The organism is Solidesulfovibrio fructosivorans JJ], from assembly GCF_000179555.1.
Taxonomy (GTDB): domain Bacteria; phylum Desulfobacterota; class Desulfovibrionia; order Desulfovibrionales; family Desulfovibrionaceae; genus Solidesulfovibrio; species Solidesulfovibrio fructosivorans.
On record NZ_AECZ01000004.1, the window covers coordinates 1 to 112271 of the forward strand.

The 112271-nt window shown below is 47.6% G+C and carries 113 protein-coding genes, 9 pseudogenes and 1 riboswitch (1 of these 123 running past the window's edge); of the genes and pseudogenes, 65 read left to right on the forward strand and 57 right to left on the reverse strand.

Annotation, left to right across the window (positions count from 1 at the left end; translation table 11 throughout):
- On the reverse strand, positions 1-495 hold a 495-nt coding region (locus tag DESFRDRAFT_RS21800; RefSeq protein WP_005991300.1), incomplete at its 3' end, for an ATP-binding protein.
- Positions 496-652: 157 nt separating this feature from the next.
- Entirely contained in the window at positions 653-976 is a 324-nt protein-coding gene (locus DESFRDRAFT_RS03900) for a helix-turn-helix domain-containing protein (protein WP_005991302.1), read from the reverse strand.
- Positions 977-1537: 561 nt separating this feature from the next.
- On the opposite strand from DESFRDRAFT_RS03900, the gene DESFRDRAFT_RS03905 reads away from it, so the two are divergent.
- The 6 genes from DESFRDRAFT_RS03905 (at position 1538) to DESFRDRAFT_RS03925 (ending at position 7283) form a co-directional block, all read left to right on the forward strand.
- Positions 1538-1765: a hypothetical protein gene (locus DESFRDRAFT_RS03905; RefSeq protein ID WP_005991304.1), complete on the forward strand. Its 228-nt coding sequence runs from the start codon at positions 1538-1540 to the stop codon at positions 1763-1765.
- Complete coding sequence (locus DESFRDRAFT_RS03910) at positions 1752-2138, forward strand: DUF6573 family protein (protein ID WP_005991306.1); 387 nt, start codon at positions 1752-1754, stop codon at positions 2136-2138. The genes DESFRDRAFT_RS03905 and DESFRDRAFT_RS03910 overlap by 14 nt, the downstream gene beginning before the upstream one ends.
- A 653-nt stretch (positions 2139-2791) precedes the next feature.
- A complete protein-coding gene (locus DESFRDRAFT_RS21805) occupies positions 2792-3790 on the forward strand; it encodes a hypothetical protein (protein ID WP_144004908.1) in 999 nt (332 codons plus the stop codon).
- Between the two features lie 463 nt (positions 3791-4253).
- Complete coding sequence (locus tag DESFRDRAFT_RS03915) at positions 4254-4967, forward strand: hypothetical protein (RefSeq protein ID WP_005991312.1); 714 nt, start codon at positions 4254-4256, stop codon at positions 4965-4967.
- Positions 4968-5116: 149 nt separating this feature from the next.
- Positions 5117-6334, forward strand: a complete 1218-nt coding sequence (locus tag DESFRDRAFT_RS03920; RefSeq protein WP_005991314.1) for a hypothetical protein — start codon at positions 5117-5119, stop codon at positions 6332-6334.
- 55 nt (positions 6335-6389) lie between these two features.
- Positions 6390-7283, forward strand: coding sequence for a hypothetical protein (locus tag DESFRDRAFT_RS03925; RefSeq protein WP_005991316.1), 894 nt, complete (start codon positions 6390-6392; stop codon positions 7281-7283).
- Positions 7284-7540: 257 nt separating this feature from the next.
- On the opposite strand, the gene DESFRDRAFT_RS03930 is transcribed toward DESFRDRAFT_RS03925, so the two are convergent.
- Positions 7541-7864, reverse strand: coding sequence for a helix-turn-helix domain-containing protein (locus tag DESFRDRAFT_RS03930; RefSeq protein ID WP_005991318.1), 324 nt, complete (start codon positions 7862-7864; stop codon positions 7541-7543).
- A gap of 183 nt (positions 7865-8047) precedes the next feature.
- Between DESFRDRAFT_RS03930 and DESFRDRAFT_RS22830 the strand changes: the two are divergent.
- Positions 8048-8620, forward strand: a pseudogene (locus tag DESFRDRAFT_RS22830) (flagellin N-terminal helical domain-containing protein); the annotation flags it as partial.
- A 472-nt stretch (positions 8621-9092) separates the two neighbouring features.
- Here the strand turns inward: DESFRDRAFT_RS22830 and DESFRDRAFT_RS03935 are convergent.
- Positions 9093-9509 (reverse strand): SRPBCC family protein, encoded by a 417-nt coding sequence (locus DESFRDRAFT_RS03935; RefSeq protein WP_005991322.1) that lies wholly within the window; start codon positions 9507-9509, stop codon positions 9093-9095.
- Positions 9510-9835: 326 nt separating this feature from the next.
- On the opposite strand from DESFRDRAFT_RS03935, the gene DESFRDRAFT_RS03940 reads away from it, so the two are divergent.
- From DESFRDRAFT_RS03940 to DESFRDRAFT_RS03960, 5 genes are all read left to right on the forward strand, one after another.
- On the forward strand, positions 9836-10216 hold the full coding sequence (locus DESFRDRAFT_RS03940) for a hypothetical protein (protein WP_005991324.1): 381 nt from the start codon (positions 9836-9838) through the stop codon (positions 10214-10216).
- Positions 10217-10571: 355 nt separating this feature from the next.
- Positions 10572-11129 carry a tyrosine-type recombinase/integrase gene (locus tag DESFRDRAFT_RS03945; protein ID WP_005991326.1) on the forward strand — a complete coding sequence of 186 codons (558 nt, stop codon included), beginning with the start codon at positions 10572-10574 and terminating at the stop codon, positions 11127-11129.
- A 145-nt stretch (positions 11130-11274) separates the two neighbouring features.
- The gene (locus tag DESFRDRAFT_RS03950) at positions 11275-12417 is read left to right on the forward strand and encodes a tyrosine-type recombinase/integrase (RefSeq protein ID WP_005991328.1); all 1143 of its coding nucleotides are present in this window, start codon (positions 11275-11277) and stop codon (positions 12415-12417) included.
- A gap of 81 nt (positions 12418-12498) precedes the next feature.
- Positions 12499-12729, forward strand: coding sequence for a hypothetical protein (locus DESFRDRAFT_RS03955; protein ID WP_005991330.1), 231 nt, complete (start codon positions 12499-12501; stop codon positions 12727-12729).
- Positions 12730-12746: 17 nt separating this feature from the next.
- Positions 12747-13049 carry a hypothetical protein gene (locus DESFRDRAFT_RS03960; protein WP_005991332.1) on the forward strand — a complete coding sequence of 101 codons (303 nt, stop codon included), beginning with the start codon at positions 12747-12749 and terminating at the stop codon, positions 13047-13049.
- Positions 13050-13325: 276 nt separating this feature from the next.
- Here the strand turns inward: DESFRDRAFT_RS03960 and DESFRDRAFT_RS03965 are convergent, their stop codons facing one another.
- The 4 genes from DESFRDRAFT_RS03965 to DESFRDRAFT_RS03980 all read right to left on the reverse strand — a co-directional run bounded on the left by DESFRDRAFT_RS03965 (position 13326) and on the right by DESFRDRAFT_RS03980 (position 16869).
- Positions 13326-13676 (reverse strand): hypothetical protein, encoded by a 351-nt coding sequence (locus DESFRDRAFT_RS03965; protein WP_005991334.1) that lies wholly within the window; start codon positions 13674-13676, stop codon positions 13326-13328.
- Positions 13677-13939: 263 nt separating this feature from the next.
- Positions 13940-14260, reverse strand: coding sequence for a helix-turn-helix domain-containing protein (locus DESFRDRAFT_RS03970; RefSeq protein ID WP_005991335.1), 321 nt, complete (start codon positions 14258-14260; stop codon positions 13940-13942).
- A gap of 605 nt (positions 14261-14865) precedes the next feature.
- Positions 14866-15219 (reverse strand): HEAT repeat domain-containing protein, encoded by a 354-nt coding sequence (locus tag DESFRDRAFT_RS03975; protein WP_005991337.1) that lies wholly within the window; start codon positions 15217-15219, stop codon positions 14866-14868.
- A gap of 138 nt (positions 15220-15357) precedes the next feature.
- Positions 15358-16869, reverse strand: a complete 1512-nt coding sequence (locus tag DESFRDRAFT_RS03980; RefSeq protein ID WP_005991339.1) for an ATP-binding protein — start codon at positions 16867-16869, stop codon at positions 15358-15360.
- Positions 16870-17190: 321 nt separating this feature from the next.
- A riboswitch (Fluoride riboswitch) is annotated at positions 17191-17253 on the reverse strand.
- A 673-nt stretch (positions 17254-17926) separates the two neighbouring features.
- On the opposite strand from DESFRDRAFT_RS03980, the gene DESFRDRAFT_RS21035 reads away from it, so the two are divergent.
- Positions 17927-19861, forward strand: a complete 1935-nt coding sequence (locus DESFRDRAFT_RS21035) for a DUF4365 domain-containing protein (RefSeq protein ID WP_005991342.1) — start codon at positions 17927-17929, stop codon at positions 19859-19861.
- Positions 19862-20048: 187 nt separating this feature from the next.
- Here DESFRDRAFT_RS21035 and DESFRDRAFT_RS21810 read toward each other — a convergent pair whose 3' ends face one another.
- The 9 genes and pseudogenes from DESFRDRAFT_RS21810 to DESFRDRAFT_RS03985 all read right to left on the reverse strand — a co-directional run bounded on the left by DESFRDRAFT_RS21810 (position 20049) and on the right by DESFRDRAFT_RS03985 (position 25655).
- Positions 20049-20552, reverse strand: a complete 504-nt coding sequence (locus tag DESFRDRAFT_RS21810) for a hypothetical protein (protein WP_005991344.1) — start codon at positions 20550-20552, stop codon at positions 20049-20051.
- Positions 20553-20835: 283 nt separating this feature from the next.
- Complete coding sequence (locus DESFRDRAFT_RS21815) at positions 20836-21618, reverse strand: hypothetical protein (RefSeq protein WP_005991345.1); 783 nt, start codon at positions 21616-21618, stop codon at positions 20836-20838.
- 250 nt (positions 21619-21868) lie between these two features.
- On the reverse strand, positions 21869-22195 hold the full coding sequence (locus DESFRDRAFT_RS21820; RefSeq protein WP_144004909.1) for a hypothetical protein: 327 nt from the start codon (positions 22193-22195) through the stop codon (positions 21869-21871).
- A gap of 425 nt (positions 22196-22620) precedes the next feature.
- Entirely contained in the window at positions 22621-23301 is a 681-nt protein-coding gene (locus tag DESFRDRAFT_RS21825; protein WP_005991347.1) for a hypothetical protein, read from the reverse strand.
- A 126-nt stretch (positions 23302-23427) separates the two neighbouring features.
- A pseudogene (locus tag DESFRDRAFT_RS22835) lies at positions 23428-23562 on the reverse strand (ArsR family transcriptional regulator); the annotation flags it as partial.
- Between the two features lie 57 nt (positions 23563-23619).
- On the reverse strand, positions 23620-24261 hold the full coding sequence (locus DESFRDRAFT_RS21830) for a hypothetical protein (protein ID WP_005991349.1): 642 nt from the start codon (positions 24259-24261) through the stop codon (positions 23620-23622).
- 201 nt (positions 24262-24462) lie between these two features.
- The gene (locus tag DESFRDRAFT_RS21835; protein WP_144004910.1) at positions 24463-24786 is read right to left on the reverse strand and encodes a hypothetical protein; all 324 of its coding nucleotides are present in this window, start codon (positions 24784-24786) and stop codon (positions 24463-24465) included.
- A 111-nt stretch (positions 24787-24897) separates the two neighbouring features.
- Complete coding sequence (locus DESFRDRAFT_RS21840) at positions 24898-25161, reverse strand: hypothetical protein (protein WP_144004911.1); 264 nt, start codon at positions 25159-25161, stop codon at positions 24898-24900.
- A gap of 176 nt (positions 25162-25337) precedes the next feature.
- Positions 25338-25655, reverse strand: coding sequence for a helix-turn-helix domain-containing protein (locus DESFRDRAFT_RS03985; RefSeq protein WP_005991351.1), 318 nt, complete (start codon positions 25653-25655; stop codon positions 25338-25340).
- Positions 25656-25861: 206 nt separating this feature from the next.
- Between DESFRDRAFT_RS03985 and DESFRDRAFT_RS21845 the strand changes: the two genes are divergently transcribed.
- The 3 genes from DESFRDRAFT_RS21845 to DESFRDRAFT_RS03995 all read left to right on the forward strand — a co-directional run bounded on the left by DESFRDRAFT_RS21845 (position 25862) and on the right by DESFRDRAFT_RS03995 (position 27016).
- Entirely contained in the window at positions 25862-26122 is a 261-nt protein-coding gene (locus tag DESFRDRAFT_RS21845) for a hypothetical protein (RefSeq protein ID WP_144004912.1), read from the forward strand.
- Positions 26123-26409: 287 nt separating this feature from the next.
- Positions 26410-26631, forward strand: a complete 222-nt coding sequence (locus DESFRDRAFT_RS03990; RefSeq protein WP_005991352.1) for a hypothetical protein — start codon at positions 26410-26412, stop codon at positions 26629-26631.
- Positions 26624-27016 carry a DUF6573 family protein gene (locus DESFRDRAFT_RS03995; protein WP_005991354.1) on the forward strand — a complete coding sequence of 131 codons (393 nt, stop codon included), beginning with the start codon at positions 26624-26626 and terminating at the stop codon, positions 27014-27016. The genes DESFRDRAFT_RS03990 and DESFRDRAFT_RS03995 overlap by 8 nt, the downstream gene beginning before the upstream one ends.
- Positions 27017-27021: 5 nt before the next feature.
- On the opposite strand, the gene DESFRDRAFT_RS04000 is transcribed toward DESFRDRAFT_RS03995, so the two are convergent.
- Positions 27022-27345: a helix-turn-helix domain-containing protein gene (locus tag DESFRDRAFT_RS04000; protein ID WP_005991356.1), complete on the reverse strand. Its 324-nt coding sequence runs from the start codon at positions 27343-27345 to the stop codon at positions 27022-27024.
- 147 nt (positions 27346-27492) lie between these two features.
- Here DESFRDRAFT_RS04000 and DESFRDRAFT_RS04005 point away from each other — a divergent pair, with 147 nt between their 5' ends.
- The 3 genes from DESFRDRAFT_RS04005 to DESFRDRAFT_RS21850 are packed head-to-tail and all read left to right on the forward strand — an operon-like array spanning position 27493 to position 28658.
- A complete protein-coding gene (locus DESFRDRAFT_RS04005; protein ID WP_005991358.1) occupies positions 27493-27795 on the forward strand; it encodes a hypothetical protein in 303 nt (100 codons plus the stop codon).
- A gap of 1 nt (position 27796) precedes the next feature.
- Positions 27797-28306, forward strand: a complete 510-nt coding sequence (locus DESFRDRAFT_RS04010) for a hypothetical protein (RefSeq protein WP_005991360.1) — start codon at positions 27797-27799, stop codon at positions 28304-28306.
- 28 nt (positions 28307-28334) lie between these two features.
- Entirely contained in the window at positions 28335-28658 is a 324-nt protein-coding gene (locus DESFRDRAFT_RS21850) for a hypothetical protein (protein WP_144004913.1), read from the forward strand.
- A gap of 248 nt (positions 28659-28906) precedes the next feature.
- On the opposite strand, the gene DESFRDRAFT_RS21855 is transcribed toward DESFRDRAFT_RS21850, so the two are convergent.
- The gene (locus DESFRDRAFT_RS21855) at positions 28907-29980 is read right to left on the reverse strand and encodes a hypothetical protein (RefSeq protein ID WP_005991363.1); all 1074 of its coding nucleotides are present in this window, start codon (positions 29978-29980) and stop codon (positions 28907-28909) included.
- A 359-nt stretch (positions 29981-30339) separates the two neighbouring features.
- Between DESFRDRAFT_RS21855 and DESFRDRAFT_RS21045 the strand changes: the two genes are divergently transcribed.
- From DESFRDRAFT_RS21045 to DESFRDRAFT_RS04025, 3 genes are all read left to right on the forward strand, one after another.
- Positions 30340-31290 carry a hypothetical protein gene (locus DESFRDRAFT_RS21045; RefSeq protein WP_005991365.1) on the forward strand — a complete coding sequence of 317 codons (951 nt, stop codon included), beginning with the start codon at positions 30340-30342 and terminating at the stop codon, positions 31288-31290.
- 151 nt (positions 31291-31441) lie between these two features.
- Positions 31442-32590: a hypothetical protein gene (locus DESFRDRAFT_RS04020; RefSeq protein ID WP_005991367.1), complete on the forward strand. Its 1149-nt coding sequence runs from the start codon at positions 31442-31444 to the stop codon at positions 32588-32590.
- 112 nt (positions 32591-32702) lie between these two features.
- Complete coding sequence (locus DESFRDRAFT_RS04025) at positions 32703-33599, forward strand: hypothetical protein (RefSeq protein WP_005991369.1); 897 nt, start codon at positions 32703-32705, stop codon at positions 33597-33599.
- Between the two features lie 1130 nt (positions 33600-34729).
- On the opposite strand, the gene DESFRDRAFT_RS21050 is transcribed toward DESFRDRAFT_RS04025, so the two are convergent.
- Positions 34730-36736, reverse strand: coding sequence for an AAA family ATPase (locus DESFRDRAFT_RS21050; protein ID WP_005991371.1), 2007 nt, complete (start codon positions 36734-36736; stop codon positions 34730-34732).
- Between the two features lie 1284 nt (positions 36737-38020).
- Here DESFRDRAFT_RS21050 and DESFRDRAFT_RS04035 point away from each other — a divergent pair.
- From DESFRDRAFT_RS04035 to DESFRDRAFT_RS21870, 8 genes and pseudogenes are all read left to right on the forward strand, one after another.
- The gene (locus DESFRDRAFT_RS04035) at positions 38021-38401 is read left to right on the forward strand and encodes a hypothetical protein (protein WP_005991373.1); all 381 of its coding nucleotides are present in this window, start codon (positions 38021-38023) and stop codon (positions 38399-38401) included.
- 392 nt (positions 38402-38793) lie between these two features.
- A pseudogene (locus DESFRDRAFT_RS04040) lies at positions 38794-39350 on the forward strand (tyrosine-type recombinase/integrase).
- Positions 39351-39456: 106 nt separating this feature from the next.
- Entirely contained in the window at positions 39457-40578 is a 1122-nt protein-coding gene (locus DESFRDRAFT_RS04045; RefSeq protein ID WP_005991378.1) for a tyrosine-type recombinase/integrase, read from the forward strand.
- Between the two features lie 631 nt (positions 40579-41209).
- Positions 41210-42940: a GAF domain-containing sensor histidine kinase gene (locus DESFRDRAFT_RS21055; RefSeq protein ID WP_005991380.1), complete on the forward strand. Its 1731-nt coding sequence runs from the start codon at positions 41210-41212 to the stop codon at positions 42938-42940.
- A gap of 4 nt (positions 42941-42944) precedes the next feature.
- Positions 42945-44183, forward strand: coding sequence for a response regulator (locus tag DESFRDRAFT_RS21060; protein WP_005991382.1), 1239 nt, complete (start codon positions 42945-42947; stop codon positions 44181-44183).
- A 393-nt stretch (positions 44184-44576) separates the two neighbouring features.
- The gene (locus DESFRDRAFT_RS21860) at positions 44577-44978 is read left to right on the forward strand and encodes a hypothetical protein (protein WP_144004914.1); all 402 of its coding nucleotides are present in this window, start codon (positions 44577-44579) and stop codon (positions 44976-44978) included.
- Positions 44979-46109: 1131 nt separating this feature from the next.
- The gene (locus DESFRDRAFT_RS21865; RefSeq protein WP_005991384.1) at positions 46110-47096 is read left to right on the forward strand and encodes a hypothetical protein; all 987 of its coding nucleotides are present in this window, start codon (positions 46110-46112) and stop codon (positions 47094-47096) included.
- A gap of 63 nt (positions 47097-47159) precedes the next feature.
- On the forward strand, positions 47160-47804 hold the full coding sequence (locus DESFRDRAFT_RS21870) for a DUF7019 family protein (protein ID WP_005991386.1): 645 nt from the start codon (positions 47160-47162) through the stop codon (positions 47802-47804).
- 1185 nt (positions 47805-48989) lie between these two features.
- On the opposite strand, the gene DESFRDRAFT_RS21875 is transcribed toward DESFRDRAFT_RS21870, so the two are convergent.
- The 3 genes and pseudogenes from DESFRDRAFT_RS21875 to DESFRDRAFT_RS21065 form a co-directional block, all read right to left on the reverse strand.
- Positions 48990-49604: a DUF443 domain-containing protein gene (locus DESFRDRAFT_RS21875; RefSeq protein WP_005991390.1), complete on the reverse strand. Its 615-nt coding sequence runs from the start codon at positions 49602-49604 to the stop codon at positions 48990-48992.
- 93 nt (positions 49605-49697) lie between these two features.
- Positions 49698-49805, reverse strand: a pseudogene (locus DESFRDRAFT_RS21615) (ArsR family transcriptional regulator); the annotation flags it as partial.
- A gap of 20 nt (positions 49806-49825) precedes the next feature.
- Positions 49826-50356, reverse strand: a complete 531-nt coding sequence (locus DESFRDRAFT_RS21065) for a DUF2628 domain-containing protein (RefSeq protein ID WP_005991392.1) — start codon at positions 50354-50356, stop codon at positions 49826-49828.
- A gap of 532 nt (positions 50357-50888) precedes the next feature.
- On the opposite strand from DESFRDRAFT_RS21065, the gene DESFRDRAFT_RS21880 reads away from it, so the two are divergent.
- Complete coding sequence (locus DESFRDRAFT_RS21880) at positions 50889-51110, forward strand: hypothetical protein (RefSeq protein ID WP_144004915.1); 222 nt, start codon at positions 50889-50891, stop codon at positions 51108-51110.
- A 58-nt stretch (positions 51111-51168) separates the two neighbouring features.
- Here the strand turns inward: DESFRDRAFT_RS21880 and DESFRDRAFT_RS20600 are convergent, their stop codons facing one another.
- The gene (locus DESFRDRAFT_RS20600) at positions 51169-51504 is read right to left on the reverse strand and encodes a helix-turn-helix domain-containing protein (protein WP_081458406.1); all 336 of its coding nucleotides are present in this window, start codon (positions 51502-51504) and stop codon (positions 51169-51171) included.
- Positions 51505-51759: 255 nt separating this feature from the next.
- On the opposite strand from DESFRDRAFT_RS20600, the gene DESFRDRAFT_RS22485 reads away from it, so the two are divergent.
- Both DESFRDRAFT_RS22485 and DESFRDRAFT_RS21885 read left to right on the forward strand, forming a co-directional pair.
- Positions 51760-51930: a hypothetical protein gene (locus DESFRDRAFT_RS22485; protein ID WP_158306961.1), complete on the forward strand. Its 171-nt coding sequence runs from the start codon at positions 51760-51762 to the stop codon at positions 51928-51930.
- Positions 51931-51962: 32 nt separating this feature from the next.
- Positions 51963-52253 carry a hypothetical protein gene (locus DESFRDRAFT_RS21885; RefSeq protein ID WP_144004916.1) on the forward strand — a complete coding sequence of 97 codons (291 nt, stop codon included), beginning with the start codon at positions 51963-51965 and terminating at the stop codon, positions 52251-52253.
- Positions 52254-52481: 228 nt separating this feature from the next.
- Here DESFRDRAFT_RS21885 and DESFRDRAFT_RS21890 read toward each other — a convergent pair whose 3' ends face one another.
- Positions 52482-52913 (reverse strand): hypothetical protein, encoded by a 432-nt coding sequence (locus DESFRDRAFT_RS21890; RefSeq protein WP_144004917.1) that lies wholly within the window; start codon positions 52911-52913, stop codon positions 52482-52484.
- A gap of 615 nt (positions 52914-53528) precedes the next feature.
- Between DESFRDRAFT_RS21890 and DESFRDRAFT_RS21895 the strand changes: the two genes are divergently transcribed.
- Positions 53529-54086 (forward strand): hypothetical protein, encoded by a 558-nt coding sequence (locus DESFRDRAFT_RS21895; RefSeq protein WP_005991394.1) that lies wholly within the window; start codon positions 53529-53531, stop codon positions 54084-54086.
- 10 nt (positions 54087-54096) lie between these two features.
- Here DESFRDRAFT_RS21895 and DESFRDRAFT_RS04050 read toward each other — a convergent pair whose 3' ends face one another.
- Positions 54097-55116: a tyrosine-type recombinase/integrase gene (locus DESFRDRAFT_RS04050; protein ID WP_005991396.1), complete on the reverse strand. Its 1020-nt coding sequence runs from the start codon at positions 55114-55116 to the stop codon at positions 54097-54099.
- A 340-nt stretch (positions 55117-55456) separates the two neighbouring features.
- On the opposite strand from DESFRDRAFT_RS04050, the gene DESFRDRAFT_RS21900 reads away from it, so the two are divergent.
- The 3 genes from DESFRDRAFT_RS21900 to DESFRDRAFT_RS21070 all read left to right on the forward strand — a co-directional run bounded on the left by DESFRDRAFT_RS21900 (position 55457) and on the right by DESFRDRAFT_RS21070 (position 60477).
- Positions 55457-56152 carry a hypothetical protein gene (locus tag DESFRDRAFT_RS21900; protein WP_005991398.1) on the forward strand — a complete coding sequence of 232 codons (696 nt, stop codon included), beginning with the start codon at positions 55457-55459 and terminating at the stop codon, positions 56150-56152.
- A 1739-nt stretch (positions 56153-57891) separates the two neighbouring features.
- Positions 57892-58488, forward strand: coding sequence for a tyrosine-type recombinase/integrase (locus DESFRDRAFT_RS20605; RefSeq protein ID WP_005991400.1), 597 nt, complete (start codon positions 57892-57894; stop codon positions 58486-58488).
- Between the two features lie 588 nt (positions 58489-59076).
- Entirely contained in the window at positions 59077-60477 is a 1401-nt protein-coding gene (locus tag DESFRDRAFT_RS21070) for a sensor domain-containing diguanylate cyclase (RefSeq protein WP_005991402.1), read from the forward strand.
- Positions 60478-60694: 217 nt separating this feature from the next.
- Here the strand turns inward: DESFRDRAFT_RS21070 and DESFRDRAFT_RS04060 are convergent, their stop codons facing one another.
- A complete protein-coding gene (locus tag DESFRDRAFT_RS04060) occupies positions 60695-61015 on the reverse strand; it encodes a helix-turn-helix domain-containing protein (RefSeq protein WP_005991404.1) in 321 nt (106 codons plus the stop codon).
- A gap of 716 nt (positions 61016-61731) precedes the next feature.
- On the opposite strand from DESFRDRAFT_RS04060, the gene DESFRDRAFT_RS04065 reads away from it, so the two are divergent.
- The 8 genes from DESFRDRAFT_RS04065 to DESFRDRAFT_RS21925 all read left to right on the forward strand — a co-directional run bounded on the left by DESFRDRAFT_RS04065 (position 61732) and on the right by DESFRDRAFT_RS21925 (position 68376).
- Positions 61732-62004: a hypothetical protein gene (locus DESFRDRAFT_RS04065; protein ID WP_005991406.1), complete on the forward strand. Its 273-nt coding sequence runs from the start codon at positions 61732-61734 to the stop codon at positions 62002-62004.
- A 1338-nt stretch (positions 62005-63342) separates the two neighbouring features.
- Positions 63343-64038, forward strand: coding sequence for a polymorphic toxin type 44 domain-containing protein (locus DESFRDRAFT_RS21080; protein ID WP_005991410.1), 696 nt, complete (start codon positions 63343-63345; stop codon positions 64036-64038).
- Positions 64039-64793: 755 nt separating this feature from the next.
- Positions 64794-65342 (forward strand): 7-cyano-7-deazaguanine synthase, encoded by a 549-nt coding sequence (locus DESFRDRAFT_RS20615; RefSeq protein ID WP_005991412.1) that lies wholly within the window; start codon positions 64794-64796, stop codon positions 65340-65342.
- The gene (locus DESFRDRAFT_RS21905) at positions 65336-65629 is read left to right on the forward strand and encodes a hypothetical protein (RefSeq protein ID WP_144004918.1); all 294 of its coding nucleotides are present in this window, start codon (positions 65336-65338) and stop codon (positions 65627-65629) included. Before DESFRDRAFT_RS20615 ends, DESFRDRAFT_RS21905 begins: the two co-directional genes overlap by 7 nt.
- Positions 65630-65716: 87 nt before the next feature.
- Positions 65717-66307, forward strand: coding sequence for a hypothetical protein (locus DESFRDRAFT_RS21910; protein ID WP_005991413.1), 591 nt, complete (start codon positions 65717-65719; stop codon positions 66305-66307).
- A gap of 1 nt (position 66308) precedes the next feature.
- Complete coding sequence (locus DESFRDRAFT_RS21915; RefSeq protein WP_005991415.1) at positions 66309-67070, forward strand: CBASS oligonucleotide cyclase; 762 nt, start codon at positions 66309-66311, stop codon at positions 67068-67070.
- 177 nt (positions 67071-67247) lie between these two features.
- A complete protein-coding gene (locus tag DESFRDRAFT_RS21920; protein WP_005991416.1) occupies positions 67248-67832 on the forward strand; it encodes a hypothetical protein in 585 nt (194 codons plus the stop codon).
- A 1-nt stretch (position 67833) separates the two neighbouring features.
- Complete coding sequence (locus DESFRDRAFT_RS21925; RefSeq protein ID WP_144004919.1) at positions 67834-68376, forward strand: hypothetical protein; 543 nt, start codon at positions 67834-67836, stop codon at positions 68374-68376.
- Positions 68377-68609: 233 nt separating this feature from the next.
- On the opposite strand, the pseudogene DESFRDRAFT_RS22840 reads toward DESFRDRAFT_RS21925, so the two are convergent.
- Positions 68610-68693 (reverse strand): annotated as a pseudogene (locus tag DESFRDRAFT_RS22840) (ArsR family transcriptional regulator); the annotation flags it as partial.
- A 38-nt stretch (positions 68694-68731) separates the two neighbouring features.
- On the opposite strand from DESFRDRAFT_RS22840, the gene DESFRDRAFT_RS21935 reads away from it, so the two are divergent.
- A complete protein-coding gene (locus DESFRDRAFT_RS21935) occupies positions 68732-69349 on the forward strand; it encodes a hypothetical protein (RefSeq protein ID WP_144004920.1) in 618 nt (205 codons plus the stop codon).
- Positions 69350-69432: 83 nt separating this feature from the next.
- Here DESFRDRAFT_RS21935 and DESFRDRAFT_RS04070 read toward each other — a convergent pair whose 3' ends face one another.
- From DESFRDRAFT_RS04070 to DESFRDRAFT_RS21945, 3 genes are all read right to left on the reverse strand, one after another.
- A complete protein-coding gene (locus tag DESFRDRAFT_RS04070; protein WP_005991418.1) occupies positions 69433-69750 on the reverse strand; it encodes a helix-turn-helix domain-containing protein in 318 nt (105 codons plus the stop codon).
- A gap of 471 nt (positions 69751-70221) precedes the next feature.
- Positions 70222-70875: a hypothetical protein gene (locus DESFRDRAFT_RS21940; RefSeq protein ID WP_005991419.1), complete on the reverse strand. Its 654-nt coding sequence runs from the start codon at positions 70873-70875 to the stop codon at positions 70222-70224.
- 367 nt (positions 70876-71242) lie between these two features.
- A complete protein-coding gene (locus DESFRDRAFT_RS21945) occupies positions 71243-71827 on the reverse strand; it encodes a hypothetical protein (protein ID WP_005991420.1) in 585 nt (194 codons plus the stop codon).
- An 897-nt stretch (positions 71828-72724) separates the two neighbouring features.
- Between DESFRDRAFT_RS21945 and DESFRDRAFT_RS04075 the strand changes: the two genes are divergently transcribed.
- Positions 72725-72946 (forward strand): hypothetical protein, encoded by a 222-nt coding sequence (locus DESFRDRAFT_RS04075; RefSeq protein ID WP_005991421.1) that lies wholly within the window; start codon positions 72725-72727, stop codon positions 72944-72946.
- A complete protein-coding gene (locus tag DESFRDRAFT_RS04080) occupies positions 72939-73331 on the forward strand; it encodes a DUF6573 family protein (RefSeq protein WP_005991422.1) in 393 nt (130 codons plus the stop codon). The genes DESFRDRAFT_RS04075 and DESFRDRAFT_RS04080 overlap by 8 nt, the downstream gene beginning before the upstream one ends.
- 5 nt (positions 73332-73336) lie before the next feature.
- Here the strand turns inward: DESFRDRAFT_RS04080 and DESFRDRAFT_RS04085 are convergent, their stop codons facing one another.
- The gene (locus DESFRDRAFT_RS04085; RefSeq protein WP_005991423.1) at positions 73337-73660 is read right to left on the reverse strand and encodes a helix-turn-helix domain-containing protein; all 324 of its coding nucleotides are present in this window, start codon (positions 73658-73660) and stop codon (positions 73337-73339) included.
- 147 nt (positions 73661-73807) lie between these two features.
- On the opposite strand from DESFRDRAFT_RS04085, the gene DESFRDRAFT_RS04090 reads away from it, so the two are divergent.
- Genes DESFRDRAFT_RS04090 through DESFRDRAFT_RS21950 form a run of 3 tightly spaced genes read left to right on the forward strand, consistent with a single transcriptional unit; the run spans position 73808 to position 74973 of the window.
- Positions 73808-74110 carry a hypothetical protein gene (locus DESFRDRAFT_RS04090; protein WP_005991424.1) on the forward strand — a complete coding sequence of 101 codons (303 nt, stop codon included), beginning with the start codon at positions 73808-73810 and terminating at the stop codon, positions 74108-74110.
- Position 74111: 1 nt separating this feature from the next.
- On the forward strand, positions 74112-74621 hold the full coding sequence (locus DESFRDRAFT_RS04095) for a hypothetical protein (protein WP_005991425.1): 510 nt from the start codon (positions 74112-74114) through the stop codon (positions 74619-74621).
- 28 nt (positions 74622-74649) lie between these two features.
- Positions 74650-74973 (forward strand): hypothetical protein, encoded by a 324-nt coding sequence (locus DESFRDRAFT_RS21950; RefSeq protein WP_144004921.1) that lies wholly within the window; start codon positions 74650-74652, stop codon positions 74971-74973.
- Positions 74974-75311: 338 nt separating this feature from the next.
- Here the strand turns inward: DESFRDRAFT_RS21950 and DESFRDRAFT_RS21955 are convergent, their stop codons facing one another.
- Both DESFRDRAFT_RS21955 and DESFRDRAFT_RS04100 read right to left on the reverse strand, forming a co-directional pair.
- Positions 75312-75701, reverse strand: a complete 390-nt coding sequence (locus tag DESFRDRAFT_RS21955; protein WP_144004922.1) for a hypothetical protein — start codon at positions 75699-75701, stop codon at positions 75312-75314.
- A gap of 143 nt (positions 75702-75844) precedes the next feature.
- Positions 75845-76303, reverse strand: a complete 459-nt coding sequence (locus DESFRDRAFT_RS04100) for a hypothetical protein (protein ID WP_043793787.1) — start codon at positions 76301-76303, stop codon at positions 75845-75847.
- A 244-nt stretch (positions 76304-76547) separates the two neighbouring features.
- Here DESFRDRAFT_RS04100 and DESFRDRAFT_RS21960 point away from each other — a divergent pair, with 244 nt between their 5' ends.
- The 5 genes from DESFRDRAFT_RS21960 to DESFRDRAFT_RS04120 all read left to right on the forward strand — a co-directional run bounded on the left by DESFRDRAFT_RS21960 (position 76548) and on the right by DESFRDRAFT_RS04120 (position 79844).
- Positions 76548-77387 (forward strand): hypothetical protein, encoded by an 840-nt coding sequence (locus DESFRDRAFT_RS21960; RefSeq protein ID WP_144004923.1) that lies wholly within the window; start codon positions 76548-76550, stop codon positions 77385-77387.
- Positions 77354-77653: a hypothetical protein gene (locus DESFRDRAFT_RS21965; RefSeq protein ID WP_144004924.1), complete on the forward strand. Its 300-nt coding sequence runs from the start codon at positions 77354-77356 to the stop codon at positions 77651-77653. The genes DESFRDRAFT_RS21960 and DESFRDRAFT_RS21965 overlap by 34 nt, the downstream gene beginning before the upstream one ends.
- Positions 77650-77778 (forward strand): hypothetical protein, encoded by a 129-nt coding sequence (locus DESFRDRAFT_RS23075; RefSeq protein WP_005991430.1) that lies wholly within the window; start codon positions 77650-77652, stop codon positions 77776-77778. The genes DESFRDRAFT_RS21965 and DESFRDRAFT_RS23075 overlap by 4 nt, the downstream gene beginning before the upstream one ends.
- 47 nt (positions 77779-77825) lie before the next feature.
- Positions 77826-78512, forward strand: a complete 687-nt coding sequence (locus DESFRDRAFT_RS04115; RefSeq protein ID WP_005991432.1) for a hypothetical protein — start codon at positions 77826-77828, stop codon at positions 78510-78512.
- Between the two features lie 123 nt (positions 78513-78635).
- Entirely contained in the window at positions 78636-79844 is a 1209-nt protein-coding gene (locus tag DESFRDRAFT_RS04120) for an IS256 family transposase (protein ID WP_005991435.1), read from the forward strand.
- 58 nt (positions 79845-79902) lie between these two features.
- Here the strand turns inward: DESFRDRAFT_RS04120 and DESFRDRAFT_RS21085 are convergent.
- The 4 genes and pseudogenes from DESFRDRAFT_RS21085 to DESFRDRAFT_RS21975 all read right to left on the reverse strand — a co-directional run.
- Positions 79903-80049, reverse strand: a pseudogene (locus DESFRDRAFT_RS21085) (chemotaxis protein CheW); the annotation flags it as partial.
- The gene (locus DESFRDRAFT_RS21970) at positions 80049-81380 is read right to left on the reverse strand and encodes a methyl-accepting chemotaxis protein (RefSeq protein WP_407918612.1); all 1332 of its coding nucleotides are present in this window, start codon (positions 81378-81380) and stop codon (positions 80049-80051) included. The pseudogene DESFRDRAFT_RS21085 and the gene DESFRDRAFT_RS21970, both read right to left, overlap by 1 nt.
- A pseudogene (locus tag DESFRDRAFT_RS23215) lies at positions 81363-81716 on the reverse strand (hypothetical protein); the annotation flags it as partial. The pseudogene DESFRDRAFT_RS23215 and the gene DESFRDRAFT_RS21970, both read right to left, overlap by 18 nt.
- Before the next feature lie 143 nt (positions 81717-81859).
- Positions 81860-82135, reverse strand: a complete 276-nt coding sequence (locus tag DESFRDRAFT_RS21975; protein WP_144004926.1) for a hypothetical protein — start codon at positions 82133-82135, stop codon at positions 81860-81862.
- 126 nt (positions 82136-82261) lie between these two features.
- On the opposite strand from DESFRDRAFT_RS21975, the gene DESFRDRAFT_RS21980 reads away from it, so the two are divergent.
- Entirely contained in the window at positions 82262-82462 is a 201-nt protein-coding gene (locus tag DESFRDRAFT_RS21980) for a hypothetical protein (RefSeq protein WP_144004927.1), read from the forward strand.
- Positions 82463-83283: 821 nt separating this feature from the next.
- Here DESFRDRAFT_RS21980 and DESFRDRAFT_RS04135 read toward each other — a convergent pair.
- The gene (locus DESFRDRAFT_RS04135; RefSeq protein WP_005991441.1) at positions 83284-86406 is read right to left on the reverse strand and encodes an efflux RND transporter permease subunit; all 3123 of its coding nucleotides are present in this window, start codon (positions 86404-86406) and stop codon (positions 83284-83286) included.
- Between the two features lie 20 nt (positions 86407-86426).
- Positions 86427-87587 (reverse strand): efflux RND transporter periplasmic adaptor subunit, encoded by a 1161-nt coding sequence (locus DESFRDRAFT_RS04140; protein ID WP_005991443.1) that lies wholly within the window; start codon positions 87585-87587, stop codon positions 86427-86429.
- Between the two features lie 119 nt (positions 87588-87706).
- On the opposite strand from DESFRDRAFT_RS04140, the gene DESFRDRAFT_RS04145 reads away from it, so the two are divergent.
- Both DESFRDRAFT_RS04145 and DESFRDRAFT_RS04150 read left to right on the forward strand, forming a co-directional pair.
- Positions 87707-88444: a response regulator gene (locus DESFRDRAFT_RS04145; protein ID WP_005991445.1), complete on the forward strand. Its 738-nt coding sequence runs from the start codon at positions 87707-87709 to the stop codon at positions 88442-88444.
- Positions 88441-89532: an ATP-binding protein gene (locus DESFRDRAFT_RS04150; RefSeq protein ID WP_005991447.1), complete on the forward strand. Its 1092-nt coding sequence runs from the start codon at positions 88441-88443 to the stop codon at positions 89530-89532. Before DESFRDRAFT_RS04145 ends, DESFRDRAFT_RS04150 begins: the two co-directional genes overlap by 4 nt.
- A 90-nt stretch (positions 89533-89622) precedes the next feature.
- Here DESFRDRAFT_RS04150 and DESFRDRAFT_RS21090 read toward each other — a convergent pair.
- Positions 89623-90397 (reverse strand): annotated as a pseudogene (locus tag DESFRDRAFT_RS21090) (IS5 family transposase).
- An 89-nt stretch (positions 90398-90486) separates the two neighbouring features.
- Here DESFRDRAFT_RS21090 and DESFRDRAFT_RS04155 point away from each other — a divergent pair.
- Positions 90487-91527, forward strand: a complete 1041-nt coding sequence (locus DESFRDRAFT_RS04155; RefSeq protein WP_005991451.1) for an IS630 family transposase — start codon at positions 90487-90489, stop codon at positions 91525-91527.
- A gap of 27 nt (positions 91528-91554) precedes the next feature.
- On the opposite strand, the gene DESFRDRAFT_RS04160 is transcribed toward DESFRDRAFT_RS04155, so the two are convergent.
- Positions 91555-93180, reverse strand: coding sequence for a phytoene desaturase family protein (locus DESFRDRAFT_RS04160; protein WP_081458407.1), 1626 nt, complete (start codon positions 93178-93180; stop codon positions 91555-91557).
- 318 nt (positions 93181-93498) lie between these two features.
- Here DESFRDRAFT_RS04160 and DESFRDRAFT_RS21985 point away from each other — a divergent pair, with 318 nt between their 5' ends.
- Positions 93499-94230, forward strand: coding sequence for a hypothetical protein (locus DESFRDRAFT_RS21985; RefSeq protein WP_005991455.1), 732 nt, complete (start codon positions 93499-93501; stop codon positions 94228-94230).
- A 519-nt stretch (positions 94231-94749) separates the two neighbouring features.
- Positions 94750-96039: an Hsp70 family protein gene (locus DESFRDRAFT_RS21095; RefSeq protein WP_005991456.1), complete on the forward strand. Its 1290-nt coding sequence runs from the start codon at positions 94750-94752 to the stop codon at positions 96037-96039.
- A 125-nt stretch (positions 96040-96164) separates the two neighbouring features.
- Here the strand turns inward: DESFRDRAFT_RS21095 and DESFRDRAFT_RS04170 are convergent, their stop codons facing one another.
- Positions 96165-96629: a MarR family winged helix-turn-helix transcriptional regulator gene (locus tag DESFRDRAFT_RS04170; RefSeq protein ID WP_005991457.1), complete on the reverse strand. Its 465-nt coding sequence runs from the start codon at positions 96627-96629 to the stop codon at positions 96165-96167.
- A 429-nt stretch (positions 96630-97058) separates the two neighbouring features.
- Positions 97059-97400, reverse strand: a complete 342-nt coding sequence (locus DESFRDRAFT_RS04175) for a hypothetical protein (protein WP_052303441.1) — start codon at positions 97398-97400, stop codon at positions 97059-97061.
- Between the two features lie 457 nt (positions 97401-97857).
- Here DESFRDRAFT_RS04175 and DESFRDRAFT_RS04180 point away from each other — a divergent pair, with 457 nt between their 5' ends.
- The 3 genes from DESFRDRAFT_RS04180 to DESFRDRAFT_RS04190 all read left to right on the forward strand — a co-directional run bounded on the left by DESFRDRAFT_RS04180 (position 97858) and on the right by DESFRDRAFT_RS04190 (position 101435).
- The gene (locus DESFRDRAFT_RS04180; protein WP_005991459.1) at positions 97858-99498 is read left to right on the forward strand and encodes a glutamate synthase-related protein; all 1641 of its coding nucleotides are present in this window, start codon (positions 97858-97860) and stop codon (positions 99496-99498) included.
- 180 nt (positions 99499-99678) lie between these two features.
- Positions 99679-100767 carry a sensor histidine kinase gene (locus tag DESFRDRAFT_RS04185; RefSeq protein WP_233489552.1) on the forward strand — a complete coding sequence of 363 codons (1089 nt, stop codon included), beginning with the start codon at positions 99679-99681 and terminating at the stop codon, positions 100765-100767.
- The gene (locus DESFRDRAFT_RS04190) at positions 100752-101435 is read left to right on the forward strand and encodes a response regulator (RefSeq protein ID WP_005991461.1); all 684 of its coding nucleotides are present in this window, start codon (positions 100752-100754) and stop codon (positions 101433-101435) included. Before DESFRDRAFT_RS04185 ends, DESFRDRAFT_RS04190 begins: the two co-directional genes overlap by 16 nt.
- Positions 101436-101764: 329 nt before the next feature.
- On the opposite strand, the gene DESFRDRAFT_RS04195 is transcribed toward DESFRDRAFT_RS04190, so the two are convergent.
- The 13 genes and pseudogenes from DESFRDRAFT_RS04195 to DESFRDRAFT_RS04250 all read right to left on the reverse strand — a co-directional run.
- Positions 101765-102457: a DUF2161 family putative PD-(D/E)XK-type phosphodiesterase gene (locus tag DESFRDRAFT_RS04195; RefSeq protein ID WP_043793793.1), complete on the reverse strand. Its 693-nt coding sequence runs from the start codon at positions 102455-102457 to the stop codon at positions 101765-101767.
- 206 nt (positions 102458-102663) lie between these two features.
- Entirely contained in the window at positions 102664-103653 is a 990-nt protein-coding gene (locus DESFRDRAFT_RS04200; protein WP_005991464.1) for a chemotaxis protein, read from the reverse strand.
- A 454-nt stretch (positions 103654-104107) separates the two neighbouring features.
- Positions 104108-104257: pseudogene (locus DESFRDRAFT_RS23220) on the reverse strand (cytochrome C biosynthesis protein); the annotation flags it as partial.
- 73 nt (positions 104258-104330) lie between these two features.
- Positions 104331-104564, reverse strand: a complete 234-nt coding sequence (locus DESFRDRAFT_RS04205; RefSeq protein ID WP_005991467.1) for a thioredoxin family protein — start codon at positions 104562-104564, stop codon at positions 104331-104333.
- A 33-nt stretch (positions 104565-104597) separates the two neighbouring features.
- Positions 104598-105686 (reverse strand): permease, encoded by a 1089-nt coding sequence (locus DESFRDRAFT_RS04210; protein WP_005991468.1) that lies wholly within the window; start codon positions 105684-105686, stop codon positions 104598-104600.
- 76 nt (positions 105687-105762) lie between these two features.
- Positions 105763-106149 carry a putative zinc-binding protein gene (locus tag DESFRDRAFT_RS04215; protein WP_005991469.1) on the reverse strand — a complete coding sequence of 129 codons (387 nt, stop codon included), beginning with the start codon at positions 106147-106149 and terminating at the stop codon, positions 105763-105765.
- A 98-nt stretch (positions 106150-106247) separates the two neighbouring features.
- The gene (locus DESFRDRAFT_RS04220) at positions 106248-106559 is read right to left on the reverse strand and encodes an ArsR/SmtB family transcription factor (RefSeq protein ID WP_043793794.1); all 312 of its coding nucleotides are present in this window, start codon (positions 106557-106559) and stop codon (positions 106248-106250) included.
- Between the two features lie 180 nt (positions 106560-106739).
- On the reverse strand, positions 106740-108134 hold the full coding sequence (locus DESFRDRAFT_RS04225) for a radical SAM/SPASM family putative metalloenzyme maturase (protein ID WP_005991470.1): 1395 nt from the start codon (positions 108132-108134) through the stop codon (positions 106740-106742).
- A 486-nt stretch (positions 108135-108620) separates the two neighbouring features.
- A complete protein-coding gene (ureG, locus tag DESFRDRAFT_RS04230; RefSeq protein ID WP_005991471.1) occupies positions 108621-109244 on the reverse strand; it encodes an urease accessory protein UreG in 624 nt (207 codons plus the stop codon).
- Positions 109245-109259: 15 nt separating this feature from the next.
- Entirely contained in the window at positions 109260-109946 is a 687-nt protein-coding gene (locus DESFRDRAFT_RS04235) for an urease accessory protein UreF (RefSeq protein ID WP_005991472.1), read from the reverse strand.
- A complete protein-coding gene (gene ureE / locus DESFRDRAFT_RS04240; protein ID WP_005991473.1) occupies positions 109934-110413 on the reverse strand; it encodes an urease accessory protein UreE in 480 nt (159 codons plus the stop codon). Before ureE ends, DESFRDRAFT_RS04235 begins: the two co-directional genes overlap by 13 nt.
- 108 nt (positions 110414-110521) lie before the next feature.
- Positions 110522-112225: an urease subunit alpha gene (gene ureC, locus DESFRDRAFT_RS04245; RefSeq protein WP_005991474.1), complete on the reverse strand. Its 1704-nt coding sequence runs from the start codon at positions 112223-112225 to the stop codon at positions 110522-110524.
- Positions 112218-112271, reverse strand: partial view of an urease subunit beta gene (locus DESFRDRAFT_RS04250; protein WP_005991475.1) — the final stretch only. Its footprint extends 270 nt past the window's final position; only the last 54 of its 324 coding nucleotides appear in the window; the start codon falls outside the window, past its right edge; the stop codon is at positions 112218-112220. Before DESFRDRAFT_RS04250 ends, ureC begins: the two co-directional genes overlap by 8 nt.

Consider the following 112271-nt stretch of genomic DNA (forward strand, 5'->3'; position numbering starts at 1 on the left):
AAAATATTTGTCAATATTCCTATATGTTACAATCGCTTCGTTAATATCCGAAAATGGTTCTAAATATGGGTGAGAACGTTCAAATGTAAAACGAACGCCTAGTTTAATTGATAAGTCAAGTTCTGTCTTAGTATGGTCAAACTTTATTAATTTAAGTTCTATTGCTAAATTAAGTAATTCTTGGGTAATTGTCTTAAATAATGACAACATAGTCGCGTCTGGAGAACAAGCGACATAAATATGCTCTCTGTCAGAAGCTGTGACCCTTTGTGCAACACTCCTAGCGAGACTTGTTTTCCCAACACCTCGATTACCATAAATAAAGGGGATTGAACTGTAATACAATAATTCATGTGTAATTGTCTCGAATTCGGTTGTCCTACCGCGTAAAAATTCAAAATTTCTAATTGGGCGTTCTGGAGAAAGATATCTCCCAAGAATTTGCAACTTTTCTTCGATTTCTTGAAGCTCCAGAGGCGTTTCCCTAATTAACATTTTTCAAACTCCACTTATTATTACTCATCAGGTTTTATCTACTTTTTTCCAATGCAAATACCTATATCCTCCTCTCTGGAACAAATAAAGACCCACGTCACCACTTTTCCTGGATGACGTGGGTCATTTCGCAACTATTCCCAAATAATCCAGTTAGCTAGTTCTTCTTTTTCTCCAACACAATTTTCCCTTCTTCCAAGCAGGAGACCTTAAACTCGTCACCCTGGTTGAAGCCGTAGTTGGCCAGGAGTGTCGGGGACAGACGGAGACCATTCTTCGAGAACTTCACACTGCCAGATGCCACACGAGCATCCATTCCCTCGATCTTGTAGAACTTCTCATCCAGCGTCATAAGCTTCGTGAGATGGTTTTTCAGGGTGGTCTTGGGAATATCAAAGACATCCATGATTTGCTGAGCGGTCTTTCCTTCGGTGATCATGGTGCGAAGTTTCATCGCGTCAAATTTCGATGCGATAGGCATGGGTAAAAACTCCTTTCGGTTTTGATCTTCGAATTTTCCTGTGGAAAATAACTTAAATTTTGTTGCTGTCAACTTGGCGTGGAGCTTGTTTCGTTAAAATGAGTTCATTTTTGGAAATTAAGCGAAAAAATATTGTCAGGTTTCGATTCAGTTTTTTGTCGGCTAGAGCTGGCAAAGGTCATCAGATACTTTTCAAAAACATCGTTTTTGACGGTTCTGTCGCTGAAAATAAAAAAATGCAGGAACCTGCATCGGCAACATGCTAAAATAACTTTGATTTTATTCTGAACTTATCCAAGCCCTCGGTCCCAGGTCTGGATTCCCCCATCTTCCAGGACAGCCCTCTCCTTCGCGCTACCCTGCCCCCTCCTGGGCGTTTTCCCCTGGCCTCCCCATTTTGGGCTCCCCCAGCCCCGGACTTCCAGGGAAACCCCACTCCGGCCCAAAGTACGAAAAGCCCTACCACAGTTCCAACTATTTCCCTGTCCCCGTGACCGACCCTCTGGCCCAGGGTATCCTTCTCCCCAAAGCTCACCTGTTGAACCAGGAGAAGGACACCTTATGCCACCACAACATCTCGATAATCTCACTTTGAAGGATGAGATCATCAACGCATTTCGGCCGATCGAGCAGCTTTTCAAGATCATGGACGCATCTGCCCCCGATGCCGATGAAACGATTATCCGCTGCTACGCCGAAATCGGATTGGAGCTTACTGGGAACTTCCGTGAGCGGATCAAAAAGTTGCTTGGTCGAGAACATGAAGGTGCTGAAAATGCCGAAGGATGACAGCTGGAACGTCGTTTATGCTTATTCCCGGGAGCAAGCGATTGCCGATGGCGTCCTAGTAGACGTCACCGAAGCTGCGAAGGCAATCGGCTTCAAGCTCGGCACCGTGGTCACCGATCACCTGTTCCACGGCTATGTCGAAGTGCCTCCCGGACTCGAGGGTGAAGGGCAATCCGTCACCGGCCGGCTCCATGATCTGATGGTTCTGGCGCTGTTCGCTGCCAGGAAGGCAGTCAATACGGACAGGGTCACCTTTAAGGTCGACTTCCTGATGGCTCCGGGACGCAAGGAAACGGTCGAAGTCATCACCCATATCGGCCCCGGTGACCACGGGGAGCCAGTCCTGACCATCATGCTTCCTGAGGATGATTAGGGATTTTAACCAGATAACCAGGAGAAAAGTATGGCTTCGATTTTATTGGGTGCTGTTATCGGAATCATCGTCGCTGTCGTCGGTGCGCAGCTGCTGACCATCCATCCCAAGCCGAGTCGGTTGCGTAGTCCGAAGTAGACGGAAAGTTGCCAAGCTTCGAAAGAAAGCCCGAGCATGAGCAGCTTGGGCTTTTGTTTTCACGCAGCTATTTCATACGGAAACCAGATGAATTAGCCGCGTTTCGATTCGAAGAGAAGTGGCACGTGATGACAAGAACCTGCTCAGAATAGCCAGGGCGGTGGTAAACTGAAAAGTCTTACCCCGGGATTTCCAGCACTGGGGCTTGGGAAACTGGGGTGAACTGGGAAATCACCATCGATAATCACCGAGTCCTCACGATGAATCATACTCGCATATGTAGTCCAGCAGAATAACAAAAAATGACTTCAGTAAATTTATTTCTTGATATCGCATAATTAAGGCGCTACCTGTTGGTCCGTTTGGGACAAGATATTTTAGACGGAGATACCCTGCAGCGACAGAGAAGCTTGTACCATATGGGACCAAGCTGTAATTGTGGATATACACTGCATACTAACTTTTACGAACATTTAAATCATTAATTATTGCACGGTAGCAAACAGATGGAGCCCATGGTGCAATACCAAATAAAATACTGCGGCGAGACATATGACTATTTCGACAGAACAAAAGCAGAAGCTCTACTCTCTGCTTTATTTAAAGGGAACAAGGAAAAAATTGATCTATTTTTAAGTTCAAAAAATTTTATTATAGCAAAAAGTGTAGACGAGAGCAAAGCCGCTTTGATTGACTCAAAATTTAAAGCCGTCGGAATAAAACTTCATTGCATAGATATATCTCAGTCTACCACTACAGCAAGCGACAACAGCAACTCTAAAAAAATTTCTACAGCACTTAACAATTCATATTCGATACTCAAAAAAATTCGATCTGTAGTCATGAACGACACGGCTATCTCCGTAAGTTCTAAAAAAGAATGGGGCTTATATTTAACATTATTATCCGCATTATTTGGCTCCTTTTGGCTTGCCCCATGGTATGACAGATGGTTCTTCGACAAGAGTATATCTTTCAATTTTCCTGGAAAGACTAATGGCATCGTCGGTTTAATATTATGCATGCCGCTATACGTCCGCGGTTTTATTGAATTCAAGCATATATCCATTTACCGATGCGTAGTATTCCTTCTCAACTGGTTGTTGTGTGCGACTATCTGTCAAATAATCCTTGGCAAGGAGAACTCAACGGTAAACGATGCAACAGCATTCTGTCTATTTGGCGGAATATTACTAACGTGGTTAGGGATAAGATCAGTAGCTGGTTTTTGCTGGCTCTTTTTTATTGTCATCGCATTGCTCAATCTTACATTCAATAGCGACCTTCCTGGGCCTACTGGATTCTTATTTTTGGCATGCGGTTTCTTTTCCCTTATGTTTCAATTAGATTTGGTCCCTGCAGAAATGTATTATAAATTTAAAGAAGAATTCAAGGGCATTGATCCAAAAACCATTGAGACTATCCGAGAAGATGTCTCAAGTGCCGCCGAAAAAGTATCTGCCGCAACCATCGCCGCCGCAAAGATGGCCGCGAAGAGTACAGTTGGCGGATAGATCCTTATCCATCCACTGCATTACTTGAAAATTATTTTATATAAGCGACCTATGACTTGGCACTAGGCTCAATTATGCAGGAACCTGCATTCTGTCACTAATCATTATCCATTTGATTTAACAGCACTTTCTTAATGTCGCCTTAATCTGCCCCTTGCCCAGCCCCTGCTCCCACCTCTTCATCATCTTGGCAAGTTGCACATCTGTTTGCTACCAAAGCAAACATGACGTCCAAAAAACGCAATATTTCACCGGCTGATATCATTCGCTTAAAGGGCATTGCCTTTTGGTATTGGGAGTACATGAGGCGAAATCCGTTATATATCCGCTACTGCGACGTCATCAAACGCTACGATGATTACTTCAAGTCCATTGGTGTTTATGACTTTATGCAATCAAAGGAATTTTTAGAGGAAATTTCTGAATATGTGTCAACACATGAGGATAGCGAGATTTAAAATATATGCCTCTTCGAAGACGGCTTGAACGTGACCATGGAGAAAAAGCAGGTATAATTTACTTTAAATATGGATTTTTAGGGTATGCTTTTGAAGAAAAATTCGGAAGAATATATAAAGACCCATCAGAAGGCATCGACACCGAAAAGGCACTCGAAGCCGTGATGGCCGGCAAGAAGATATCATTTTCAGCAGATAATGCACGAGACATTTCTGCCCTTACCAAACTAAACGGGAGCTGGCTCATTAGTGTCGATGACACAACGCCAAAATCATATTTTTATGACCTGCCAAGAATTCAAAACATCAAAATCTACCCTGAAGGCATTCTCCATGATCCGGAAAAAATTGGCCTAGAAGTGTATGCATTGAATCTTATCACGAAAGCAGTCGAGAGCCTTTTTGAAGAACAAAAAATCGCCGACGAAACGCTTCAATCTGTTTATAACTTAAATTTTGCGGGAAAAACTCTCAGAAACGCTGACATATCGAGACTTGCCGCCCTCTGGCTTTGGGATAAGGCCCACGAGAAGGACAGACAAAATCCTGCGGCATTCAAAGAGATCTATCCACTTTTAAAAGCTAAACTTAATGACAAAAAGCGCGTTATCGCCGGGGACTGGGATCAACAGGACCTTAAGGCAAATCGAATCCGCAAGCACTATGAAATGACGGACTACTGCATCCGACACCGCACCATAACCCACTTGAATAAGTAAATTTCCTGCAAATCTCCTCTGCCATTTTCTTTTCCTACCTAATGGCATGCGCCCGGGCGGCCTTTTGGGCCAGACCGTACTCGTCGGCCCGGTGCAAAGCGATTGGCGCCTGCTTCTGGGTCCACAAAAGCAGCAGTTAGGAGAAGAATATGGACAACGATTCCAAGAAGGAACGCGGCGGCTCCGAGTACACGAGCATCACTGGCACTCCGGGAATGACCGGTGGAACCGGTGCTCCCGGCAACCCCAGTACCACTCCCCACCTCTCCCTGGTAAAGGGAAGCCGCCAGTCCCCCGAGGAACTCCACGACCAAATCCGCAACGAACGGATCAGCATGTATGTCGGCATCACTGGCGCTGCCGGCCTCCCCGGAGACATCGAGGTCAACGACAAGGGCGAGGTGACGTCCCCGATCTCGGACGAAGTCGAAGCGGTTTTGAACGATCTGACCCTCAAGAAAATCGACACCATGGGGGCCGATGAGCTCAAGGACCTCATCATTACAAACAACGACGCGATCAACGCCAGCATCACCGACCTCGATGCCCACAATGGGAATCGCGCTTACACGGTGGGCAAGGCTTTGCTGCGGGTCGAGTACATCCAGTCGAGCCGGAACCTGAAAAACGGCTTCGAGGACTGGTGCGAAGAGAACCTCAAGGCCACCCGCCTGAAGAAACGCACCCGCCAGAAGTACATGGAGATCGCCCGGATCGCCGACGCCACTGACTATGTGGTGCTCGGTAGCGAGAAGTTGGCGGGCCTGGCTCCGATCCTGAAAAAGGAAGACGGCCTCGCCCCCAACCATCCGATCCGGTCTTTCATGGAGCGTTACGACATCAGCCTCCAGACCTGCGTCGATGTCGACGAGATGCGGTTCGAAATCGGTCTCGGCATGGCCATGGCCAAGCTGGGGAACAACAAAGTCAGCGTATCAAGGGACTCGGTCCGCAAGTTCCTGGAGTGCGGCTTCGAGGTGACCAAGAAGGACATCGAGGCGATGAAGGCCGCCACCGACACGGGGGGCGATCCCGCCAAGTACCTCGAGCGGGTCATCAAGAACAAGCAGCGTCCCACGGTCCGTACCTCTGATGCGAACAAGCCGCCCAAGAACTTCCAGGAGCAGGCCCAGGAAATCCGCGACACGGTAGCCAGTCTCTTAAAGTCCCCCTCGGTCAGCAAGGACATCCAGGTCGACCGGATTGACGCGCTGATCCAGGACCTGGAGGCCCTGAAGCACCGGCTGTCCGGTTCCAAGGACGCAGGCTCCACGGTTGACACCACGGCGGATACTTCTGCCAGTGTTCCCCCGGTCCCGCCGCAGGTCCCGTCCACTCCCGATGTGGATGCCGCTTCGAACGAATAGTCTGTCCTGCGCCCCTCGGTCGAAAGGCTGGGGGGCGCTTTTCCTTGGAGGAAATATGCTGCTTCATATCTCGTCACCGTCGATTGCCCAGGTGCTGGCGTTTCACAGCTTGCACCCGGAACTGCCGCTCAACGTGCTGTTGAGCTATGCCGTGGAACAGCCCTTTGACGACTTCCAGGAAGTTCACAGGGACAAGATCGGGAGCCTTATCCTCGACTCCGGGGCCTACACGCTCAACAAGAGCAAATGGGCCATGCGGCCGAAGGATATCCTGACGGCTTATGCGAACTTCTGCTCGCTTACCTCGCCCTACTACGACTTTCTCTTCAACCTCGATGAGAACTTCACTCCCCACGGGTTCGATGAGAACATGTACAACCAGCTCGGTCTCGAAGCTGCCGGCCTGACCCCGGTTCCGGTCGTGCATGACCTTTATAATGGCGAGATCGAACGTCTCCTCGACTACGGCTACGGCCTCATCGCCATCGGCCAGTGCGAGCATGGGAGAAACTTCCGCCAACTCGAATCAGCCATGAACCGGCTGCATCCCTGGGCAAAAGTCCACCTCTTTGGAGTCACCGAAGTGGGTGTCCTGCAAGACCTGCCGATCTGGAGCTGCGATTCGAGTTCCTGGGCACAGTACGTCAAGTACGGTCAGGTCATGTGGTGGAACGACGCGAACAAGGATTGGAACCCATACGATATCCTGTACTTCCCCAAGACAGAGGGCGAGCATGATGCCTCGAAGGGGAAGAACTACTGGGATTACCGGTTCCGTGAGGAGTTCGACGCCTACATCGGCCAGAACCTCGGCATCACCATCGACCACCTGATTGGCAGTGAAAAAGAGCTCTACCGGTCGCTGGTCAACATCCTCTTCTACAAGGAGATGGAGCTGCGGATCACCGCCTACCACCGGGACGTGAAGGGCTTTGTCTTCCCGGATTAGCGGGCGCTCCCGTATGACGTGACAAAGGGGTGGTCAGCGATGGCCACCCCTTTTTTGTATCTGGCGCGTTGCGGCAAGGTTCTGACACCCGCCCCCTTTCAGTTCACCGGCCGGACCCCGGTCATTTCTACCCCGTCCCCGCCGTGACCGGCCCCCTGGGCCAGGGTATCCTTCAGCGTGGCCTCGAAGCCGCCCCGTGGAATGCAACCATTCAGGCTAGGGCGCTTGTCGGAATGCCCGGCCGGGCGGCAACTGGGTTACCGGAAAAAAGCCTGTGCAACATTGAAGAAGAGCCGCAACCGCTCCTCATCCGCATCCTCGATCTGCCGGGCAAGGATGCGGCGCAGGTCCTCGGGGGTCAGTTTGAACTCGTCCAGATTGAAGAGCTCCGCCAAGGGGATGCCGAAAGCAGCCGCCAAGGTTTCGACGCTGGTGAGTGACGGGTTTCGGCGACCTCGCTCGATTTCTCCAATGTACTGGAGGGACAACCCGGAGAGCTCGGCCAATTTTTCCTGGGTCATGTCACGATTACGGCGAATCGTCCTGATTTTCTTACCAAAAAGTTCCTGAACGTTGTCCATGCCTCACCCCCTATCACAGGGTAAGGCAATGATTTAAGGGCTATAAGCAACGATGGTCTAATTTTTGCTTTAGTTAAGACAACAATCGTTATTAAATATGCTTTTGAAAAACTACTTTTGTTTCCAGAGGGTTGCCCCAAAGCAGGCCAGGAAAGAATTTCCCGCCACCTCAAAGGAAGACGTATGTCCTTGATAATCAATCACAACATGATGGCGATGAATGCAGCCCGGAATCTTTCGGACAACTACGGGGCGCTCAGCACTTCGACGCAGCGGCTGTCCTCGGGTCTGCGGATCAATTCCGCTGCCGACGATGCTGCCGGGTTGGCAGTCCGGGAACTCATGCGCTCCGACATCGCCACCATGAACCAGGGCGTCAGAAATGCCAACGATGCCGTGTCACTTTGCCAGACCGCAGACGGTGGGCTTCAAATCATCGACGAGAAGCTCACCCGTATGAAGGAGCTGGCCGAGCAGGCCGCCACCGGCACCTACACCTCGGACCAACGCCTGATCATCGATTCCGAGTACCAAGCCATGGCTTCCGAAATTCAGAGGATCGCGGTTGCCACCGATTTCAACGGGATCAAGCTCCTCGATGAGAGCTTATGGTTTGGAAACTATACAACCGGAACTGGCGATTTTCAAAATGGGGTAACGATCCATTTCGGCACAGGAAACGACAGCGCTGAGGATTATTACTCTATCTCAACCACAAGGTCCATGGAAGCATATTGGCTATCAGATGGTTTGGGGCTTGTTACAACGACAGATCGCGTTATCGAAAGAGCTGGTCAAGGTGCCTACTCATGGACAATGGGTCAAAATGTTGAGCGAGACAAGCAAGGTTTGCCGCTTATGACCTCAACAGAATCAGATCAAAATCGAACAATGATTAACAATGACCTTAGCCAATATGTCGACGATCAAAGAACTGCCTGGATAGCTGCCCATAGCCAAACAGAATGGGATAATCTTGACTACCACGAGAAGCAACGTACTGAAATCGGCTGGGCGAAAGAAGAAACATCCAATATTGCGACAACAGGGAATTTATCTTCTGGAGAAGTATTACATGGGTGGGGAAACTGGGTTGGACAAGGTGCGGACAGCTGGGCAGGCAGCTTTGATGGAAATACTGTTTACACACAAGATGATGCCCAAAAAGGAGGTTGTTTTGTCGTTTCGGCAGGAAGAACGGCAATAAAGTCCTATCCACTTTCAGTCGTTATCTTTTCTCGACATACATGGCCAATGAGACAAGGACCTCCGGGAAATCAGCCGATGCTCCATCCCCGATGTCCTGAGCTTCCGGTCCTTCGGCATTGGCAGTGAATGTCACGCGGCACCTGTCCATCGGCAACGGTTCGATGGAATGGGTGACCCGGACCACCGTCTCACCGATCCAGGTTGCATCCACGAAGTGCAGCGGCACGCTGACATCGATCAGTTGCGAACGGAAGACCTCATTGTCGGGGAGAACCATCGAAAACCAGACCCCAGAGGCAAAAGCGCCTTCAATCTCGATCGCCTCGACGCCAGCATTCCACTCCTTCCATGTGGAGACATCAGCCAACACGGCCCAGACCTTCTCAGGACTCGCAGTGATTTCCTGGCAGTAGGACCGACTCCACGACGTGGTCATTTTGCGCAACTCCTTTCCGGTATTTCACCGGCCTCATGCTGGTCCCGAGTGGCAGCTTCTCCCTATCTCTCCCCCTCCCCAAAAAATCGACCTCGTATACCCCCCTCTCCTGGGAGTTTGGGGCTGTCCCTACCCCGCCCCTGAAAACCCCGGAAATCGCGTCTTCGGCCCAATGACCGATTTCAGCACGCGGAAAATAACGATTTCATGGTCAAAATCAGCAGAAAACAGACTAAATCAAGCAGTTTTAAGCGAAAATCATGCAATTTTTGCTCAGATATACAGATATATTACCCATAATAACCATTATCAACAAAGGAGCGATTATGTCGACCAAGAAGGATACCACGGATACATCCCTGGAGATGACTTCCGAACCCAAGAAGCGCCCCGAGTCGAAGTACAATGCTTCGATCCTTCGGGAGTGCATCAAGGAAGGGCTCGACGCCAAGTCGATCATGGAACGGATGGGCATTGCCCATAAGCCGACGCTCAAGCACTACGTGCTGCGACTCATCAGCGATGACCGGACCTTTTACGACGTGAAGGGGCTTTACCTCAAGAGTTCGAGTCGGCCCTACGTCAACAAGAAGGGTGCCGTCTGTTTCAACATCCACAAGGTGGACCTGGGCGACCTGGAGATCAAGGAAGGTGACGAGTTCGTCATCACTGCCGAGGACGGCAGGATCGTTCTGACGGTCATTTAACGTGAACCTGTTGATAATGCCATGCTCTTCGGAGGTGGCATTTTCTTCTTTTTGAATCCATCTTTTTGTCTTTGTCGCAACAGATTGTCTGGTTCGAAGCCTGCAAATAGGTCTCGCAGCTTTTCTGTCGTAATGAGAAAAACATTACAGATATGACCCTTATAATAAAAAGTGGATTCAAAATCGGGAAGAACGGTAATAGGTAGAATCGTACATTGGGAAGACCATGGGGCACTAGTCGTTGGATTACAACGGGATATCCCAGCACCAGCTAGGACGTCCCCAGTTCCCCTGGTTTTCAATATACGATTTCAGCCTATTGAATCAAGATTACAACTTCAAAGGAGGTTTGCTCATGAAAGTTGAGCCGATCATCAACATGAAGGACATCAAGAGCATCAAAAAGCTCCTGGTGGATCAACCACGTAATCGGCTCCTGTTCGTCATGGGGATCAACTCAGGTCTCCGTGTCCAGGACATCCTTTCCCTCAAGGTTTCAGACGTCAAAGATTGCAAGATCGGTGACCGCGTCTGCCTCAAGGAAAAGAAAACCGGCAAGGAAAACGTCTTCATCATGAACAAGGAGATCAAGACCGCTCTGGATGAGCATCTTGCGACTTCGGAACTGGAGGATCACCACTTCCTGTTCAAAAGCAGGAAAGGGAAGAATTATCCGCTGACCACCTACGCCGTGACCATGATGGTCCAACGGTGGTGCGACGCGATCAACCTGTCAGGCAACTACGGGGCGCACACCCTGCGGAAAACCTGGTGCTATCACCAAAGGAAGACCTTCGGGGTCTCCTGGGAAATCCTGGCCAAAAGGCTGAACCACAGTACGCCTTCGATAACGAGGAGGTACATCGGGGTCCAAATGGAAGAAGTCGAGGAAATCCTGCTTCATACGATCTAGCGTCATTCCAAAAGGGGTGATCTACCCCTTTCTTTGAGATTCACCAACCGTATCTGGCAATTCGAATCGAACAGTTCCTGCAACTGGTTTCGATTCTCGCAGTTCATTCCGCAATTACAAAATCAACTTGCACGTGGAGGTGCTTATGAGCGTTTACCAACGAAGTGAACGATGGATGGTCTATTACCATGACGACCTCGGAAAGCGTCATGACAAATCCTTTGGACGCGGTGAGCTTGGAAAAGCCAAGGCCGAAGCCTTCGAAAAGGCGGTCCAGGAGGCCAATGAAAAATTGCTGCCGATTCCTGACCCGGAAACGGTGACAGCAGGAATCCGGGTAGCTGCCAAAGCTGCCGGGGCGGGAACAGAAGCCACGGTTCCACCTGCCAGCCAGGTCATCGAAAAGAAGCCGACCGGCATCACCCTGTCCGAGCTTGGAAAGAAATACCTGGATCACATGCGAGCTTCCGGCCGGACCGAGAAGCATATCCGTAATGTTGAGCGGCTTCTGGACAACCAGTTCGTCCCCGTCATCGGCAACAAGCCGGTCGATTCGTTGACCTACCAGGGGGACATGGTCCCATTCATCCTGCACTTCAAGGGGGTCAGCGGGAGCACCGGCAAGGAGCGGTCCCAGTACACGGTGAACAAGTACTGCGACTACCTGAGCTTCATCTTCAACTTCGGCATCGACAACGGGTTTACCAGGGTCAACCCGCTGAAGAACTGGAAGAAACCGAAGGTACAGCCCTGGGATTTGAAGCTCACACTGGACGACGCCAGGAAGATCATGGAGCACGCCGAACCCCATCTCAAATGGGCCATGGAGGTCTGCTTCAACCTGGGCACTCGTCCTGGGGAGTCCGAACTCCTGTCGTTACGGTGGGATGATGTCGACTTCGCTGCCGGTACCGTCAGGATTTATGCCAGCAAGACCAAAACCTATCGGACGGTTCCGATCAACCCTGAGTTTCTCAAGCGTATGGAGATCGAGAAGCAGGAATCGGTGTCCGGGTTTGTCATCGAGTACATGGGCCGGGGACTGACGACGATTCGGAAGTCCTTCAAGAACGCCTGCCAGCGTGCCGGGATCACCTACCCAACCCGGATGTACGACCTGCGGCACCTGTTCGCGACCACCTTGCTCAACAAGGGAGCCGATCTGGCCGCCGTGTCGAAGATGATGGGGCACTCGACCGTGAAACTGACGGCCGACACCTACTACCACTACATGTCTGGAGAAAAGGAACGCGCTGTCCGGTTACTGCCGGGTTTAGCGGTTGCGTAAGAGGCGAAGGCGGGATTCCTAAGCAGAGGTTTTCCGCCTTCTTTGATTATTAAAAAACAATTCAGACATGAGGGTAAAATAATGAGCATCAAAATGTGTCCGTACTCGAAAGAACTCTTCGATACCGATGACAATATTAGTGAATACGTGTGTGATGACGTTTATCTTAATATTTTTCTCAAATTCGAAGAAGAGGAAGGAGTTGGTATCGAGTATTTTGCCTCACACCCCAATGAGTACAAGAGAAAGCTGAAAAAAAAGAAAGACGATGAGTTACTTGAAATTCTTCGTAGCTGTGGACTCGACGTTTAAAAGATAAGGAGAAAGCTATGAACGACACGATCAAAAAGAAGTGCTTGATGTGCAACGAGGAGTTTTCAGTATCGCGGGACCATTTGTGGAAATTCCTCTGCCCTACCCATACCCAAGAGTTCTATATACCGCTTCGAAGGAACCATTCGTTCCAAAGCGCGTTGCACCTCATCGAGCTCGCAATTCTTCTCGATGACATTGAAATGCTTCGGGATCGGTTTATGGGAAAGCCGCGAGAGGAGCCGAAGGTGAGCGAGGGCTTCAGAAGCGTCGTCGGGACTGCTGAGTGGCAGAAGCTAAAGGAGACAGCGGCGGTGTAGGTGGGGAAGGTGGACCTCCTGAGAAGGGGGTTCACCGTTTCAGATTTCAAATGGCCCGAAGAATGCCGGCAGGTCACCTGCTGCGAAGCGACAACGGCATGATCGAACGCTTCAAAATGTGGCTTGATTCCGGGTGGGGGCACTCACAGGGAGACATTCCGCTCTCGACCACATGCCGTCCTTGGTTTACGAAAGGATTGTATTCTCGCGCTTTCTGAGGGCTCAAGCCAAAAGTTCGCCCAATTTGGGGGAACTTCAATTTAGAAAGTCGAGTAGTTAATATATTGTGTCGCCACAATTCATATCAAAAGGCATAATAAGTAATTTTGTAACTATTTTCGCGTATTCATCAAAAAACCACCTCGTAGCTTTCCCATAGTTTTCTTTATCATCAAATTCCCAGTATGAATAATACTTAACACATTTGACGACCTTCGTTAATTTTCTCGGCGCTAAGCCTTCTTTGATCAACCCATCCATGGTATAAAATCTTTTCATATAGTTGATATGAAGTGACCCCTGCTGCTTATTTTGTTCTTTGGCTATTATTTTTATCAATTCTTCAAATTCATCTATTTTATCTGGTTTTACTTGGAATAATTTGACCTCAGAAAATGTATCAGTCATTTTGTTGACTCCTCTTATTTATTTTAAACCAGAGTTATTTTTTAATATTCTTTGTCTCATATATTTTATTCAAATAAAATTGTTAGTTTTATTATATGCAATTAGCATCAAACAGACAGTCTTCAAGGCCAATTTTTTGATGGCGCCAGGATACAACGAAACCATGGATGTCATCCTCCATATCGGTCCAGGTGATGCAGGGGTATCCGTCCTGTCCATCATGCTGCCAGGATGGGGCCTTTTAAATTTTCAAAAATACAAAATCAGCTTTTCTTCTCCAAAACAATTTTCCCCTCTTCCAGACAGGAGACCTTGAACTCGTCGCCCTGGCTGAAGCCGTAGTTGGCCAGGAGTGTCGGGGACAGACGGAGTCCCGTGCTGGAGAACTTCACGCTTCCAGATGCCACACGAGCATCCATCCCTTCGATCTTGTAGAACTTCTCATCCAGCGTCATCAGCTTCGTGAGATGATTTTTCAGGGTGGTCTTGGGGATATCGAAGGCATCCATGATTTGCTGAGCGGTCTTTCCTTCGGTGATCATGGTGCGAAGTTTCATAGCGTCGAATTTCGATGCGATAGGCATGGGTGAGTCTCCTTGAGTTTGTTCTTCGAATTTTCATGAGGAAGATAACTTAAATTTCATTGATGTCAACTTAGCGTGGCGCTTGTTTCGTTAAAATGAGTTCACTTTTAGAGGTTGAGCTAAAAAAACATCGGCTATTTTCGATTCAGATTTTTCGTCGGATAGAGCTGGCGAAGGTCATCAAATGCTCTTCAAAAACATCGTTGATGACGGTTCTGTCGCTGAAAATAAAAAAATGCAGCAACCTGCATTTTTAACATGTTAAAATAACAAGATTTTACTTTCTTCTCGGTCAGTGCCCACCTCAAGGAATTTCCTGGTCACAGCCGGTTCACACTCCCTGCCTCATGCCCGCCGCGTCAACAAGGTTTCCCGAACGAGCTTTTCAGAGGATGCACCCTAAAAGGGACATATCCCCCCAATCGGGCATGTTCATTTGTATCCCATCGAAAAGGCATCATTCCTCCTTTGTGGCAATGATGCAGATCTGTCGGATAATTGCCAACGACATGAAAGCCCACAAGGTAATGAATAGATGTCTGATCATGCCACCTCCAGTTTTTGAAGTGCACAGGCGTAATTACCCTGTCTGCCAATATATTTCCTTACCTCGGCGCGGACCATTGCAGCCTGGTGTCCCGGATCGAGTGCAAGAACGCCATGGCTTTCGGCGTCTTGATCTCTCCCAGGGCATGCACGGCGGCTTGGGCGATAAAGACGTCCTCCGAGGTTGCTGCCAAAGAGGCGAGAGAGGCGACCGTTCGCTGGTCTTTGAGCTTGCCCCAAAGCAGGGCAGCCAGAATGGGAGTGGTAAACTCTGGATGCCGTAATGCTGCTATAAGCTTCTCCACGAAGGCCTTGCCCTCACAACATTGCTTGATTTCTCTGCCACAGGACGGATATATGGCAATGCCGTCCAGAAGTCCATACCAGCAATGCGGACAATAAAATTGAGGCATACCACACCTCAACTCTGAAGCATAATCCAAATCCTTTACTGACGGTTTCTCACCCAGGGTGAAACCATTTATTCAAAGGCAGCATGATCACCGGCCAACATGGCATCCTTAGAAGTCACTCCAGTAAACAACTGACATTCATGAACCGCGCTCGACAATTTTTCTTCCTGTTCTGGCAGCTTCTGTCTCTTTGATGGTTATATTTCTGTCACGCATTTTCTTAAGGCCCTCGTTAAGATCCTCGGCCATTACCACGATGAGCCGCAGCCGGTCCTCGGACATGGGAACGCTTTCCTCAAGCAAGGCATTCAAATCAAAGGCCCGCCTGAGACTTGCATAGGCCGCCTCCCTGACCACATAAGCGATGTCAGCCCCGGACGCTCCGACAAGATCTTCGATAATTGCCTCCAAATCGACATCCTTGGCCAGCGGAAGCTTTTGGACGTGGATATGGAGGATCTTGCGGCAACCATCACGGTCAGGCGGTGGAATTTCGATAAGCCGGTCGAAGCGGCCAGGACGCAACAGGGCCTGGTCTAGGAGGTCCATTCTGTTCGTGGTGGCCAAAACGGCTACCCGCCCAAGGTCATGGATGCCGTCCAGAATGGTGAGGAGCTGGGTCGTAAACCGGCTGTCGAGACGTAGACTTTCATCGGAAGAGCGTGCTTGGGCGATGGCGTCAATTTCATCGAAAAAAACAACGGCTGGCTGGCTCTTCTGCGCTTCATCGAAGAGGTTGCGGAGGTTCTCCTCCGATTCGCCGTGCCATTTGGTGATAAGCTCCGGCCCACTGACCGAAAAAAAGCGAGCGCCAGACTCGTGGGCCACGGCCCGGGCCAGCAACGTCTTGCCGCACCCCGGCGGTCCATAGAGCAACACTCCACGCGGGGGCGATATGCCAAGGTGGCGTAACACTTCCGGGTGCTTAAGCGGAAGCTCGACGGTTTCCCGCAGAATTCGTATGACTTTGTCCAAACCACCGACGTCAGCGTAAGTCGTGACCGGAATCGCATGTTCGGTATCAGGTGCAGGGTTTGCTGAAGATGCGGCCATGCGGACCGCATGACTTAGGCTAAGTTCTTTGTTTTTGAGCCAGGACGCTGGTGGGCCTGCATCCTTCTCAGGCTCATGAGCAACGGCATCATCCACTCTTGGGGCATTGAAGTACGGGCAAAGAGCAAGGTGCCGTTCGGACGCAGCTTCCCGAAGACGCTTTTTTAAGGCCTCCCGGTCCAACTTTCCATCTTCGCTGAGAAAAGGCCGGACATGCCGCAGGTAGAGACAGCCCCAATCGTAGCCTTGCTGCGACCGGCAATAGGCTACGGCGTCTGGCGCCATGTCGTGGGCCGTAGTGCAATCCAGGATAATCAAGGCGTGCTCGAGATCCTCTCCGGACAGGAGCGCTTCGCCCAGATGGAGGGTCGATCCTGGCTGGTCCTTGACCAAGGCCACCAGGTCGAGCAGCACATCCCGAAATACATCCGCCTCGGCCAGACGCATAGGCAGTTGGACGACGCCTTTTTCCTCCCCCTTTGAGTGAAAGCCGGGTAGGAGGCGCACTAGTCGCAACACACGCTTATCCGCGTCTTCGTCTCCGCTTAGGCGAAATTCGAGAACAAACGGAAGGCTCTTGAGATCAATGCCTGACATCAGGGGACCTGTCGAAAAGCCTCAGCCCGAGGCTCACGAAGCCGCAGCCCCAAACATGGACGATAAGAGGTCTCGAATAATGTACTGAGTTCGCAGGCGCGAAAAAGGACGGCAGGCATCACCGCCAAGGTTCCATCGACAAAAACATTCACGCAGCCGGGGTTGCACGCCCCGGCTACCCTGTCGGGGGGAGTTGTCCCCTCGTCACTCTCGGCTCTGCTCCTGAGCATTTGCGCCTCTCATGCATTGGAAACCATAGAAATAAAAAAAACCGCGTCAGGCGGCGCGGTTTTTTGCTTTGACAAACCCCTACCGCTGCTTTGAACGGTAGGAGTCATCGGCTTCCACAAGCGGTTCAAGGGGGACCCCATCCCCTTTTTTTAAGGTAGATTTTTTCGAACAGACTGTCAAGAACAAACGCCATTGAAAGCAATTCCCATAATACTGTGAAATATGGGCTATCCCTGAAGAGTCGACTACCACTGCCACAGTCGCGCCAACGGCTGACCAAAGCCGCGCCAACGTACGGATTCCAGGCTGAATAAAATAAGAAGACCCCGTTGGCTCTCCGCCAACGAGATCACTTTTTCACAGGGGCTTTTGGAATGATTTTAGGGGGTTAATTCACGCTTGTGGTGTGTCAAGCAAGCGCTCTCCCCCTGAGCTACGGTCCTATAAACAGAATCAGGGAACAGGCTAAATGCCCCAAACTCGTCCCGAAGTCAACCCCAAATCTTTCGTTCCCAAGAAAAAGTTGGGGGCCAAAACCGTTGGCTTCGTTGGCGCGTCGTTGGCTCGGGGTAAGTACGGATTTGGGGTGGGGAGGTCAAGGGGTTTTTACTCAGGGGAGGAGAAAATCGGACGTTGGGGGAGGACGGGAGAATATAAATAATGTGTTATTTAAGTATGTTAACTAAAAATACCAAGGGGTTACGTGGGGAGCAATGTGGACAGATGTCTTTAAGGTTGATAAAATACTTAAATACACAGTTTCAGCACATAGATAGCATATAAATATTAACAACCTTCCTGACATTATTTTTTTCATAGGAAACACATGCCAAGTCGCCCTATCCAACACCAACTAGAAGATCTTTCAAGAACAAAATTCAAGATTACCCTTCCATGCGAATGGGTCTTTCGAGATAAATATAATGATTATGGTATTGATGGCGAAGTCGAGATTTTCGACAAAGACGGTAAATCAACTGGATTATTATTCTTTGTACAGCTTAAAGCAACTCAATCCGCTAATAAAAAACTTGTCAAAACAGTTAAATTCAATGTCGACACATTAAACTACTATCGCTCACTCCCAGTCCCTGTGCTGATCGCTCGATACGACGCGACGAATGATTGTTTTTTAACAATGTGGGCTCACGAAATTGATTTATTTTATGCCATCAAGGCCCAAAAATCAATATCCGTAAGATTCAGAGAAGGGAGTGAATGGGAAGTTCAAGACAAACAAAACATTGTATTTTTTTTAGAAAAACACAGAGCTCTCGCAAAGCAAAATTTACCAATTCCAATCCCGACCATTGTTACAATAGATAAAAAATCTACATTTATAATCAACAATTACACACTCAAAGGTGATATCATCAACAAGCTCGCAGAGCACAATGACATAATCAAGACAACACATGACCATCATGAAGCATTGATCGACATATTGATAAACGCTGAACAAGTTATAGTGCGCGTACTAGGCGATCCACGCTGCACATTCCAATATACGCCGCCAGAAGATAAAATTCTTCTTGTCGAAGAGATAACTGATCTTATCTTAATAGGAATCGCTGGAGCTATAGCCCAGAGAGAAATGAATGATTTAGCTGCTAAAATTATTTTTTCGGGAAACATTAGCGAGAAGGTGTCGAGGAATCTCAATATTTTGCAATTATTTTTGCCTCATCTTCTTAGATCATCTTACTATGACAGCGCGCTAAAATTAATTTCATCGGTCTTACAGGACGACAAATCATGCATTTTGGAATTCATTACCCATACATGCATTTTAATTTCTTTAAATCGTACAAATGAAAAGCAAGCGTCAGCAATTGAATCTTTTTTATTTAATTGTGCAGAAATAAGCAAAACCATCGACAAACAAAAATATGGAACAAATTTATACAACATTGGAAACTTCTACAGAAGCAAGCATTTACCTCGAAAAGCCATTAAATTTTATCTTAGGGCACGGAAATTTCAACCAGCCTACTATAAGCAGGGATATTTTTTTGCAGAACTTGGTGGACTTTTTTTCCATATTAATAAATTTAAAATATCCGCGTCATTCTATAAAAAAGCCCTTGAGATTGAGTCGAAAAAAGATTGGATACCTCTTTATGCTGACGCGCTTATGTTTTGCGGCAACTACCAAGAATCTCTCAACACCTTAGATCCTTACATCAATTCTGAAAAGAACTGTGCGGACGAGTGGGTATTAAAGAATTTCTTTTTAGACAATATCGTAAATAATTTCAAAGTAAAATCACAAGACAGGAATGAGAACCTAGCCAACAAACTTGCCGATATAAGATTGTCAGAAAAAGATGAACTTAGAAAAAAACTTGAAAGTTCGCTTGAATCTGACTTTTTATGCGCTCTCGCCTGGTACAATATCGCACAAAATCACTACCGTGAAGCTGATATTTATAGCGCGGCTGTTTCATTTATATTTTCTTCATTGCTGAGTAGAACTGATGTCGAAGGATGGGTAAATGCTGTATCCTGCCTTCTTAATATCAAAAAACATGACGGCTTAATCATCCACACGATAAAAACAGCATACGCTATAAATAGAGAGTCGTTTCGATCATCACTTTATTCTCGACTAGAAGAAAGCTGTGTCGATAGTTCAAGTATTATTGATGCATTAGAAGCTATCATTACAACATGCGCCACTGACAAAGAAGATGCAGAACTTAGAATTCCAGATGAAGCAGGAAAAATGAATGATATTCTAGGTCTTATTAAAAAAGAATAGTTTTTTATAAAGACCCACGTCACCGTCTTCACAGGACGACACGGGCCTTTTCGCAACTATTCCAAAAAAATTCAGCTAGTTCTAAATTTTCTCAAAGAGAACTTTCCCAGCTTCGGAAGCAGAGAACTTGAAAAATCTTTCGGTCGCAATAAATATTTTTATCCTCAAAACATAATGTAACAATTTATCACTTTATTATAAGTAGTATTTGAGACAAAAGAATCAATATCCACGCGAGCCCAAGAGCTAGAGGGATGAGAACTGAAGGAAATGCACCGTCTTTTCTGATGTTACCCCACCCACCACCGCCACATATTTGAGGACAATTTTTTTTATGATCAGGAGGGAGTTCATCCCATGACTTGACCAGTTCATCAATGGATTTTTCAGCAGCACTTATCCCACGCTTTAACATAAAAGACAAAATAATACCGACGAATGATAAAATGAAACGAGAAAATACCACTAAAAGCGTAAAGCCCGTCGTGGCCTTACAACTTGTGTTTGATTGAGCAACTAGTGTAAAAGCATAGGCAGCAAAGAGAAAGCCATTGACCTGAAGAAGCCAGACAACGCGCTGATTTATCAGGTTGTCTTCATGCTGGATTTGATTCCTTGTGTGTTCATAGAAAAAAGTTATTTTTCCTTTATCACAAGAAACAACATCATCAGGAGTATTACTTTCATTCATTTTTACACTCTCGATTGAGGCCAATGACTATTGCAAAAGCTATGTCTTATGACTAAAATCATCGATACTATCGTTTTATAAATAAGTAAAGACCCACATCACTCCCTCTTCACCGGACGACGTGGGCCATAATGCGCAACTATTCCAAAAAATCCAGCTAGTTCGAAATTTTCTCCAGGACGATTTTTCCGGCTTCAAAGGCAAAAAACTTGAAGCTCTCCCCCTGGTTGAAACCGTAGTCCTTAAGGAAAAACTCTGGAATTTCCAGTAGCTATTCTCACCATCAGCCACCTACATTTTGCAACAAGCTTTGTGCATATTCTATGCATCGATTGTCAATCTTATTGCCAAATTCTTCTTCTAATTCGGCTCGTGAAGGAAGATGATAATCCGATGATCGCTCCCAAACCTCTTTTGACAAATCCTCAGCAGCCTTAATGATGGGATGTGGCGGGATTCTGACCTTGACAATAGAACCACTTTGTGCCGCTAATGCTGTTAAAACCCCGGCTGCTTTAATAGTTAAAGAAAGAGAAAATCTTCCAGCTTTTCGGATGCCTCTCCAAGAATCTTCTTCTAGGGCGCGCAATTCAGCATCATACCACTCAATAATATTTGTACATTTAGGAAAAAATTCTTGCTTATACAATTCTGGTAAAATATTCTCTCTAGCATCACGGGGAGAAATGATAAATATGCGAAGGAGATGTTTGGACGCAGTGATAAAATCATTGCGCAATGCACATATATAGGCTAGCCCATGATTGGCTCTTGCCATTAAATATTTATTTGTTACATCGCCAGTCTTAAGACTTGGGTCTAGCGATGTGTTTTTCAATAAATTATCTTCAGCGAATCGCAACCTCACTTCTTTTGTCTCATTATTCTGAGCTGTAATGGCGTCTCCTATAGCCTCAAAAGCGGCTCCCATCTCTCGAAGTATAAGTTGATCAAGTGATTTCTTAATATGCTTTATTTCGTTTAGTTGTTGTGTCTTTTTCTTCAAGTCAACGACAATCTTAGCAACCTTGAGTAAAGAAAGAGCCGTTTCAAGTTCGATGCTCATACGTTCCCCTGCCTATTCTGTTCGGTCTCCCCTACTATTCCATTTCCTCTCATGCTTTGACCACACTGAGCATAATTTATTCAACAACCTAACGCAGGCTCAACAATTTTATAGAATACATATTGCATACGTCCCAACTCTATGGGAATAGACGAAACCGTCAATCAAAAACGGTACGTCACTATATGACATAAATTATTTGCCACGAGATCTCTTAGCAAGGGATTTATCTCGTCGGATAATTGACAAGTTAAATTAACATATTATTCTCGAATTTTTTTATAAGATGAATTATGCCACCAGCAACACCAGCCACTGCTACACCGCCAAGAAATACTGGGTTGATGGCAGCTACAGCAGCAAAGCCACTTCCAATTAATCCTAAAGCGCCTGAAGTGCCAATAGCTCCAGACACAGCACTAGCACCAGTTACAATAGCTCCGCCGATTGAAGCAATGGTTTCAGTTGCTATGATGGCAGTGGCTACACCTGTAGCAACACCACCTCCCGTTTCTTCAGGGAATTCCTTACCTAACTCGCGAGTTGCATGCAGAAGATGATGCACTAAATGGTTCATTATGTCCTTCAAAAGGAAGTTCAATAATTAGTTCCATCACTGAGTAATGGCATCAAAGCCTCGCAACAGAAAACAAGCAAGCAAGAGACCTGTATCGCTTTTACACGTTAACAACTACCCAATGCACCCCGCCAATACAAGATAACCTTAAATTTCAGGGCTTACCTTTTTATATTGATCACCAAGTCTATATATCATACTCCTGAAAATAAAAACAAGCCCACGTCACCCCTCTTCACAGGACGACGTGGGCCTATCTGCACAATATTCCTGACAAACTAGCTGGCTAGATTTTTTCCAGGACAATTTTCCCGGCTCAGGAGCAGAAAACTTGAAGCTCTCCCCAGGGTTGAACCCGTAGTTGGCCAATAGACACAAATTAATGTCATTTCTAAGCACAATTTTATTGCACAAATCACCGAACATCACTCAGGATCAAATTCACAGGGAGACATTATTATACCTGGGGCCAACCGGTATTGCTCTTTCTGTTCCTCGATGCACTCTAAATATTTTTTTGTAGCCCTATTTCTTTTAACTTGTTGTTGTAATACAGATGATTCAACTTCCAAGACTTTTCCAACCCCATATTGGATATTGTTCATCGCCTGACCAATAACGGTGGTTAGCTGCTGCAGCCTATTGTTCGCAAGGTCATTAACGGTACTTTTTATCACTTCATTCGAATGACCAATTTCAGATAATTCTTTTTTTAGTATTTTATTTAGATTTTCAATGTTTTCTTTTTCCTTTTCATATGTGCCGACAAGATCGTTCCCGACTTTTTCAATATGACCATTGACAAGCTCGATATTTTTATTGAGTGCAGAGACGCTATCATCTATTTTTAAAATTTTAGTCAAAGTACTCTTTGCTTGTAGTTCCACAGATGCTATCAGATCGTTTTGTTTATTTTTTTCTGATTGATCTACAGTTACCCGAAGGGCGCTTACGTATATCAATATGCATGTAACAGGAATTGCCAAACATAAAGTTACAATTTTTGCAACTTTTTCAGTTCCCCAATGTGAAGCACAAAAACTCCATGCGACAAGTGCTTGCGCCAAAATGATGCTAAAGACCGGATCTAAAAAAATATTTTTCATTATTCATTGCCCCCTGCGTGGTATCTTATTCTAATACTTCTTACAGGCAAACAAATAAAGACCCACGTCACCCCTCTTCCCAGGACAACGTGGGCCATAATGTGCAACTTTCCAAAAAAATGCTAGCTACTTCTTCTCCAGCACTATCTTGCCCTCTTCCAAGCTGGAGACCTTGAACTCGTCGCCCTGCTTGAAGCCGTAGTTGGCCAGGAGCGTCGGGGACAGACGGAGACCGTTCTTCGAGAACTTGGCAGCACCCGACCTGAACGTTCTTCCTGATTGTTATATCCCCATGATAAATTACCTTTACTGAGGAAATTATTCATGTGAATTTATTCTATCAAGATCAGATTGAGTGATTATCTCGTGAGACTCAGCCCAGTCTTGCAAAGAATCGAACAACCAAGCTCGGCGCTTCCAATGAATTTTATTTGTCCTCTTATTTATAACACATGGCTTTATCATTACAGCATCTTTTGCAACTGATTGCATTACTTCCTTGAGAATAATATCCTTAATTTTTTCAAACTCATCGCTGTCTACAATAAATATGGGCCGAACATGAACCCCACCACTATTTTTACGAAGAATTTTAAAACCAAGCCCAAGTTTTCTACAGGGAATGGCTAGATCGATTAGTTTCTTTTTAAGATCACATAAATCTAATTTTTCAATATTCCCAGAAATAATAACTCCAATCATAACAAGATCTATCTTAATTGCAATAGCTGCATATGCACTAATATTAGCTAGCCGAGTTAGAGTGTCAGACACGACAGCCTTGTCAACGGTATAGCCATGCGATGGGACATGCCAATGGAAGTGGTTTGCCGTCTGTTTAATAATGAATGTCAACACACTTACTTTATTATCTTTTTCAGGAATGTCGTCGGCTGTAACCACGTACCCCTTCTTTTTCAGTACTTGCATTATTGACATGCAGAATTCGTTGTTATTCATAACTTCCTCCCGAATATCCAGAGAGATGGTGATGTTCCCACAACGAGATAAAAGTTGGCATATAGTTAAGATGATTATATATGTTTAACGTTGCCCCCCCGACTGCATAAATTTTTTGCATTTAGGAGATGGATATTTTTCACCCTTCAACACTGCAAAATTACGGGAGTCCCAGTTTAAGCAGTGGTTCATTCGTGATCACTAGGCATTACCTAAATCTGATCTCGCAATATCTTTAACGATAAAATGAAATGCTTTTTTCCCACCTTTTTTAATCTCGCTCGGCAGCAAAGACAGGAGCAATTGCTTTAGTGAACTTCCTACAATGTTCACCCCCAGTGAATCACTACCCCCCCACGCGGGATCTTTTGCTTCATTCTTTTTAGCAAATTTTATTATTTTTTCAAAAAATATTTGAACATTTGTTATTGCGCCATCCGCTATTGCATCTTCAAGCGTAACTGCTATAGCCGATGTAAAGTCAAGTACTGCTAAATCGAGGTCTTGGTCATAACGTACATTCAATAAGATAAGATCAGTGCCACCACTATAGCTCCAGCATGTGTTAAATTCAAATTTTGATACAGTTTCCGTAAAAACGGAGACTTCGAAGGCTGGACGATGGCTATAGGTAAATCATATACAAAAAAAATCTATATTTTTAGCCGATCGATGGTGCCAATAACTAAGATTCGGCATGAGCTGCTCTTGTACAAGTTGCAACTCTGGTCGACCAAAAATCAATCCAACCAACTGAACAGTGCCATACGGTGCAGAAGTCTCTTTAAACATTGTCGTTAGTTTTGAAATTATTCCTTTATAAGTCAAACATTTTTCTGAAACAGCACCCCCTCCTCCGCAAGAGCCCTCTTCACCATCCCCTGTAACAACTCGCTTCATACAGACCTCTAAAGTAGCTTTTATTGGGCTTTCCAAAATAAAATTCTTTTACCTCTTACTCCGTGCCCCCCCCGACCAGTTTTCATATAGGACAATCCTACAAACAAATATAGACCCACGCCAACCAATTTTCCCGGACGACGTGGGCCTTTTCACAGAACTATCCGAAATTCTAGCTACTTCTTTTCCAGCACGATTTTTCCTTCTTCCAAGCAGGAGACCTTGAACTCATCCCCCTGCTTAAACCCGTAGTTGGCCAGGAGCGTCGGAGACAGACGGAGACCCGTACCAGAAAACTTCACGCTCCCAGATGCCACACGAGCATCCATCCCTTCGATCTTGTAAAACTTCTCATCCAGCGTCATAAGCTTCGTGAGATGGTTTTTCAGGGTGGTCTTGGGAATATCGAAGGCATCCATGATTTGCTGAGCGGTCTTTCCTTCGGTGATCATCGTGCGAAGTTTCATCGCGTCAAATTTCGATGCGATAGGCATAGGGGAGACTCCTTAAGGTTTTGATGTCGTAGTTTCAGATAAGAGCGTATCTCAAAAACAAAGGATGTCAACAGAAGTTGTGTGAAAGCTGATTAATCATTTTTAACGGCAAAAGATGCAGTATCCTCGAATAGGGCAAATACGTGCAGGTCAAAAACGCTAAAAAACGCGTATTTGGAAATATATTGAATTACAACTAGATAGCTGTGCCACCCAGCTCTACCCTCTCCCGGACTAGTGATAGGGCTGTTTCAGCGGCATTGGCACTGATCGGGACTGAAAAATCGCAGGATCCTGCCAATGGAAGCTACTTTTTCTCGCTGATTACAGCAAAATTGAGCTACTTCACGAAATTCCAGGGAATGAGCAAACTGGCCTTTGTGTCGCTGATTCTGCCCGAGGAGACCGATTTGACTGCCCAATTTGGTGAAAATCAAAAGATGAAGGAACCTGCATTTCTGAACTAGCTTAAATAGCAGCACTTTCACCAAGAAAGCAGTCGAAGCCCTCCCTGGGGGATATTGGGGCTTGGACTTTTCCCCCGGACACCCCTCCCCTGCCCTCTACCGGGCTCCTCCTGGGACTTTTTCCTAGAGCTCCCCCATTGGACTTCCCATGGGCCAAAATCCCAGGAAATCGCGTCCTACACCCAATGTCCTTTTTCCATAGGGCTGTTTCCATAACCCCACAAGTCCCCGTGACCACCTTCCCCGCCCCAGGGTATCCTTGTTTCTAAACAGCAAAAGGATACATCATGGACAAGAACAAGCCCGATAAACTCACGTTGAAGGACGAGATAATTACCGCATTTCGTCCTATAGAGCAGCTCTTCCAGATTATGGATTCCACTTCCGTCGAGCTTTATGGGGAGTTAACGCGCTCATACTCGGAAGTCGGCATCACACTGTGTAAAAATTTCCGTCAACGTCTCGATGCTCTTTTAGACATGCAAAGCGGAGGTAGCTCAGATGAGTAACGACAAAGCTTTTGGAAACCTCATCTACAGCTACACCAGGGCACAGGCCATCGCTGACGGTGTCCTTATCGACGTCACTGACGAGGCCAAAGCCCACGGTTTCAAAATCCCTGTCGCCATCACCGATCATCTTTTCCACGGCTATGTCGCTTTTGTTCCTAAAGAATTAAACTCTCAGGGACAAAGCGTGACTGGCCGGCTCCATGATCTGCTGACACTGGCGATGATCGCGGCCCGGACAAGCAAAGGGACCGACCGAGCGTACTTCAAAATCGCGTTTCTGATGGCACCAGGCAGGACAGAAACCGTCCAAATCATCGCCCATATCGGTCCCGGTGACATCGCTGAACCAGTCCTGACGATCATGCTGCCCGAGGACGACTGATCCAGCTACCGAAAAAGGGTCTGGGCCATGCTGAAAAAGGTACGCAACCGATCTTCATCCGCTGTTTCGATCTGCCGGATCAGGATCGCTCGTAGCTCCTCCGGTGCCAACCGGAATTCCTCCAGACTGAACAGTTCCGCCATAGGAATGTCCAGGGCCTTGGCCAGCTGCTCGATGCTGGTCAGGGACGGATTACGCCGGCCACGTTCGATCTCTCCAATGTACTGGAGGGATAGACCGGACAGGTCCGCCAGCTTTTCCTGGGTGATGTCTCTGGCGCGACGTATCGATTTGATTTTCTTCCCGAAAAGGTCTTGTACGCTGTCCATGCCATTCCTCCGCTAGTGTAGAGGATATGGCAATGATTCTGGTTACATAACAAATGATCGGCTGGTTAATTTACAAATTATAGCAACTAAAGTTATTAATTGCTCCTGCAGAAAACAACCTTAACCAGGAAAAGTACGAGGTTTGCCATGAAAACCAGGTTGATCGGTGCCGCCGTTGTCGCGCTTGCCCTCCTCTCCCCTGCCCCGGGACTGGCTGAGGACAACATCAAGTACAGCCAGTGCCTGAATACGTTCAAGGAAAAGGATGGGATTCAGACTGGAACGATCGTCAAAATGGCGACCGGAGAAGTCTTTGAAACTCTAGGAAGCGCTTTCAGCTACGACAAGGACTTAAATAGCCCGCTGTGTACGATTATCAAGGACAGACGGCACTACTACTTACTCGTCAGCGGTGTCGGAAGGAAGATTCTGGTTCGGAGGCTGAATTAAAATGAACAGAGTTGTTGTTTGTTTGCTTATCCTACTGGTGTTGCCGTTACCCTGCTTTGCTCAAAGAAGCACGGAACCGTTGAACTTTCGGGGCATCGAATGGGATACCTACTACTCTGCGATTCCAGGAATGACAAAGCAATATTCAAGAAATAAGAAGATCGACATTTTCAAGAAATCCGGTGACGAAATGGCTATCGGTGACTGCAAACTCGACACGTTGACTTACGAAGGCTTCAACGGAAGGATTTACAAAGTAAACATGACTTTTTCTTCCTGCAATCCAGGACAAGTTTTTAACATGTTCAAGCAGAAGTATGGAGAATGTACTTCTGTAGAAGATTCCTTGGATCAATATATAGGGACTTGGAATTGGAAACGCGTAAAATTGGTTTTCTTTATTGATGTGGATTCTTTTGCTTCTGAGATTACGTATACGTATAAGATAACGGAGAGAGAATACGAGACGTATCTGAAAGAGAAAGCAGGAGCGAAGAAGGATCAGTTTTAACGGCAAAATTAATACTGAAGTTAACTCTATGAAAAACAATCCTACTCGTAGCGAACTTTTCCTTGCCATTTATCAGAACTCGCAACTCGAAAATATCCGTGAAGCCATAGCGATCTCTAGAGCTGAGATTGTAATTGAAAATACGGCTTATGATATCAATGGCGAGTTCATCCCAGACAGCTTTACTATTTACAGAAAGTCAGCGGATGCAAATATTGCGGGTTTTGGTGATGCATTCGCACACATCATCGGAGTTGATCTTCCCCGTGGCCCCATAGATACATCGAAATTGCCGAAAACGACTCCAGGACTGAAGGAAGTGCTCAGTAAAATCCATTTTGACGAAGAATAACGGCAAGTTCCGTCAGTATGGTTCGACATGCCACGCAGTAATTCTATACGATTTTCAGATGAATTAGCTGCGATGCGCTTTGAGCCAAGTGGTGGAAGATTGTCTAGAAATAGCTACTTTTTGCCAGTTAGTGGGAAACCGAAAAGTCTTACTCCGGCATTTTGAGCACCTGCTGTCGAAAATAGGGGCTGAAGTGGGAAACCAATGCTTACATTGCCACCTGATAAGCAAATCCGCTCAAGAAAAACTTATGGATGCAACTGAAAATCGGGTTTAATAATAACTATAGGTTGTCTACCCAGCATCGCAAAAGCATTCGCATCACCGGTCAACCTCAAAGAATCACCTTTACCAAAGTTATCATCTGCTATTTTATTAGTAATAGCTCGATACTTCGCCTCATCTTCTTTAGTCTTGAAAACTTGCTTCCCAAAATAAAGAGGGATATACAATTTTACCCCTTCTTTTTCGAGAACATAACAATACAGCTCTTTAGCGTTTGCCATATCATATCCAAATTCGACTATCTGCGTTAGCAATGTATCTCTCGCAAGCAACGGCGCAAATTTTTGCCTGGCCCTATCAACGTCAAATTGAGCAATTTCCACAAATTTTACTTGTGAATTAACAAACTTTGCACTAGCAGGCATCATATCCTTCCCATAATATTCATAAGAATAATCGTTCTCTTCAAGACCATTCAACACGCCAACCAAACGGTTAGCGGAGGAACACAGTGTATCTCCAGAGGCTGCATCATTGATAGAATACGCTGCCAAAAGCCCCATTCTACCTTTTGAGTTAGCATTGTTAAATACATCAACATTAACTATCCAATCTGGAGAATCCAAAAAACTAGACTGCGACATCGAGTCCTCACCGGCAAGCACACCAGAGAACAGCACTTTATCATTCTTCGATGTGAATGCCGCCTCATTTATAACATCTTTCCTAAGATGCAAATGATATGAATGCTTCCCATGCTTTACAATAACAACCCCAGAACTATCAACAGACTGCACCAACCCCGCAAAACTTTCTAAGTTCAACTTCTCATTTTTAAACTTTTTTATTTCAATATCAAGGACTTTGTCTGCATTCCTTATTTTATTTTCGGCACGTTTTGCTGCGAACTCATTTTTTGCAGCATCTTTCTCTTTTTTAAATTCTTCTACCTTAGCATCAACCATCTTCTTCAAATTTTGGAACAGAGATTCAAATTGCTTCTGGTTATCATTAACGGAAATATCCTCTTCACGAGGGCCACTTCCACAAGAGGCTAGCAGAACACACAAGGAGAAGAGCAGGACGGACAACTTCATGAACAATACCATCCTTCAAGTACAAATTTAATGGCCCGATTCGCACACTTTGCTTCTCGAGCGGGCACAAATTTCTTATGCGACATAGCTATCGATTGCAACTATTTAAAATTTTACGCATCCGCACTACAGCACATTGATCTCGATTTCATTCCTCGCTATGGACATTGATGCGGCTGATTTTCCCAAGGCCCCTCCTTATCCCCTCCCCTCATCCAGATATTTGTCAGTGTTTCTTGGAAAATTCAGAAAGTAAAGGGCGTACCGCCAGGATGCTCGAAAATGCAGGAAGCTGCGTCCAACAGCATATGCCAATTTGCACACCTCGCACGACTACAACTAGATGCAGGACAACTTGAATGGCGACGAAGAATCCCAAGATTCCTCTTGATGACACTGACCGTCTCAAGAAAGCTGCGTTCTGGTACTGGGAGTACATGCGTAGAAATGAATTATACCGACGCTATTGCAATGTACTTGAGAAATACCATGATTATTTCAGAGCGATTGGCGTTTTTGAATTTATGCAGTCAAAAGAATATTTAGACGAGATGATGGAATACCTTTCCACTCATGAAGATTCTCTTGACCTTAAATATACTCCCTTCAGAAGACGATTAGACTATGAGCACGGAGATGAAGCTGGCCATCGATACTTCAAATACGGCTTCCTTTCCTGTGGTTTTGAAATGAAATTTGGCCGTATTTACAAGCACTATTCTGACGGATTAAACACATCTAACGCCCTTCACCAACAGTTGAGTGGAGAAAATATTTCTTTTGAGACATCAGACACCGCAGACATATCAGCACTCACAAAACTCAATGGATCATGGCTCGTTTTCGTTGACGACGATATGCCAAATAATTTCTTATATGATCTCGAACGCTCAAAGTCCATTACCCTCGACCCCAAAGGTGTTTTAAATGAACCGACAAAAGTTGGGCTCGATGTCCATGCGCTTAATCTCATAAACAAAGCCGTGGAAAGCGTTTTTGAAAAACAAAAAGTTGACATTGAAACACTACAATCCGTTTACAAGAGAAATTTATCGGGGAAATACATCTTTAGCTCAGACATAATGCGCTTATCCATGCTTTGGGTATGGGATAAGGCCCATGAAGACGACCGATCAGCGCCACTTCCCTTTGACGAGGTTTACCCGCTCCTGAAGTCTGAAATTGAACGTGCCGGCATCCCCGAAGGAGGATGGGATCAAATCCTCACCCGCAAAAAGCGCATGGCCGAGTACTACGACGCCACAATCTTTTGTGTCAAAAATTGTACGATAACATCTTTAAATAAATAACTTTTCCGTCTTTCCTCTTCTCTGCCAAAAGCTGTTTCTACCTTTTGGCGGGCCAGCGAACGCTCCTTTTGAAATTGGTGTCCTCAACGGCACGGGTGAAGCGAACGGCGCTCCCCTGACTGTTGAACCCAAAACACAAAAGGAGCATCAAATGGATTCCGACTCGAAACCGCACACTGAGTATCAAAACTCCATCGGTGGAACCGGCGGCCCTGGCCTCCCTGGTGGTCCGATCAATCCTTTCAAAACGAACGACAACACTCCCCTTTCGATTGACGACCTCAACAACGAGGTCCGCAATGAACGCATCAACATGTTCGTGGGCATGACCGGCGGCGTCGGCCTGCCGGGCGACCTTCAGTACAATGAACAGGGCAAGGTAGTTTCCGACGTCTCCCCGGAAGTCGAAGCGCAGTTGGTCAAGCTCACCCGGGACAAGATCGACAAGATGGACCTCGATGAGCTCAAAACCCTCATCGTTGAAAACAACCGCGAACTGGTCGACACCTTGAACAAGGTCCACGCCCATAATGGGAATCGTGGCTACACGATTGGCCGTGCGCTGTTGCGAGTCCAGTACTTGACCGACAGCGCCAACCTCAAAAGCGGCTTTTCAGCTTGGATGAAGGAAAACCTGGATCGGCGCACGCTGAGCAAGCGTACTTGCCAGAAGTACATGGACATCGCTCGAATGGCGGATGCGCTGGACTACTTGCCACTCGGGATCGAGAAGTTGGCGGCTCTCAGCCCGATCCTGAAGCAGATGGAAGGGCTGAACCCCACTGCTCCCATCCGTGATTTCACTGAGAAGCTCGAAGTGAACCTGAAGGACTGCCAGGACGTCGAAGCGATGCGTTTTGAAATCGGCGTCGGCATGGGGATGGCTAAGCTGCGCCATCATGGGTTCACGGAAATGCCCAAGGAGCTTGTCCGCAAGTTCATGGAAAGCGGCTTCGAACTGAACAAGAAGGACTTCGACGCGATGAAGGTCGCCCAGGAATCCGGCGGTTCTCCCACGAAGTACCTTGAAAATATCATTAAATTCAACAAGCGCCCCGACGCTTCCCACACTGGCGGAGCTTCCACTCCTCCCAAGAACCTGATGGAGCAGACCCAGGAAATCCGCGATACTGTGACCAAGCTCCTGAAGGCGCCCACGATCAAGGGTAACATCAATATCGACCGCATCGACGCCCTTATTCAGGATCTGGAAGCTCTGAAGTCTCGACTGAAGTCCTCCAGCAATCAGACGGCTGAATCGACCACATGGATACGCCGTCCGAAACCGGGTCTTCCATGATCCCGCCCACCGCAACGGATACGGCTGAGACAGCTTCCGCTGCTGAATAATCCGTAACAACAATGCGCCCCTTGGCCGGAAGGTTGAGGGGCGCTGACTCAAGGAGAATATTATGCTACTCCACATATCTTCCCCCACGGTCAAGCAAGTCCTGGCGTTTCATGCACTGTACCCCGAATGGCCACTGAATGTTCTTCTCTCTTACGCTATCGAACAGCATTTTCAAGAGTTCCAGGAGCTGCATCGTAAAAGCATCTGTAGTCTTATACTGGATTCTGGCGCTTATACCCTAAACAAAAGCTCCTGGACAAAGCGACCTAAGGATATCCTTCGCGGGTATGCCAACTTCAGCGAATTCTCGTCGAAGTACTACGATTTCATTTTCAATCTGGATGAAGATTTCACGTTGCACGGTTACGACGTCAACATGTTCAACCAGATCGAACTTGAAGAAGCGAACCTTGATCCCGTTCCCGTTGTCCACAACCTCGACAATGATGAACCGGACCGCTTCATCGACCTTGGCTATGACTTGGTCGCCATTGGCCAGTGCGAAGGTGGCCGGCCGTTCAAGAAACTGGGGCGCGTTGTCAACAATTTCCACGAAAATAACATCAAGGTCCACCTGTTCGGTGTCACGGAAATAGAACTGTTGGACAAATTGCCTATCTGGAGCTGTGATTCAAGCTCCTGGGCACAATATGTTAAGTACGGGCAGGTCATGTGGTGGAACTCGGAGCTCGTGGACTGGAATCCCATGGAAGTTCTCTACTTCCCCAAACGCCAGGTGGAGCATGACGCCAGCAGGGGAAGCAACTATTGGGATTACATTTATCAGGAGCAGTTCGACCATTACATCGAAAAGAATCTCGGCCTCACTGTTGATCGTCTCCTGGGCAGTAACAAAGAGTATTATCGAGGGTTGGTGAACATCTTATTCTTCAAGGAGATGGAACGCTACATCACGGAGCGTCACAAAAAGGTCCACGGCTTCATCTTCGATGAATAAGCTGGGATGAAATACCTAGGGTAAAAAGGGCGGTCAGGGATGGCTGCCCTTTCTAATTTTCAATAAAATCAGTAAAATTGGCCTGTTACAAAATGCAGGTTCCTGCACTTTTCGCAATGACGCTGAAAACCGAGAAAATTTGATGAAAAATCAGACCAAATCACTGTGATCAGGGCCAGGGACTTTCGACACCCAGATCGAGAAATTGTCTCAGGATAACGGAACGATTTAAGCAGATTGGCAGATGCGCCCCACTTTCTACCCGGTGGCATCGTCACCAGCAGTCATTAACACGGACTCCCCCTGCTCTGCCATGGTTATCCTCGCTTACCTGCGTGGCCAGCTGCTACCGCCCCTGTCCTAGCTCAGGATCGTCCACGAGACAGGCTTGGTCCTCCCCGATCAGCATCCGTCATCAGCTGCGCCAGTGACGAACCCAATCGAGATGAAAAAGTCAGGCTACCCCTATTCCCATCATTTTATAGAAAAAGTATGGCGAGCAAATAATATCTATAACATCTCCATCGACAGGAAAAGTGCTATATAGAGACGTCGCCAACTACAGCAAATAGATCAGTTACAGATTTTATAACCAAGGAGTAATTTGCACAGTTTGAAAAGTTTTTAAGGACAAGCTCCTGAACGCTATATGGTTCCGATATAGTTGCAGCAGATTCGCAAACATTAATGGCAATTGCCTGCTCTGTCTCACTCGCAAGCGAAAGCATTTTACACAGATTTTTGCAAACCAAATAGACTAATCAAATTTAAGATCTTAAAAAATATTCTTTTCAAATTGGAGAAAGATTAGCAAAGTTTGTTTCAAAAGTTGCTGAAAGTTTCTTTCGTTCCTTTAGCAGGAAAAGTTTCTTCTCCTTCAACATTGCTAAACTATTGTGAGACAGGAGGGGGTGCGATTAGCAACCCCCCTCTAATATATATACCCTTTTTTAACTTTAACTTCTGTAAGATTTCAATGGGTTACCGCAGTTAGAGTTAAAATAACTTTAACTGCCCAACTTTGAGTAACTACCCAATTTTTTAAGATTTTTTCAGTTAAATCGATTTTAACATTACTTAACAGCTTAACTACCCACCACTGTTTTAACTGAAATTGGTTATTTGTTTAGTCACAACGAATAGCCGCCTGTTGCAGCTTCTTTGATATGTTTCCCGTTAACGGCAGCGAGTATGTAATTCCGAGCTGTAGCTAGCTTTATCTGTTCATTAGGATCAATCGCGTTAAAAACTTTTACGACTTCTGTTTTCAACTCTACCTGCGTCTTCGCATGACCACCCAAGTTAGTTATAGCTTGAATGACACAAGCAATATTTTTCTGCACTTGCGAAAAAGACTGGCTAGATTGGCCTGGAGACGTTAATGGGGAAAATCTCAAATTTCGCATCTCAAGCACAACATCATCGTTCAACATAAAGTTCCTGGCTTTTTTGTGGATGAATTTGAATTTCTTGTCTTTTTCTTTATATTCGAGTTCCCAGGTATTAGGAGACCAATCACCTATAGCACTTGCACCGCGCCCACCACCAACGCCTCGTTCTTGCTTAAATTTCCCATGGTGGTGTATAATTAACGGCGAGACCTTGAGGCTTTCACAGAATTCTGAAAAATTGTCTAAAAGCCTACGCATCTCGTCATTTGAGTTTTCATCCTTATTGTGAAAACTTATAAGCGGGTCTACGATGAGAATGTCGAATCCTATCACGCCATGCTGTTTTTTGATTATATCTTGAAACTGTTTACTATCGATATCACCAGAAGCCCTAATGTCCTTTCTTCTACCGAGAAAGAAAAGCTTCTGTTGAATAACATCATCTGGGATAGCGTAAGCGCCGCGTATAAGTTCGAGCCTTCGTCTCATTCCAACCAAAGAGTTTTCGGATTGCACAAAAAGAACACGATGTCCGCCATGAAGCACTTTAAATTTGTCCAAGAACCCATTGGCTGGGGGGAAAACCAGATCCATTGCTATTTGCAAGGTCAGGACTGACTTGCCAGCCCCACCGTATCCAGTAACCAGCAATGGTTCATCTTTTGGCCAAAAATTGTCTATAAGAAACTCAAAGCTTGTTTGCGCTGTTAGCACATCATACGCATTGACAATCCCATACTCAGAATCATGAGAAGAACTGTTCGCTCCAGAGGAGAAACCGAGTTGCATATCAACCCCTATAGGATTTTGGGCAATAGTTTGCTTCGCTCGTTGAATTTCACGCTCAAACCACTTAGGATTTCCTCTTGCCTTTTCTCCAATGGGATAGCTTTGATAAATAGCTCTTATTGTCGATTCATCGACATCGGCATTGATCAATCCCAAAAGAACGGACCAAGATGGTTCAGACCTTTGTCCTTGAAGAAATGTGGTAAGGATTTTCTGTTTCGTATCATCTGACAAATTCAAATTCGACAAAAAATGGTCTAGAGGAGCAATCTCCAGAATCTGTTTCTCGTTTATCCTGTCGGGAGGACTCTGTTCGTCGTCATCTTTCTTGCCGCCATCGGACTTTTTGCTCATCTCTAAAAGCCAAAACGGCGCAGGGGCAATCGGTACAATTTCAGCAAAGACATAGGGCTTTCGCGTCTCTGGATGCAACGAACCGGGACAAAGAACTTGGCCACCGATGCCACGGATGTCGAAGATTCCCTTTACTGAACGGCAAAAATATTGTTCATCCCCGGAGGGATACTGGAAATAGTAATGAAATCGTTCACCGTGACCGCCAGTTCTCACCTTCAAGGTCATGGGTAGCGGCTCATCTGGATGCTTCTCTTGCATCCATGCGTCAAAGAGACGCGGATTATCGACATCGAGCACCAGGACACCACTGGCTGGGCCACAGGCTACACCCGCGCGGTCGGTGCTGAAATCCGTTCGGTCAAAGGGCCGCTTCTCGTGACACCACCGATTCCAACCTTTCTCGGCCGGAGCTTTGTACTTCTTGGCCGCTTTGGCCAGCGAACCGTGCTCCTCGATCTCTGCTGGGGTCGGAAATCCGTCACGGAGGGGGATGAGGGAAAGTGTCTGGGCCAGAAACGCAAAAATCGTGAGTCGACCGTCAGCGTCAAGCTGATCGGCCTGCTGGACCAGTCGGCAAATTTCGTTCCAGGTGGAGTCCATAGTGATTCCAGCAGGTTTTTAGCACAGCGCTTGCCAGCCCTCAACCACTCCTCGGTTCGATTGTCAGCATGGAGGCAGAACGATCCGCTTCTTCAACTCCGTCACTATTGCTGCAACTCGTAGAGATATTAATACCTGGCAAATAAACTATAGAAAGTAACTTTGCAATTTACTCAACGCCATGGGCGCTTTGTAGATTTTAAATCCAATCCTAGCAAATTCGCTGGGAGATGTCTTATCTTGAAGAGACATCAAGTCAAAAAATAAACGTTTCTTGGGATACTATGGGATTGATCGCAGCGATGCTCCTCGAATTATATCTCACCAAGAACGACCAACTTGTTATGGACAATCCAGACAAGGGAGAGGTTGCGACGGAAGCTAGCCCGTATGTATCGAAGATACAGAAGTCGTGGTGGCCCATATTGCCGGACGAGGTTCATGGCAAACCGAAGTCCGTTGATCAAAATATTGATCTTCGAGCAGCATGATAGATCAAGTAGAATCATGCTTTGGAATATGGATGCGATTAGACGCGGGATGGCTTCAACGGATTGAAATTGACCAAAGGAAACCCTTATGGAAAATTCTTATGGAGACGAAGAGCTTGATTTCCATGAGGGCGACTGAAGTTTGTAAGAAACTATCGATTGGTATTCGATGTATCAGGTAAATTAAAATTTGAAATGATCTATAGAAAAATTGCCACCTACAAAAACTTAACCCCGCTGTTTTCGAGTAGCACAGCATTATTCAAAGCTGCTTAAATTTTCTAGACAACCTTGATACATCGAATACCGATTGACGTAGCCGTATGCGGGAAAACCGCTTGTACGGTTGCAACAGAGTGCTAGGATCGGTGACGGTTCCTTTCGACTCTTAGAGCTGCGGTTCCATCTGACGAAATTCAGGTAGGACCGTGAGTCTGTAAGCTGCAAAGTAGATTCTTAAACAAAGGTCTTCATTCGTGAAGGCCTTTTTCTTGTTCGAACGGCAAAATCCTTGCGTCTATCCGCCCATCTCCTGCTCCAGCCACGGAAGCGGTCCTGGGACACCCCCTGTAAAATCCCTTCTCCTGCGCGTTCGGGGCTCGTCCTATGGTTTGGTGTCCCCTGACAGCAAAAACCCCAGGATCGGGCACCTCCTGCCAATTTACGAATTCCATCCCAGAAACACGAGAGATTTGATGCATTTTCACCCCTGAAATGCGCGTTTTCCCGCGTTTTTCAGCAATTCGTAGAGATATATACTGTAAAATAACATTTCCATGCAAAAAGAGTCGTTATGGGAGCCAAGAATGGTAATTCAACTGACGTTTCGGACGGGAAGGCGAAGAAGAAGATCGAGTCGAAGTACGATCCGAAAACTCTTCGTAGCCTTGTCAAAGAAGGTCTGGATGCTCCTGCGATAATGGAGCGCATGAGCATCAAGCATAAGCAGACGCTTAAGCAGTACCTCCTGAAACTCATCAGCACGGATCGCGTGCTCTACGACGTGAAGGGATTGTACCTGAAGGACTCGAAGCGGCCGAAGGTGAATCAGCAGGGCATCCTGAGGATTAACCTGAAAGCCCACGACCTCGGTGATCTCGAAATCAACGAAAACGACGAGTTCTCGGTCGAGGTCAGCGAAGGGAAAATCATCTTGACCAAGATTCTCCCATAACACTCCAACCGAAATGTCATGCGGATTCGTCTGCGTGGCATTTCTTCTTTTTTAACGCATTGAACATGCACTGTACTTTTTTTGAAATGAAAAGACTTCTCCTGTACTGGATTGATCTTAGACAAAATCTGTCAGCCAGCCAGCGTACGATTCTTCGCAAGGAATTTGCGATTTTAGCCACAAAACTACAGATATAATAATTCAGAAATACGTTTTAATGAACTATGGCAAAGAACCGTTTTACCCAATACCGTAAATTGGCCCGAGCAAAATCAATAACTGCAAGAACTACAAGCGGTTATCTTGCACTTTTCAAGGCCCAGTGTGAAGGGGGCAATTTTCAATGTTTCTTTCCAGCCTCCTAAAATTGAAAAACCCAATTGGAGGATTTTATGAAGGTCGAACCGATCGTCAGCGCTAAAGATATCAAGAGCATCAAAAGGCTCTTGAGTAATCGTCCTCGTGACCGGTTACTCTTTATCTGTGGGTGCAACTCAGGATTGCGTGTACAAGATCTTTTGGCTTTGAAAATTGGCGATGTAAAATATACCAATATTGGTGATCGCATTGTCATCCGTGAAAAGAAGACGGGCAAGGAAAACGTTTTCATGATCAACAAGGAAATCAAGGTGGCGCTTGACGAGTACTTGAAGACCATCGAGGCTAGGGACGAACACTTTCTGTTCAAGAGCCGAAAGGGCAAAAATGAACCTTTACCACATATGCCGTAACAATGTATGTGCAGCAATGGTGCGACGAGATCAACCTTTCAGGGAATTACGGAGCGCATTCGCTTCGCAAAACCTGGTGTTACCACCAAAGAAAGACTTATGGGACATCGTGGGAAATCATTGCAAAAAGGCTCAATCATAGCAGCCCAAGCATCACTCGCCGTTACATCGGTGTGAAGGAGGAAGAAGTCGAAGAAGTTTTGATGAAATCGATCTAAACTTTTAACAAGGGGACTTACCTCCCCTTTATTTGAATCCCTTCCCCTCCTGCATTTCTCTTAGGCATTCAATTCGAACATCAACCTGAAACAGAAGAGGTTTTTTATGGGTGTCTATCAACGTGATAGCCGTTGGATGGTCTATTGGCATGTCAACGGCAAAAGACACGACAAATCCTTTGGTCGTGGTGATCTTGCTCAGGCCAAAGCACAGGTTTTCGACAAAGCTGTCCAGAATGCCATCGAACATGGTTTAACGATTCCTGATCCTGAGACCGCGACGGCATCGGTCCAGGTGGTCAAGACCGTCAGCACGACGGATGCTCCCACGGGAGAAGTCCTCGGACAGAAACCTGTCGGAATCACCCTGCTCGAGCTTGGTCATCGGTATCTGGATCACATGCGTGCGTCGGGGCGGACGGATAAGCACATCCGCAACATCGAACGGTTGCTGGAGAACCAGTTCGTACCCGTGATCGGTGACAAGCCGGTCGACTCCCTGACCTACCAGGGCGACATGGTTCAGTTCATCCTTCACTTCAAAGGCGTCAGCGGCACCACCAAGAAGACCAGATCGCAATACACGGTCAATAAGTACTGTGATTATTTGAGTTTCATCTTCAACTTTGGCATCGACAATGGCTTGACCAAGGTCAACCCGCTGAAGAACTGGAAGAAACCGAAGGTGCAGCCCTGGGATTTGAAGCTGACCCTGGATGACGCGAAGAAGATCATGGCCTGCGCTGAACCGCACCTGAGATGGGCTATGGAGGTGTGTTTCAACCTGGGCACTCGACCGGGGGAATCGGAGCTCCTGTCACTACGTTGGGAGAACATCGATTTCACCGCCGGCACCGTACGTATCTACGCTACCAAAACCAAGACCTATCGGACGGTCCCGATCAATCCCTCCTTCCTGAAGCGTCTGGAGGAGGAGAAGGCATCGAGCCAGTCCGAGTATGTCATCGAGTATATGGGACGGAAGCTGACGACGATCCGAAAGGCATTCAAACATGCCTGTCAGCGAGCCGGAATCACCTACCCTACTCGTATGTACGATCTTCGGCACCTGTTTGCGACCACTCTGCTCAGCAGAGGTGCTGACCTGGCTGCTGTGTCCAAGATGATGGGGCATTCGACCGTGAAACTGACGGCGGATACCTACTACCACTACATGGAGGGAGAAAAGGAAAGAGCTGTCCGGCTGCTGCCGGGTTTAGCGGTTTAGTCCTGAATGCGGGATATCTCTGCAGGAGGTATCCTCCGATGATTGAATTATGATGATCTCATGCAAAAGGAGGCGAGTATCCTTGGAAGAGAGAGCTCGCCTCCATTTTTTTGGAATATCATTATTAAGTATCATTTGTTAAAAATACTTAGGCATGTCACTATAGAAGTATTCTGTTTTATTACTTGAATTTCGATGATACTAAATCAGAATGGTGGGGTGCCAATCTGTTTCGGAGAGGCAATAGGTAATTTGGCGGACAATACCGATGTAGGTGGTCAATTAAGGAGGGGAAAAGTCGTGAAATTTCTGCTAGTTATTATAAGTTATTTTATAGCGGCCTCTGGCGAACAAAAGACTTGACAAGCATAGAGAGATAATCGAATTAACAAAACAAGATAATAAGTATTGATATGCGATGCTTGCCCTTTTGGGGTTGAGAAAGAATCAATGAGAGGATCATGTAATTTTAAAAATAATGAGATATTTTTGGATGTTACAAGTTAAAAATAAACCGTTTACGAGGAATAGGCTAGGAGGCCTTTATATGTAAAAGAATTTTTGAGTTATAAGGATCTGAACGTATTTCAAGCATAGCAAGTCAACCCGGGTTAATTTGTGGAATAAGGTCATGGCAAATTTTACGTATGCAAATAATGTAAAGTTGATACTCCAAACTTTATCACAACAAAAAGAAAATCTTCAAACTGGAGACAAACTACGTGATTTGGTAAATGAGGTTTGTAGATTTTTTATCCCGCCATTTCATGGATTAGTTTATGGTGGGAGGATAGTCCCACAGACTGGATCAGATGCAGGGAATGATATTTATGATTTTTCCGCAATACAATCAAGCGGAACTATATCTGATGATGCAGTTGGGATGATAACATCAAAAGTATCAAAACTTAAATGGAATATACTCGACGAAGCTACAAAAAAACATATTAGTGAAAAAATCTTAAAAAATAAATTTTTATTTATAGCGAGACCTATTTCAGGAGTCTTTAGTAGATCGATTGGATATGTTTGGGCTATATGTAATGAAAAAAGTGCTACAATTACAGAAGATTGTATTGAAATGTCATCGTCTTTTATTTCACTGTTCATGCATCAAATATTAACGCAGAATGCCTTGGAAATGCTTGGGAAGCCACAAGCTAGCGAAATTAAATCGTTTGAAGAGGGAGCTTGTTTTATCTCTGAAGCATTACTTTCGGCGTTGTCATGCAAAGCTGTAATTATTTGGCGGCTTGTAGTTGATGCTGAAACTGGAAAAATTGAGCTCCAAACTATTGCGACCGCAGGAGAAGCCTCCGGATTAGGTTTTAGTATGGAATATGGGGAGGGGGTTGCGGGGAAATGTGCAGAATTAAGTTCTGAAATACTGATTGATGATTTGTTGGATAAAAAAGAATTAGATTTATATGATATTAAACGCTTAGCACAAGAAAAAATTGTTCGATCAAAAAAATGGGGATCAGCATATTTTGTCCCGCTCGAAATTAAAAATAAGATATTGGGCGTTGTTGGTTGTTACGTAAGTCGTAAAAGTGCTTTTACATCTATTGAATGTGAAGTCTGTCGAGCGTTCACTCAAAAATTTTGTGTTATGATAGACAGTATGCAGAGAAATGAAGAACAAGAATTGATAAAAAAACGACTCATTGCAGCTTCTCCAATCATTGAAGCAGGTCTTCTTGCAATGGAAAACATGCATGATGTTTTGAATACATTGCTTGTCGTGCAGGATAAAATCGAAAATATTAAACGAAAATACAAAAAAGGTGAATCTGCTCACGATATTGCAGATAGAATTGTACCCCTTGTTGACAAAGCTTCAACAATGTTAAATATTACCGTAAGACAAGGGAAAATAGATCAGCTTAATTTATCTAAGATTGACATAAAAAGTATCATTAATTCTGTCGTATTAGATTTGCAGGATTTGATGAATAACCACAAAATCATAATTGATTGTAGTGTAAAAACACAAAAAATTTATGCAGATGAGCTAAAAATAAGGCGTGTTTTTTGGAATTTGTTTGACAACTCAATATATTTTTTGAAACAAAGATTCAAACGTGAAAGGCGAAAAATAAAAATATCCTCAGAGTTAAAAAGTGATAGAGTTATTATTATATTTGAAGACAATGGGCGTGGCATTCAAGACTCAGTAAAACCACATATTTTTAAATTTCTATTTTCAACCAAAGGCGAATTCGGTTCAGGCTTGGGGCTTGCTATATGTGAAACAATCATACAGGCACATCGCGGTCGAATTTGGGTCGATTCAATTTTTGGTCAGTACGCAAAATTTTTTGTTGAGCTTCCTTTGAATTATTTTAGCTGTAAAGGATAATTTTATGATAAAATTATTTTGGCTGGACGATCAGATTAATGAGCTGGAAGTGCTGCGTCAATTGCTTATTGAAAATGATTTTGAAATAGATATTTGCAAGACAACCGAAAGCGCATTGCGGCAAATTAAAAGTAAAGACTATGACATTATCTTAGTTGATTTAAGATTGCCAGGATCAGATAAGAACGGTATTGATTTTATAATAGAATCATACAAAATTAGGCCAAATTGTAAATATGCTGTTTTGTCGTCTTTTTTATACAGGGCCATGTTTATTGATGGATTACGTAATCTTCATGGCAATCCTCCTGTCCTTGAAATAGATAAGTGTTTTGGAATCTATGGAAGCAACTCATTTTATGAAAAATTTTTACAGAAGCTTATCGATCTATATTCTTATGACACAGGTGAAGTTATAAAAAAATACAGCTCAGGATTAGATGTAAATTCAATTGATCCATTTGAAATAACCTTGGATCAATATGAAAGCATGTCTAGTCGTGAGAGAGATACTCTTTTTCGCCAAGCATTCACAAAGGCTAAAGATCTCTTAGATAGAGCATGGGCAATGGGCTATGAATGGGTCATGATTTGTAAGTGTATGGATTTAGATTATGGCGCAACCGAGTATAACTTGAAACTAACTGAAGATGAGATTTTAAATATTTCAAAAGATCGCAACGCTGTTCCGTTCGAATTTTATAAGCCAATTGAGTCAGCAGATGTTTCTTGGACAGGGTGTGGGAAAAATGAAAATACACACTGGTATCCAACAGTGACTTTTAAAGTAAATGGAAGAAAAGGAAACCCAAATTTCCTAAATATTCATTTTGATACTGGAACATTTGAATCTGTGGTAAGCTATGAAATATTTAGAGAAATAGGAATTATTTCACAAGATTTACAGCCAAAAATAAGTCAGCGAAAAGAAACGGGTGAGTTTTTATTAGTCTATTTACTGCACCCTAAATTACATCTTTTTGGGCAACGAACAGAACAAACGGCATTAGTCCAACTGTTGGGATTTGCAATCAAAGATTGGGAGCAAACAAGCTGGGCAAAATTTTGTACGGATAAGTGTGATGAATATCTTACAAAAGTAGGTAAACGTTTGTGCCCAGAGCGTATAGGTCTGATTGGGAGGAGTTTAATTACTGAAAACAAGGTAACATTGATCCTTAATGGCAGAGATAAATTTACTGATTTTGTCACAGAAAAATCAAAAAATAGAGGAAAAAAATGAGCTTTTTAAATACATATTTTTGTATTCCATCACTTGTCGGATACATATTGTTTGAAGCATTACAAATGCGTGATTGCATGTGGAAAGGTTCGGCAATAAACCCTTTTAAAACTTTAAAGGTATACCTAATTATCGTTCTTATTTTAGCCGCAATAGCAAGTTTTCTAGGAAAAGTATTGTCGAATGGAACAATACCAAGTGAGCTATTCATAGGTTTTTCGTTGCCGTCTAGTATCAAAGTTCTTCAGCGAAAATCAGCAGAGGCTGATAGCATCTCCAGCGACGATAGTTCGTTAAAAAAACTAGAGACAGTGACTTGGTATTCTCTTTGGAAGTATCGTTTTTTACATTTTATTTCGTGTCTTAATATCTATTTTGGGCGGTAATGTTTGAATGAAAAGCACTCTACTTTTTTTGCCATCATTTATTACGGAAGCTTCTTTGCTGACGAGTCAAACGAAAACAAAATTATTTAAAATTTTCAAACTTCTTTCTGATAATCCACGACATCCAAGCCTACAAACTTCAAAAATTAAACCACATAATATTTTGTATGAATGTCGTGTTGACAAAACCTATCGTTTGGTTTTTGATGTGCAAAACAATCAACTTCGCCTTTGGTCCGTAGGTAGACATGATGGCCCCCTCAAGTTTGGAGAATTAAAATCAGCCACATCTATTCATAGTGATGACTCAAGTGTTGAAGATGCCATAGATTTTATGACAAACAGACAATTTATTGAATTGGATTATAATAATATCGTATATATTTTATTAAATAAACAAAATGTATGATTATTTGTTGTGGTTTTTTGGAGAATCAGTCAAATGCATTTTTAATTGCTAATTAGACTAACTAGATGAATATTTGTAACAAAAAAAATAGCTAATAGTCTTGACCATCTACGGAATTGAGCTTTCACTCCCAAGCGCATTTTTAGAATCTTTTCGGAATCTACTGATAACTAACAGTAGATATTGATGAATACGAGTCTCTTCTTGTTATTGGTGGTTGAAATACTCGCCAACGGCGGACCAACGACGGACCAATGTCCGATTCTCAGACCGAAAAATAGAGGAAGATCCCGTTGGCACTTCGCCAACAAGATCACTTTGTGATAGGGGCTTATGGAAGGATTTTAGGGGGTTAGGTCACGCTTGTGGTGTGTCAAGCAAGCGCTCTCCCCCTGAGCTACGGTCCTATAAACAGAATCAGGGAACAGGCTAAATGCCCCAAACTCGTCCCGAAGTCAACCCCAAATCTTTCGTTCCCAAGAAAAAGTTGGGGGCCAAAACCGTTGGCTTCGTTGGCGCGTCGTTGGCTCGGGGTAAGTACGGATTTGGTACGGGGAGGTCAAGGGGTTTTTACTCTGGGGAAAGATGCTGTGTTTTGGGAAGACCTAGGTGAGGATGGGAGCTATGAACGGAAAAGTTTGTGAATACGGCATGTTATTATGGTTGACATAATAACTAAAACTCAAATGACAGGAAGTTGCATTAGAACTGTACTGACGGTAACAGGAAGTCGTCTTCTCCGAGAGAACGATTTTGACAAAAAAAGTGACAGATCTGAATGCTTAAACAATGTATATTTCAAGTGCAATAGAAAATGTCTATCATTTTGGTATATTTTCTAGCCGAATTTGTAACTTGCAACCAAATTCCTGAAAGAATATTTTGTCTTAGTTTTCACAAAATCCAAGCCCATTGCTTTTGGTACGTGAACATCCTGGCTCATTCCCGAAGGGACTAGATTCCCCCCCGTGCAAAACATGAACATACCCCAACACCGGCCAGGGACTGTTCATGATCACTTCGGTAGTGAGGCAGTTCGCACGGGCATTGCAATAATCATTCGATAACTATCTGAATTAACTAGAAATTGTCAATATCCTGTGAACGGTTGCCTGATCGGGGACTAAACTTATGGCACGTCCAGAAGATTACGTTGGAAAAAGTTTTGGTTTCTTTCAAATAGAAGAACATATGTCATACGGTGCTGAAGCTGAAGTTTATTCTTGCCGTCATCTACTGACGGAACGCTATTATGTTTTAAGACTAGACATTCACGATAACAATTTGTGGGACAATGAACCTCTTATTCCACCAATAAACGCATCTCTTGAGCACAATGGAGCAAAAGATAGTTGGGAAATTAATAAGCATATGCGCCACGCCAATGCTGTTCCCTATTACGGAGTTAGAGACAATCGCTATTTAATACCTGTATCCTCACCATTCAGAGTTAAAGGAGCTTGGGATATTGACCAAGTCCTTGATGCAGTTCCGTTGAATTCAGAAATCTTTATAGGACTCATGGACTCAATGGGTATATATGAAGATGCAATTATGGCAATGTATGCAGAAGCCTTGCATATTAATGAAATAGGCGAAGAAAACTACAAGAAGCGATGGGAATATTTGACTGGTGGAAATATACTAATGTCAAAAATCAGAAACTCGGGACTTTCTATTCCAACAAATGAAATTAAACGAAACAATATATTACAGTTGCTTTCTTTTAAAGACAGCAATTCTCCTGAATTAGCAGACAATATATTTATAAAATTATTCAGATGCCTTGTATGGCAAAAGATGTCTCTTGGTCACATTATTAATACGCTTATGTGCCCTCATTTTAGGTCGAATATTACCCCCTCCGAAGTGAGGCAAATAATTCAACTTTTCAATTCCCTTCAAGGAACATCCTTTTACACATGTGAAACTCTTAACAGGAATTTATTATGGCTTCAGGATATTTTACAATCATTGTTTCATAAACCATTTGACAGAGATAAAGAGCCAGAGCATTTCGAAGAGATAGAGAAACAGCCTAATTATACAAAATATTCACTCCTACTGCAAATGCACCTTGGCAAGCCGTACCCAGTAATACTATTGCAGCCATTATAATCGTACATAATGCAAATAGCTCAACATTTATCCGTTAGATGTCTGCAGCAGAGGAGACAGCCCATGGATGCATATTGGTACATATCTGATGATAAAATAAAAATTTTAAAACAAGATCTAAACAAATTCAAGTTGAAAGATATTGTTTTTAAACTAAAGATTCCTTTTTTTGAAGCAAGTATGTCAACTGAGAAGAAGGAAATATTGGTACGAGACTTAAAGGATGTTGAAAAAGCTATCCTTTCGCAAAATGTTGTACCTGAATTTCAAGACCTTCCAATGCATGCACAGAACATTTTTTTTTCATTTCAGTGCAAAGGCGCACGACGCGTAGGAGAATCCTGTTATTGGGTCGCATCAGTGCGGGGGGATACAGCTTTACTGTTAGCTGGATCGGCAACAAATGGCATAGGCAGCATGCCACCGGAAACGAAAGAAGAATTATCCCCATCACTTGATCCTATTGGAACTATTTTGAAAGTTTTTCAAGGGGCCAAAGAAGATGATTCAATTTCGGAAGCGCTTAGCTTCGCGTGGCAGGCAATCATCAGAACCTATGTTGGATCTTTTGCCAGCCTTCCAAAAGTTCAAGGACTGGCAATCGGAGCTGGTGTCTTTTCTTCCTACCTTCCCCAGATAAGGAGAGCAGGCCAGAAGAATATCCAGAAGATTGTTGTGGGAACACCGATTTACATTCGTCAAATGTAAACTGTTTTACAATTCAATTATTTTTAATGAACGACTCTTACAGTGAAGGAGATCCAATGAAGCTCTCAAATTGCCCCCTCTGCCAAAAGCAATTCCCCATTTACCTGGCAAGATGCAAGCGTTGCGGCACAGTCTTTTGCGACGCTTGTATGGAGGCAGCGGCGCAGACCGAAGGCAAGCTCACCGTCGGCCCGGGCCCAATAGCCGTCATTGGATTCGTGTGTCCCTCTTGCCGCTCAACCGAAATTGACTTTCCAGACTGAGTAGGTACTCGCTCACGGGATAATCAGTGCCTCAATCCCATATATTCCCAAGGCTTCTTTTTCCTTGGGGCTCTGGCTTCTGCAGCAAAAAGTGCAGGAAGCTACGTTTTTGAGGTCTAGATAAAATTTTATGTTATTCTAGACCGTCGCTGGTCAACTATTCGCTATCTACTCTCTAATATTCACCGATAGGCTGAGTATGCACTCTTCGGCTATCATACTTATGCTTACAAGCTGGACACTCCTTATTCCTTGACCCAGGAATATTAGACAAATGCCTCAGCACATGAGATGATTCCCAACAGTTCAAACAATATGGATCACCGAACGCTTTACCGTCCTCTGCAATATCATAATATGCATCATAACACTTAATAACTTTTCCCTTAATCTCGAGAGCATTAGTCAATCTTCTAATTTCGTCTTCTTTTGCGTGAAGCATGTCTTTAATCTCAGAGCTTGATATCTTTAAATCGGAAAGTGTCAAAGAAAGATCTGCTTATTTCATTTTCCACTCAGCTTCTTTAAACGATTGATTTGTATCCTTCAAAATATTTATCAAATCATTAGCGGTTTTAATGCTTGACAACATTGCCGCTATAGCAGAAATATCAGGCATATATAACTCACTTTAGTTTTTCCGACAAATACCAATTCCGGAGCTTCTTCATCTTCATTCTTTCAGAAAAACCCCTGCGCTGTACCCAAACTTTTCCCCACCCCGGCCCCGCCCCCCGGACACCCCCTTATTTCGCATCTTACTGCCCTCCCCTGGACAGTTTTGTACTCCTCAAGGTTTTTTTCACGGAGGAAAGAGAAACGGGCGTTAACGGTGATGGTGGAAGATGAGTAGTTAATTATTTCAGCATGTTAATTAGAAATGCCAGTACGGTTAATGTCTATTCCACGAAGATCACACTTCTCATATAGGCACAGCACCTTCAACCTCCGCCACCCCTGAAGTAGAGTTTGTACGATTAAGCACATCACGTAATTGTTTTTTATTATTTACGTTTATAACGACATACGATCCAGAAGGCATGGAAATACTGACTGTATATCTTGTCATGTAGAGCCCAAACATTCCAGCATGAATAGCTTCGTAACGATACCTCCCATCAAGCGCAACAACAACTGGTCTATATAACGTTTTAAGACATCTAACATACATACGACACTTTGAAATAACAATCATCGAAAGAAAGTAGTCACAAAAAGCTGACACAGATCCAATCATAAACGCAATAAGTGCAGATACATACATGAACATCTTCCAAAATCCATGGTCAAAAAACAATAGTGCCGACATAAATCCAACAGAGAATAACGGCATTATACACATAAAACAAATAGCGGCATAGCTTTTTTCTAAAATAAAAACTTCGTCGATATTTCTGCCTGCTGAATTCGCTTCTGCAAGCATCTCCTTCAACTCTAAATCGTTCTTATTTGTGTAGGCAGAATATATATACAACAAAATAACAAAAACAGGGATACAAAGTGAAAAACATAGTAAAAATATAATTTTTAAACTCATTTAAGCACTCCATCGCCAAAGCCCCACGTCACCTCTTTTCACAGGACGACGTGGGCCATTTTCGCAACTATTCCAAAAAATCCAGTTAGCTAGCTACTTCTTCTCCAGCACGATCTTCCCCTCTTCCAGACAGGAGACCTTGAACTCATCGCCCTGCTTGAAGCCGTAGTTGGCCAGGAGCGTCGGGGACAGACGGAGACCAGCATGTAATGATCTCACAATTAACTCGTAGAAATAATTTTAAATTTTATTAAATAAAAATCAACACAAATCGAAAACAATAAATATACTAGAATCGCAACGACAGGAGCAAAATATGACACCCCGCAAGAGGATTTTTTGGTAGCATCTTTTTTTAATTTCAACGTATTCTTCTTAAATCGCAAATAATACAAATAATTTGAAAAACACAATGAAATCATTGAATATACAACAAGATAAGAATAGCCTGCCAGAGGAAATATTCTAGCAATTATTAACGTTGTACATATTTTACATAAAATAAAAAATACTATAGAAACACCCCACATTTTTCTGTAGATAAAATAAAACGGAAATGGCCCAATAAAAGTAACAAGAAAAGCACTCCAGTTAAATGAGATAAATTTTCCGAAGAAATTATGAAGACTTTGCTTTTCAAGTTTTGAAAATCTCGCAAAAATTGGAATAAAATAGCTGCTGTTTTTGCCAACAAATAGATTAGCTGCTTCTGAACAATATTTGTCAGACATCTGATTCAATGCATCAGTCATATAAACGAAAGCCTTCGCGTATTCATGCTATACGCTTTGATTCTCTATATCCACTTCACGAGTAAAACAAAAGACCCACGCCAACCTATTTTCTTGGACGACGTGGGCCTTTCAACACAACCATACGAAATATAGCTACTTTTTCTCCAACACAATCTTCCCAGCCTCAGGGGCAGAGAACTCAAAGCTATCCCCTTCATTGAACCCGTAGGACTTCAACAGGGCTGCGCTCAGATGGATTCCGTTCTTCCCAAACTTCGGAGCACCAGGCTCTTCGCCTCTTCACTTCAGCCCTGTTTCCAATAGGCTCTATCCCTACTCCCCACAAGGTCTCCTGGCCTTCCCTGGCTCACCCAGCTTAAGTCTCCAGAAATACGTCAGAAAAAATTGCATGCCTGCTGGCTTAATGGTATCTTCCTGTCATCATTGGATATATCCTGCTTAAAAGAAAGTGTCCCAAGTCATCAAGGACAAAACCCAGCACCTTGCCAACCTGGGCAACTACCACTCTGTAGGACAGGAGAGACAAAGAATGCAAGACCATGAATCCCCTGATTTCATAGAAATGAAGGATGAAATCATTGCTACTTTTCATCCAGTTGAACAACTCTTCAGGATCATGGATAGAATATCCATTGAAACTGAAGGGGTAACACCACAAGCATGCGCCCAAATTGGCTTAGAACTTTCTAAAAACTTTTACGCAAAGATCAATATTATTTTTGATATCTATTCACCTAAAGACATAACTTAAACAAAAAACTTTGCCAGAAAAACTCACAGGCTAAAGCTGTCACCAATGAAGCAAAAGACTATTCATTGTAGTTTTCAAGTTCTTTTAAAATGTTCATAAGTATTACTGTATTCTTCGATGAAGTAGCCTTAATAGATTCAATCAACTTAGATGAAGCATCTTCTTTTCTAGAAACTTCTTGCACTTGAAACGAGAACAATTCTGGAAGAGTCACATCAAGGGATTCTGCCAGACTATTTAAGGATTCAAGGCTCGGGTTTCCCCTTCCCCGTTCAATCTCTCCCAGGTGCTTGAGCGACAATCCGCTTTTCTCAGCAAGCTGAAGCTGGGTAAGTTGTTTCTTTTTTCTGAGCTTTTGCAGGTAGTTGCCAAAGGCGAGGTGAATATTTTCCATCGTATCCCCCAGCAATTCAATACGGTTTTGCGCCGAGGGTACGAACCAGACAGAATACTTTTTTGTTCTTGAAAATAGGAAGTAAATTACCTACACGTACAACGCGCCCTGCCCGTTCGGCACTCAGATCCCCTTGGGCATGAGGAGGCAAGCGAGCTGCTTGGCTAAATCAAAACATGATCAATAAAATATTTAGTTTCCTTTTATGTGTACGTTTTTAAAATCTCCTTAGAAATAAACAAAGGAGATAAAATAATGTCAAATGAAGATTTACTTGAAGTATTCACTACCTCTGACAAATTGGCTAAAGAAATTTGGAATTTATTTAAATCTGGCAAAGAAGCGAAAGCTATTAAATACTTTGACAGTGGATGTGATTATTTTGGAAAAGACAAAATGATTCAGGCTATGTACGAAAATTCATAACTTAATATTTAAAACATTTGGAGTGAGTTACAATGAAGAATATCATCATAGCATCACTAGCACTGATTGCATTTTTTATTTTAATTTATTATATTTTAAGATTTATTTCTAAAAGACATAAGACTCTTATAAAGAATATAATCCAAGAAAGAATGCAACCACCAATCTATTGGCTAGAAATATCTATGCATGACAAAGCAAATAGAACGACAAAAACAATCAAAATTTGTCCAAATTGTTTTGCTCGCCATGAAACAGATGGTTCAACCTGTGAAAAATGCGGTTGGTCCGCACAATCCTCTTCCTCTGGTCAGCATCAGTAACCACCAAAAGACGCATAGTGGGAGTTTTATGCAGAATTTTAGGATAACTATTCACTTATGTGGGAAATCAAAAAGTCTCACCCCAGCAAATTGAGCACCCTACTCCCAAAATCAGAAGGAAAGTGGTAACAGAAGAAATCAACCTTAACTCTCTAAGAATAAAAGTGAGCCCACGTCTTCCAGAAAAATTGGTTGACGTGGGCTTTCTTTGCTTTGACGTTTTAAAATCTAAGCAGATTTTGCTTTTGCTTTTGACTTTGCCTTTGGATTCTTCTTTCCTTTTGTCAAATCAACGCAGAAAATCCCATCTTCACCTTTGATAACTTTAAATTTGTGTGAACCATCCGTTGGTATTGCAGGAATCTTTTCAAGCAAAGAACCAATATAGATAGCATTTACAATTGCTTTTGTTGCAGGAATAGTCAAATCTTTTACTTCAGCCCTTCCAATGTCATCTTTATCATAAACTTTGAACCCAAGAGTCTTTGTATCCCCATCGTATCCAATCGAAATATATGTCTGACCTGTTTGAATGCCCATCATATCAGAAGCCTCTTTCGAAAATGTTACCTGCCCACGTCGCATAGAAATTGAAACAGTCGCTCCTTTAATTGAAGGAACATAAGGCACTATCTCTTCTGTGAAAAATTTCATAGCCATAAGAAAATACCTCATTGCTAGTGGTTCTTGCAATCAATAAGTTTCCTTGAAACATCAAGTGAACCTGTTGTCAATAGGATTTATTGAAATGAGGAATTTCGTTCCTCGGCATGGTTGTCGGTTGTTCCTGCCATCGGCAACATCGAAGTCCCCTCGCCTGCGAGCTCTACCCAGACAGCTCGTCCCCCTTCTTTTCGAACCAGCACATACTTAAAACTACTGAATTTTCGCATAGTTAAATTTATTTTGATCTTGGGCCAAAAAAGTTGCCAAATGTTTATTTACGCTCAGGAAAAATCGGGCAAGCTGATCCTCATAGCCCGGCCCGCGAGCGCGACTCGGCCCGCGCCGTCAATCAGGCTCGTATCCGGGTTCACCACTCAGCACACTCATGGCCTGGGTGGACAGTTGGCAGAGGCAGATGAGGAGCAGCATGACACCTGACTCAAACCGTTCCATTGGGCAAACCTATCAAGACAAGGAGGAAATGAACATCTATTAGAAACAATCAGAACAAACAACCAACACTATCAACCAGTGACAACAAATTGCAATGCGTCTTTATGGCGAACCAACAATTAATCTATTCAAAAATCAAAATTAAGGAGAAATTAAATGGAAACATTTCTTTCGAAAGAAAACATCAAACTGCTTGCGTATTTTAATAATGAATGTTTTATAGTAAACATGACATTCAACGAAAACATAAAATATCCACAGGAACTTAAAACGCTGAAGAAGATGAAGCCGAAGGACGCCATTGTGTACGCACGTATGCTTATTAAAAAAGAAAATACACCTTTTTTAAACATACTACTTCAAAGAAGTACTTGTATGAAAGTCGTTAACCACCTACATGGCTACACAGATAAACATATAGGTAAACGCCATCACCCTTATAAATTAACATATTATAGCAATGAAATGCGTGCATACAAGCCTAGAGACTACTTTGCACATATTTATTACAATAAGGGCAAAGAAATCACTATATCTCTTGGTGGGAATAAAACTGAGCATGTCAAACTAATACCATTCAAAGAGATAGAATGGCTAAGATATCAAGATTCCGTTGCAAGACAACATCAGCTAGACCTACAGAAGAAAAGAGACGATCTGATTGATGCCTTCTTCGGCTCTGAACAACCTACAAGCACAATGACACTACAGTAAACTAGCGACATCAAAGAAGGCGAGCCTTGCAAAGCAGGGCTCGCTTTTTTTCGCCCTTAAGCTCATGGTAGTAGACGTCAGCCGTCATACGCGTCGTGCTGTGTCCTAAGAGCTTCGACACCGCCTTCAAATCCGCCCCATTCGCCAGCATGGTTGACGCGAACAGATGCCTTACGTCATACAAGCGGACTGGATACGAAATACCAGCCTCTTTCAACGCAGACCGAAAAGAACGCTTTACGTTAGTCACCTTATGCCCATTGTACTCAATCACATACTCACTCTGCGCTTGATTCTGCCTTTCCAAAAGCCTAGTCTTGAAATATTCCGTTAGTGGTATCAATCTATCTGAAGTTTGCGTCTTTGTGCCTCGTATTCGAATAACATCCCCGTCATAGTCGATATCTTCCCATTTGATCCTGAACAGTTCAGAATTCCCTGGACGAGTGCCTAGTTCCCATAGAACTTCCAGTGCCCATTTAAGATGTGGTTGCGCTTTATCCAAAATACGTTGCAAGTCATCAAACGTAAGCTTAAACTCCCGTTTAGGCTCTCTTGCCTTTTTCCATGTCCTCATTGGATTATTCGTCGTCAATCCTTGATTAATGCCAAAGTTCAGTATTGTTCGTAAACACTCTAAATAACGATTTCTTGTTGCAATTGATTTTAAAGAAAAACGATTAGCGACCAGCATGACATCTTGAAATGAAAGTTGATCTACCGGGCAATAACTTAATACAGGCAAGAAGTGATTGTTGACGAGTGATGCAATGCTCTTTCGCCAAGACTCATTTTTCCCTTGACTTTTCAGAAAATCCAAATAGACTTGTGCTAGTTCGTCAAGATACAGCGTTTTTCCCTTTAAAGACGCTATGGTGAACACATGGCCACTTTTGATTTCATCCGCCCTTTTTGCCGCGTAATTCATCCCTGCTTCACCCTTTCCGAAGTACTCCTTACGAGGAGACACCAAACCCGGCACACGATACTGAACATACCAATTGCCAGTATGTGTACAGCCTACGCTCATAACTCCACACGCCGAAAACCTTCTTTAGAACTTTGCTCCCTACTACAAAAGCGACTCGAATCCACCATCCATAAATCAAGATCAGATCTTTTAAATCTATTCTTTCTAAGACCATACTTTGGTATCTTGGTAGCAAAGGCAATGCGAGCAAAATACCGAGGCGAATATCCGCAGTACCTAGCTGCTTGAGCTACATTGAAATACTCTTGCATGTTACCATATTGTTCAAAATGTATTAGAATGTAACAGATTATACACAGATATACTGACAATTTAAACTAAACAATCAGCCGAGTTTATCCTAGACCAATCCTGCCAGATGACACAAGGAGTATGCAACATGCTTAACGATTCTTATAAAAACTTAATAGACAAGATAAACAGCAAATACTCCTTGATTGACTACTTATCAGATTTAGATACTGGGATTAAAAACAAAAGCGGCAATTATACCTGCCCTCTTTGTGGCCATGATTCATTTTCTGTCTTTGAAGATACCACTGTCGGATTATGCCATTGCAAATCTGGATCATGCACTTGTAGCTTTAAAGGCGATATATTTTCGCTCTATCTAGCAAAGAACCCTAAGAAAAAATTTACCGATGCAATCAAGTACTTTTCTAGCAAAGTTAACATAGACTATATTGAAGAGCTAGAGCTTACTAAAAATTTAAAGTGGCAACTGGATTACTTAGCAAAATGTAGGCAATATTTAGCTTTTTACAACTTAAATGCAAGCGATATCATGAAAAATTTCACCAGCATTAACTGTGAAAATGAAGACTTTGCAGTAAATTCTAAAAGATTTTACAGTGTTCTTAAAGGAAATATTGAAAGCTACTCTATGATGTATAAAGTAGTAACTATTTTAAGAACGGAAATAACGGATGAAAAGTTAGAAAGATACGAAAAGGACAGGATTAGAAATGATTACCATAACGATCAAGTGAACCAATACTACAAAGAAAGAAATACAATAAATGCAATATTGAGAGAACTTAACATCTATTCCAAATACTACAAAAGATTTGATTGATTTGTTACAGATGTGCTAAAGCACACAAAAAAGAGGTGAATCAAACTTCACCTCTTTTTTGTACAACATTTTATTGGTTAGATAGAAATTATCATTAGAATAGAAAAATTTTAAGATTTTTTGTTTTTAACCTCTGTTATTTGTATTTATAGGAACAAAAGTACCGTTTTTATGGTGTAATTTTTAATTTGAGATTGTTGTAGGCAGATGGTTTAATTTATTAGTAGAAAAAATGATTTGTTATGTAGCTTAGAAATAATACGAATTTGAAGTGAGAGAATTTATTTAAATTGATACTTAATAATGTTGGCTAATTTTTGTTAAATCTTAAAAGATGGAGGTATGAATAAGAAATTTTGAAATAATGAATAGTGTTTTTAAGGACTATTGTTTTTTTGTTTTAGCTATGTGATATAATGAAAATTCAGTTTAGTAAGACGAAAAATATTGTTGTAGATAGAAATATTTTTGCAGATTTTTAGTTCGAATATTTTATAATCAGTATATTGTTTTTTATTAATATTTATATGATTTTTTGCTTTATTAATTGTAGATTGAATTGAACTGAAGATGGGCTGAATTTGGTGAATATTGATTTTAATAAGTAGATAAAAGTTTTTTTGCTAATATGAGATAAAATGTTTAATCTATTGAATATAGATTGAATTAGATAGAAAGTTGATAAGAGTTGGATAAAAGTTTGATAAATGTTAGGATAAATTTAAAAAAGATGAAGTAATATGAAGTTGTTGTTTTCGTGTTATGTGTATTTATAGGATCAAAAGTCCAGTTTTTTAATCTGCATTATTTGTTCGATTGTATTTTTGATTTTTTCTTTTATTGTTGTTTTGATTGTTGGCTTTTTAAGTCCATAATTGTTTTTATAGTTTTTTGAATGTAGAGGATAAGAAGTTTTTAATTATTTTTGAGATGATTGTAGAGAGATGTTGTAAGAAGAGATGAAGTTGAAGAAGAAATGAAAGAAGAAGGGGTAGTTGCTCTTAAGGTTATCCGTATTTATGGGGGCAAAAGTCCCGTTTTCGCGCGCGCCCGAAAATTTTCGGCAGGATCAGGCCGGGAGTTGCGCGGGGAGCTTGGCGAAAACCCTTCTGCCGCAAGGCACTTTACCTTGTGCCCCCCTCTCTCCCAGGACTACCGAAAAATTCTGCCCTGCGCTCACTTGGCCGTATGGCGACGAAAACCAGCTCCCCTACCCTTTCAGGCCAAACTGCCCGAAAAACGGCCAGAAAGCCTCGTTTTCGGCCTGAACCAGCTGGCAGCCTGGAAACGGCCCTAAAATGCCGCCTGGGGAGCTTTCCACGGATCAGGTGATGGGAACCTTCCCTTTCCTGGCCAAATGCAGCCAGCGCCTTCCTTCGTTTGCCATGCTACCCATAGCGACCTTCCATCTGGACAAGCGCGCCCTATTCGGGCCAAGTTTACTACGACACCCAGGCAGCGTAAACAAAAATAAATTTTTTGTAATGTTCATCCTGCTCGATCACTACCACCACAGGGATCGCCCATCAGCCAGAAAAGATTTCTTCACCATAAGCAGCAGAACGAACCTTATCTATAGATTCAATTCAATCTGAATAATGTCAACTTTTAGCAAAAACTTGACATTCAAACAAAACAGCTAACATTATTATTACCTTAGAAGATTATGCTACTTTAAGTTTATTTTGAATGTCAACTTTGATAGCCTAAGACAAACAAACTTGACATTCGATGTTGCCATGAATCGACAAGGACGCAACGGATTATTTCGAGGCTCAAAAGCTACAGTCGATCCAATTAAATCAATTGAATCAATCGAAAGCATAAAAAAGCTATTGTCTAACGAGAAACGAAATCTTTTTCTCTTTGTTTTAGGCATCAATAACGGATTGAGGACAGGAGACTTGCTCAAACTCAAGGTATCAGACTTGAGCCAAACCAAACCAAATGAGCTTATCCACATCAAAGAATCGAAAACAGGAAAAACCAACTACATCACACTTAACAAATCAGCATACAAAATATTTCAATCTTACCTTGATTATGAATCACTTCATGCAGACGACTTTCTTTTTAAATCAAGAAAAGGAAATACACCACTAACAATCCAAGCTGTCAATAGATTGATCAAGAAGTGGTGTAAGACGATCAATCTGCCTGGAAATTACGGAGCGCATACGTTAAGAAAGACCTTTGGATACATCCAAAGGACGAAATTTGGCGTAGGATTTGAAGTCTTATGCAAGCGATTCAATCATTCTTCGCCTGCTGTAACGATGCGGTACTTGGGTATTAGCGATACTGAAGTGGCTAACATCCTCAAGAACGAAATATAAGGATCTTAACCTGGGAAGGGAAAAAGAAGGCGGGGAGTATACAGAAAGGTACGACCGGGTACGAAAAGGTACAGATGTATACGGGAAGGCAGGGAGGGGCAAATAAACTTAACTACTTGTATAGCAAAGCTTATTTGTGTCAAGCAAGCGCTCTCCCCCTGAGCTACGGTCCTATAAACAGAATCAGGGAACAGGCTAAATGCCCCAAACTCGTCCCGAAGTCAACCCCAAATCTTTCGTTCCCAAGAAAAAGTTGGGGGCCAAAACCGTTGGCTTCGTTGGCGCGTCGTTGGCTCGGGGTAAGTACGGATTTGACCTGGGGAGGTCAAGGGGTTTTTACTCTGGGTAGAAGAAAATCGGACGTTGGGGAAGGTGGGAGAATATGAATAGTTAGTTATTTCAGCATATTATATATTTTTTTTGGAGTTATGCTTGAAATAAATAACGAAGTATTGCAAACAAACAGTGTTTTACGTTACTAACTAGAATACAACTCAACAATCATCGCATTCTATATCTGTTTTAAGAACGATTTAAGCAAATTGCTTGCAGAGAACTAGCATTTTCATTCCATTTTGGAAATATATCATGGACCTACTCCAACAGCTATTGCAAGATAATGAGAAGTGGCTTATGGAGCGCATTCTTTCATACGCTAAACTTCATAATTTTACAAAATATACTTCAACACTACTTGAAGCCTGGCATATGTCTATACTTGGTTTAACAAATTCTCTATGTATGTCTATTCGGTTTGGAGTAAAGGAACCTCAATTTACCCCTGATGAAAACTATATTTCAGATCCAGTTACTGAATTTGGAAGACTTGAAGCCAAGCGACATCATGAGCGCGGCATCAGCATGAGTATGTTTCTTGGACTTCTTAAGTATTATCGTGATACTTACATTGATTTGATCATCGAAAAAGGTCCTCAAGAGTTTAAACAGCCATGGACCCACTTTATCTTAAGGAGCTTCGATCGCTTTGAGATTGCTTTATGCACTGAGTGGATAACGACAGATAACTCCGAACATATTTCTAGACTAGAGAAGGCAAATCGTCGCTTATCTAATGAAAAAAATAAATATCTCACCGTGTTTGAGAGCACTCCTCGCCCTGTATTTCTCGTGGATGAAGATGGTTTGCTGGACAGTATGAACCTTTCAGCCGCCCATTTCCTAGGCCTAGGCGGAGATTCAGGGGAAATGTATTATTCCGAGGGACACAGTACTATAGATAGAAAAGCTAAGGGGCTTCGCAAGCCCTTTGAAAGTTATTTGCCGTGGCTAAAAGAAGATGCGAGTTTGTTTTCTAAAGGAGATGATCTTTCAAACAGATTAGAGATAAGAACCGATTCAAACGGTGTAAATCAATATTTCGATGTGTTTTTTGCCCGCATGCTAGATGTGTCAGGTAAATTTTCTGGAATGTTGATAATTCTTGACGACATCACAACACGAAAACAATTAGAATTACAATTAAACCATTTAGCCACAACTGACGCCCTTACTGGCGCAAACAACCTCCATCGCTTCCTGGAGAGAGCAGAAGAGGAAATTATTCGTTCAGAACGTCATGACAAACCTGTGTCTTTTCTTATGCTTGACATTGATCATTTTAAGAACATTAATGATACCTATGGACATGCCATTGGTGATGATGTCCTCAGAGTTCTTTCTGCAGCATGTCGAAAATTATTTCGCAAGTCAGATGTATTTGGAAGGGTTGGAGGTGAAGAATTCGCTGCGATTTTACCAGAGACAACTTTAGAAGCAGCAACACAAGTCGCTGAACGACTAAGACAAATTTTAGCTCAATTAGAGGTCGATGGACCTAATGGCAACATTTCATTCACGGTATCCATTGGAATAGTTGAACGAAAAAATGGTCAAAATCTTTCCGATGTTATGCGTTTTGCCGACAAATCATTATATGAAGCAAAAAACTCAGGAAGAAATAAGGTCGTCGCTGGAAACGTGAAAGCATGAAAGCAATTAGCATTATTTCCTATAAATTAAAGCTGGATACTTGGACGAACTTACAAAATTACACTATGTTACGCAAAAAAATTTCTTTAGTATATAGCAGCAATGAAGCATAGGCATTAACCCTGCCATCATATCCACAATAGAAAAACCCACGTCACCCCTCTTCACAGGACGACGTGGGGCATAACGCGCAACTATTCCCAATCAATCCAGCTAGTTATTTTTTCTTCTCCAAAACAATTTTCCCCTCTTCCAGACAGGAGACCTTGAACTCGTCGCCCTGCTTGAAGCCGTAGTTGGCCAGGAGAGTCAAGGACAGGCGGAGACCATTCTTCGAGAACTTCACGCTTCCAGATGCCACACGAGCATCCATCCCTTCGATCTTGTAGAACTTCTCATCCAGCGTCATCAGCTTCGTGAGATGATTTTTCAGGGTGGTCTTGGGGATATCGAAGGCATCCATGATTTGCTGAGCGGTTTTACCTTCGGTGATCATGGTGCGAAGTTTCATAGCGTCGAATTTCGATGCGATAGGCATGGGTAAAAACTCCTTTCGGTTTTGATGTCGATTTGTTCAAGACAAACCCTATCTCAAAAACAAAGGATGTCAACAGAAGTTGTGTGAAAGCTGATTAATCATTTTTAACGGCAAAAGATGTAATTCCTTCGAAGAGAAAAAATTGGGGAAATATGGTCTTAGCAAAAACGCGGGAAACCGCGTATTTGTGATAGTTATGCTATTACGGTTAGATACGTCACTTCACCTGCCCTACCCTCCTCCAGGACCAGGGATCGGGCTGTTTCAGGGGCATTGGCACTGATCGGGGCTGAAAATTCGCAGAGTCCTGCGGCCCGACACCCCACTTTCTCGCAGATTCCAGCAAAATCACGCTCTTTTACCGAGATTCCAAGGAAAGACTTAGCTGGCCGCTATGTCGCTGATGGTGCTCTAACCAGACCGATTTCACTGCACAATCTGCTGAAAATCAAAAAGTGAAGGAACCTGCATTTTAGAACTAGCTAAAATTTAAGTAGTTTCTTTAAGAAAACAGTCGAAGCCCCTCCCCTGGGGATATTTGGGCTTGGACTTTTCCCCCGGGCACCCCTCCCCTGCCCTCTACCGGGCCCCTCCTGGGACGTTTTTCTAAAGCCCCCCACTGGTACTCCCATTGGGCAAAATCTCAGGAAAGGCGAGGAGTCTCTAGCCAAAATATCTCGCCTTTCATTTGCCAAATGCGAAACAAGGATAAAACCATGAAGAAGCAATGCCTATGGGATAAAGCGCATCTATTTTATCCAAGCTATAAATGTCGCTGCGACTTTCTATGTGAAAAATGCAACAAAGAAATCTATGAGCATTATCGTGTCTTATACAGTCCAGAACAATTCAAAGAAAACATTGACATGATCAAAAAGCAAAGAAAGCTCGCCATGGAACGAGATTGGACTGTAGGTGAAGCATGGATTGTCAAGATCATCGGGTTGGATATGCTTGTAAAGATCGCTTTATTTGACAATCTCGTGTAACATCTTGGTATAATTTATAGATTAAAGGTGGACCGCCCTACCCGGTGGTTCACTGTTTTTAACTGGTGTGTGCGTGGTTGCCACCAGCGCCCGGGAGCAGAGCCAGTGACGCTGCTGGCCTGTTGAGGCGGAAGCCATCACTTTGGGGATACGTCGGGAAGAACTCTGGCGCTGCCGTTTCTATAAAAATCAAATGATCACGGTGAGATAAAAAATGCAGGAAGCTGCACAGACCGGAAAAGTGCTTTTTACACGATTTTTCGGAGGTCAAAACTCACAGGGTCCTATGCTTTTCACGTCCATGTCAGCTATTTTGGAGCGAAATCATTGGGAATTTCATAGAAAAAGCGGATTTTCAGTCAATTTCACCAGTCCCGATGGCAGGAGTCTGCGATTTTGACCACGGGGAAGGACCAAAAATGCTGTTTCCTTCGTTTTTGAGCAGCACAGCCCACGTCAATGGAGATAGAAAGACCATTTCTTAAAAAATGCATTCTTTTCTTGCAGCTGTACATTATTTTTCGACCACATCGTCAGTGTATAATGTAAAACCAATGGTCATTAAGTCTTGTTATCTTATATGACTTGAGAATAAGAGGGTCATCAGGGTAGCTGCCATCAAATCGGTACAAAAGCGCTTCCCAATAGCTAAAAAACCCCCATTGTGTATAAAATAGGGCTTGAGGTCTCATTGTATCGCATTCAATCTCAACATGGTCACTCATGAGAGAAAGATATTTCCATTTTTCAGGCAATTGTACGCATCGGTCACACTCACCATGTGCGAGTGCCAGTTTTCCGTCACAATAAGATGTCGCAATATATTCACGCTCTTTTCTAAATAAAGAGTAATATGACATAATATTAATATTACTTGGGCTCGTATGACTGATAATAAAATGTGAAATAACAATAATAGCCAATGGATATAGTGAGCGAATTTGTATCATTTTAAAATACCGTATGGGCAGATACAGAGCATACACTTCTGTAGCAATGACAGCAATAAAAAAAAGCAGAGGTCCCCATTCGTAGAATATTGGCGGCAAGTGAGAATATATTATAAATTTATAATAGCGAAGTGGCCATGAGAGGCACTCAATGCAAAGTGTCCAGACAAGTGCCTGCCTGCAACGCTTTAGTGCAACATCGCGCATGGAACGGGGAGTAAGATCGATCGCCTTCATTGACTACGGAGAGGGGGGTAATATTTTTCAAGAATTTCAAAAAGCTATACAGAATTTATAGATGCTTGATAAAATCGGTTGACACAACGAACAACTCATGTACTTATAAAAACAGGAAAACATTGTCAAACAATAAAAAAAGGAGACGGCCATGCCAAGAGATAATTATGTAAGCACTGAAGACACCGAAACCCAAGAGATGGACTCCCTTTCAGAATCATTACTTGAGATAAGTACATTCTATGCCATTCAAAACAAAATAATGAAGATACGCTATGGCACTATTGGCAATAAGGACGAGAGAGATGGATTTATCGATCCAAACCTTCCGCCACTTAAAATTCCTGCACATCCAGCAGACGCAAACATTGACGAGAATATAACTAAGGCGAGAGAGAGTTTCAACCCTTTTTGGTTTATAGATATGGTCAAACCGAAAGGAGCATGGGACTATAAGCGCAGAAGTCGCGAATATGAAGATTTTGGCAATTTTAACTTTGGCGCAACCGCAAAAGCTTTTGGCTTTCAAGAGAAGTGGGCACTTCAAGCAGCTGGCATTGTACAAATTTTTCAACACAAGGCCAGTGCCGATTTCTATGATGAAAAATACTTGCAGGCATTAATTGATTTTAAAAAAGCATTTAATGGTCCTCCCTATGGAGATGAAAAAAGAGATCAGGAAATGATAAAACTAGGATTTCGTTATTATGACGATATTTATTTAAACAAATATGGCTGGAAACTAACAACAAAAGAAGATGTCCTCATAGCAGCCCAACAAGCTAGAGAAGCTGCGTTCCCATTATCCTCATACATAGCGGATCAATTGCAAAAATTGCTTAACTGACATATTTGACTGCATATACCATTAAAAACGGGCCGCCTCATCATACGTGACGTCCCGTTTTTTCATTCTAGGCTATCGCTGCCGTTGACAACCACCGCCACAGACGGACCACAGATGCGCCAACGAGATCGAGAACTGACCTATAAAAAACAAAAAATCCCGTTGGCTACTCGCCAACGAGATCACTTTTTCACAGGGGCTTTTAGAAGGATTTTAGGGGGTTAAATCACGCTTCTACTGTGTCAAGCAAGCGATCTCCCTCTAAGCTACGGTCCTATAAACAGAATCAGGGAACAGGCTAAATGCCCCAAACTCGTCCCGAAGTCAACCCCAAATCTTTCGTTCCCAAGAAAAAGTTGGGGGCCAAAACCGTTGGCTTCGTTGGCGCGTCGTTGGCTCGGGGTAAGTACGGATTTGGTACGGGGAGGTCAAGGGGTTTTTACTCTGGGTAGAAGAAAATCGGACGTTGGGGAGGATAAGAGAAAGTAAATAGTGTGTTATTTAAGTATGCTAAATTCAATCTTCAATGATTAGAGTATCATTCTTTCCTGAGTGCGGGGTAGCCTGTATGTCAGTGATGATACGATTTCCATAAACCAGCTAGCAAATCAACATGCTGATATGATTATATTATTTAATACAGCCCGTCCGCATCAATGAAAAACGACTAAAAGCGATCTTGCTTAAAAATCGACAAACTGTTACCGTTGATCTCATGATATACATTTTTGTATAAAATTTAATACAGAAAAAATATGAAAAAAGTTTATGTCTTGTTGAGCGGAGGAATCGATTCTTCAGCTTGTGCTCACTTTTATCAACAGGCAGACTTTCTAGTAGAAGCTATTTTCTTTAGTTACGGCCAAGCTGCTTCAGCTAAAGAAGAAATAGCTTCTAAAAATATTGCAGACCATCTTGGAATCCATCTGACTAAATACAACCTCGAGACTACCCAAACATTTTCTACGGGAGAATTGATCGGAAGGAATGCTTTTTTCATTTTTTCAGCAATCTTTTTTTCACGAATAACAAATGGATCAATCAGTCTTGGCATTCATGCTGGAACAACGTATTATGACTGTTCTGCTATTTTTTTTGACAGAATTAACAAACTAGTAAATGAATACACAAATGGATGCGTCAATATTCAGGCACCTTTTCTTAAATGGACAAAAAATGATATTTATCAATATTTTTTGTCAACAAAAATTCCCATAGAACTTACATATAGTTGCGAGTTAGGATCAGATTATCCGTGTGGAAGATGTGCATCGTGTAGAGACAGGAAGGCCTTGGGATGCTAGCTAAGCGGCGACATCTTTATTTAAATGATGGCAATATTGTTGATACTCCTCTTCTTATTCCTTCTTTTTCAAGCAAAGGATTCCCCTATATATCTGGCATAATTGATACGACCAAAGAGGTTATATGTGACGAGATACTTGTAAGCGCCTACGATATTTACTATAAAATAATTACACCTCCATTTTCGTTTCCTTCTTTGATTTTTTTGGATAGTGGAGGATATGAGGTCTCTTCTGATTATGACTTATCGGACGAAAGTGATAAGGTTCATAAACCTAATGACTAGAAATTAGATTTTTACAACGAGGTTATCTCTTCTTGGAAAAGCTCGCCCCCTTCGGTGCTAATAAGTTATGACCATCCTAAAGAGCGCATGCCTATAACAGACCAGATAGAAAGGGCAAAAACAAGTATTTTCAAATTTGACAATCATCTAAAAGAGTTATTAATTAAACCCGAAACACCAGACCAACAAACTTTAAAAATAAAATCAATAACTGACAACATATCTGATCTTTCTTCGTTCGATATAATAGGCGTTACAGAAAAAGAGATCGGGACATCAATCTTATCCAGAATGACAAATATTGCCAAAATAAGAACTTCTTTATCAGCAATTGGTAAAGAAACGCCTATTCATGTCTTTGGGAGTCTTGACACGATTACGACCCCACTGTACTTCGTTTCTGGCGCTGATATTTTTGATGGTTTAACTTGGCTACGGTATGCATTTTGCGATGGATATACTATGTATAAACACAACTACTCAGCTGTCAACATCGGTGTAAATGTCAAATCGCATAATATTGACGCCAATTGCTGGTACCATAACTATTATTATCTGTCAGACTTAAAACTGCAAATGCGTAGGTACTTAAAAGATGGAGATTTTGGTCATTTCTCATATCATACAGATCTCATTCGGAATTCATATGCAAACGTCATTGAGGCGATAGGAGATTGATATGGGTGGCGGCGGAGCATATACCCCATTTAGCCCTCGTAGAACACCTGAGCAAATAAGTCAACGTATCCGCGAAGAAGAAGCAAAAGCTGCTGCGGCTTCATTTAACTCAGAGCTAGGGCAGTTTATCAATAACCAACTAGCAAAATTCAACTCACGAGATATTGAGCTCGTTTCGGAACGTTTAGAGTCTCTACTTGACACCATTAAGGATAGACTCGATATATCTGTCAACACTTTATTTGGAGGTTCTGTTGCCAAACACACTTACGTTGACGGATTGAGCGATATCGACTCAATGCTTGTCATTAACGACTCGGCATTAACTGAAAAAACTCCATCAGCCATTTTAGACTTGTTAACACGCACATTAAAAAGCACTTATACTCAAGCCGCAAAAATAGACCACGGAAAGCTGGCAATCACTGTAGATTTTTTTGACGGCATGTCTATCCAACTTCTTCCGACAATTAAGTCAGAGCATGGATTAAGAATATCTTCAGAAGATGGCAACAAATGGTCATCAATTAACCCTTCAAAATTTCAAGAACTTTTAACCAAAAGAAATTACGAGTGTGCGTCTAAGCTTATTCCAACCATAAAAATAGTCAAATCAATCATTGGAACACTACCTGAAGCGAGACAGCTTTCTGGATACCACATTGAAAGTCTTTCTATCAACATTTTTAAAAACTATAATGGTGCAAAAACTTGCCAAGAAATGGTAAATATTTTTTTGAAAAGGCGCGAGACGCTATTTTAAAACCAATTCGCGACAAAACAGGTCAATCCATTCATGTTGATGACTATCTTGGACAAGAAAATAGCTCTGCCCGAATTGAAGCGAGCCATTTACTTGGAAGACTACACAAGAGAATTCTTAACGCAAACGCAGCTGCTTCAATTAATATGTGGGAAGTAATTTTGGGGATTGACTAATATGTCCTACCGAAAGGATGAAATAGAAAGAGTCAAACGAGTCGCGGACATGACTTGTTCAGCCCATGCTTTTTTGCGGGATAAATATTATTTTAAAAGTACTCTCCTTGACCTAGTGGTCGTCTCAATATCCACTTGGATTATTGCATTGGTTTTCGTTGAGCCAAAAATAAATATTATATTAACACCGTGGCATATTGAACCTATTATTTGGGTTGGTCTATTATCTATTTTAAGTTTTTTCTTTTCATTGCTTCAGTTTATCATCAACTGGAAAGAAAAATATAACTTACACAAAGCGGCCGTTGATATTTTCGCAGAATTAAAGAATGACGCACGAACATTACTTTTAACCGTACCAAGCGAAATAGATGAAGAAAAATTTAACTACTTTTGCCAAAAAGCAGTGGATGCTTCCAAAAAATCACCGCCAATACCTGAACGCATTTTTTTGAAAATGAAAAAACGGCACCTAATAAAAATCGCTATAAGCAAGCACCTTGATATGCACCCGAACTCGAGCATTGCAATTTTTAAGTTTAAGATGTTCATCGAAGACAATTTTCGCGTGGATCCTGGACAGTAGCATGAACAAAGCTTTATTAAATTTCTACGAAAATGCATATTCTTATTGTATCGAGAATAACTACCTCAATGAGATAGAATGGCAATCGTCACTTGACTTTTCCACCTTCACTGAAGTCGACCTACTTCGGGAGTCTTCCTGGGTAATTCTATGCAGCGGCTTCCGCGAGAGATGCGTAAAGAAAATTTTTAATTATATATCATTATGTTTTTTTGACTGGGAATCATCAGAATCCATAGTTGAACAATCTGATTTATGTATTAATACAGCCCTGTCAATCTTTAATCACTCCAAAAAAATTGTGGCTATTACTGATGTTGCAAAATTTATATTACACACTGGATTCTCTAATTATAAATCTCAAATTACCCGCAACCCAATTAACACACTGCAAAAACTTCCTTATATTGGCCCAATAACAGCGTTACATCTGGCCAAAAATATCGGTTTTAATACATCAAAACCAGACCGTCATTTAGAACGGCTAAGAAAATATTTCAGCTTTAAAGATACAAATTCACTCTGCAAATTACTTTCAAAATAAACGGGGCATGACATCAATTTGGTTGATCTGATTTTATGGCGCTACCTAGCGGATAATAGCAATACAGATTGCAATGATTTATTCTTTCACTAAAAATATAAGCTACGTTTTTATAAAGCTAGCTACACATACTTCACTTAATAATTCACATACCAAATAAAGACCCACGTCACCCTCTTCTCACAGGACGACGTGGGCCATAATGCGCAACTATTCCCCAACAATCCAGCTAGCTACTTCTTTTCCAAGACAATCTTCCCCTCTTCCAGGCACGATACCTTGAACTCATCGCCCTGCTTGAAGCCGTAGTTGGCCAGGAATGCACGGCAATAAATAACTACGAATTATTCCTAGAATGGCTCTTAACTCCTCAGGATATATGCTAAAATCTAGCAAGACCCTTTTGCGTTGTTTTACAGGTAACCTTATTAATGCGTTAATAAAAGCGCTGCCATTTTATTTAGTTTATCAAAATAATTATATTGATTTTGTTATTGAAAGGATATTCAGATGGAACAATGAGACACTTCTTGCACTGATCTTATTTTTGTTTTTTGCATTACCACTACTCATATCACTAATTGTTCGCAAGCATTTAAATGAATTTACTCGAGAGCTTCTTTCAACTTCTTCCGAACTCCTTATATCAGCAAATCAAATAATTTTAGGCCTTCTCATTTACTCAGGCATCGTAATAATTAAGACTTGGCCCCAAACAATCACAGATTACTTAGCAACAATTTTTCATTCAATATCATTTATCGCGTTTACAGCACTTTTAACAATTGCTACAACTTTTTTGGTGTGGTTAAAAAACAATATAATTGCCATACAAGCATCCGAAGAACACATCCAAAGACTAAAATTTTTCATGGGAAAAATGTCGTCTAGCCTACTCAAAATAGCACTAAATACAGCCTCAAAAGTAAAAAAATACTCTTTAGCTTTTTACAATAGATTAAATCGTCGCTAGATACATGCAGAATAACTAAAGACCCACGCCAACCAATTTTTCAGCTCGACGTGGGCCTTTTCACAGAACTATCCGAAATTCTGCTACTTCTTCTCCAGCACAATTTTCCCTGCTTCCAAACAGGACACATTGAACTCGTCGCCCTGGCTGAACCCGTAGTTGGCCAGAAGCGTCGGGGACAGACGGAGACCATTCTTCGAGAACTTCACGCTTCCAGAGGCCACGCGAGCATCCATCCCTTCGATCTTGTAGAATTTCTCATCCAGCGTCATCAGCTTCGTGAGATGGTTTTTCAGGGTGGTTTTGGGAATATCGAAGGCATCCATAATTTGCTGAGCGGTTTTCCCTTCGGTGATCATGGTGCGAAGTTTCATCGCGTCAAATTTCGATGCGATAGGCATGGGTAGGTCTCCTTAAGTTTCTTCTTCGGATTTTCGTGTGGAAGATAACTTAAATTTCGTTGCTGTCAACTTGGCGTGAAGCTTGTTTCGTTAAAATGAGTTCATTTTTGGAGCTTGAGCGAAAAAACAGTGGTAGTTTTCGATTCAGGTATTTGTCGAACAGAGTTGTCGACGCTCATCAAATGCTCTTCAAAAGCATCGTTGATGACGGTTCTGTCGCTGAAAACGAAATTATGCAGGAACCTGCACCGGCAACATGCTAAAATGACTTGAATTTTATTCTGAACTTATCCAAGCCCTCGGTCCCAGGCCTGGACTCACCCATCTTCCAGGACAGACCTCCCCTCCTTCGATCAGACAGACAGGGGCCTTCCTGAAATTTCCCACCAGGTCTTTGGGTCGACCCTCTCGGCAAAATTCCACTGCATCATAGTATCAATGGATTCTTTACGGTTAATTTCAGAGATGTCCTTATTGATAATCGGGCGATGCTAAGGAAAAGTCTTTCCAATTTGATATTCCTTGGTATTCAAATTTATGTTTGTCCATTAATTCAAAGAGATGTTCAAGTAGAATAATCCCAAACTTATCCCCTAGGCCTTGTTGAATCGTTGAGATTTCACTGCAAGAGCTGTTATCTATGCCAATCGACAAAATATACAGTAGCTGACAGTCAACTCCAAAGTCATTGATTCTTTTTACATACTTTTCATAGCAATTTCCACCCCTTTGATTCCAGCTAAACGTTATTCTATCGTAAGGCTTATTTTCAAGGATATAAATTCCCGTTTTACTAGCCAAGACAAGATCAAATATAATCCCGGAGACATCCCCCTCTTCTTCGATAAAAGCATCTTCGCCTATTGAAGTTTTAAATTTATTGTTTATATATCGAACAAGATCTTTGCCAGAAATACCTTTCTGTTTCTTTGGAACAAAAATTTCATCATACGTTATAAAAGGAGAAACCTTACGGGACGAGAACCATGGTGGACTTTTTTTCTCTCCAAGAAACACCGAGATTGGAATTTCTACTTTTTCTGACAAGAATTTCACAAAGCATGGGGTCCAAAATTGCTCTTCAGCACCTTTCCTCGTTTCTGTAAGGAATGTTGAATTTCTCATCATACTGTCCAGCGCTTATAAAAAATGCTTACTTAACATATTCACCCCGGCAGTAACAACCGCAATCCACTTTACCAAAACACTTATGGAATTTCCCCAGAGAGACTTACTGACCTTCCTGCTTAACTACGGTTCAAGGCGAGATGTTACTCATCACCGGGGCCATTCTGTGCTCGCTGATGGAGCCACCCGGAGCCGATCTTTTCCCCTCGGCCTGTTCCCCCGGCCCCCCTCTCCAACCTTCTCTACGGGCCCTTCCTGGGACTTTTTCCCAGAACTCCCCCATTGGACTCCCCTTGGGCCAAAACCCCAGAAAATCGCAGTATACTCCCAACGTCCTTTTTCCAATGGGTTTTTTTCGAAAAATTCACGCAGCACCAAAGCTTTCAAGGACATCACGCAATTGTTTTTTATTTTTAACATTCATAAAAACAAACGATTTCGAGTTAGACCTGACGCTGACCATATATCTTGTTGAATACCATGAATACGGCCCTGTATTTACTGATTCATACCTTTGGGCACCATCAAATTGAACAACGACTGGTCTAAACAATGTTTTTAGGCATCTAATATACACACACCGACCATCAATAACTATCATAGAAAGAAAATAATCAGAAAACGAAATTAGCGATCCCACTGTCATACAGAGAAAAGCAAACCACCCCAGTAATTCCTTCAAGAATTTATAATCATGAGACAACAACATGCAGAAGAAAAATAACGAAAAAATAGGGAAAATAAATATAAAGCAAAATGCGAATGTGCTTTTTTCTAAAACAAAAAACATTCGCTTATCTTCGAGAGTGTTAACCAACTTCGCACGAACAATCATTTTTTTCATTTCATCATCACTTTCATTTAGATAAATAGAATACAAAAACAGAGCCACTATAATTATAAAGTGAAAGGCCATAAGGCATAATACATACAAAATATTATTATTCATCAACAGCCTTGCCTGCAATTAAATGACACTAGTTAGTATGACTTAACAAAATCTTTCTTTCAACCACTCCAAATACGCATTTTTTAAGAACTGATTCCAGCCCCCCCCCCGGGGCCAGCCACTTCCCGGACACCCCTCCCCTGCCCTCTACCGGGCTCCTCCTGGGACGTTTTCCTAGAACTCCCCCATTGGACTCCCCTTGGACTAAAATCCCAGGGAGTCCCCGTATACTCCCAACGTCCTTTTTTCTTCGGCGTTAGATATCATCACACGTATTCTGTAAGCGTACTCAGTGACTAAAATCCTTTTTACTTTGCCTAAAAAACAACCAACAGTCTTTAATTGTAACATAACATCCAACGATGCAAGATAGGAGAAATATCCATATCCAATCCCTCCAACCCCAATACACGGCTTCATACAACCCTATCAATACAGCTAAAAACGAAAATGCTCGTGATATAAAAAATTGCCTCTGAAGAGAACGTGGTACAGAGACATCATACACTGAAACACCGAGGAAGAATCCAGATTTCACTCCGCCTCTTGATGCTATTGGGAATAGTTCTTTTAATTTTCGAGTCGCCGCCCCTCCCATATAGCCAGACACTGAAAAGAGTATAAGACCTAAAGCGATACCAGAATACATCAGGTAATCCATATTTAAGAATTTCATCTCGCCCTCTGTTATTCAAATGGTATTATTTTACTTGCATTCAAAGCAACCCTTCAGATTTATCCCTTCCTGGACCTCCCCCATGGGACAAAACCCCAGGAAATCCCAGCCTCCGCCCAACGTCTTTTTTCCTTAGGGCTGTTTCCAAAACCCCACAAGTCCCCGTGACCACCTTCCCCGCTCCAGGGTATCCTTGGTTCTAAACAGCAAAAGGATACCGTATGGACCAAAACAAGCCCGATAAAATCACGTTGAAGGACGAGATAATTATCGCATTCCGTCCTATTGAGCAGCTCTTCCAGATTATGGATTCCACTTCCGTCGAGCTTTATGGGGAGTTAACGCGCTCGTACTCGGAAGTTGGCGTCACACTGTGTAAAAACTTCCGTCAACGTCTCGATGCTATTTTAGACATGCAAAGCGGAGGTAGCTCAGATGAGTAACAGCAACGCTTTTGGAAACCTCATCTACAGCTACACCAGGGCACAAGCCATCGCTGACGGCGTTCTCATCGACGTCACTGACGAGGCCAAAGCCCACGGTTTCAAAGTCCCTGTCGCCATTACCGACCATCTCTTCCACGGCTATGTCGCTTTTGTTCCTGAAGAATTAAAATCTCAAGGTCAAAGCGTGACTGGCCGGCTTCATGATCTCCTGACCCTGGCGATGATCGCTGCCCGGACGAGCAAAGGGACGGACCGTGCGTACTTCAAAATCTCGTTTCTGATGGCACCAGGACGATCTGAAACCGTCCAAGTCATTGCCCACATCGGTCCCGGTGACACCGCTGAACCAGTTCTGACGATCATGCTGCCGGAGGATGACTGATCCCGTTACTGGAACAGGTTCTGGGCCATGCTGAAAAAGGTTCGTAACCGATCTTCATCCGCTGAATCAATCTGCCGGATCAGGATCGCTTTGAGCTCCTCCGGTGCCAACCGAAACTCCTCCAGACTGAACAGTTCCGCCATAGGAATGTCCAGGGCCTTGGACAGCTGCTCGATGCTGGTCAGGGATGGATTGCGCCGGCCACGTTCAATCTCTCCGATATACTGGAGGGACAGCCCGGACAGGTCAGCCAGTTTTTCCTGGGTAATGTCCCGGGCGCGACGTATCGATTTGATTTTCTTCCCGAAAAGGTCTTGTACGCTGTCCATGCCATTCCTCCGCTAGTGTAGAGGATATGGCAATGATTCTGGTTACATAACAAATGATCGGCTGGTTTAATTGCATATTATAGCAACTAAAGTTATTAATAGCTCCAGCCGAAAACAACCTTAACCAGTAAAAGCACGGGGTTTGCCATGAAAACCAGGTTGATCGGTGCCGTCGTTGTCGCGCTTGCCCTCCTCTCCCCTGCCCCGGGGCTGGCTGAGGACAACATCAAGTACAGCCAGTGCCTGAATACGTTCAAGGAAAAGGATGGGATACAGACTGGAACGATCGTCAAAATGGCGACCGGGGAAGTCTTTGAAACTCTAGGGAGCGCGTTCAGCTACGACAAGGACCTCAACAGTCCCTTGTGTACGATCATCAAGGACAGACGACACTACTATTTGCTTGTCAGCGGTGTCGGAAGGAAGATTCTGGTTCGGAGGCTGAATTAAAATGAACAGAGTCGTTGTTTGTTCGCTTATCCTACTGGTGTTGCCATTACCCTGTTTTGCTCAAAGAAGCACGGAACCGCTGAATTTTCGGGGTATTGAATGGGACACCTACTACTCTGCCATTCCGGGAATGACCAAGCAATATTCAAGGAATGAGAAGATCGACGTTTTCAAGAAATCCGGGGACGAGATGGCTATCGGTGACTGCAAACTCGACACTTTAACTTACGAAGGCTTTAACGGAAGAATTTACAAAGTAAACATGACTTTTTCCTCCTGCAATCCTGGCCAAGTTTTTAATATGTTCAAGCAGAAGTATGGAGAATGTACTTCTGTAGAAGATTCTTTGGAGCAATATATAGGGACTTGGAATTGGAAACGTGCAAAATTGGTTTTCTTTATTGACGTTGATTCTTCTGCTTCTGAGATTACGTATACGTATAAGATAACGGAGAGAGAATACGAGACGTATCTGAAAGAGAAAGCTGGCGCGAAGAAGGATCAGTTTTAACGGCAAAATTAATGCTGAAGTTAACTCTATGAAAAACAATCCTACTCGTAGCGAACTTTTCCTTGCCATTTATCATAACTCGCAACTCGAAAATATCCGCGAGGCCATAGCGATCTCTGGAGCTGAGATTGTAATTGAAAATACGGCTTATGATATTAATGGCGAGTTCATCCCAGACAGCTTTACTATTTACAGAAAGTCAGCGGATGCAAATATTGCGGGTTTTGGTGATGCATTTGCACACATCATCGGAGCTGATCTTCCCCGTGGCCCCATAGATACATCGAAATTGCCGAAAACGACTCCAGGACTGAAGGAAGTGCTCAGTTCAATCCCCTTTGACGAAGAATAACGGCAAATTGCGTCAGACGGGTTCGGTCTGTCACGCAGTAATTCTATACGAATTTCAACGGGAATCGCCGCGATACTCTTTGAGACATGTGGTGAAGAATTGTCTGAAAATAGATGCTTTTCGCCAGTTAGTAGGAGACTGAAAAGTCAAACCCCGGCTTTTTGAGCACTCAATTTCTGAAATCTGGGCTGAAGTGGGAAATCGATTGATTTTCATCCATCCTCATGATTTTTTGGCTTGGCAATGGTAGAGTCCTGCGATTGGCCGCTTCAAAATCCATCGAAAAATTCAAAAACAACAAAAAAGTGTACACATGGATACCTGCATATTCATGTGTATCATTTATAATGAGCCTCCTTTTCTCTATATTCTTTCCCCGTATCGAAGTATTTATGATGCTTTTCAGCAGCCGGCCTGATTCCCTTATTGATATGATCAATGGTTAATTTGCATTCCCCTTTTTCATTCTTAATGTTTTTCACCCGCTCATTGTATTTATTTTTATGACGATACATTCCAACTTTATTTGTATAGCTATATAGTGCAGCTTCAAGAAGTTTTTCTTTGAACATAACTTTGTATTTCGATGCAAGTTTTCGTGACATTTCATAGTGCATCCTGTAGTCGCCTTTCTTCCACTCTTCATCAGCTTCGTTATTTGCTAGCACCAAAACTTCAGCTTTGATTTCCTTTGTGCTCCGCACAAACACTTTGCGTTTAAGTTTCAATAGTTCTGTTGAATACTTTTGGGAATCGCAAAATGCATATAGTTTTAAATAATTAATTCTAATCAAAACAGCAAGACACATCATTGAGGCTTGAAAGTTATTATAATCAGAAGACTTCTTAAATCTTTCAATGATTATTAAGCCTATAACGTACCGGCAAATTCTTCAAAGTTGTTGCGGATAAAGTCAATACCCTCCTTGTCGTTTATCAAATGTATCCACGCATGATTTATCATTCCATTGAATTCATTTATTGCACTTAAAACATTTGAATAGTCTTTGATAGCGTTTTTACTCTGATTGTCAGGGATATAATATCTAAAAACAAGTTCAGACTTAACAAGCTCAAGAGGCCTAGCTTCTTCATCTTTCCTGATGGCATTGTTAAACATCTCATAGATCTTTGCGAAAGGAGATGCTTGAAGCTTGTTCGTTAAATCAAGCTCATAGTCGTCTAAGACTGTATGCAACGAATCGATGTGAGATGTTGATTCCTTAAATACCTTATTATTGCTTGCAAGCAAAGAAAACGTAACAAGCGCAAAAGGATTGTTCTTGTAATAATTAAAAAGCTCTTGATTACGAGCGCGCTGCCTTGCCATAGCTTTCTCCATTTTGCAAAGCCACAGTACAACTTGGATGTTATCTAACAATTATGTATATCTAGTTAACTGGAAAAAGTAAAGATCGGACCGAATTCCTCCCCCCCAACTCACTCACTTTCCCACCCCTCATCAACTCAGTCACTACCCACATCCCACCAGGATGACTCACCTATTGCTATCGCGGGCCGAAAAATAAAATGCGAGTAGGCCTACCCGATCCATCATAACAGAAGGAGGACAAATGTCCGACGAAAACTTCGATCCGTTGGCCAATTTCCCTGGCATGTCCAACACCAACCACAAAGAAAACCAGAAAAAAGAGAAATTGGAGGGCAGCATCAACGACAAAGACAACTCCGGGCGCACTGGCGGAACCGGAGGAGCTGGCGGTACCGGCGGTCCTGGACAAGCTGATGATCCCACCACCGTCGACGTTGGCGCCCCGAACGGCGGCAAGAATGACGGCGGCGCGGTGCCGCTCCAGCCTGAGTACTTCGCGCCGGATGAACTCGGTGAAGACCCCATGGCCTATCAGTACAAGCATATCGTCGGTTCGACGGGTGCTATGGGTGGCAAGGGAGATGCACCGAAAATCACCAAACTTGGTCCCGGACAAATAGTTTCCTCCAAGGATATGGAGGAAGCGGCAGCTGAATTCGAGCGTAAGATCAAAACACTGAGTGAAAAGGAAACGCTTGAACAGCTGTACCGGCAGAATACCATCGCCAAAGATGTCATCTCCACTGCCCAGCGGAAAATGTTGAGTGTCGCTTGGGCACAGGGTGCCATCTTCAAACAGATGAGAAATCACATTCTCACGCGCAACGGGAATTGGGGAGAAGAGATTGATCTCATCCTCAAGGAAATCGAAATGAGCCGCGGACCATGGACAAGTACGTCAACATCAACGCGACGCCGGGTATTCTTAAGCACCCCTACCTCGGTATCGACGCGGCGGAAAATGTCATTCAGGCCATGGCCCCGATTCGACACATGCTGGATAAGAAGGACCCCATCTCCGACTTCTTTAAGATCAATGGGGCTAACTTGGATTACACCCAGGCCAACAAACGGGAACTGAACGAGTTAACCCAGGCCGTCATTGTGCACGAGAAACTGCGCAACGCCGACATCAAGGGTGATTACAAGGTCATCAGAGACTTCCTTCGGCTGGGCAAAAAGTTCACGCCTGTCGATAAGGCTGTGATGAAAGACCGCCAGGACCGTGGGTTGAATCCCATCGAATACATGCGCGAAGTCGTCGCCGCTAAAGGAGCCCGCCCGGTGAAGGGGAAGAGAATGTTCCGCTCAAGCGGCGTATCAAGTACTTCAACGGCGAATCCGTGAAGATGGTGGACCATATCAACGCCATTCTCATGGACGACACCGCTGACAAGGACAAGATCGACAAGACCCATCTGGAATCGCTCCGCAAGGCTCTTGACGATATGCTTACGCGGTTTTTCGCCTAAACACATATGATAGCGGGCCACTTCTCCGATACATGGGGGAGTGGCCCATGGAGATAGTCATGAAGATTTTCAATGCGGGAATGACGATTCCTGCACTGATGGGTTTCTGTCAGCGTTATCCGCACCACAAACCCGATGTTTTGTTATCTTATCCGTTGTTACCACCTAATCATAAAGTTTTTACACATAAACATAGGCGTTTGATTGGCAAACTTTTCCTGGATAACGGAGCATTCGGAGCCAATCAACCAAATTCAACGATCGATGCAAATGAACTTTATACAGAATTCCTGACCTATTGTGAGTATAGTGGGAAGGATTGGGATATCATCTTCAGCTTCGACAGGAATTTTGGTTTGAATGGCTATGCGGAAAACTTGAAATACCAGGAAGAGCTAGAACAACTTGGCATTCCTGTCGTTACTACGCTTCACAACATCTACAATGACGATGTCGAAAAAATTATCGCGCGAGGCCTCCCTGAGCACAAGGTTGTTGCCATTGGCCAATGTGATGGCAGGGAAATTTATGCCAATATAAAATCCCCCGTCATGAAGATTTACAATGCCGGGGGGAAAGTACATTTCTTCGGGGCGATCAATTTTGATCTGTTTTGCCGACTTCCAATTTATACTTGTGACGCTTCATCGTGGTCGCAATATCCGGCTTATGGCATTGTATCGTATTGGAATCCCAAAAATCCTGGCGAGGTAGAGTCCACGGAGGTGGTGTAAATTCTGGAGTCGTCCAGGCCGGGGGGGCACCTCCAGCCTGGACGGGATTGGCGAGGTGGCCATCGGGCCGATTGGCTGTAAGGTGAAGTTGCGAAGCCGCACCTGCAACCAAAGGAGACCACGATGGCCGAGGACAGCATGGCATTAATCGAGTTGATGCAAAAGGCCGATGGCGGTGATTTTCTCCGCTCCTTGGCGGAAGCCGTCTTGCAGCTTCTCATGGAAGCCGATGTGGATGGCTTGATCGGAGCCAGCCGCCACGAACGAAGCGCCGAGCGAGTCAGCTACCGCAACGGCTACCGGGACCGCAGCCTTGATACTCGCGTCGGCTCCCTGCAACTGCGCATCCCCAAGCTGCGCCAGGGCAGCTACTTTCCGCCCTTCCTGGAGCCGCGCAAGACCAGCGAGCGCGCCTTGGTGGCCGTCATCCAGGAGGCCTGGATCGGGGGCATATCGACGCGGCGCGTGGACGATCTCGTCCAGGCCATGGGGCTTTCCGGCATCTCGAAATCCCAAGTGTCCAAGCTGTGCAAGGACATCGATGAACGGGTCCATGCCTTCCTTTCCAGGCCGCTGACAGGTGAATGGCCCTATTTGTGGCTGGACGCGACCTACCTCAAGCAACGCGAAGGCGGCCGGGTGGTCAGCGTCGCCGCCATAATCGCCGTGGCGGCGAACACGGAAGGCCGCCGGGAAATCGTGGGATTGCACATCGGCCCCAGCGAGGCCGAGCCGTTCTGGTCTTTTTTCCTCAAAGGCCTTCTTCGTCGGGGACTCGCCGGCGTGAAGCTGGTCGTTTCCGACGCCCATGAAGGTCTCAAGGCCGCCATCGCCAAGACGTTCGGGGCTACGTGGCAGCGCTGCCGGGTCCACTGGATGCGCAACGCCTTGGCTCGCGTCCCCAAATCGCAGCACGCCATGGTTTCCGCCGCCCTGCGCCAAGCTTTTTTACAGCCGGATGCTGCCAGCGCCAGCCAGACCTGGCGGCATGTCGCCGACCAGCTTCGCGGCAAATGGCCAAAACTCGCCAGCTTCATGGACGAAACCGAGCACGACGTGCTGGCTTACATGACGTTCCCGGCGCAGCACCGGGTCAAGCTGCACAGCACCAATCCGCTGGAAAGGCTGGACAAAGAGGTGAAACGGCGGGCGGACGTGGTCGGTATTTTCCCCAACGAGCAGTCCATCATCCGGCTTATCGGGGCCATCTTGCTGGAGCAAAACGACGAGTGGCAGCTGCAAAGCCGCTACATGCAGGTCGAGGCCATGGCCGAACTCAACACCCAACAAAACGAGGCGCAGCCAGCCCAAATTCCACCCAGGGCAGCCTGACCGATTGCCACCTCAAGCACACCGGAATTTACACCACGTTGACGGACGTGACCTAGGGAGGAGAATTTGGAACTTTTGTGATCGCCATCGTGCGGATGATTTCCTGTACTTTGAGGATATCAATCCCGAACTCTTCCTCACCGATCCCGAAAGTGACAAGCTGGAGGAGTTCGCTCTCTTGTTTTTGGATAGTTGACTCGCTCATTATACCCTCCCGAGTGCAAGTGGTCTCTTGCCAGAGGGTAAGGCTGCTGAACTGCTCTCGCCGTCTGATTTCATTTCATCAATAAGTCTCTTAAGCACTTGAGCTTGGTTTGCCAATTCGCCAACAGCTTGAGAAGATTGCCTCATAGCATCTGTCGTTTCTGACGAAACTCGATTGACATCTTCAAGACTCCGATTGATTTCTTCGCTGGCAGAAGATTGTTCTTCAGAGGCTGTCGCTATCGAACGAACCTGATCTGTCGTTGTTTCAGCGAGTGAAACAATCTGACGCAAAGATTCCCCAGAAGTGTTGGCCAGCTTAGTGACGTCTTCGATGGTTTTCCCTGAGCGCTCAACGTTTTCAATATTTTTCTTGGTACCGTTTTGAATACCCCTAATCGCATCCCCAACTTCCTTGGTTGCAGTCATGGTCTTCTCAGCCAGTTTGCGGACTTCGTCGGCGACAACGGCAAATCCACGTCCCGCTTCACCTGCGCGGGCTGCCTCAATAGCTGCATTAAGTGCCAAGAGATTCGTCTGGTCAGCAATGTCGGAGATTACATTCAGAATTTGACCAATTCCTTCTGCCTGCTTGCCAAGGTTCCCCATATCTTGCTTCATCTCTTGGGATTGCTGCTGGACCTCCTCAATCCCATGGACGACCTGGGAAACCACTTTCGCTCCTTCTTCGGCTTTAACCTTAGCTTGATCAGCTGTGGATGCGGCACTTGAGGCATTTTTAGCGACTTCCAGGACGGTAGCGTTCATTTCTTCCATTGATGTCGCTGTTTCACCTATTCGGTGTGCTTGCTCTTCTGCTCCTCGACTGGATTGTTCAATCTGAGCTGAAAGTTGCTCAGAAGCAGAAGTTACTATTTCAACAACAGATTCAAGCTGATTGGCAGAATGTAAAATCCCATCTCTTAAAGCTCCTTCTGCCGCTTCTCTTAATCGTTTTTGCTCTGTTATATCTTGAACTACTTCAACATGTCCAATATTTTTGCCTTCCGTGTCGTGAAGATAGAATGTGTTTACTTGAAAATTTTTGTCAAGACCTGGCTGGTGAAAAGTTGATTCTGCTTGTCCACGACGAAGGCGTTCAATTCCACAGCGATCTGTTTTGCAAATATCTGCTCCCCAATTTGAACATTGCATTCCGATTATATCTTCTCGTTTAGCTCCTGTAACCTGTAAGGCGGCTTTATTGACGAATGTCCAGTTCATGTTTGAGTCAGTTATTGATAATGGGAATTGAATGCTATCAAGAATTTGCTCGTGCCAATATATTTTTTCTTTGACCTCTGCAGTGAAATATTTAAGGTTTTTTGACAATTCCCCGATTTCATCTTTCTGGTTCAGCTCAAGATTAATTGAAAATTTTTCTAAATCAATAGAACTTACAACGTCAGATATTTTTTTGATTGGGAGGATGATAGATCGAGAGGCAATTAGCCCTAAGGCTAGGGATAGTGCAAAAACAAGGCTGAGCATCGTTATCAAAAAATAGAAAGTAACAGTTGTGTCAACGTTTTTCATCGCTACCGTAAAAAGTATGGCTACAAAAACTGGTGCACAACACGCGAAAAGGATTCGCCATTGAATTGATATACTTTTCATACAATCCTCCTGGGCGGCATCAACGACAGGCGTGCTGCTTGTGAAAGCCATATCGTTAAAAATAGAAAAAATTAAAACGGCACTTTTTACATGGAGTTGCACGTTTAACTATCATGGCACATAAAATAGTGGTGTTGCAATAGTGATACGTGTCTATTGTCTAACTCCGTAAATCCGGTATAAATTATGTTAAATCAAGCCGTTGTGGAGTAAAAAACCGCCATGGTTAAGCCATGCCAAGGCATGGAGATCGTCACCTTCCAGAGCATACCAATTGGCCGGGTTGATCCAGGTAATGATGCCTTTTCAGAGGATGCATCAGTAAAAACGGCGAAAAACGAGGCCGAGGCACTAACAAGGTTCCAGCCATTTTTGTGACCGCTGTCAAAAATGACGCCATCATCTTTGCCAAGATAGAAGTTGTTGGTGCTGTCGATGGCGAAAACATCAAATAAGTTCTGGTAAAGCATGTTGCACCTGGCCAAGTCGTTCGAGCATATGTATATCCTACTTATAATTTCACGTAGGGAGCCATTCAACCAGGATAAACTAACAATATACTCCAAGCAATGCGCGCCATGGTATGATGTCCTTAAATGGATGACATCATCGTATCAATTGTGAAAGGCTTTAACTTGGAACTTGCCATGGTTGCCTCCTTTTTGCTGGCTACTTCAATTATTCGTTACCCGTTACGATCTTGTAAGTGCAAGGTGTTCTCTGTTGAAGGGATTGCTATTGGGTTTGAAGTTCTATCTCCACAGAAGGTGGGGCTAACTAGTCTGCCTTGGTGTTGATTTTGGTTGCAGTTGTCACTTGTCCGATGTTGGCCAATTATTTTACGAATGGGGATTTTGGTTCAACATACCATATTTTGCAATTTGACTTCAAGGGAAAAGCGAGAAGGTGTTCCGTGTAAGAAGCTTGGGCCTCGAGGAGGAGTTAGCTGGTTTAATTGGCGTTTGTTGAAAAATGCTGCCCTCCGTATCATCGCGAAATTTTTTAACGCTTCAACTTAACATTATGAAATAATACATTATTCACATTCTCCCATCCTCTCCAACGTCCGTTTTTTCCTTCCTCGAGTAAAAACCCCTTGACCTCCCGTACCAAATTCGTACTTACTCCAAGCCAACGAAGCCAACGGTTTTGGCCCCCAACTTTTTCTTGGGAACGAAAGATTTGGGGTTGACTTCGGGACGAGTTTGGGGCGTTTAGCCTGTTCCCTGATTCTGTTTATAGGACCGTAGCTCGGGGGGAGAGCGCTTGCTTGACACACCACAAGCGTGATTTAACACCCTAAAATCCTTCCAAAAGCCCTTGTGAAAAAGTGATCCTGTTGGCGAAGTGCCAACGGGGTCTTCTTTTATTTTTCAGCCTGAGAATCGTACGTTGGTCGGTCGTTGGCGGGTGCTCCCGAATTGATCCCGCTGATAGAAAATATACAGGAACCTGCATTTTTGATGAAGCTACCCAGGACAATGGCGGGCGTGACACGGTTCTCTCGTACGAGACTTATACACCGATTGTTCTTCAGGATATGCCGGTTCGATTTATGCATCTTAAATAAGTAAAATAAGCAAATTGTGACTATACTGGGCAGCCGGGCGTGACCCTTTTATTTGAGAGAAGGCCGGCGCGAGAACCGCCAAGCTGCGAAGCGCTCTTGTATGGCCATCACGAAGACGAAGAACACTGGCACGAAGAAAATGGCGAGCACCGTCGCGGTGACCATGCCGCCGAATACGCCGGTACCGATGGCGTGCTGGGTTTCGGCGCTGGCCCCGCTGGCGAACATCAGTGGCACCACGCCCAGGCCGAAGGCCAGCGACGTCATCAGAATCGGGCGCAGTCGCAGCCGGGCCGCAGTTACCGCTGCTTCCGCCAGTCCCTTGCCTTGCTGGCGCAACTGCTTGGCGAGTTCGATGATGAGAATGGCGTTTTTAGCCGACAGACCGATAACGGTGATCATGCCGACCTTGAAGAACACGTCGTTGGGCATGCCGCGCAGCATCACCGCCCCCACGGCACCCAGCAGGCCCAGCGGCACCACCAGCATGACCGAGAGCGGGATCGTCCAGCTCTCGTACAGAGCGGCCAGCACCAGAAACACCACCAGGATCGACAGCGCCATCAGCAGCGGCGCTTGTGTGGCGGACTGGCGCTCCTGCAGGGATTGTCCTGTCCAGGCCACGGCGAAGCCAGGTGGTAACTGTGCTGCCAGCCGTTCCATCTCGGCCATCGCCTCGCCGCTGGAGACGCCGGGAGCCGCATTGCCCGAGATGCGCGCCGCCGGGAAGCCCTGATAGCGCACCAGCTGCAGCGGCGTCTCGCTCCATGCCGGAGTCACTACCTCGGACAGCGGCATCATGCCGCCGTTGGAGTTGCGCACATAGAGCTTGAGCACGTCGTCAATCTGCATGCGGGCCGACGCCTCGGCTTGAATGATGACCTGCTGCATGCGTCCGGCATGGGGGAAGTCGTTGACGTAGTAAGACCCCATCGCGATGGACAGCGTGTCGCTGATGCTGGTGAACGACACGCCCAACGCCTCGGCCTTGTCCCGGTCGATGTCCAGGTGGATGCTGGAGCCGGCTGGAAGGCTGTCGGCATAGACGCCGCTGACGAGTCGACTCTTCCGCGCCAGTGCAAGCAGCTTGGTCTCTGCCGCCTGGAGCGCGGCATGGCCCTGGTTGGCCCGGTCCTGTAGGCGCATGGTGAAGCCGGAGCTGTTGCCAAGCTCGTCGATGGCCGGCGGCAGCAGGGTAATCACTGTCCCTTCCCTGACGCCGGACAGGGCCGTCTGGGCCAGGGCCACTTCGCCTTGGGCCGTGGCGCCATTGCGCTCGCCCCAGTCCTTGAGCATGGTGAAGGCCATGGCCGCGTTTGGGCCGGAGCCGGAGAAGCCAAAACCGACGACGGTCATATTGGATCGGATCGATGGGCGCGAGGCCGCGTGCTGCTCGTAGGCCTTGACCACTTCCAGCGTGCGCTCGACGGTGGCATCGGCGGGCAACTGGATGGAAGCCAAGAAATAGCCCTGGTCTTCTTCCGGCAGGAAAGACGATGGCAGATGGCGGAAAGAAACCATGAGGGCTGCACAGAGTGCGGCGAACACCAGCATCATCCGTCCTGTTCGTGTCACCAGCTTGCCCAGGCGCGTTTCATAGCGCGATGTCATGCGCTCGAAGCGGCGGTTGAACCAGCCGAAAAACCCGCGCTTCTCGTGGTGCCCCGCAGCGTGGGGCCTAAGCAACGTCGCACAGAGAGCGGGCGTCAGGGTAAGCGCGAGAAAGGCCGAAAACAGGATCGACACCGCCATGGACAGCGTAAATTGTTTGTAGATCGCGCCAACCGTGCCGCTGACCAAGCCCATGGGGATGAACACGGCCGTCAACACCAGGGTGATGCCGATCACCGCGCCGGTGATCTCTTGCATCGCCTGGATCGTCGCGTCTCGTGGCGACAGCCCCTTCTCGGCCATGATGCGTTCCACATTCTCGATGACGACGATGGCATCGTCCACGATGATGCCGATTGCGAGCACCATGCCGAACATGGTCAGCACGTTGATTGAAAAGCCCGAAGCAAGCATCACCGCGAAGGTGCCCAGCAGTGCGATTGGCGCAACGATCGCCGGAATCAGGGTGTAGCGGATGTTTTGCAGGAAGAGGAACATGACCAGAAACACCAGCACCATCGCCTCTATCAGGGTATGGATGACCTTCTCGATGGAGATCTTGACGAACGGTGCGGTATTAAACGGGATCGAATAGCTCATGCCGGCCGGCATCGTACTGCGAAGCTCAGCCATTCGCGCCTCGACTTCCTCGGCTGTCCTGACCGCATTGGCGCCAGGCGCGAGCTGTACGGCCGCGGCAGTGGCGGTTTTGCCGTCTTCGCGGTTAATAAAGCCATAGGACTGTGAGCCGAGTTCGACCCGCGCCACGTCGCCAAGCACCACCTTGGAGCCGTCGGGGTTGGCGCGCAGCACGATGGCGGCGAACTGTTCGGGCGTGGACAGCTGGCCCTGCACCGTGAGCGATACCGTCACGCGCTGCCCCGGCAGAGCCGGCATGGCTCCGACGCTGCCGGGCGCGATCTGGACATTCTGCTGGTTCACGGCTGCGGATAGATCGTTCATCGACAGGCCAAAGGCAATCAACTTGGCCGGATCGACCCAAATCCGCATCGCCTGCTCAGCTCCAAACAGCTGCACGCGGCCTACGCCTTCGATGCGGCGCAGTTCGTCGACGATGTTGCGCGCCATGTAGTCGCCCAGCGCCGCCTCGTCGAAGCGCCCGTCGTCGGATCTGAGGCCGACGAGCATCAGGAAGCCGGACGCGGAGGTCTCCACGGTCAGACCGTTTTGGCGCACCGTCTGCGGCAAACGTGGCTCGATGGCCTTGAGCTTGTTTTGCACGTCGATCTGCGCCATGTCCGGGTCGGTGCCCGGTTTGAAGGTGGCGCTGATTGACGCCGCACCCGAGGAATCGGACGAGGATTCGAAGTACAACAGGTTCTTGACACTGGAGAGTTCGCGCTCGATGAGGCTGATCACCCCGTCGCTCATGGTCTGCGACGTGGCTCCGGGGTAGGTCGCGGAAATGGTGACGGTGGACGGCGCCACAGAAGGAAACCGGGCGATGGGCAGATTGGGAATAGCAATCACGCCCAGCAGGATGATAAACAGGGCGACGACCCAGGCGAAGACCGGGCGATGAATGAAGAACTGCGGCATGACGATATGCTCCCGGGCGTTCAGTGCGTAGATGCCGCGGTTGTAGGTTCGAGTGCCTGCCACTCGTGCGCTTGCACTTCGATGCCGTTGGACAGACGCGCCATCCCTTCGATCACGATCGTTTGCCCGGCGGCGAGGCCGGACTGGATGCGATAGTGCCGATTGAGCAGCTCGCCCAATTTAACAGGGGTGAGTTTCGCCCGGTTCTGCGCATCAATGGTCCAGATTTGCGGCTCGCCGTCGTTTCGCACCACCGCCTGCTGCGGCACCATCAGCGCCTCGGCATAGCTGGTACGCGGCACGCGTGCGCGCACGAACATGCCCGGCAGGAGCAGACGTTGCGGGTTGTCCACCAGCACGCGCAGCAGTACGTCCCCAGTGCCGGCATCGACGTTTATGCCTGAGAACAGGATGCGTCCGGTGACATCGTACGCCTCGCCGTCGCTTCGTAAGATGGCCACGGGCAGACCCTCATCGGCGCTTGCCTGTTGCGTTGTCAGCGCTTGGCGCAGCGATTCGAGCGAGGACGCCGGGCGGCGCACATCGACGTAGACTTGGTCGATCTGATGGATACGCGCCATGGGACTGCTGTCGCCGCTACCGACCAGCGCGCCCTCGCTCACCAGCGCCTGCTCGATGCGCCCGGAAATAGGCGCTTCCACGGTGGCGAACTTCAGATCAAGCTGGCGGCGCTTCAGTGTGGCGCGAGCCTGGGCGACATCGGCGGCCGCCTGGTCGCGCAGGGAGACCGCGTCGTCGTAGACCTGGTGGCTGACCGCGCCGACCTCGACCAAGGACTGCAGTCGCCTGGTTTGCAGCTGGGCTCGCGCCAACGCGACCTCGGCCCGTTGCAGGGCTGCTCCGGTGGCGTCGGCCTCGGCCTTGAACGGCGCCGGGTTGATCTGGAACAGCGGCTGGCCGGCCCGCACCTCGGTGCCCTGTTCGAACAGGCGGCGCTGGACGATGCCGCTGACCTGCGGCCGGATTTCGGCGATGCGTACCGCGGCAACGCGTCCTGGCAGAACCTCACTCAGTTCCAGCCGCGACGGCGTGACGGTCATAACGGATACCAGTGGTGACGGGAGCGCCTCTTCCGGTTCGGCCTGACCGCAGCCGGCCAGAAGTATCAAAACCGCTAGGGCAAACAAGCCACTATGGCGGCACAGTCGTTTGATCTTCATGGGGGATTCCTTCAGGAGCAGGCAGCCCGTGCCCGCAGAGATTGGCGTCTCCTTGCCTTGACTCGATGGATTTTCAATGGATATGGGATGTAAATTCGATGGAGTAGAAAGAAACTGTCATGCTTGAACAGAAATCCCTTTCCGAGTGGCCCAAAGGTCGCGAATCCCTGGTGCTGATCGCCGAGGACGAGTCCGAGATCGCCGAAATCCTCGCCGCCTATCTGGCGCGAGGCGGCATGCGCACTGTGCATGCCGCAGACGGCCTCCGGACGCTCGAGCTGCACCAGACCCTCAAGCCCGACCTCGTACTGCTCGACGTGCAGATGCCGCGCGTGGACGGCTGGCAGGTGCTTTCCGAGATCCGCCATCGGGGTGACACGCCCGTCATCATGCTAACGGCGTATGACCAGGACATCGACAAGCTGATGGGGCTGCGCATCGGTGCCGACGACTATATCGTCAAGCCGTTCAATCCGGCTGAAGTCGTGGCCAGGACGCAGGCGGTGCTGCGTCGCTCCATGGGGCGCGGCAATTGCCAGAATCGGCGCATCCTGCGCGTGGCGCCTTTCCTGATCGACCTGGAGAACCACGAAGCCCGTGTGCGTGTTTTCGGCCAGCGCCATCTCCTGGCGCTAACGTTGACGGAGTTTAAGTTGCTGACCCATCTGGCGGGTGCGCCCAAGCGGGTGTTCAGCCGCACCGAACTACTGGTCGCCTGTCTGCCGGAGGGGGATGCCCTGGAGCGCACGGTGGACAGCCACGTCAGCAAGCTTCGCAAGAAGCTGGAGGATCTCGGCGTCCAGGGAATCCCGGTTGGCGTGCGCGGGGTCGGCTACAAGCTGCGGAGCGGCGAATGAAGTTGGTCGGGCTGAGTCGCCAGATCATGCTGGCGATGATGGCGATTGCGCTGGGCGTCACGTTGCTCGTCATCCTGACGTCGTACGCGTTCTACTATCTGTGGCAAATCTATTGGCCCGATAATTCCTTGGACTCCAGCTGGATACCTACGGGGCCGGAGTGGATATGGATAATCGGCGCTACGCTGGCCGGTCTGGCGCTGTCTATTCTCGTGGCGATCAACCTGTCGCGCCGCATCCTGGTCCCGCTGAACTCGGTGGCGGCCAGCATCCGCCGTGTGGCCCAGGGGGATCTCAACGCGCGTGCCATCGCGGGCGATCGCTCTTTGGGCGAAGCCGCCCAATTGGCGGACGACTTCAATGCGCTGGCGAATCAGTTGCAGCGCATGACCGAGGAACAGGCGTTCTGGAACGCCGCGATCGCTCACGAACTGCGCACCCCTGTGACAATCCTGCGCGGCCGTCTGCAAGGCCTGGCCGAAGGCGTTTTCACGCCCAGTACATCCCAGTTCCTCAGCTTGCTGACCCAGGTTGAGGGCTTGACGCGATTGATCGAGGATTTGCGAGTGGTGAGTCTGGTGGAAAGCGGCCATCTGGATTTGCAGTTGCGAGAGACGCAGCTTGACGCCGAAATCAACGCCGTGGTGGACATGGTTGGTGACGCGCTGCAGTCTGCGGGCCAGCGTGCGATCCTGGAGCTGGACGCACGGTCTGTATACTGCGATCCGGTGCGTATCCGACAGGCGCTACTGGCGCTCCTTCATAACGTGTGCCGGTATGCCGTGGCGGGCCACGTGCGAATCCAGTCTCATGTGAAGGATGGCTGGTGTGAACTCAGCGTCGAGGATGACGGGCCAGGCATGCCAGCGGACTTAATTCCTTATTTGTTTACGGCGTTCCGACGCGCGCAAGGCGCTCGCTCGGGCGGCAGCGGCCTGGGATTGGCCGTGGTGGCTGCCATCGCGCGTGCGCATGGGGGACGCGCTGCATGCAGGACGGCCGCCAGCGGCGGCTCGGTTTTCACGCTGACCTGGCCCATCGACCCAGTCCATGGCCTGCCAGGGCCAGATTGTGGCGAGCACGGTTGAGCAGGGTCCGAACAGCGCTTCAAATGATGGATGTCTTATACACTTGACTTTCGAAGTTGCTGCTAGGGCTTGTTCACAATAGTCAAATTATTACAGCCAGATAAAGGCAACGACGAGATGCAGCATCGCCATGAATCGCCGCGCGAGTTTCTCATGCGCGTCGCCAATCGCCGGAACTGCTTGATACGATTGAAAAATCGTTCAACAAGGTTGCGATCTTTGTAAACATGGTGATCGTATTCTCGCCCAATGATACGGTTTTTCCGGCTGGGGATGACTGCCTCTGCGTTTCGAGCCATAATGCTTATAACAAACGCGTCGGAGTCGTATCCTTTGTCAGCCACAATCGCCAAGGCATCAAATCCATCGATCAAGACTTGGGCTTGCGTTATGTCTGCAGCTTCGCCCCCGGTCAAAAGCAAACGAACGGGATTTCCCAATCCATCCACCGCAGCATAAATTTTTGTCGTCAGTCCGCCACGCGAACGTCCGATGTCTTGCGGCCCTTCTTTTTTTGGGCACCTGCCGCATGCTGGTGGGCACGGACAATGGTGCTGTCAATGAAGAGCATTTCTAAATCTGGATCACCAGAGACAGCTTCGGCTAATCGAGCCCAGGTCCCTTTCTCGCACCATCGGGCAAATCGTACATATACGCTGTGCCAGTTTCCGAACTCCTTTGGCAGATCACGCCAGGGAGAACCAGTTCGCGCTATCCAAAGCACGGCCTCAAGAAATAGCCTGTTATTCTTGGCTGTTACGCCACGATCTCGTTGCTTCCCCGCACAGAATGGCTCCAATCGAGCCCATTTAACAACCGTTCCATGCCTCTGCCTCCCCTGGGAGACAGGATTGAACGATCTCAGACGATTAGTAAACTCTCAATTGAGAACAGGCCCTAGTGTTGCGTCCTTGAAATAAGTCTATATACTGATCTCCAGTTAAGGAGGCCAGTATGGGCGCTCGGGTAAAAGTCGAGTTGACGGAGGAGCAGGCGGAGACGCTGCGCATGTGGGCCGGGTCCGGCAAGACCGAGCAGCGTCTGGCCCTCCGGGCCAGGGTCGTCCTCCTGGCGGCCGACGGGCTGGGACTTAAAGAGATCGAGGGGAAGTCTGGCCTGAACTGGCAAAGCTGTCTGAAATGGCGCAAGCGCTTTCTGGCGCGTGGCCTCGAAGGCTTGAAGGACCAGGTTGGGCGTGGCCGACCACAGTCGATCACTCCGGAAGAGCGGGTGGGGGTCGTGGCTCTGGCCTGCACCACGCCTGCCGACGGCAGCAGTCGCTGGAGTGTGCGCAAGCTGGCTGAGGCCACCGGCCACAGCAAGTCCGCCGTCCAGAAAATCCTGGCCGAGGGTGCCATTAAGCCCCACAAAACCAAGTATTGGTGCGGCAAGAGCCCCGACCCGGAGTTCGAGCAAAAGCAGGCGGCGATTATCGGCCTGTACCTAAACCCACCGGAAAACGCCCTGGTTCTCTCCGTGGATGAGAAGTCGCAAATCCAGACTCTCGATCGGACCCAGCCGCTGCTGCCCATGCGACCAGGGAACCCCAAGCGGCTGACCGCCACCTACAAACGCCACGGCACAACCTGTCTCCTGGCCGCTCTGGCCGTTCACGCCTGGACCGTTGAAGGGCGGTGCGTTGAGAGCACGAACCATGAGGAATTCCTCAAATTCTTAAAACTGCTCTACCGTAAATATCCTGGCAAACACCTGCACGTGATCGTGGATAATCTGGCTGTCCACAAACACCAGAAGATCAAGGACTGGGTGGCGGGAAAGCGGCGGATGACCATGCACTACACGCCGACCTACTCCTCCTGGCTGAACCAAGTGGAAATCTGGTTCAACATCTTCGCCCGCGACGTCCTCCGGGACGGTGTCTGGCGCTCAAAGCAGCAACTCGTTGGCCAGATCATGGAGTACATCAAGAACTATAATGAGCTCTGGGCAAAGCCCTTCAAGTGGACTTATACCGGCAAACCACTCGTGGCTTAAATATCTATCAATTTTGAGGACGCAACACTATGCTACTTTGTCCTCAGCGATGCTCTTGAATGCGCTTTTCCCTCCCAAGAGCGCCCCACCAAAGCCCCCTCCTGGATTTCCCCAGGCGCTGGCCAGGTAGAGCCCCGGCACACCCGTCTTGTTGGAAAGTCGACTCATGAAGGAGTTATCCGTGCTTTGATTGTAGCCGTAAAGAGCTCCAGCCGTATTCAGGGTAAAGCGAAAGTTAGTCAACGGCGTGGCGCTGTCACTCATGACAATCATCTTTGACAAGCCCGGGATGGCTCTTTCTTCAGCCAAACTGATCAGCAGATCCGTTAGCTTCTGTTTCTTTTTATTGTATTGCGTCTTCCTCCCTGCAAGATAATCGCCTTCCATCTCTTTCCAAGCGCCATAGCCGCAGAGACCCATTATACTTACGCTTGAGCAACCTGAAGGGGAATACCCGGAAACAAGATTGTCATAGACCATAAGCGAGAATCCGGACTTTTTGAAATTGCAGTCAATGGCGTTTTTATAATTGGCATCCTGATCGTAGCTGGCATAGTAAGATATAGCAGGATGGCTGAACTGTTTGGTAATATCCCGGTTCAGTCCCAGCCATACGATGAAGCTGCTCGGACTATAGGTATATGTTTCCAGTTTTGACCGCTCGTCTTTGGGAACGCTGCCACTGGGGAGAAGCTTTCCAAACACCTGCGGCGCGCTGGCGTTGCAGACAACAACTTTGGCTTTAAACTCACGGCCGTCATGGGTCTTGACCCCCGTCACCCTTCCTTTGCCCATCACTATGGAGCCCACCCTTGTCCCGTAGAGTACTTCTCCACCCGCGTCCGTGACGGCCTTAGCCAATGCATTGGACAGGTTCTGGGATGTTCCTTTGACGTAGGATCCTCCATTTTCAAGATAGTCGCCAGTCGGGAGCAGATAATAAAACGCCGAAAGTTGTGATGGGGGCAACCCGTAGTAGCCGCAGCTCTGGGTGAGGATCGCTTTAAGTTTGGGATCGCGTACGTGCGCGTCCACGAGCTGTCCAACGGTCTTGTCCCGGATCATCCAAAGATTGGGAAACAAGGTCGGGAATTGGGACCTGTTGGATTCGGCCAGCCCCTTGTCCAGGGTATGGGTTTCAGTCATAACGCCGCGCCACATCCTGAAATACTCTGCCAGACCTTTGGCCTCCGTAGGAAACATGCCTGACAGCTGGCTTTCAAAACCTGCCAATCCGCATTTTGCAGGAACGTCAAGAGAAAGATCGGGAAACCTCGAACACCAGGCATGGGGATGGTCGACCAGGGCGAGCTTATCCCAGACACCGAGTTCCGTCAGGAGCTGCCGAGCATGTCCCGCGCCAAGTACAGAGGAGTGAAGTGAAACCTCGCAAGGGAAATCGCCTTGTTCTGAAATACGCGTAAAGGAAGTCGCATAACCTCCCGGTACGTCGTACTGTTCGAGCAGTATTGTTTTAAAGCTATTTCTGGCCAGATAGGCCGCACAGGTCAGTCCTCCTAAGCCTGCGCCAACGACAATAGCATCATACTCGCCCTCAGGAGTTGGCTGCGGGGCTGCCCCTGCGAATTTCCACCCAAGCAAAGAGTGTGCGGCGGCAAGTGCCGAGATCTGGAGAAAAAACCTGCGATCCATAAGGGTACTCCTCAAGCGTCACCTGAAAAACATTGACGAGATATGTTTGTTGCACATTCGCTCCCCCGAGACAATGGAGTTTCAAATTCGTAATTCAAAAAGAAGGGAACGATAGTTTGATATTCTTGTACGTGGATGGGTGAATGTGAATAGTTAATAATTGTATAAATTTAGATAATAATATCGAGATGTTGTGCCAAAAGCTGAAACAGCGGATAAATATTTTCCGCCGAAAGTGAGGATGTTACCTTAAGAAAAAAATTCATTGCCCGATACAATATATACGTGCATACGACAAACGGAACCCTTGGAGCGGCTATGGAAATAAACTCTATTTCATCCTCGCTATCGCAAAGCGCATCTATTCTCGGACAGCTAAGAACGAACGCTCAATCTAGCGCCCTTGACTCAAGCTTAGTATCCAGCCAATTGCCAAATAACAACGATGCAGCTATTGCATCGAATGCATCACACTTAAAATATTCATCACTAATATCTAATACATCTTCAACTCTTGACGGTGAATCCAAATATTTGTCGACAACTAAGGAATCATTTAGAATTAAAAGCCAAGTCAGCAATTCAATAAATGAATCATTAAGCGGCTCGCTAGCCAATCTGCTCGAAGTCGCCGGGGGTGTGTCCGCGACATATGCCGACGCAACTCCTAGCATGTCAAAAAAGGAAATAGAAGACTACATCAAGAGATATGCACTTCGGCAACAGTTAAATAAACTTAACGAGGAACATAAAAAAGATATTGAGCAAGAGAAGGATAAAGAAAAGAAAAATCAAACAGAATCCACAGAGAAAGACAACGCACCTTCAGTTGAAGCCGCCTCCGATGGTCGCGGTGTTACTTCAAGCAGTTCGACGACAGACACGGCTAGCGTTGAGACTACTTTTGACGTCACAACCGCAGAATCAGTATCTAGTGCTTCCACAATCGACTCCGGCGCTTCAACTCAAAATCACCCCACTACTCATCAGGATACGAGTACGCCTCAAGAACAGAAACCAACAGGACCTGCCATAGATATAATCGTCTAGCACTTTAGCAACTACAACAAGTTATCAGCAAGGCCCCACGCCAACCAATCCTCCTGGACGACGTGGGCCTTTTCACAGAACTATCAGAAAATTTTAGCTATTCTTCTTTTTCTCCAATACAATCCCCCTCTTCCGAGCAGAAAACCTTGAACTCGTCGCCCTGCTCGAAGCCATGCTTTCTCTTCTGCGGCGGCTTGGACCTCTACCCCAAGCAGACCTGAGCCCGGTCACCCACGGAAAACCCGGAAGGACCTTCAAAAAAGAGGTTGACTTCGGGACAAGTTTGGGACACCTAGCCCCTCCCTGATTCTTTGTACAGAACCGTAGCCCAGGGAGAGAGCGCTTGTTCGACACACCACAAGCGCAATTTGCCCCCCCAAAAATCTTTCCAAAAGTCCCTACCACAAAGAGATCTTGTTGGCGAAGCGCCAATGAGGCCTTCTTTTATTTTGAAGCCTGGGATTCGGACTTTGGCGGAGCCTTGGTCCGCCGTTGGCGCGACAATAATACGGAGATGTTATGCCGGTGGCTATTGGAGTTGACTTCGGGACATCAAATTCCGCTGTTGGTTTTTTTAGAGATGGCTCACCTTGTCTTGTAGAATTAGAAGACAAAAGACAAACAATCCCAAGCGCCATTTTTTATGACACTGAAGAAAACTCCGTGCTGTTTGGAAACAAAGCCATATCATTTTATATGGATGGCTGTGAGGGACGTCTACTGCGATCACTGAAGAGCATCCTTGGAAGCTCCTTGATCGACGAGACAACGGAGGTGGGTTATGAAAATATCTACTTCAAAGATATCATTGTCAGTTTTATAAAATATTTGAAGAGCAGAGCCGAATCCACTGTAGGCCATGCGGTCGATAGTGTCGTTATGGGAAGACCTGTTCGGTTTGTGGACTCAGACGAGCAGGCAGATGCCCTTGCGCAAGAGCATTTGGAGGAAATTGCAAAAAAAGCAGGTTTTCACAACGTGCTTTTTCAGTATGAACCCATAGCGGCGGCTCTGGATTATGAACAATCGGTAAAGAAAGAAGAACTTGCTTTGATTGTCGATATCGGTGGGGGAACGTCTGATTTTTCTGTCGTTAAAGTTTCTCCGGACAGGAGAGGGAAAATGGACAGAAAGCAAGACATTCTCGCCAACACAGGCGTACATATCGGCGGAACCGATTTGGACTTGAAACTAAATCTTGAACAAATAATGCCTCTGTTCGGCTACAAGACGCGGACAAGGAGCCTTTTTCCCGGTGATGCGATATTGGATTTGCCTCCAACGTATTATCGCGAGCTGGCGACATGGCACAAAATAGTTTTTTTATACAACAACAGAGTATTGCAACGAGTAAAGAACATTCACTATCATGCAGAGAAGCAAGAACTGGTGGATCGGTTGGTCACGATTATCCAAAAGCAGAACGGCCATCGCTTGGCCAGTGATGTTGAGGCTGCGAAAATCGTTCTTTCGGAGCGCGATGCCGCATCACTATCGTTAGGCTATGTTGAAAAAGGGCTTCGAACTTCAGTTTCCCGGAAAAACTTTGAGTGCGATATTGAGAATGAAAAAGAAAATATCGTTCTCAAAATCAAGGAATGCCTCAAAATGGCCGAAGTATCTTCTTCACAAATACATACGCTTTTTATGACAGGTGGAAGCACGGCGATCCCACTCATAGCGCAAGCGTGTAAAAATGCTGCTCCCGCGGCGCGTATGGTGGCAGGAAGTCGATTCGGAAGTGTCGGGATGGGCCTTGCGATTGATGCAGGAATAAAGTTCGGAAAAACGAGACGAAAGGGACCATGATCGCCCAAAGCCCATAGCGGCCAGCTTGGGATGCTCGACCGCGAAGTTCACGATCGTGCCCGAGATCTCTTCATGGGACACTCCCGCGCCACCCGGTCAACATACTAAGATAGTCAACCTCCCCCCTACCAGGACAGCCGATTGTCCATGCCTTCCCCAAGAGCTTCGAGCAACACGGAAATCGTCGCGACCTGGGACAGGGAATAGCCGCGAAGCCGTTCCATCAAGGCCTCCTTGTCCTCGTCATGAAAACGCGCATGGGCGTCAAAGGCCTTTTGGCCAAGGGGCGTGAGTGTCAGCTGCAATTCCTTGTTGCTGTGCGGGGCCTGTTTTTTTTCAAGAAAGCCCTTGTCGCACAGCTTGGCCACCATCTGGGAGGCCGCGCTCTTGGCGATGCCGAAGGCGTTGGCCACGTCGCTGACGCTCGTCTGTTGCCGGTTGCCCACGGCCTCGATGGTATGGGCCTCACGGGGCGTGACCTCAATGCCGTCCGCAACCGGGATCGGCAGTTCCTTGATGCGGGCGTATTTGGCGGCCACACGCTGGAATTGGCGCACCGTACCCAGGATGAGATCGTCCTTTGTTTCCATATCGCCTCGCAAAACCGCCTGATATTCCTTGTCCGGCTTCCGGGTGAACCGCGACCGCGCCAAAAGGGAAACTCGCTAAACCAGATTTCACCCCTTCGCCCCAGGCCTCCCGCGCTCCTCATCGCTCGGCACCGAGGTGGTCGCGAAAAAACGGGAGGACCGCCAAGCGCTTTCCCCGGGGCTGGCCAGATCGACGTGGCGCCACCGCCCCAAAGGCAGATCGGCCATGAATATGGACCTGATGCGGCGCTCTCCTGTGTCACTTCCATTTTGTCGTGTCGAATAACCCCCGAACATTGAACTCCCTTGTCTTGTACAAATCGAAGTCGAAATCTCGCGGGAGATATCTGTGCGTTGATCGTCCGTCGACACGAAACGTGTAAGCCAGAAAGGCAAAGACGCCCACGACAAACAAACACAAAACAATGCTCATGCCAAACCTCGGCATTTTTGAGCGTGTGCCGCGCCTTGAGCAAAAGCGTCCGTCAACATCCGCATGGCCTGTTGCGGTCCATGAATCGCAACGTCAATACAGATATTTTGTTTGACGATGTTGCGCCCCAGGCTTTCGAGCATACCTACCGCTTCGGGTAATAACCGTGATGTCGTGTCGAGCCAGAGATCGATGCGTCGCACATCGTCGGAGAGCGCATTAATCAGGCAATCCCCTAGATTTTGCAAGCAACTCTCCATCATATCTCCATAGAGAACGACCTTCATCTTGGCATCTTCGGTCGTGGCATACAGGAGCCCGCCAGCTCTGGACGACATGTAAATGTCCTTCCTGGGGCCGCAGGCCGCCTGGTGCAACCGTATGTGCCATCGCGTGGCATCAAGACGTGAAACGGACACGGTTGCAATCTTTCTTGCCATGTTGCTTTTAGCCATGATTGCGCGACAAGCCGTCGTGGAGCTTTGGCCCCCGGCCTGTTTTCCCGATCCTTCGTGAGGGGTTGTATGGAGTGGCAGGCTTGCATCGTAACAGTCCTCGCTCCACCGAACAGCCGGACTTTCGATCAGCTTTAGCGCACCCCCCTTGTTTTGGAATCGGGTATCCGCCTGTTCGCTCTTGGGAACTTTTCCCGCATTTCCAGGAGACCTTCCCGACAATTGCCGCTTTTTTCCTATCGACCCGCAGGAGTGGGCGCATGCTAGAAACGGTGCCCGGTTTCTTCGTCCACGGCTTGCATCCAAAGACGAATCTTCAAGCAATCACTCGAGGAGCATCATGCAATACGGGCAAAAGAGTAATGACGTGCTGGGAACCGCCAATCGCGGAACCCCTGTTGAATCGGGACTATGCAGCTTGTGCCGGGTCGATTGTCCCGGCCGGTGCGAAACATGGCTTTCCAGCTTGACCGGCCGGGCTACGCTGTACCCACGGGATTTCGGCAAAGTCACCGCCGGCGCGAACAACGCATGCCCGAGCGGCGTTTCCTACGACACGCTGCGTATCCAGGGACGCCTTTACGGCAACCAAGGCCTCACCCCCGGCTTGTCCAGCTCCCCGGACGACTGCCTCTTCCACAATGTCGGTCTGGAGACGAGCTTCGGACGGACCCGGAAAACCCACATCCGGCTTCCGCTCATGACGGGCGCGCTCGGATCGACCTTTATCGCGGCGCATTATTGGGATTGCTTCGCTGTGGGCTGCGCCCTGGCCGGCATTCCCATTGTGATCGGAGAGAATGTGGTCGGCGTCGACCGGCAGGCCGTCTTGGAACATGGCCGCATCCGCCACGCCCCGGAACTCGATCGCCGCATTGCCATCTACAAGCGCTACCAGGACGAATACGGGGCAATAATCGTGCAACTCAATGTCGAGGACGCATGCAACGGTGTGGCCGAATACATCGTTGAAAAATACGGCCCCGATGTGATCATCGAACTCAAATGGGGCCAGGGGGCCAAGGACATCGGCGGCGAGATCAAGGTCGGGAACATCGCCTACGCCGCATTCCTCAAAAAACGCGGCTACCTCGTGGACCCCGATCCTGAACTGTCCGAGGTCGCGCAAGCCCATGCGGCGGGAGCCATCCGGGAATTTGCCCGCCACAGCCGGCTGGGCTATACGGATGTGACCAGCGAGCCCCAGGTGCGGGAGGCCTTCCTGAAAAAGGTCACGGCTCTTCGCGGCCTGGGCTTCGAACGTATTTCCCTCAAGACCGGGGCGTACGGCATGAAGGCGCTGGCCATGGCCATCCGCTATGCATCGCTGGCGGGGATCGATCTGCTCACCATCGACGGATCCGGCGGCGGCACGGGCATGAGCCCCTGGAACATGATGGAGACATGGGGCGTCCCCTCCCTCCCGCTCCATGCCAAGGCCCAGGAATACGCTGCCCTCCTCGCCGCCTCGGGACAGCCCGTGGCGGACATGGCCTTGGCCGGCGGGTTCGCCCGGGAAGACCACATGTTCAAGGCCCTGGCGCTCGGCGCGCCGTTCGCCAAGCTCATCTGCATGGGAAGAGCCATCATGATCCCAGGCTTTCTAGGCTCGAATATCGAAGGCGCCCTGCATCCCGAGCGGCGGGAACGTGTGCACGGCAACTGGGAAAGGCTGCCGAAATCCGTATCGTCCCTCGGCGCCTCGCCGGAACAACTCTTCGCCACATGGCACACCCTCCAAGGCCGGCTGGGCGCGGAGGAGATGGAACGCATACCCTTCGGAGCCGTGGCCACCTTTACCTTGCTCGACAAGCTCGGGGCCGGGCTGCAACAATTCCTCGCCGGGGCGCGCAAGTTCTCCGTCCAGGCCATTTCCCGGGAGGACATCGTTGCCGCGAACCGGGAAACCGAGCGTGAGACGGGCATCGCCTATGTCACGGAGGCCGAGGATGACGTGGCCCGGCGTATTCTGCTCTCCTGAGGGTGGATGGCCGCTGCCGCACCCGGGCTGGCCCGACGGTCTCACAGGTCCGGCCCGTCCCGGGGAAATGCCGCATTCGATTTGGAAAGACACACGGTGAAGACCCAAAAGCGACAACTTCCGGAAGCCGAGGCCTCCGAGGAACAATGCCGGTCCGAGGGCAAGGCGGGATCCGCAGGCTTGGACGTCACGGCGGCTTTGCGCGAACGCGTCAAGGAATTGGATTGCCTCTATGAGATCACACGGCTCTCACAGCGCCACGACTGGACTCTTGAGGAAATCCTGTCCGGTGTGGGCGGGATCGTGGCCCGGGCCTGGCAATACCCGGAAATCGCTTGCGTAAAATTGACGGTCGGCGGCCGTAGCTTCACAACGCCCGCAACGCGGCGGCCCGTAGCGAAACAGTCGAGCCCGGTCCGGATCCACGGGGAAATCGTCGGGCACATCGAGGTCGGCTATTGCGGCCAGCGCCCCCCCTGTGACGAGGGGCCTTTCCTGCGTGAGGAGCGCCATCTGCTCGATGCGGTCGCCGACCATCTCGGGAGAATCATCGAAGCGCGCGAAAATGAGGAACGGCTGCGGCGGCTGTCCCAGGAACTCATCAAGGCGCAGGAACACGAGCGCCAGCGCATCGCCCGCGAACTGCACGATGACGTGGGCCAGACCCTGTCCGTAACCCGTATGCACCTGGAAGGCCTCCTGCCTCTGCTCGGCTGCGACGGCCGGGACGAGTTGCAAGGGGTCCGGGAAAAGGTCCAGGAGTGTTCCACCCGCCTTGGGACGTCCATCATGGCGCTTCGCGATCTGGCGTACAACCTCCTGCCGCCGGCGCTCACCCAACTCGGGCTGGCCGAGACCGCCTACCGGTTGTGCGAAGAATTGTCCGCCCGTCATGGCATAACCATCACCTTCTTTGCCGACGGCATGGAGGCCCTCCGCCTGCCCTTTGAAACAAACATCAACTTATACCGGGTGTTGCAGGAAGGATTGGCCAACGCCTGTCGCCACGGGCACTGTTCCAGCATTACCGTGCGCTTGATCGCCTCGCATCCCCACTGCCTGCTGCATATCACCGACGACGGCCACGGGTTTGATCCCGAGGCGCGCCTTCCCCAGGCCCTGGCGGAAAAGCACATGGGGATCTGGAGCATGCGCCAGCGTATCCGGCTGCTCGGCGGACGGTTCACGCTGCGATCGCGCCCGGGCAAGGGGGTGCGCATCAAGGTGGAAGTCCCCACACAAGGACAGGGCGTATGTCCGGCCCCTTGAAAGTGCTCCTGATCGACGACCACCCGTTATTTCGGGAGGGCCTGCGTTCGCTGATCGCCGGACAAACCGCCTATGCCGTCCTTGGCGAAGCCGGCACCGCCCGGGAAGCCCTGGAACTGGTTCGAACGCAATCACCGGATATCGTCGTGCTTGACATCGGTCTGCCCGACGCCGACGGCATCGAGGTCATCAGGCAATTGCGTGCCATGAGCCAGCCTCCGCGCATCCTGGTGGTCAGCATGCATACGCGCCTGGATCTTGTGGCGGAAAGTTTACGACAAGGCGCGCTCGGCTATGTCCTCAAAGGCTCCGCCCCAGCCAGCCTGGTGCATGCCCTGGATGCCGTTTCCCGGGGGGACCGCTACCTCGACGGGGCCATCGTGCCCCAGGTGCTTCTGAAACTCGACGAATACGCGGAACGCCGCTCCAGGCCGGTTGACCCGGCCTACGATACACTGACGCGTCGCGAGCAGCAGATACTCAGGCTGTTGGCTGAAGGACGGGGCGTCGCCACGATTGCCGCGGAGCTCTTCATTTCTCGAAAGACCGTCGAAAACCACCGATCAAACATCTTCGGCAAGCTCAGTTTTTCCAACATGGCGGAACTCGTTCATTATGCGGTCAGAATGGGCATCATCGACGTCAATGAAGACAAGCCCTCGCGTTGAGGGGTGAGGCGGTCCGGGCTGGTCGGGCAGGTCGGCGGCGCGGTCAAACCATGGTCCTGTTCAAACAGCAGGGACGTCCTCCTTCCTTGAAGAGCATCCCCTGCGTGTGGATTCGTTGGGGAGATTGGGCCGAAACACCTCGTTGCCCCCTCTGGCGCAGGCCATTCCCGGATTGCGCTGTTTTCTGAGGGTGGCAAGAGGTTCCCGGCGCATTATTCCATTCGGAGCTTGGTTGCGTCATTTCGGTGCGGACTATCCAGCCCGCTCCCTCCGCTCGGCCTCCAAGCACGTCCTCGGATACTTCCGTCTCCTGAACGCTCGAGGCGATCCTATGGTTTTCCCGCCCCCGAAAGCATCGTTTTTTCCAGCCAGCCCGGGAGTTCCCCTTCTCCGCGCGGGGAAAGCGCGTACACCCCTCGGGATATGCGCTCAAACCAGCCGTATACGTCTTTATACACTATGCTATGGGCGTTCGGATCCTGAAGGGCCTGGGACACTGAAGAAGCTTTGGACGGGCCGTTTTGCTGGATGTATTGGGCAATTGCCACGGCTCTCTGCCGATAGACCGTCACAATACCCCTGTTTCTTACCGATCCTCCCAGATTGGGGTCACCAACTCTGCGGACAAACTCTCCGAGTAAGCGTTCCTGGCGGAAATTGGATTTCCGAGGCCGGTATTCACCAGGGTCGAGAAGGACCGTGACCCTTCCTTTGTCCTGATCTGGTGAAATCTGCAAAAAACCAAGACCCAGCATTTTGAGAAGTTTTAGAAGACGTCTCTGTCGTTTTCTGGCTGTTTTATTGTTCTCAAGTATACCGACATACACCTTTTGCGTAAGGGCCAATCTGTCGACAGCCTGCAGCATGACATCGATATTGAAGCTTAATTTGAGCTCAACGACGAGAGGCATTTCCTCTCCTCGCACGGCCACAACATCGCAAGCCCCGATTTCCGACTTGACTTCATATCCCTGTGATTCCAGGAAACGTTTCAAGGGGAGGTAAAGATCAGATTCTTTCATAGCAAAATTCGAAGCAACCATGGGAGGGCCCAAGCTTCGGGAATCATCGACAGGGCGTTCGCGGAGGACGCCTCACCCGCGTCGTCTCCGCTACAAAGAGCCGTGCGCGTTCGCCGTACCGACCGTGAGAAATCTTGGACGACGCGATAGCCGTCGTTTCAAAAGCTCCCGCGCCTCTCCGCGCCTTGTAAAGCCCCTTTGCGGCCTCAGACCGCGCCCGCGGCTGGACTTTCGATGCACTTGCGGGCCAGGTCAGCCAGGATTTCCCGGGCCATCACCTCGGTCTGGGGCTTGGGAAACTGCCCGTCGGCCTTGACGGACTGGCCCTTGTGCAGGGTTTCCTCGGTGATGAGCGAGGAAAAAAGATACACCGGCAGACGGGCCAGCTCCGGGTTATCCTTGATGGACCGGCACAGGGTGTAGCCGTCCATGACCGGCATCTCCACGTCGGAAACCACCACATTGACCAGATCCGTCACGGCGCAGCCCTTTTCCTTGGCCTCGGCCAGCTTGCCCTGGAGCATGGCCAGGGCCTCCTGGCCGCTGTCGGCCGACTCCACGGTGAACGATTCGTCCTGCTCCAGGGCGCGCTTGACCATGCGCCGCACGATAGCTTGATCGTCCACGTGCAGCACGTGGATGCTGCGGTCGGCCTTAATGGCGTTGGCGACGCCAAAGAAATCCTTGCCGGAATCCGGGTTCAATTCGATGACGACCTTTTCCAGGTCGAGGATGAAGACGATATGCCCTTCCAGGTTCACCAGCCCCGTAAAGGCATTGTGGGAGTATTCATTGATGTACTTGTCCGGTTTTTCCACATCGGCCCAGCTCAGGCGGTAGATGCGGGTGATGCCGGAGACCAGGAAGGCGGTCATCACCTGATTGAATTCGGTGATGATCAACTTTTGCGTATCGCTTTCAATCTGGGGCTGCTCCAGATAGCGGGCCAGGGCCACCACCGGCACCACCGTGTCCCGGTCCTTGAAATGAAACGCGCCGTACACCGAATCGTGGGTGGTGAGCGGCGGGCGCATGACCTGCTCGGGAAGCCTGGTGATCTTGAGCACCTTGGCCACGTTGATGCCGTAATAAGCTCTGTAGACGGATTCTCCGGCATGAATGTCGATATAAAAGCACATGATTTCGACTTCGTTCGTGCCGACTTCGGTAAGCGCCAGATGCTGATCGCTGCTCATTGACCATCCTTCGCAAGGTGAAAGGAAACACTGTTGTGATGCCGGGCTCGCCTGACGAACAGGGACGGCGCGAATGCGCGAAAAGCGCCGTGGGCGAAGCAGTGGGTCAGGCACATCCTCGACGGCCATTTTGACGATCACATCAAGGAAAGTCGCGTGTCAAGGCTTTGCAAAATGCCGTCGGCGCATCCGGCGGGACTCCACGGCAAGTTGCTTTTTTATTCCTTTGCGCCGGCGGTTTGGCGGCATGGCAGCTCAAGGCGACGTCCTTGCGAGTCCGGCCCCAAAAGCGCAAGGGCTCGGTGGCATCAGGATTTATGCCGGCAAGACGGAGAGCCGTCGGACGGTTCCGATCGATCCTGACTTCCTGAAGGGAACGCGGCAAAAAAGGCATCGGCGTCCGGGGATGGCATCGAGCGCGCGGGCCGAGGGCTCGCCACAGCCAGGAAGTCCCTCATGCCGGCAGAAAGGGTCTTGCCATGAAGTAGACGCCAAGCAAGGCGATGACGATCCCGGCTCCTTTGCGAAACCAGACACCTCCATGCCGCATGGCGCCGTTCTCCAGCCAGCGTTGCACGAGCGCGGTGGAGCTCCCGGCGACCACTTTGGCCACCAATCATAGCGACCGATGGCCAAGCTTCACTCAAAAGAGCAAATTGCTTCCGCGAGAACCATGCCTAGGCTTTGAGCCAAGAGAGCAGTTCGCTTTTGGAGGGGACCTTGCCCACCACCTTGACTTCACCGTCGATGACAATCGCGGGCGTGGAAAATACTCCATAGCCGGCGATTTGTTGAAAATCAGAGACCTTTTCCACAGTAGCGGTCACACCGGCCTCGTCGACGGCTTCGCGGACCAGCTTTTCCGCTTCCTTGCACTTTGCGCAACCAGGACCGAGCACCTTGATCTCCATGATTTTCCTCCAAAATAAATCTTTGTTTCGCTCTTAAATGACGGCATTGAAGAGATACCCCACGACAAGGATGCCGAGCCCCACAACACCGGCAAAAACAAGGATCAGGCGGGGCCTTAGCACCTTGCGCAGGATCACCATCTCGGGCAACGACAGGGCGATGACCGACATCATGAAGGCCAGGACGGTCCCAAGCGCGGCCCCCTTCCCGAGCAGCGCCTCGACCACGGGCACGATCCCGGCCGCATTGGAATACATGGGCACGCCGACCAGCACGGCGGCCGGCACCGACCACCATGCGTCCTTCCCCATGATCGAGGCCATGAACCCTTCGGGCACATATCCGTGGATTCCGGCTCCCACCGCGATCCCGGCCACGACATAGATCCAGACCTTGCCGACGATGTCCTTGACCGCGTGCAGGCCGGCCTCGATGCGATCCGTCCAGGTCTGCTCGTCGGCGGGGACGACGGAAGGATCGGTGCGGATTTTCATGACCCAGTCTTCGACATAGGGCTCCAGGTTGAGCTTTCCGAGCACCCACCCCGCGAGTACGGCCACGAACAATCCCGTGCCGAGGTACAAGGCCGCCACCTTCCAACCAAGAAGGCCGTAGAGCAGGACAAGGGCGATTTCATTGACCATGGGCGCGGAAATAAGAAAGGAGAACGTCACCCCCATAGGGACGCCGGCCGTGACGAAGCCGATGAAAAGCGGCACGGCGGAACAGGAGCAAAAGGGCGTGACGATACCGAGCAGGGCCGCCATGACGTTGCCGGCGGACTCTCTTTTCCCGGCAAGGATTCTTCTTGTCCGCTCGGGGGTAAAGAAGGTCCGGATGATGCCCACTCCAAAGACCACGAGGGTGAGCAACATCAGCACCTTGGGCGTGTCGTAAAAGAAGAACTCCAAAGAGTCGCCGAGATGGCTTCCCTTTGCGAGCCCGAACACATTGTAGGTGAGGAGCCGGGAAAACCCGGGCAGCAGGCCATAGACCAGCCACCAAGCGACCAGGACCGGCGTGAGCATCAGAAGATAGCGGACAAGCTTCCCGTTGCCCGCCCCGGCCCCCTCGGGCACGGCTTCCTTCACGCAGCAGGTCTTGCATTCAAGTGGTTCCATTGAACATCTCCTGGTTCCCGGGGCAGCGCTCTGGCCGCCGAAACGGCCTCCCGCGTCATGCCCCTGTCGCATCCGACTATTCACACGGGTTGGCAAAATGGGGGGCAACCGCCATGGCCACCGACAGCACACGGTCTTCGGTCACAGGGCTTTCGCCCTTGGCAAATCCCAAGTCAGCAAGCTGGACGTGCATGAAATCCGTAAAACCAGCCTGTTCCAAGGTGTTGCGCGCACAATTCAAGGAGCAGCCGTCAATGGCGACCACCTTGGCGGCGGCTTCGGTGGTCTTCATGATCCCGCTGACGCGCCCGCCGATTCCAGCCAGACAAAACATCTTCGCCGCGCCGTCCGCGGTCAGCTTCCGGGCCGCCCGATCGGCCAGGGCGCCGACATCGGCTCCGCCGGAGCAGGCGAAAACGAGTTTGGGGGCAGCGGAACAGCAGCAGCTTTTGTTCTCGGACATGGCGTTCTCCAGGTTTGTCATCGGGTTCGCGACGCAAGGCTCAATCCCGACGGAATTTGTATATTTTGCCAATCAGCAAAATAACAGGGCAAAAAAAATTACGCGCTCTCGCCCTGCCGGACGCAATGCGCCCGGGTGGAGACATGCTGCACGCGGGTGAAAGGCTTCAAGACGCACGGGGGCAACAGCCGAGAGGAGACCCGCATACCCTGTTTTTCGGAATCGACAATTCCAGCCTCTCGCAACACACTTGAAGGTTTCGACATCGTCGAGATATCGATTCCCGCCAGCTCGGTCCGTTCGCAAACGCACCGCTGCCCGCGCGACAGCCCATCGACGACAAGCATGCGCGTTTCATGCGCGAATGCCTTGAAAATTTTTACTTGCTCTGAGAATCGGCGCGACGCCATTGCACACTCCAAGCATTGCCTAATTGGCAAAATAACCAATTAATGACACTTGTCAAGCCGTTCCGCGCCAGACGGACCCAACCTGGTACAGAACAATAACATACTTATTTTATTTGATAAAGCAGGAAACAGTCATTTCTCTGCCAAGAAAAAACGCCCCCATGGGGCCATCCCCCGCCCTTATCCACAATGTTTCAATTGCTCCCGGACGTTTGTCATCTCCATTGCGCCTTGCTTTTTAAATTCCCCTCCCGCGTCATCCTGCCCCATGCACTGGAGCAATCCCATGCTCCACAAGCAATCCCCGCAAGGCACCGTCTCGCCATAGCAGTCATTTTCGAAATCGACGGAATCGATGTCCTCACACGGATAGACGTTGCACCCCGGGCAGTGAGGATACCTTCCCCGCAGGACATCAGCCCGAAACTGCTTATATTCCTTGTTATTCCATATATCGAATATGGATTTCCGCGACAGGTCACCAAACACGCGTTGCGCCACCTGCTTCCTGCGTCCATACAAATAACAACTGAAGCTTCTCCACAAAAAGTGACACGGGGAAACCTTTCCATCCCAAGCGATAAACATTCCGCCCTGCTTGACGCCGACGCAGGCATGCGCCGTCAGCGGCCGAAGCGAGGGAAGGACAAGATGCAGATCGACGGCGGCGGCAACCTCCTCCGCCTCACGAAAGACCTCCTCCGCCTGATGCAGCTTTTCACCGGCAATGAGATTGCCTATATGAAAAGGGATATCATGCTGGCATGCCTGCGTGGAGATGCGTTGCACCAATTCTATCAATCTCTTTTCATCAGGAGTTTTATTGTATTTCCAAAGCGCACTGAAATACTGGCTCAGATCGATTCCCCGCTGCTGCGCTCGCAAAAACCAATTCTTATAAAACAACTCCCCGGATGCCGTATTGATCCCAAATATCGGCTGATCCGCCATGGCGCTGCCAAACGGCAAGATGTGGGAGACGATGAGCCGCGTCACGCCCCGCGACGCGAGCCACCGCACCAACGCGGGAAGCTCAGGCAGGTTTTCGCGCATGACGACGAATTCCGCTCCGACTTCCAACGCCCTTCCCTTTTTTTCCTTCCGCACCATGGACAGGGTTTGCAGAGCCCGTTCCACGCGACCGATGCTTCCCCCGCTCCGGACAACCCGGAACAACTCCGGAGAAGTCGCATCCACGGAAAGAAATATTCTGTCCAATCCGGCCGCAACGAGAGAACGCGCCCTCGCCGCGTCGAGAAGATGCCCATTGGTTTGAAACCCGACCCAGCTTGCGGCGGGCATGGATTTCTTGGCCGCCCGGATAAAGTCCTCAAGGTTGGGATGCAGAAGCGGTTCGCCGATGCCATTTAAGATCAGGGCATCGAGAGAGGGAAACGCCCGCCCCAGCGATGCGAAAATCTCGGGAGCCATGTCCCCTTCAGGACTTTTCTCCGGACCGGAATGTTTCACGCACATCGGGCAATGCAAATTGCACCGGGACGTCACTTCCACGAAGAGGCGGGACGGCTGCGGCAAAAGCGCGCATTCCAGGCCGGACGGCGGAAAACCAGTCATGTTCCATCCTGAAGGAGAAGTATTGCCGGGACCGGGAGGCATGGGCCGGACGAGCCCCCAAGGGCGCTCCGCATCGCTTGCCGCCTCCCCCAACGCCGCGCCAGCCGCGCCAGACGTTGCCCATTCGCATCAATCACGCACGAAGACGTGCCGCACGCGCCAAAACGGGCACGGATCATCGGCGTATTGCAGGCCATGCCGCGTTGTCAATGTTCCAAATTCCAGCCGCTTCACCGGGACGGCCTCGGCAGCACTCGCCCCCACCGCAATCGCAGGAAGGCGGCCCGCCCTTGATCCAGCCGCAAGGAGAGGGGGCAAAGGCGGCGCGCCGCCTGATGGCTTCCGCATGGGGAGCGACTGTTACGCCAAGTATGTGGCGCGCCGTATCCGGGACTGGCAATACGCGTTCACGCGGCCGTAGCGGCGAAGGCAGCGGGTCATGACGCACACAAATGCGCCTGGCCCGCCGCCTCCTTGCCGGCCAATTCAGGACGGCTTTTCGTCGAGCAGGCCTTCGTGACGAATAAAGAGTATGATTTCAGCCAGGCCGACCCCATCCTTCAGGTTGCTGAACACGAAGGGGCGATCACCGCGCATCTTCTTGGCGTCACGCTCCATGACCTCAAGCGATGCGCCGACATGGGGGGCCAGATCGATCTTGTTGATGACGAGCAGGCTGCTTTTGGTGATGCCGGGGCCGCCCTTGCGCGGGATCTTGTCCCCGGCCGAGACGTCGATCACGTAGAGGGTCAGGTCGGCCAGATCCGGGCTAAAGGTGGCGCTCAGGTTGTCGCCGCCGCTTTCGATGAACACGATGTCCAGATCGGGAAAACGCGCGCACAAGGCGTCCACGGCGGCCAGATTGATGGAGGCGTCCTCGCGGATGGCCGTATGCGGGCAGCCGCCGGTTTCCACGCCCATGATGCGCTCGGGCGGCAACACCGCGCGGCGGGTGAGGAATTCGGCGTCCTCGCGGGTGTAGATGTCGTTGGTCACCACGCCCAGCTCGTAGTCGTCTCGAAGGGCCAGACACAACCGCTCGAGCAGCGCGGTTTTCCCGGAACCGACCGGGCCGCCCACGCCGACGCGCAGGGCATCTCTCTCGGACATGATCATACTCCCTCATTACGACCGGAACAGGCGCACCCGTTGCCCGGCATGCCGCAACTGGGCCAGGGCGCGCCCCGGCGCGTTGGCGAAAAAAGGCCCATCCAGACGGGCCAGGGCTTCCTGAACGGCCGCCGCCACCCGTTCGGTCATGGCCGCCAGAACGCGCTGGCCGGCCGCCTGCCCAAGGGGCACGAGCTTGACGGCGGCCATGGTCTGCCCCTCGGCGAGCACCCAGCCGAACGCGAGCAGCGTTTCGCGGGTCGTCGCGCCCCAGCCCGCCCCGGCCAGGGCGAAGGCGCAGGCGTAGGTGGCGTCGCCGGCCTCGGCCAGCAGGCGCGCCGCCGACCGGGCCAGGGCCGCATCGTCCGCAGCGGCCAGTATCCTGGCCAAACTGCCACCGAGCTGCCGCTCCTCGGCCCGGGCCTCGGCGTTGTCCCGCCAGGCAAGAAGTTCCCGGCTCGTCTCCAGGGCCGCATCCGCGTCCCCGGCCGTCCAGGCGGCGTGCATCCGGGCCAACGCCGGCAGCTCCAGCGAGGCCATGTTCGCCTCGAACACACCGGATAGCCACGAGGCAAACGTTGCAGCGTCCCGTACCCAGCCGGCCTCCACAGCCCACTCCAACCCCTGGGAATAGGCAAAGCCACCGATCGGCAAGGCCGGGCTGGCCAGACGCAACAGGCGCAGCAGGGTTAGGGAATCCATGTTCCCCCTACGCCGCCCACGGCGGCGTCGAAGACGAATACATAGGCCCCGTCCTCGGGCTCGAAGGGCCCGTGCACTGCCTCCGGCAAAAAACCCAGGCCACGCAGCATGTCGTCGAGCACCGCATCGGTCGGATAGCTGATGCAGCCCGGCTCGATCATGATGGTGGCATGGCGGTTGCCCAGGTGAAAGGCGGCCCGGGCCAGCAGGACCGGATCACCGCTCCGTACGACGCTTAACGCCTCGTCCGCGGCCGTGATGACCGCCGACCGGCCGTCCCCGGCGACCACGCGGTCGCCGGCGCGCAGGACCGTTCCCCGGGGTAAAAAGAGCGCCGCTTCGAGGCCGGATTCGGTCGCCACGCGTTGCCGGGTCTTGCGGCGAGCCTCGTGATCCAGCCGGATGGCCTCGCCCAAAGTCGCTCCCACAGCCTCCCGAGGCGGCAGCACTCGCACATATGTCACCATGCGCCTCGCCTCCCCTGCACGGGAGCCCGAAGGGCAAAACCCACCGGCCGCCCAAGCCCTTTCCCGCGCGCGCCCCTGTCCGTACCGATCGCCTCCACGCCTTTCCTCCTAAAACAGGAAATAGCGCTGGGCCAGGGGCAGGACCTTGGCCGGTTCGCAGACAAGTAGCTCGCCGTCGGCCCGGACCTGATAGGTCTGGGGATCGACCTCGATGACCGGCAGGGCGTCGTTTAAGACCATGTCCTTCTTGCGCAGCCCTCGGCAGCCGGACACGGCCGACACGGGCTTGCGCAGCGCGTACCGCTCGCCGACGCCGGCCGCCGCCGCCGCCTTGGACACGAAGGTCACGGACGTATGGGCCAGGGCGTTGGGGAGCGCCCCGAACATGGCGCGGTAATGCACGGGCTGGGGCGTGGGGATGGAGGCATTAGGGTCGCCCATGGGCGCGGCGATGATCATGCCGCCCTTGATGACCATATCGGGTTTGACGCCGAAAAAGGCCGGATTCCACAGCACGATGTCGGCCAGCTTGCCCGGCTCCAGGGAGCCCACCTCCCCGGCGATGCCATGAGCGATGGCGGGATTGATGGTGTACTTGGCCAGATAGCGCCTGGCGCGCAGGTTGTCGTTGCCCCCGGTCTCGCCGGCCAGGGGACCGCGCTGGGCGCGCATCTTGTGGGCGGTCTGCCAGGTGCGGATGACGACCTCCCCCACCCGGCCCATGGCCTGGGAATCCGAGGCGATCATGCTCATGGCCCCGAGGTCGTGCAGGATGTCCTCGGCGGCGATGGTTTCCCGCCGGATGCGCGATTCGGCAAAGGCCACGTCCTCGGGAATGGAGGCGTCCAGGTGGTGGCAGACCATGAGCATGTCGAGATGCTCGTCGATGGTGTTGACCGTGTAGGGACGCGTCGGATTGGTGGAGGACGGCAGCACGTTTTCCACGCCGCAGGCCTTGATGATGTCCGGCGCATGGCCGCCGCCCGCGCCCTCGGTGTGGTAGGCGTGGATGGTGCGGCCCTTGAAGGCGGCCAGGGTGGATTCCACGAAGCCGGATTCGTTGAGGGTGTCGGTATGGATGGCCACCTGGACGTCCTGGCGCTCGGCCACGGACAGGCAGCAGTCGATGGCGGCCGGGGTGGTGCCCCAGTCCTCGTGGAGCTTGAGCCCCATGGCTCCGGCCGCGACCTGTTCGTCCAGGGCCTGGGGCTGGCTGGCGTTGCCCTTGCCCAAAAGGCCGATGTTGACGGGCAGGCTGTCGGCCCCCTGGAGCATCCGGGCCAGATGCCAGGGCCCGGGGGTGCAGGTGGTGGCGTTGGTGCCGGCGGCGGGCCCGGTGCCCCCGCCGAGCATGGTGGTCACGCCGGCGTAGAGTGCCTCCCAGGCCTGTTGGGGACAGATGAAGTGGATGTGGCTGTCGATGCCGCCGGGGGTGGCGATGAGGTTCTCGCCGGCGATGATCTCCGTGCCCGGGCCGATGATGATGTCCACTCCGGGCTGCACGTCGGGATTGCCGGCCTTGCCGATGCCGGCTATGCGGCCGGCCTTGATGCCGATGTCGGCTTTGACCACGCCCCAATGGTCGAGGATCAGGGCATTGGTGATGACCGTGTCGGCGCACTCGATGTCGGGCCGCTGGCTTTGGCCCATGCCGTCGCGGATGACCTTGCCGCCGCCGAATTTGACCTCTTCGCCGGGGATGGCGAAATCCTTCTCCACTTCGATGACGAGGTCGGTGTCGGCCAGGCGCACCTTGTCGCCGACGGTCGGGCCGTACATATCGGCATAGGCCTGACGGGTGATCTCAGCCATGACGCGCCTCCTCCACGGGGCCCATGATCTTGCCGCCGAATCCGTA

Bases quoted from the DNA above. Each gene is read 5' to 3' on its own strand.
- DESFRDRAFT_RS21810 (WP_005991344.1), bottom strand. From the start codon at position 20,552: ATGAATGAAAGTAATACTCCTGATGATGTTGTTTCTTGTGATAAAGGA.
- DESFRDRAFT_RS21950 (WP_144004921.1), top strand. From the start codon at position 74,650: ATGAAAAACAATCCTACTCGTAGCGAACTTTTCCTTGCCATTTATCAT.
- DESFRDRAFT_RS21985 (WP_005991455.1), top strand. From the start codon at position 93,499: ATGGAAATAAACTCTATTTCATCCTCGCTATCGCAAAGCGCATCTATT.
- DESFRDRAFT_RS03985 (WP_005991351.1), bottom strand. From the start codon at position 25,655: ATGCCTATCGCATCGAAATTTGACGCGATGAAACTTCGCACGATGATC.
- DESFRDRAFT_RS03995 (WP_005991354.1), top strand. From the start codon at position 26,624: ATGAGTAACGACAAAGCTTTTGGAAACCTCATCTACAGCTACACCAGG.
- DESFRDRAFT_RS21045 (WP_005991365.1), top strand. From the start codon at position 30,340: ATGGCGACGAAGAATCCCAAGATTCCTCTTGATGACACTGACCGTCTC.
- DESFRDRAFT_RS21055 (WP_005991380.1), top strand. From the start codon at position 41,210: ATGGCAAATTTTACGTATGCAAATAATGTAAAGTTGATACTCCAAACT.
- DESFRDRAFT_RS04005 (WP_005991358.1), top strand. From the start codon at position 27,493: ATGAAAACCAGGTTGATCGGTGCCGCCGTTGTCGCGCTTGCCCTCCTC.
- DESFRDRAFT_RS04195 (WP_043793793.1), bottom strand. From the start codon at position 102,457: ATGAAAGAATCTGATCTTTACCTCCCCTTGAAACGTTTCCTGGAATCA.
- DESFRDRAFT_RS21915 (WP_005991415.1), top strand. From the start codon at position 66,309: ATGGGTGGCGGCGGAGCATATACCCCATTTAGCCCTCGTAGAACACCT.
- DESFRDRAFT_RS21905 (WP_144004918.1), top strand. From the start codon at position 65,336: ATGCTAGCTAAGCGGCGACATCTTTATTTAAATGATGGCAATATTGTT.
- DESFRDRAFT_RS21940 (WP_005991419.1), bottom strand. From the start codon at position 70,875: ATGAGAAATTCAACATTCCTTACAGAAACGAGGAAAGGTGCTGAAGAG.
- DESFRDRAFT_RS03980 (WP_005991339.1), bottom strand. From the start codon at position 16,869: ATGTCAGGCATTGATCTCAAGAGCCTTCCGTTTGTTCTCGAATTTCGC.
- DESFRDRAFT_RS04200 (WP_005991464.1), bottom strand. From the start codon at position 103,653: ATGAGCAGCGATCAGCATCTGGCGCTTACCGAAGTCGGCACGAACGAA.
- DESFRDRAFT_RS21900 (WP_005991398.1), top strand. From the start codon at position 55,457: ATGCTTAACGATTCTTATAAAAACTTAATAGACAAGATAAACAGCAAA.
- DESFRDRAFT_RS21945 (WP_005991420.1), bottom strand. From the start codon at position 71,827: ATGAATAATAATATTTTGTATGTATTATGCCTTATGGCCTTTCACTTT.
- DESFRDRAFT_RS04155 (WP_005991451.1), top strand. From the start codon at position 90,487: ATGGGCGCTCGGGTAAAAGTCGAGTTGACGGAGGAGCAGGCGGAGACG.
- DESFRDRAFT_RS21980 (WP_144004927.1), top strand. From the start codon at position 82,262: ATGGATGACATCATCGTATCAATTGTGAAAGGCTTTAACTTGGAACTT.
- DESFRDRAFT_RS03950 (WP_005991328.1), top strand. From the start codon at position 11,275: ATGAGCGTTTACCAACGAAGTGAACGATGGATGGTCTATTACCATGAC.
- DESFRDRAFT_RS04205 (WP_005991467.1), bottom strand. From the start codon at position 104,564: ATGGAGATCAAGGTGCTCGGTCCTGGTTGCGCAAAGTGCAAGGAAGCG.
- DESFRDRAFT_RS21855 (WP_005991363.1), bottom strand. From the start codon at position 29,980: ATGAAGTTGTCCGTCCTGCTCTTCTCCTTGTGTGTTCTGCTAGCCTCT.
- ureE (WP_005991473.1), bottom strand. From the start codon at position 110,413: ATGGTGACATATGTGCGAGTGCTGCCGCCTCGGGAGGCTGTGGGAGCG.
- ureC (WP_005991474.1), bottom strand. From the start codon at position 112,225: ATGGCTGAGATCACCCGTCAGGCCTATGCCGATATGTACGGCCCGACC.
- DESFRDRAFT_RS04225 (WP_005991470.1), bottom strand. From the start codon at position 108,134: ATGACTGGTTTTCCGCCGTCCGGCCTGGAATGCGCGCTTTTGCCGCAG.
- DESFRDRAFT_RS04135 (WP_005991441.1), bottom strand. From the start codon at position 86,406: ATGCCGCAGTTCTTCATTCATCGCCCGGTCTTCGCCTGGGTCGTCGCC.
- DESFRDRAFT_RS03915 (WP_005991312.1), top strand. From the start codon at position 4,254: ATGCCTCTTCGAAGACGGCTTGAACGTGACCATGGAGAAAAAGCAGGT.
- DESFRDRAFT_RS04065 (WP_005991406.1), top strand. From the start codon at position 61,732: ATGAAGAAGCAATGCCTATGGGATAAAGCGCATCTATTTTATCCAAGC.
- DESFRDRAFT_RS21880 (WP_144004915.1), top strand. From the start codon at position 50,889: ATGCAAGACCATGAATCCCCTGATTTCATAGAAATGAAGGATGAAATC.
- DESFRDRAFT_RS04095 (WP_005991425.1), top strand. From the start codon at position 74,112: ATGAACAGAGTCGTTGTTTGTTCGCTTATCCTACTGGTGTTGCCATTA.
- DESFRDRAFT_RS21875 (WP_005991390.1), bottom strand. From the start codon at position 49,604: ATGAGTTTAAAAATTATATTTTTACTATGTTTTTCACTTTGTATCCCT.
- DESFRDRAFT_RS03925 (WP_005991316.1), top strand. From the start codon at position 6,390: ATGCTGCTTCATATCTCGTCACCGTCGATTGCCCAGGTGCTGGCGTTT.
- DESFRDRAFT_RS04045 (WP_005991378.1), top strand. From the start codon at position 39,457: ATGGGTGTCTATCAACGTGATAGCCGTTGGATGGTCTATTGGCATGTC.
- DESFRDRAFT_RS04220 (WP_043793794.1), bottom strand. From the start codon at position 106,559: ATGGCGTCGCGCCGATTCTCAGAGCAAGTAAAAATTTTCAAGGCATTC.
- DESFRDRAFT_RS03990 (WP_005991352.1), top strand. From the start codon at position 26,410: ATGGACAAGAACAAGCCCGATAAACTCACGTTGAAGGACGAGATAATT.
- DESFRDRAFT_RS03955 (WP_005991330.1), top strand. From the start codon at position 12,499: ATGAGCATCAAAATGTGTCCGTACTCGAAAGAACTCTTCGATACCGAT.
- DESFRDRAFT_RS04180 (WP_005991459.1), top strand. From the start codon at position 97,858: ATGCAATACGGGCAAAAGAGTAATGACGTGCTGGGAACCGCCAATCGC.
- DESFRDRAFT_RS21890 (WP_144004917.1), bottom strand. From the start codon at position 52,913: ATGGCTATGAAATTTTTCACAGAAGAGATAGTGCCTTATGTTCCTTCA.
- DESFRDRAFT_RS21885 (WP_144004916.1), top strand. From the start codon at position 51,963: ATGAAGAATATCATCATAGCATCACTAGCACTGATTGCATTTTTTATT.
- DESFRDRAFT_RS04115 (WP_005991432.1), top strand. From the start codon at position 77,826: ATGGAGATAGTCATGAAGATTTTCAATGCGGGAATGACGATTCCTGCA.
- DESFRDRAFT_RS04020 (WP_005991367.1), top strand. From the start codon at position 31,442: ATGGATTCCGACTCGAAACCGCACACTGAGTATCAAAACTCCATCGGT.
- DESFRDRAFT_RS04100 (WP_043793787.1), bottom strand. From the start codon at position 76,303: ATGGCAAGGCAGCGCGCTCGTAATCAAGAGCTTTTTAATTATTACAAG.
- DESFRDRAFT_RS04070 (WP_005991418.1), bottom strand. From the start codon at position 69,750: ATGCCTATCGCATCGAAATTTGACGCGATGAAACTTCGCACCATGATC.
- DESFRDRAFT_RS03940 (WP_005991324.1), top strand. From the start codon at position 9,836: ATGTCGACCAAGAAGGATACCACGGATACATCCCTGGAGATGACTTCC.
- ureG (WP_005991471.1), bottom strand. From the start codon at position 109,244: ATGTCCGAGAGAGATGCCCTGCGCGTCGGCGTGGGCGGCCCGGTCGGT.
- DESFRDRAFT_RS21825 (WP_005991347.1), bottom strand. From the start codon at position 23,301: ATGAAAAATATTTTTTTAGATCCGGTCTTTAGCATCATTTTGGCGCAA.
- DESFRDRAFT_RS21035 (WP_005991342.1), top strand. From the start codon at position 17,927: ATGCCAAGTCGCCCTATCCAACACCAACTAGAAGATCTTTCAAGAACA.
- DESFRDRAFT_RS21850 (WP_144004913.1), top strand. From the start codon at position 28,335: ATGAAAAACAATCCTACTCGTAGCGAACTTTTCCTTGCCATTTATCAG.
- DESFRDRAFT_RS04090 (WP_005991424.1), top strand. From the start codon at position 73,808: ATGAAAACCAGGTTGATCGGTGCCGTCGTTGTCGCGCTTGCCCTCCTC.
- DESFRDRAFT_RS21960 (WP_144004923.1), top strand. From the start codon at position 76,548: ATGTCCGACGAAAACTTCGATCCGTTGGCCAATTTCCCTGGCATGTCC.
- DESFRDRAFT_RS21060 (WP_005991382.1), top strand. From the start codon at position 42,945: ATGATAAAATTATTTTGGCTGGACGATCAGATTAATGAGCTGGAAGTG.
- DESFRDRAFT_RS03960 (WP_005991332.1), top strand. From the start codon at position 12,747: ATGAACGACACGATCAAAAAGAAGTGCTTGATGTGCAACGAGGAGTTT.
- DESFRDRAFT_RS04050 (WP_005991396.1), bottom strand. From the start codon at position 55,116: ATGAGCGTAGGCTGTACACATACTGGCAATTGGTATGTTCAGTATCGT.
- DESFRDRAFT_RS20615 (WP_005991412.1), top strand. From the start codon at position 64,794: ATGAAAAAAGTTTATGTCTTGTTGAGCGGAGGAATCGATTCTTCAGCT.
- DESFRDRAFT_RS21860 (WP_144004914.1), top strand. From the start codon at position 44,577: ATGAAAAGCACTCTACTTTTTTTGCCATCATTTATTACGGAAGCTTCT.
- DESFRDRAFT_RS21080 (WP_005991410.1), top strand. From the start codon at position 63,343: ATGCCAAGAGATAATTATGTAAGCACTGAAGACACCGAAACCCAAGAG.
- DESFRDRAFT_RS04140 (WP_005991443.1), bottom strand. From the start codon at position 87,587: ATGAAGATCAAACGACTGTGCCGCCATAGTGGCTTGTTTGCCCTAGCG.
- DESFRDRAFT_RS22485 (WP_158306961.1), top strand. From the start codon at position 51,760: ATGTCAAATGAAGATTTACTTGAAGTATTCACTACCTCTGACAAATTG.
- DESFRDRAFT_RS21830 (WP_005991349.1), bottom strand. From the start codon at position 24,261: ATGAATAACAACGAATTCTGCATGTCAATAATGCAAGTACTGAAAAAG.
- DESFRDRAFT_RS04060 (WP_005991404.1), bottom strand. From the start codon at position 61,015: ATGCCTATCGCATCGAAATTCGACGCTATGAAACTTCGCACCATGATC.
- DESFRDRAFT_RS21065 (WP_005991392.1), bottom strand. From the start codon at position 50,356: ATGACTGATGCATTGAATCAGATGTCTGACAAATATTGTTCAGAAGCA.
- DESFRDRAFT_RS21070 (WP_005991402.1), top strand. From the start codon at position 59,077: ATGGACCTACTCCAACAGCTATTGCAAGATAATGAGAAGTGGCTTATG.
- DESFRDRAFT_RS04010 (WP_005991360.1), top strand. From the start codon at position 27,797: ATGAACAGAGTTGTTGTTTGTTTGCTTATCCTACTGGTGTTGCCGTTA.
- DESFRDRAFT_RS03910 (WP_005991306.1), top strand. From the start codon at position 1,752: ATGCCGAAGGATGACAGCTGGAACGTCGTTTATGCTTATTCCCGGGAG.
- DESFRDRAFT_RS03965 (WP_005991334.1), bottom strand. From the start codon at position 13,676: ATGACTGATACATTTTCTGAGGTCAAATTATTCCAAGTAAAACCAGAT.
- DESFRDRAFT_RS21865 (WP_005991384.1), top strand. From the start codon at position 46,110: ATGGCACGTCCAGAAGATTACGTTGGAAAAAGTTTTGGTTTCTTTCAA.
- DESFRDRAFT_RS04080 (WP_005991422.1), top strand. From the start codon at position 72,939: ATGAGTAACAGCAACGCTTTTGGAAACCTCATCTACAGCTACACCAGG.
- DESFRDRAFT_RS04210 (WP_005991468.1), bottom strand. From the start codon at position 105,686: ATGGAACCACTTGAATGCAAGACCTGCTGCGTGAAGGAAGCCGTGCCC.
- DESFRDRAFT_RS21840 (WP_144004911.1), bottom strand. From the start codon at position 25,161: ATGAAGCGAGTTGTTACAGGGGATGGTGAAGAGGGCTCTTGCGGAGGA.
- DESFRDRAFT_RS21975 (WP_144004926.1), bottom strand. From the start codon at position 82,135: ATGCTTTACCAGAACTTATTTGATGTTTTCGCCATCGACAGCACCAAC.
- DESFRDRAFT_RS20605 (WP_005991400.1), top strand. From the start codon at position 57,892: ATGAATCGACAAGGACGCAACGGATTATTTCGAGGCTCAAAAGCTACA.
- DESFRDRAFT_RS21805 (WP_144004908.1), top strand. From the start codon at position 2,792: ATGGTGCAATACCAAATAAAATACTGCGGCGAGACATATGACTATTTC.
- DESFRDRAFT_RS21895 (WP_005991394.1), top strand. From the start codon at position 53,529: ATGGAAACATTTCTTTCGAAAGAAAACATCAAACTGCTTGCGTATTTT.
- DESFRDRAFT_RS03935 (WP_005991322.1), bottom strand. From the start codon at position 9,509: ATGACCACGTCGTGGAGTCGGTCCTACTGCCAGGAAATCACTGCGAGT.
- DESFRDRAFT_RS21095 (WP_005991456.1), top strand. From the start codon at position 94,750: ATGCCGGTGGCTATTGGAGTTGACTTCGGGACATCAAATTCCGCTGTT.
- DESFRDRAFT_RS04170 (WP_005991457.1), bottom strand. From the start codon at position 96,629: ATGGAAACAAAGGACGATCTCATCCTGGGTACGGTGCGCCAATTCCAG.
- DESFRDRAFT_RS21870 (WP_005991386.1), top strand. From the start codon at position 47,160: ATGGATGCATATTGGTACATATCTGATGATAAAATAAAAATTTTAAAA.
- DESFRDRAFT_RS21925 (WP_144004919.1), top strand. From the start codon at position 67,834: ATGAACAAAGCTTTATTAAATTTCTACGAAAATGCATATTCTTATTGT.
- DESFRDRAFT_RS21820 (WP_144004909.1), bottom strand. From the start codon at position 22,195: ATGAACCATTTAGTGCATCATCTTCTGCATGCAACTCGCGAGTTAGGT.
- DESFRDRAFT_RS03975 (WP_005991337.1), bottom strand. From the start codon at position 15,219: ATGCCTCAATTTTATTGTCCGCATTGCTGGTATGGACTTCTGGACGGC.
- DESFRDRAFT_RS04215 (WP_005991469.1), bottom strand. From the start codon at position 106,149: ATGTCCGAGAACAAAAGCTGCTGCTGTTCCGCTGCCCCCAAACTCGTT.
- DESFRDRAFT_RS04235 (WP_005991472.1), bottom strand. From the start codon at position 109,946: ATGGATTCCCTAACCCTGCTGCGCCTGTTGCGTCTGGCCAGCCCGGCC.
- DESFRDRAFT_RS03920 (WP_005991314.1), top strand. From the start codon at position 5,117: ATGGACAACGATTCCAAGAAGGAACGCGGCGGCTCCGAGTACACGAGC.
- DESFRDRAFT_RS03905 (WP_005991304.1), top strand. From the start codon at position 1,538: ATGCCACCACAACATCTCGATAATCTCACTTTGAAGGATGAGATCATC.
- DESFRDRAFT_RS21935 (WP_144004920.1), top strand. From the start codon at position 68,732: ATGGCTCTTAACTCCTCAGGATATATGCTAAAATCTAGCAAGACCCTT.
- DESFRDRAFT_RS21920 (WP_005991416.1), top strand. From the start codon at position 67,248: ATGTCCTACCGAAAGGATGAAATAGAAAGAGTCAAACGAGTCGCGGAC.
- DESFRDRAFT_RS21815 (WP_005991345.1), bottom strand. From the start codon at position 21,618: ATGAGCATCGAACTTGAAACGGCTCTTTCTTTACTCAAGGTTGCTAAG.
- DESFRDRAFT_RS21910 (WP_005991413.1), top strand. From the start codon at position 65,717: ATGCCTATAACAGACCAGATAGAAAGGGCAAAAACAAGTATTTTCAAA.
- DESFRDRAFT_RS03970 (WP_005991335.1), bottom strand. From the start codon at position 14,260: ATGCCTATCGCATCGAAATTCGACGCTATGAAACTTCGCACCATGATC.
- DESFRDRAFT_RS04035 (WP_005991373.1), top strand. From the start codon at position 38,021: ATGGGAGCCAAGAATGGTAATTCAACTGACGTTTCGGACGGGAAGGCG.
- DESFRDRAFT_RS04025 (WP_005991369.1), top strand. From the start codon at position 32,703: ATGCTACTCCACATATCTTCCCCCACGGTCAAGCAAGTCCTGGCGTTT.
- DESFRDRAFT_RS04160 (WP_081458407.1), bottom strand. From the start codon at position 93,180: ATGGATCGCAGGTTTTTTCTCCAGATCTCGGCACTTGCCGCCGCACAC.
- DESFRDRAFT_RS03945 (WP_005991326.1), top strand. From the start codon at position 10,572: ATGAAAGTTGAGCCGATCATCAACATGAAGGACATCAAGAGCATCAAA.
- DESFRDRAFT_RS03930 (WP_005991318.1), bottom strand. From the start codon at position 7,864: ATGGACAACGTTCAGGAACTTTTTGGTAAGAAAATCAGGACGATTCGC.
- DESFRDRAFT_RS04175 (WP_052303441.1), bottom strand. From the start codon at position 97,400: ATGTCGTCCAGAGCTGGCGGGCTCCTGTATGCCACGACCGAAGATGCC.
- DESFRDRAFT_RS20600 (WP_081458406.1), bottom strand. From the start codon at position 51,504: ATGGAAAATATTCACCTCGCCTTTGGCAACTACCTGCAAAAGCTCAGA.
- DESFRDRAFT_RS04085 (WP_005991423.1), bottom strand. From the start codon at position 73,660: ATGGACAGCGTACAAGACCTTTTCGGGAAGAAAATCAAATCGATACGT.
- DESFRDRAFT_RS04145 (WP_005991445.1), top strand. From the start codon at position 87,707: ATGCTTGAACAGAAATCCCTTTCCGAGTGGCCCAAAGGTCGCGAATCC.
- DESFRDRAFT_RS04075 (WP_005991421.1), top strand. From the start codon at position 72,725: ATGGACCAAAACAAGCCCGATAAAATCACGTTGAAGGACGAGATAATT.
- DESFRDRAFT_RS04000 (WP_005991356.1), bottom strand. From the start codon at position 27,345: ATGGACAGCGTACAAGACCTTTTCGGGAAGAAAATCAAATCGATACGT.
- DESFRDRAFT_RS04150 (WP_005991447.1), top strand. From the start codon at position 88,441: ATGAAGTTGGTCGGGCTGAGTCGCCAGATCATGCTGGCGATGATGGCG.
- DESFRDRAFT_RS21050 (WP_005991371.1), bottom strand. From the start codon at position 36,736: ATGGACTCCACCTGGAACGAAATTTGCCGACTGGTCCAGCAGGCCGAT.
- DESFRDRAFT_RS03900 (WP_005991302.1), bottom strand. From the start codon at position 976: ATGCCTATCGCATCGAAATTTGACGCGATGAAACTTCGCACCATGATC.
- DESFRDRAFT_RS04190 (WP_005991461.1), top strand. From the start codon at position 100,752: ATGTCCGGCCCCTTGAAAGTGCTCCTGATCGACGACCACCCGTTATTT.
- DESFRDRAFT_RS04120 (WP_005991435.1), top strand. From the start codon at position 78,636: ATGGCCGAGGACAGCATGGCATTAATCGAGTTGATGCAAAAGGCCGAT.